The sequence below is a fragment of the Chondromyces apiculatus DSM 436 genome (assembly GCF_000601485.1).
Classification (GTDB): domain Bacteria; phylum Myxococcota_A; class Polyangia; order Polyangiales; family Polyangiaceae; genus Chondromyces; species Chondromyces apiculatus.
This window is the reverse complement of record NZ_ASRX01000005.1, coordinates 227237-342564: the sequence shown is the minus strand read 5'-3', so window position 1 is coordinate 342564 and position 115328 is coordinate 227237. Positions and strand designations below refer to the sequence as shown.

Sequence of the window (115328 nt, the reverse complement as noted above, 5' to 3'; positions counted from 1 at the left end):
CACCCGCGCCACCCGCGCCACCCGCGCCACCTGCGGGCGGCGCGCCTGCCGCGCCCCCGTCCAGCGCTGCCCGCGGCTCCGCCTCCTCCCCCACCCTCTTCGTCCCCTCCTCCACCCTCGATCTCGCCGCCCTCACCCGCCTCATCGCGCAGAACACCGCGGCCATCGAGACCGCCGCGCTGGAGGCCGATCTCGCCGCTGCGGAGGTCGCCCAGAGCCGCCTCTTCGACAACCCCACCCTCGACGCCACCTGGGACACCATCCCTCTCGGCGAGACCAACCCGCCCGGGATGGCCAGGCCTTTCGCCAGCATCCCGAACTACGGGGTGGGCCTCAGCTACACCGTCCCTCTCGGCAAGCGCGGTCCTCGCCAGGATCGCGCCGTCGCCCTCGAACGCGCCGCCCGCGCCTCTCTCGACGCCGGTACCCGGGAGCGCGCGATCGAGCTGGCGCGCCTCCTGGGCACCCTCGCCACCTCCACCCTGCGCCTCGTGGGGGTCCGGGGGATCGTGGACAGTGGGACGCGCGCCATCGCCGTCGCCGAGGACCGGCTCGCGTCGAGCTTCGGGACGCCCCTCGACATCGATCGGCTCAAGATCGAGGTCGCGCGCGCCGAGCAGCAGGTCCTCTCGGCGGAGAGCGACAGGACCTACGCCCTCGCCGCGTGCGCGTCGCTGGTCGGCATGACCTGCCGTCCCTTCCGCAGCGATGGCGAGGCCCGGAGCTTCCTCACCGCCTGGCTCGATCAGGCTTCGCGCAGGGCCACCACCGCGGCGTCTCTGGAGGAGCGCCCCGACGTGCGCGCGCTCGACGCCTACGGCAAGGCCGCCACCGCCGAGGCCAGGCTGGCCCGCGCCCAGGCGATCCCGGATCCCACGGTGCGCCTCGGCTACGTGCACGATCGCTTTCTCATCTCCGGCAACCAGCAGAACTCCCTCAACCTCTCCGTGAGCCTGCCGCTGCCCTTCTTCGACCATGGGCAGGCTCAGGCGCGCGCCGCCGAGTCGAAGCGCAGCCGCTTCAGTCAGCAGCGCGTGAAGACCCTGCAGGCCGCGCGCGCCAAGCTCCCCGCCCTCACCCAGAGGCTCGCCGCCCAGCGGGAGCGCCAGGAAGCGCTCTCCACCCGGATCATGCCCCAGGCCCTCGCGGTGCTCAGCAATGTCGAGCGCGCGGTCGAGGGGCGCCTGCTTCCCCTCTCGGACGCCATCCAGGCCCGCCGCGCGGTCGGCGAGCTGCTCGTCGAGGAGGCCGACAGCTTTGCCGATGCCTTCGACGCCGCGCTCACCCTGACCGCCGAGCTGCCCCCCACCGCTCCCTCCACGCCCGCCACGCCCGCCACGCCCGCCACGCCCGCCACGCCCGCCACGCCCGCCAAACACACCACACACACCACCAACGCCGCGCCCACGCTCAAGTGAAGGATCACGACGCCATGAACTGCCGCACCTTCGTCTCCGCCCTCGCCTTCACCGTCCCGGGCCTCCTGTCCCTCGGCGGGTGCAAGAAGCCCGCGGTGGAGGCCACCGCCGCGCCCTATGCCATCGAGCCCGACGGGGTGCGGCTCCAGCCGGGCTCTCCCCGACCCGTGCGCTTCGAGACGGCGCAGGCCGAGCTGGGCGCGCCCCTCGTCCCGCCCCCGGTCACCGCGCGGGTCACCACCGTGGAGACCATGACCGCGCCGAGCTTCGCGCCCCTCGAAGGCCGGGTCGTGGAGATCCGCGCCCGCCTCGGGGACCAGGTCCAGCAAGGCGACAAGCTCGTTCTGGTGCGTACGGCCGATCTGGCGTCGCTCCAGCACGAGCTGTCAGCGGCGAACCTCGCCATCCGCACCCGCCAGGCGGTCATCGAGCGCCTCGAACGGCTCTCCGAGACCCGCGCCGCTTCCCAGCACGATCTGCTGGTCGCCCGCAGCGAGCTTGCCGAGGCCAGGCTCGCCGCCCATGCCGCGAGCGCCAAGCTCCGCTCGCTGTCGGTCTCCCAGCAGGGCGATACCCTGTACTGGGTCCTGGCGACGCGCTCCGGGACCGTCGTCGAGCTGAACGCCGCTCCCGGGGCCGAGGTCGGGCCCAACCGGGAGCGGCCCCTGGTCACCGTGGCCGATCTCGACGAGGTGCTCGCTGTCGGCGACCTCGCCCAGAACGGGACCTTCGGCCTCAGCGCCGGGATGACGGCGCGCATCACCATCCCCGGCCGCAGCGGCACCACCGTGCTCGGCGAGGTGGAGACGGTGTCCGAGGTCGTCGACCCCACCCGCCAGACGGTGCCCATCCGGGTCCGCGTCGCGAACAAGGAGCGGATCCTGCGTCCCAACGCCTACGTCGACCTCACCTTCGAGCCGCGGGACCAGGGCGCGATCGTGCAGGTCCCCACCGCGGCGGTGGTGAGCGATGGCGCCCTCTCCGTGGTCTTCATCGAGTCGGAGCCCGGTGTGCTCCGCCGCCGTGAGGTGCGCCTCGGCCGGCAGGGCCGCGACCGGGTGGAGGTGGTCTCCGGCCTCGACGCGGGCGAGCACGTGGTCACCACCGGCGCCCTGCTCCTCCTCAACGCTCTCAACATCGAGGGCTGAGAGCGCGGGCGCCCACCACGCCACCACGCCACCACGCCACCACGCCACCACGCCACCACGCCACCACGCCACCACGCCGCCACGCTCAACCGAAGGACGATCCCGTGTTCGAAGCCATCGTCGCCGCTGCCCTGCGCCACCGCATGGCGGTGCTCATCGCGACCCTCATCACCGCGCTCTGGGGCGTGTGGGCCTACAGCGGCCTCACCATCGAGTCCTTCCCCGACCCGACAGACACCCAGGTCAACCTCATCACCATCAACGCCGGGCAGCCCGCGGAGGAGATGGAGCGCCAGGTCTCGGTCCCCATCGAGCGCGCCGTCAACGGCATGCCTGGCCTGTTCCGGACGCGCTCCATCAACCTCTTCGGGCTGTCCTTCGTCACCCTCACCTTCCGCGATGGCATCGATCCCATCTTCGCCCGCGCGCAGACGCTGGAGCGCCTCTCCAACGTCGATCTTCCCGACGGGGTGAAGCCCGAGCTGGGGTCGTTCTCCACGCCCATCGGCGAGATCTACCGCTACACGCTGCGCGGCGAGCGGAACGACCCGCTGGAGCTGCGCACGCTACAGGACTGGGTGGTGATCCCGCGCCTGCTCCGCGTCGAGGGGGTGGCCGACGTGGTGAGCTACGGGGGGCTGGTGCGCCAGATCGAGGTCCGCCCCGATCGGGTCGCCATGGCCGCCCGCGGGCTCACCATGGGTGATCTGGAGAGCGCGCTGCGCGAGGCGTCCCGCAACGCCTCGGGGGGCATCGTCGAGCGCGGATCGGAGCAGCTCATCATCCGCAGCGAGGGGATCTTCCGCGACGTGCCCGACATCGGGAACGTGTCGGTCGCGACGCGGGATGGGACGCCCATCCTGCTCAAGGACATCGCCAGCGTGCAGAACGGCTGGATGCCCCGGCAGGGGATCGTGGGCCGCGCCGAGGATCAGGACGCGGTGGAGGGCATCGTGCTGATGCGGCTCGGCGAGAACCCGAGCGAGGTGCTGGAGCGCGTCCGCGGCAAGATCACCGAGATCAATACCCAGGTGCTCCCGAAGGGGACCGAGATCTGGACCTTCTACGATCGCACCGAGCTGGTCTCCAGCACGCTCAAGACGGTGGGGCGGAACCTCGCGGAGGGGGCGCTCCTCGTCACCTTCGTGCTCTTCGTGTTCCTCCTCGATCTGCGCGCGGCCCTGATCGTCGCCTCGATCATTCCGCTCTCGCTCTTCACGGCGTTCATCTACCTGCGCTCCCGCGGCATGGCGGCGAACCTGATCTCGATGGGCTCCGTGGACTTCGGGATCATCGTCGACGGGGCGGTGGTGATCATCGAAGCCATCACGTTCCGCATGGCGCAGGCGGCGCGCGCCTCCCACGCCGAGCACGCCGAGCAGGGGATCGCCCTTCCTCATCCGGATACGGTCACGGAGCGCGTCAAGCGCGCGGTCAGTGACGTGGCGCGACCCACGGTGTTCTCGCTGCTGATCATCATCGCGGCGTACCTGCCGATCTTCCTGCTCCAGCGGGTCGAGGGCCGGATGTTCTCGCCCATGGCGCACACCGTAGTCGCCGCCCTGCTCGGCAGCCTCGCGTTCTCCATCACGCTCGTGCCGGTGCTGGCGACCTTCGCCTACCGCAAGCCCAGGCCGCACCGCGATTCTCCGGTGCTCATCTGGGCCACACGCGCGTACCTGCCCGTCCTCCGCGCCGCGCTCCGGCGCCCGGCCGTGGTGCTCGCCGCCGCCACGCTCTCGCTCGGGGGGGCCGGGTTCATCCTCGCGAACCGCGGGAGTGAGTTCCTGCCGGAGCTGAACGAGGGGGCGCTGTACATCACCTTCACGCTGCCCTCGAACACCGCGCTCGATGAGGGGCGGCGCCTGGTGCCCACGCTGGCCACCCTGGTCGACGGCTTCCCGCAGGTGGAGACGCGGGTCAGTCAGCTCGGGAGGCCGGAGGACGGTACCGATCCCAAGATGGCGAACAACCTGGAGTTCTTCGTCAAGCTCAAGCCCGCGGCGGAGTGGCCCGCCGATACGCCGACGCTCGGCGCGCTGGTGGACAAGATGGCGGCCACGTTCGGCGCGATCCCGGGGCTGGAGGTGAACTTTTCGCAGCCCATCCGCGACAACGTGAACGAGAACATCTCGGGGCAGGTCGGGCAGATCGCGCTCAAGATCTACGGGGACGATCTGCAGCAGCTCCAGGCCACCGCGGAGGCCGCGAAGGCGGCCATCGCCGACGTGCGCGGAGTCGCGGACCTGGGCATCGTCAAGAGTGGCGAGGTGCCGCAGATCCAGGTCCATCCCGATCGGCATGCGCTGGGCCGGTTCGGACTCACCATGGAGGAGCTGCAGAGCTTTCTCTCCACCGCGCTCGGGGGGCAGGTGGTGGGCACGCTCTGGGAGCAGGATCGCTCGTTCGATGTGGTGCTCCGGCTGCCCCGCGCTTCCCGCGATACGCTGGAGAGCGTGGCCGGTCTGCGGGTGCCCACGCCGGGCGGGGGGCTGGTTCCCCTCTCGTCGCTCGCGGAGGTCGAGGTGGGGTACGGGCGCGCCTCCATCAACCGCGAGAACGGGCAGCGCTACCTGGGCGTGCGCATGAATGTGCGCGGGCGCGATCTGGGCTCGTTCGTCGAGGAGGCCCGCGCGGTCGTGGTCGACAAGGTGCCCCTGCCCGCGGGCATGAGCGTGGAGTGGGGGGGGGAGTTCGAGTCCAAGGAGCGCGCCATGAACCGCCTCCTGGTGGTGGTGCCTCTCGCCCTGGTCATCACCCTGGGGCTGCTGTTCAACGCCTTCGGGTCGATGCAGCTCGCGCTGCTGGTGCTGCTCAACGTTCCCTTCGCGCTGATCGGGGGGGCCCTCGGGCTCTGGCTGTTCGAGATGCCGATGTCCATCGCGGCCGCGGTGGGGTTCATCGCGCTCGTGGGGCAGGCGTCGCTGAACGGGGTGCTCGTGCTCTCGGCCATCGACGAGCTGCGTCAGAAGGGGCTGCCGCTCGGCGAGGCCATCGTGCAGGGGGCCCGGGACCGGCTCCGCGCGGTGCTGATGACCGCCGCCCTCGCGGCCCTGGGTCTGGTCCCTGCCGCGTTCTCCAAGGCCATGGGCGCCGAGACCCAGCGGCCCATCGCGGTGGTCATCGTGGGGGGCACCGTCTCGGCGGCCATCCTGACCCTGGTCGTCCTCCCGGTGATGTACCAGCTCATGATCCAGGCCCGCGCCCGGCTCACCCGCGCCGAGCTGCCCTCCCCTGCCCCCGCGACCGCCCCGCCCGCGTAATCCGTTGCCTGCCGCGTATTCTTCACCGCGCCGCCCGCGCCGCCCGCGCCGCCCGCGCCAGCACACGTCCGCAAGCGTCCGCAGGCGTCCGCAAGCGCCCGCACATCCCCCACTTCGGCCGTTCTTTCGACCTCACCTCGGGGTGGGTTACAGTGCGCGACCCATGCCTCGTCCTCGCTTCATCGCCCGCCTGTCGTGCGCCCTGGTTCCTGCCCTGGCCGCACTGATCCTGGCGCAAGGAGCCGCGCACGCACAGGGGGCGGCCGCCGCCCCGAAGGACGCCCAGGCCGAGAAAGCCATCACCGCGGCGATGGACAGCGACTTCCTGGAGACGAAGTTCGACAAGGCCCAGCAGAAGCTCCAGGCAGCCCTGGATGCCTGCGGCGACACGGGGTGCTCGAAGGCGGTCAAGGCGCGGCTCTACGTCGCGCTCGGGACCGTCCTCGCCCACGGGCTGAAGGAGCTGGAGGACGCGCGCGATGCGTTCACGGAGGGGCTCAAGCTCGACCCCGGGGTGAAGCCCGATCCCGACCTCAACTCGACCGCCGTGTCGTTCGCCTTCGAGCAGGCCCGCACGGCGCTCACCCGCAGCAGCACCAGCACGGGCCTCACGCTCACGCCGCCGCCCGAGCAGGCGGTGAACACGCCCATCCCGGTCTACGCCGAGATCCGGGAGGATCTGCTCGCGCGCACCCAGCAGGTGACGCTGTCGTACCAGGCTCCGGGGGCGAGCGCGTTCAAGCCGCTGCTGATGAAGAAGCTGCGGGACCGGGGGTACGGGATCAACATTCCCTGCGTGGACCTCACCGCCGAGGGGCCGGTTCGCTACTACCTGGTCGCCACGGACAAGGACGGCGCCATCGTGGCCACCGCAGGGTCGCGCGAGGCTCCGCTCACCACCGCCGTGAAGAAGACGCTCAGCGGGGCGCCTCCGAGCTGGCCCGACTTCGCGCCGCCCACCACGTGCGCCGTCGTGGAAGCCGAGAAGCCGGCCTCGCAGTGCCTCGACGATCGTCAGTGCAACGAGGGGCTCCAGTGCTCCGCCGGCGCCTGCGTGCCCCGGCCGCCGCCGCCTCCCCCCGATACGCTGCGCCGCAACTGGGTCTCGCTGTCGTTCGGTCCGGATGTGTCGCTCTTCTCCGGTGAAGGGGTGTGCTCTCTGCAGGGGCAGTCCGAGCAGAATTACGTCTGTCTGCGCGATGACGACACGCGCTACGACGGCGTCCCCACGGGCGACGTGGCCAACAACGTCAACCCCGGCTTCGCGCTCGGGACGCTGCGGCTGGCCCTGGGCTACGAGCGGATGCTGCTGGAGAACGTCAGCGTCGGTGCCCGGGTGGGGTTCGCGTTCCTCGGCACGAGCGACGGCGGCGCGTCCTTCATGCCGCTCCACCTGGAAGCGCGGGGCCAGTACTACCTGCTGCCGCGGGCGCTCAAGGGCGTCGGTGTCTCGCCCTATGTGCTCCTCTCGACCGGGCTCGCTCAGGTCGACAGCCACGTCGACGTGCAGACCTACGAGGACGCCGCGGCCTGCGGCGCGAACGTGAACGATCCCGCGAGCCCCTGCACCCACCCGTCGGGAGGCACGGATCGCATCGAGGAGCCCCGGCTGCAGACGCTGCGCGCGACCAAGCAAGCAGGGCTCGGGTTCCTGACCGCAGGGGCCGGCATCAAGTACGAGCCGCACCCCGGGCTGGCGCTCAACGTCGCCGTCCGGGCCGGCCTCACTTTTCCCGTGGTGACCATGCTCATCGCCCCCGAGCTGGGCGTTGGAATCGGCTTCTGATCATGACCTCTCCCCGCACCAAGTCTTCCCCCGCCGCTGGCCTGAAGAGCGAGCGCCTCGAAGCTGCGCTGGCGCGCGCGCTCGATGGCGACGTCGATGAGCTGATCGATCAGCTCACCCGGGCCTCGGGCATGCCCGGTCCGCGGCCGAACCTGGACCTGGCCCGCGCGATGGGGCAGGCCATCGCCCGCGCAGGAGGGCGGGGGGTGGAGCTGCTCAAGGTGCTCGCGGCCCAGGAGAAGCGCGAGTACCTGCAGATGGTGGTCGCCCACGGCTACGCGACGCGCGCGGCCGAGGGGAAGGCCGACGCGAGCGAGCTGCTGCAGCGGCTGGCAGAGGATCCGCACAAGCAGATCCGCGATGGGGTGGTCGACGCGCTGCGGGCGCTGCTGGAAGCACGGGGGGAAGCGGTGATCGGGCCGCTCGCGGCGTGGACCGACGGGTACCTGCAGGCGAGCGTGGTGCTCGCGGCGCTCGGTGAGCGGGAGGTGCTGGCGCGGCTCCCCGGGAACGCCGCCAGCGAGGTGCTGGCGCGGCTCGATGAGTCGTTCGATCTCGCCGACAAGTCGCCTCGCGCGGCGGAGCGGCTCCAGGGGGTGCGTCAGCTCCGGGAGGGGATGCCGCGGCAGATCGCGCTGTTCGCGTCGCGGTTTCCGGAGACGATCGGGTGGCTGGAGCAGCGGGCCGCGAACACGGAGCGGCCGGAGTCGCGGCAGGTGATCGATGAGGCGCTGACGGCGCTGCGCAAGGAGACGTTTCCGCAGGCGGAGGTGGATCGGCTCGCGAAGATCCTGGTGGGGAGCGCGCCCCCCGAGCGCTACGCGGCGCGGATCGTCCAGGGGACGCGGAAGCGCAGCAAGGGGCGGCGCTGACGGCCGCGACGGCGCGCACACGCCCGATGGTCGAGCGCCTGCGAAGCCTCACGCGATGACGGATCAACCTCTCTCCGAAGCCCGCGTGGAGGCCGTCAGCGCCCGGGCCCGCCACGAGCTGTCGAAGCCGGTGCGGTCGCGGATCTGTCTGGTGGCAGGACGCGGCGTGGAGGGGGACGCGCACGCGGGGGAGAAGGTGCAGCACCTGTACGATGCGCGGAAGAACCCGGAGCGGCCGAACCTGCGGCAGGTGCACCTCATCGCGGGAGAGCTGCACGATGCGCTGAGGAAGGAAGGGTTCGAGGTGCACGCCGGTCAGATGGGGGAGAACATCACCACGCGGGGGGTGGATCTGCTGGGGCTGCCGCGCGGGGCGAGGCTGCACCTGGGGGCCGAGGCGGTGGTCGAGGTGACGGGGCTGCGGGAGCCGTGCAAGAAGCTGGATCGGCTGCAGAAGGGGCTGATGAAGGCGGTGATGGGGCGGGATGAGGCGGGGGCGCCGGTGTTCAAGATCGGGGTGATGGGGATCGTGCTGGCGGGGGGAGAGATCAAGGCGGGGGACAGGATCCGGGTGGAGCTGCCGGAGCTGCCGCACGAGGCGCTGCAGGCGGTTTGAGGCGACCTCCGGGCACGGAGACAGGTCCTGCCTGACTGGTTTGTCCCCGCGCCGCCGTGACCCGAGCGCCCGTGATCACCCTCTTTCCCAGGGCTCCAGGTAGCGGTGGAGCATGGCCTTCGTCTCGGCGAGGATCGCCTTCTCCTGGGTGGGCTGGCGCAGGGCGAAGAGGAGCATCCCGGTCATCACCTCCACGATCATGGAGGCGATGAGGGGGCGCTTGGGAGCGGGGAGGCCAGGGAGCTTGGCGCGGAGAGGGGCTTCGAGGGCGCGTGAGAGATCGCGTCCCAGCTCGCGGTTGAAGGCGTCGCCTTCGCGCGAGGCCTCCGGGCTCTGGTGGCCGTGGAGCCACACGGCGCGGAAGCCCGGCTCGGTCTCGTGGAAAGCGGCGAAGGCGTCGAGGGCGCCGTCGAGGAGGTCGCGCCAGGGGCGGTCCATCAAGGGGCCCTCCAGGAAGGAGGCGACGAGGAGGCGGGTGCGCTCGCGGGTGCGCGCGACGAGGGCCTGGAAGACGGCCGGTTTGTTGGGGAAGAACTGGTAGATGGAGCCGATGGAGGTCTCGGCACGCGCGGCGATGGCGTCCATGGTGGCGGCGTCGTAGCCGGCTTCGCCGAAGACGTGGGCCGCGGCTTCGAGGATGCGCTCGACGCGCTGGCGGCTGCGCTCCTGGGTGGGGACGCGCCGGGTGGGCTCGCAGACCTCGGGCGCAGGCGCGGGTTCGTGCTGCGCTTTGGCGCGTTTCCCGAGGACAGGTTCGCGCTGCGCCCTGGGGCGTTTCTCGGGTTTCCTGGGTTTCGCCTTGACAGACATGAGGCGGGGCTCAGATTATTGGGAGCGAACGTGAGGAAGTCCTCAGGTTCGTTCAGGCCTCAGGACCCGACGCAGGGAGCATGGCGGACATCGTGCCGAGAGGGCAAGGGTCCGCGCAGGCGAGGCGCGCCGGGTCGCTGCGCGTTTCAGGAGCACTCCATGCTGAAGGTATTCGGTTTTCTCGTCAGGAAGCCCGGGCTCGAGAGGCAGGCGTTCATCGACCATTACGAGAACGAGCACATTCCCTTGATTTGCAGGCTGGCGACCATTCCCACGGTGTACAAGCGCAACTATGTGGTGCGGGGGGATGGTTCCAACCTGCCCTTCAACGAGGAGAGGGGGGATGTCGATTTCGATGTGGTGACGGAGCTGGTGTTTGCAGACCGGGCGGCGTTCCAGGCGTGGCAGGGGGAGCTCTCCAGGCCGGGGGTCGGCGAGCAGGTGGTCGCGGACGAGGAGAGGTTCCTGGATCGGTCGCGGACGCGGGCGTACGTGATTGAGGAGTACGTGACGGCGGGGTGAGTGCGGGCGCGGGCGCGGGGACTGGAGGGCGGGGAGCGGAGTTCAACCGCGCCAGTCCGCGATGGGGAAGGCGTGCTCGAAGCAGGTCTCGTCATTGCGGTACCAGACGAGGCCGAGGCTGTCCCATTCGTCGAGGAGCTTGGGGGGGCGCTCCGTCGGGAGGGCGGGAGCGACGCTGCCCCGCCACGGCGGCAGCGGTGGGGCCACGAGGACGCGCTGGACGCCGATCTCCCGGAGCGCCCGGTTGAGCATGCCGTCGTCGGAGGTCCTGTCGATGACGACGGCGCCGTGGCGCCAGAACTGGGAGGTGTTCTCGCCCATGCCGGCGTGCCAGTTGGACTCCATCCACACGACCTCGCCGCGCTGCGAGAGGGCGGCGCCGGTCGGCTCGATGAGGTCGCCACCACCGAGCCAGTCGGCGCGCGTAAGGTCGGCCGCGATCGCGATCTTCGCGGCGTTCTCGGTGAGGTCGTAGGGGAGAGGGGCGAGCCAGAAGCCCTGCGAGAGCTCCAGGATGCGGGCGCCAGGCATGAGGTCCGCGAGGCCCAGGAGGACCTGGGAACGAGCGATGTAGGCGGAGAGGTGGTGACCCACGGGCGACCTCGAACGATGGCCGAGGGCATTGTCGGGTAGCAGTCGCAGGTCGCGCAACGCGTCGCCGTCCCCGGAGCACGCCTCGCGGGCGCCACGCAGGTACGGGCACCAGGCGCGCGATGGGGTGCAGCAGGAAGAGGCCAAGACCCGCCCGGGAAAGGACGAGGCCATGGCGGGTTTCGGGGGGTGGATGATGGAGAAGGGACAGGAAGGGGGTTAGGAGAGAGAGATGGATGGGACATGTAGGGGGGTACGTTGGAGATGGGGCGAGCGGCGGAAGGGGCAAGGGCAGAGTTTGGGGACGTGGGGGGCAGAGTTTGGGGACGTGGGGGCAGAGCTTGGGGACGTGGGGGCAGAGCTTGGGGACGTGGGGGCAGAGCTTGGGGCCAGCCGACGAGAGCTTGGGTCCACGCAGGTGGAGCTTGGGTCGGGCCGACAAGAGCTTGGGTCCACACAGGTGGAGCTTGGGTCGGGCCGACAAGAGCCTGGGGGCACCGGACAAGAGTTGAAGCGCTGCTCCTCGGGCAGTTCTTCCCCGCTGTCGAGGAGCAGGCGCTTGGACGCGATCGGATCGGGAGACTCCTTCTCGGAGAGCATGTCGGAGCGATAGGCGGTGTAGAGGACCACGGCATCCAGCTTCAGGCCGAGGACGCCAGAGAGCGCCCTCAGCATGCAGAGGCTCCAGCGCATCTGCTCCGTCGCTTCGGACCACTTCCATCGGTAGATCGTCTTCTTGCACTCGATGAGATGAGCTTCGGTCCAGCCGTCCTCGAAGCAACAGGTCGCCGAGCCGCTGCTCCAGGGTTCCGGACACCTGCACGGGTCAGGTCTCCCCGGCGAGCTGGTCCAGGAGGTCCACCTCTTCACCGAGGCGGAGGAGCGCGCGGTTGAAGGTGGGCATCACCATGCCACGAGGCGTCTTCTTCATCTCCACCACCGTCGAACGTCCGCCGGGAGCGTCGAGCTTGAACTCGTAACCAGCGACGTCGTCGGGCAGCAGGTAATCTTGCGGTGCGTAGCCGAGCCGCTCCTGAGCCTGGACGCGGCGCTCTTCGTCGAGGTCGCCAAGCTTGAGGAAGTTGTTGATCTGCTGGCAGAAGTTCTCGCTGTGGGTGGTGATCCAGACGTAGAAGCCCTTGCGGATCAGCCGCACGATGACCCGCGCCAGCAGGCACTGGAGCTCCGGGTGGAGGTGCGACTCGGGGTCAGGTCGAGCCACTCACCTCGCCTGGGTTCAGCCCGAAAAGCCTCTCGGAGGCTGCGCTCTGCCGCAGCCTTGTAGAGCTGCATGAACCCGGTGCGCGATGCTGGCAGATAGATCAGGGGCGAGAGGTTCGAAGGAGTCATTGAACTCGTGAAAGTGACTCATTCTGGAAACGCATGTTCCTGACCCTGGCGACGGCTCCAGCTCTGCCTGCATCGCCACGAGGCCCCAGAGGAGGGAGGCGAGGTAGCTCTTGCCGGTGTTGTTGGGGCCCACGAGGAGCATGAGCGGGTGGATGTCCACCGCAGCGCGCTCGATCCTGCCCAGCCCCTCCACCTCTAGCGCTCCGCCATGGGGGCGGTATGTCAGCAACACCCGGGGGGACACAATGCTCCCTGCCAGGACGCGCGACCCGGCCCCGGCTGCCGCGCCCTCCGCCCTCCACGGCCATCCCCCGGCCCGCCTGTGGTATGACGGCCCTCATGCGCCTCCAGGATCGAGTCGTCTTCATCACCGGGGCTTCCCGCGGCATCGGCCGCGCCGTGGCCCTCGCCTGTGCCCGCGAGGGTGCGAACATCGTCGTCGCGGCCAAGACCGACGTCGCCGAGAATCCCAAGATCCCCGGGACCATCCACGATGTGGCCAAGGAGGTCGAGGCCCTCGGGCGGAAGGCCCTGGCCCTCAAGCTCGACGTGCGCGACGACGCGGCGTGCGAGCAGGCGGTGAGCAAGGCCGTGGAGCACTTCGGCCGCATCGACGCCCTGGTCAACAACGCAGGCGCGCTCTGGTGGGCCGACGTGACCGAGACGCCGGTGAAGAAGTTCGATCTGATCATGGGCATCAACGTGCGCGCTTCGTTCGTGCTGTCGCGCGCGGCGCTGCCCCACATGGTGTCGCGCAAGTACGGGCACATCGTGATGATGTCCCCTCCCCTCGAAGGCGATGCGTCCTCGCCCGAGGTCTACGCGCACCACGGGGCCTACGCGGTGTCCAAGCTCGGCATGACCATGATCGCCCACGCCATCACCGCCGAGTACGCGGAGCACAACATCACGGCGCACGCGCTGTGGCCGGCAACCGCCGTGGAGAGCTACGCGACCATGAACTTCGGGCTCGGTGGGCCCGAGGTGTGGCGCAAGGCCGACATCATCGCCGACGGGACCGTGGCCCTGCTCGCGAAGGAGCCCTCCGCGCGCCGCGGCAAGGGCTGGATCGACGAGGATCTGCTGCGGGAGGAGGGCGTGACCGACTTCTCGAAGTACCAGTGCGTGCCGGGGGTGGAGCCGCCTCGCATGGAGTTCTCCTCGATCCCGAAGGCCACCGCGACCAAGGTGTAGCGATGCGCGACGACGACGACGACGACGACGACGACGACCGGATCCCGGTGGGCGCCGTGGACCCCACCCGCGAGATCTCGGCCATCTTCGACGATCTGGAGACGTTGCTGAAGAACGGCGACGTGGTCGCCGCGCTCACCAAGCGCGACGTCAATGCGAGCCTCGCGCTCGTCGCCATCGACGGCCTCCGGGCATACCTGGAGAACCGCAAGGCCGACGCCGTCGAGGATCTCTCCACCGTCGCCGAGGAGATCAAGATGCGCATGCAGCTCTCCAGCACGAGCCGTCACGGCAACGGCCACGACCCCAGCAACTAGTACTGCGTACCCTGGATCAGGGGCCTTTCGGCCCCTGCGCTCCCGATGGTCGCTACCCCCGTCGCTTCGCTCGAGCTCCGAGCCGAGGCCCCGGAACGACCTTGGGGAACGAGCGACTGCCCCCTGGTTGCCCCTTGTGCTTCGCGGGACGTCACGCGATGAACCAGGACCACCGCGATGCACGAGGTCCCCACCCGATGAGCAGCACCGTCTCTCCCCCCTGGTCGCCGGCCCTCGCCCTCTCGGGGGCGAGCTACTCGGCGGCGGAGCTGTCGCCCGAGGGTGACCAGGTCTTCCTGCTGGAGCAGCGCGAGCTGCCGGGCGTGGAGCGGTACGTCACGCTCGGCACGGCCGCGGAGGTGGCGGAGGGGATCCGCGCCATGGTGGTGCGGGGGGCGCCGGCCATCGGGATCGCCGCGGCCTACGGGATGGCGCTCGCGGCGCGCGCCGCGCAGACCGAGGACGCGGAGGGCTATCTGGCGGCCATGCGGCAGGCGGGCGCGATCCTCGATGCGGCGCGGCCCACGGCCGTGAACCTCTCCTGGGCGGTGCGGCGCGCGCTCGCGCTGGCGGCCTCGCACGCGCATCAGGGCGGGGCCGAGAGGGCCGAGGCGATGGCCGCCCTGGGCCGCGCCATTCACCGCGACGATGTGGAGGCCTGCCGCGCCATGGGCCGGCTCGGCGCGGCGCACATGCCCGACGAGGGCGCGGTGCTCACCCACTGCAATGCGGGGGCGCTGGCGACAGGCGGCTACGGGACGGCGCTCGGGGTGATCCGAGCGGCCATCGAGGCGGGGAAGCGGATCCGGGTGCTCGCAGATGAGACGCGGCCTTACCTGCAAGGCGCGCGGCTCACCGCGTGGGAGCTGCAGAAGGACGGCGTCAACGTGGAGGTGCTCGCCGACTCCATGGCCGGCTGGCTGATGCAGCGGGGGGAGATCAAGGCGGTGGTGGTCGGCGCCGATCGCATCGCCAGGAACGGGGACGTGGCGAACAAGATCGGTACCTACGCCGTGGCCTGCCTGGCAAAGCACCACGGGATCCCGTTCTACGTGGCGGCGCCCTGGAGCACGGTGGACCTGGCCACGCCCGACGGCAGCGCCATTCCCATCGAGGAGCGCTCGTCCGAGGAGGTGGCGGTAATCGGCGGCAAGCGGATGATGCCCGAGGGCGTGCGGGCGCGGCACCCGGCCTTCGACGTGACACCGGCAGCGCTGGTGACGGCCATCTTCACGGAGCGCGGCGCCGCAGCTCCGGGCGAGATCGCGCGCCTCGCGGGTTGAGAGAGCGCGCGCTCAGCCCTTCTTGTCGTAGGAGAGCTTCGGATACCAGTCGGTCCCGCGGCCCTCGGGGGTGTTGTCGAGGATGATCCAGATCGGCATCAGCTCCGGCGCGCCGCGCGGGTCCTGCCCGGGATCGGCGGACTCGCTGCCCATCTCCCCGCCCCAGAAGTGCCGGACGGTACCGTCACGACGGGTGAAGACGTTGAGGCCGGGGAAGTCTTCGCCCTCCGGGCCCTCGGCGAGGTAGTCGCGGTTGAAGGTGTTGCCGGCCGACGAGTAGAGCCGGAGGTGCCTCCAGCCGCGCTCCTTCTTGAAGGCGGCGAGCTTCTCGATCGGCGACTTCGCGATCACCACCAGAGAGACGCGCTGCTCGATGTCCGGGACCTGTCCATCCCAGGCGCTCAGCAGCGAGGTACACATCGGGCAGGGGCGCTCCCGCTTGGGGCCGTACATGTAGTTGTAGGTGACGAGCGTGTCGTGGTCGCGGAACAGCTCGGAGAAGCGCGCCGGCCCCTCCTCGCCCTGGAAGAGGTAGTCCTCCGGGATCTGGCCACCCGGCGGCAGGGCGCGGCGCTGCTCCGCGACCCGTTCGAGGTGACGCCGCAGCTCGATCTCCTCGGCGAGGAGCGCCGTGCGCGCCTTGCGGTACTCGTCACTCTCGTTGGGATAGCGCCTGCCGTGCTCCGCCATCTCCCGTGCCGGCTTCAGCTCCTGATGCTTGCTCACGATGCACCTCCTCCACTCATGTGGGGCGTACCTTGCCGCTCATCCTCCGCACACGCCACCTGGAAGACAGGTCGATCGGCCCATCGCAAGAAACGGTGGCCAACCGCCGCGGGGGCTTGCAGAGTGGCCGCTCCGGTTGCCGCGACCCTTCGCTGCCAGCACCGGCCACACCTTCCAGAGGACATCCGAGATGAGTGAGATCAACGCTTCCGCGTCAGGGCAGTTCAAGCTCGGCGACATCACCGTGAACCGCCTCGGCTTCGGCGCCATGCGCGTCGTCGGCGACGGCGTCTGGGGAGAGCCCAAGGACAGGGCCGAGTGCCTGCGCACGCTGCGCCGCTTGCCCGAGCTGGGCGTCAATTTCATCGACACCGCCGACAGCTACGGCCCGCACATCAGCGAGGAGCTGCTCCGCGAGGCGCTGCACCCCTACGACGGCCTGGTCATCGCCACCAAGGGCGGCCTGGTGCGCCACGGCCCGGACCAGTGGCTGCCGGTGGGGCGGCCCGAGTACCTGAAGGCCACCACGCTGCTCAGCCTGCGGAGGCTCGGCGTCGAGCGCATCGATCTGTGGCAGCTCCACCGCATCGACCCCAAGGTGCCGCAGGACGAGCAGTTCGACGCCATCCGGCAGATGCAGCAGGAAGGCCTCATCCGCCACGTCGGCCTCAGCGAGGTCAACGTCGCGGAGATCGAGGCCGCGCAGAAGTACTTCCCGGTGGTCTCGGTGCAGAACATGTACAACCTGGTGACCCGCAGCCACGAGGCGGTGCTCGACCACTGCGCCGCGAAGAACATCGGGTTCATCCCCTGGTTCCCGCTCGCCGCCGGGAGCCTGGCCAAGCCCGGCTCGCTCCTCGACACGCTCGCCAAGGACAAGGGCTGCAGCCCGAGCCAGATCGCGCTGGCCTGGGTGCTCCAGCGCAGCCCGGTGATGCTGCCGATCCCGGGCACCGGCAAGGTGAAGCACCTGGAAGAGAACGTCGCCGCCAGCGGCATTCGCCTGTCGGAGGACGAGTTCAAGCAGCTCGATCAGCAAGGCCGCGCGGCGTCGACGACCTCGTGAGCTGGCGGCTGCGCGTCCTCCCCGCGCTCGTGCTGGCGGCATGCGCCGCGCCGTCGCGGCCCGATCCGGCCGAAGCTGCGCGGCGCGCCGAGGCCCAGCGCCTGGCGATGGCGCAGGCCTGCACCCCGGACGCGGGCGAGCGCACGGCCCGGTGTCCATGCGCTGTCATGGAGGACCTCGCCGCGCTCAAGGACGGGCCGGCGCTCGACCGGCTCGTGCTGCTCCCCATCGAGCCTCTCCGACTCGACACGCTCACGCGCCTCCACCACCTGCGCGCGCTGGGGATCGACACCTCCCGCGCGCCTGAGACGAGCGGCGTCGGGAAGCTCTCGCAGCTCCGGAAGCTGGCGATCACCGTGCCCGCGGGCGGGCTCGCGGAGATCGGACAGCTCCGGCAGCTCGAGGAGCTGACGCTGTTCCGGTCCAGGAGAGCCCCTCCTCCCTCCCGCCTGGATCTCGGGCCCCTGAGGGCGCTCACCGCGCTGCACGTGCTCGACCTCGAAGAGCTGAAGGTGCACGACCTGGGACCGCTGGGCGGGATGGCGAAGCTCGAACGACTCGTCCTCACCTGCGGTCCTGGCGTCGACCTGACGGCGCTGCGGGACCTCGTCGCGCTCCGCGAGCTGACGCTGCTCGGCCATCCCGTGGCGGATCTCGGCCCTCTCGCGTCCCTGAGGAACCTGCAGGTCCTCACCCTGGGCCCCCACCACCCCTCTTCTGACGCGCGCGCGTCAGAAGAGGGCGTGCAGGGAGACGAAGGAGACCTGCCCGTCAGCGTCGAGGTCAGAGACTTCAGGCAGCAGCTCGCACGCCTGAGCGGCGTCGAGGTCCGCCGCAAGGGATTCGAGGGGGAGGCGCTGTGCGACCTCGATCCCGATCAATGCCCGGATGGCTGCGAGGAGCGACGGAAGAGGCGTCGTCGACCCGCAGCGCTGCCATGATGACCCATGGACGTCTTCGGGGCGGTTGCCGAACCCGACCGGCGGGCCTTGCTCGACATGCTCCTCCTCGGGGAGCGGTCGGCGGGTGAGCCGGTGGCGAGCCTGCCGGCGCTCACCCCGCCCGCGGTCTCGCGGCAGCGGGGAACACGCGGGTGAGGCGCTCGGGCTGGCGGCACCGGGTGGCTCTGCGGGAGGCAGGGGAACGGGGGGTTCCGATGCTCCGGAGGCGCAGGGCGCGGGTCGAGGCGCTCGCCAGTAGCCGACGGCGTGGATCGGCACTACACCTCCCTGGTGACCACGACTTTCGAGCCGAAGAGCGCCGAGACGTCCGGGAACGCCGCGGTGAAGCCGCGCTTCGAGCCCAAGCCGCCGTGGCTGAAGGTGAGGGCGCCGGGCGGGGACACGTACCACGACATCAAGGCGACGCTGCGCAAGCTGGACCTGTTCACCGTCTGCGAGGAGGCACGCTGCCCGAACATCGGGGAGTGCTGGCGCGAGGGGACGGCGACGGTGATGCTGCTCGGGGACGTGTGCACGCGGGGGTGCCGGTTCTGCGCGGTGACCACGGGGGATCCGCGCGGGGCGGTGGACGTGCGGGAGCCGGAGCACGTGGCGCGGGCGATCGCACGCATGGGGTTGCAGTACGTGGTGATGACCATGGTGAACCGCGATGACCTGCTCGACGGCGGGGCGGAGCACGTGGGGCGCACGGTGGCGCGGCTGCGGGCGCTCCGGCCCGACATGCTGATCGAGACGCTGGTCGGCGACTTCCAGGGGCACCTGAGCCACGTGGACGTGGTGGTCGAGGCAGGGCCGGATGTGTTCGCGCACAACATCGAGGTGGTCCGGCGGCTCACGCGGTCGATCCGGGACGTGCGCGCGGGGTACGACCAGTCGCTCGACGTGCTGCGGCGGGCGAAGGCGCGGCAGCGGACGATCGCGGCGAGCGCGAAGGGGGACGGGGGGGCGCCGCGGCGGCTGACGAAGAGCTCGATCATGGTGGGGCTCGGGGAGACCGACGAGGAGATCGTGGAGACGCTGCGCGATCTGCGGGAGGCGGAGGTCGACGTGGTGACGCTCGGGCAGTACCTGCGGCCGTCGCCGAAGTACGCGCCGGTGAAGCGGTTCGTGACGCCGGAGGAGTTCGCGGCCTTCGGGAAGGCGGCGATGGAGATGGGGTTCCTCTACGCGGCGAGCGCGCCGCTGGTGCGGTCGAGCTACAAGGCCGCGGAGGTGTTCATCCACAGCGCGCTGCGGGGCGACGGAGAGAGCGGGGAGCAGGCCGAGGCGCTGCTCGGGGAGCGGCTGGCGGTGGCGCAGCGGGAGGCGGCGCGCGTCGCGGCAGAGCTGGGTCCGGCAGAGCAGGACGAGGGGGAAGAGGGGGGCAAGCGCGCACCAGCACCGCCGCGGACGTCACCGCTCATCCCGCTGGAGTCGCTGGTGCGACGGTGATGGGGCGGCTCGGGGTGGCTTGACGCTGGGCCTGGCCTGGCCGACCTTGGAGGGCCCGGTGCCCCTCGGGTGAGCGCCAGCCGGCGCTCGACGGAGCCACGCGACCATGCGCATCCAGAGCCAGAGCCTCCTCGATCGCGTGGCCCGGCAGATCAGCCGCGCGCCCACGAGCGAGCCCGACGCGGCGTCGCTGCTCACGCGCATGGCGGGGGCGTACAGCGCGGATCCGGTGATCGACGAGGAGGAGGGGCTGGCGCGCTTCGACCCGGACGCGGCAGCGCTGTTCGAGGCGATCATCGAGGCGGCGTTCCTGGTGGCGAACGCGGACGGGCACTTCGATCTGGAGGAGCGGGCGGCGTTCCTGGCGATGGTGTCGAGCGCGTGCGGCGGGGCGGTGAAGGCGCCGCGCATCGACGCGCTCACCGCAGACTTCGCAGAGCAGCTCGAAGAGGACGGCGAGGAGAAGCGGGCGCAGATGATCGGGCGGACGGTGACGGCGCACCACCAGCAGATGGAGGTGATGCGCATGGCCGCGCTGATGGCGTACGCCTCGGGGGGCGTGAGCGAGGAGGAGCTGTCCACGCTCACGCAGCTCGCCTCGGGGATGGGGCTCGATCCGGAAAGCGTGGAGGCGGTGCTCGCGCAGGCCGCGAGGGCGCTGGACCTCGGTTGACATAAGGCGGGTGAGCTGACGCGGTGGCGCGCGGCGGCAGGTGGTGACACGCACAGCCCCGCGGATCGAGGGTTCTTGCCGCGCTGAGTCATGGGCCCACCATGGTAAGGAGCGGCGCCCGCGCACGGGGAACCTATGCGGTGCAAGGAACGGTGATCGGTCTGGTCTCGGGCAGCGCTCTTGGCTAGTGTCCGCCGGCCTTATGAGCACCGCCACGCACACCGAGTACAACAAGCCTTCTGCTGGAGGCTCCGCCCCGGCGTCGACCTACACGGGGCCCGGTCTCACGCCGCAGCATCTCAGCTCCGACGGCGTGATCCGCGTCCTGCGCGACGACGGCTCGCTCGATCCCTCGACAGACCCCGGGCTCAGCGCCGATGAGGTGATCGCTCTCTACAAAGCCATGATCCGCACCCGGCTGCTCGACGACCGCCTGGTCACGCTGCAGCGGCAGGGGCGCATCGGGTTCCACATCGGGGCGCTCGGCGAGGAAGCGGCGATCCTCGGGAGCACCGCGGGGATGCGTGACAAGGACTGGATCTTCCCCTGTTACCGCGAGTTCGCCGCGATGCTGTGGCGGGGGCTGCCGCTCCAGCGGTACATCGACAACATGTTCGGCAACGCAAACGATCCGGTGAGGGGTCGGCAGATGCCGGATCACTACACCTACCGCGAGGGGCGGTTCGGGTCGGTCAGCTCGCCGATCGGGACGCAGATCGTGCAGGCGACGGGGTTCGCTTGGGCCGCGAAGATGCGGAAGGAAGAGCTGGCCGTGCTGGTCTACTTCGGCGACGGGGCGACCAGCTCGTCGGACTTCCACAACGGGATGAACTTCGCGGGGGTGTTCAAGGCGCCCGTGGTGTTCCTGTGCCGGAACAACGGCTGGGCGATCAGCGTGCCCACCGAGCGGCAGACGGCGAGCGCGACGTTCGCGGAGAAGGGCGTGGCCTACGGCATCCCCGGGGTGCGCGTGGACGGGAACGACCTGTTCGCGGTGGTGAAGGCGACCCGGGAAGCGACCGCGCGCGCGGCGAGGGGCGAGGGGCCGACGATCATCGAGGCGCTCACCTACCGGATGAGCGGGCACTCGACGAGCGACGATCCGAAGGCCTACCGGCCCGACAACACGCTCGATGCCTGGAAGACGCTCGACCCGATCCAGCGGATGCGGCGCCACCTCACCCGCGAGCACGGGTGGACGGAGGCGCAGGACAAGCAGCTCGAGACGGAGTTCGACGCCGAGCTGCGGGCCTGCGTGGCCGTGGCGGAGAAGACGGCGGCGCCGCCGCTGGAGTCGATGTTCGAGGACGTGTTCGCGGAGCTTCCCTGGCACCTCAGGGAGCAGCGCGAGGAGCTCCTCAAGGGACCCCGGGCCAAGGGACACGGCGGCGGGCACTGAGCCATCGCCCCCAGGGATTTGCGTAGAAAGAGGATGGAGACGACAGCATGCCCCAGATGAACATGGTCCAGGCCATCAACGACGCGCTCCGCTTCGAGATGCGGCGCGACCCACGGGTCGTCGTTCTCGGCGAGGACGTCGGCAAGGTCGGCGGGGTGTTCCGCGTGACCCAGGGCTTGTTCGACGAGTTCGGTGACGATCGGGTCATCGATACGCCCCTGTCCGAGGGCGGGATCATCGGCACCGCCATCGGGATGGCGCTCTACGGCCTGGTGCCCGTGCCCGAGATCCAGTTCTCGGACTTCATCTTCCCGGCGTACGACCAGATCGTGTCGGAGCTGGCGAAGTTCCGCTACCGGTCGGGCGGCGAGTACCCGGCGAAGATCGTGATCCGTACGCCGGTCGGCGGCGGGATCCGCGGCGGCCACTACCACTCGCAGTCGCCCGAGTCGCAGTTCATCCACGTCGCCGGGCTGAAGGTGGTGTGCCCGTCGAACCCCGCGGACGCGAAGGGGCTGCTCCTCGCGTCGATCCGTGACCCGGATCCGGTGCTGTTCTTCGAGCCGAAGCGGATCTACCGCGCGGCGAAGGGCGAGGTGCCCGAGGGCGACGTGACGGTGCCGATCGGCAAGGCGCGCGTGGTGCGGTCCGGCAAGCACCTGACGCTGGTGGCGTGGGGAGCGATGCTCTACGAGGCGCTCGACGCGGCGAACCAGGCGGCGTCGCAGGGGATCGAGACCGAGGTCATCGACCTGCGCACGCTGTGGCCGCTCGACATCGACACCATCGTGGAGTCCGTGAAGAAGACCGGTCGGGTGGTGGTGGTGCACGAGGCGCCGAAGAGCTGCGGCTTCGGGGCGGAGATCGTGGCGCTGGTGAACGAGAAGGCGTTCCTCCACCTGGAGGCGCCCCCGCTCCGGATCACCGGGTTCGACACGCCGTTCCCCTACACGCTGGAGAACGAGTACCTCCCGCTGTCGCACCGCATCCTCCCCGGCATCGTCCAGACGGCGAGGTACTGATGAGCAAGTACGAGTTCAAGCTGCCCGACATCGGTGAGGGGGTCACCGAGGGCGAGATCGTCAACTGGCTGGTGTCCCCCGGTGACGTGGTCACCGAGGACCAGCCGATGGTCGAGGTGATGACCGACAAGGCGACGGTCACCATCACCTCGCCGAAGGCCGGGAAGATCGTCGAGACGCGCGGCAAGGCCGGGGAGGTGGTCCCGGTGCACGACGTGCTCGTGGTGTTCGATCTGTCCGGCGGCGCCGCGGCGTCCGCAGGAGAGGCGGCCGCGCACGCGCCCGAAGCTGCCGCGGCGCCCACCTCGGCGACAGCAGCCAGCGCGGCAGCCGGCGGCGACGCCAAGAAAGAGCCGGCGGCGACGGCGGTCGGGGACATCAAGGAAGACCTCCCGGGCATGAGCCTGATGGTGGTCGCCGATCCCACGGCCAGCGCAGCCCCTCAGGCGGCGCCGGCGGAGCGCGCGTACTTCAACGAGAAGCCGCTGGCGACGCCGGCGACGCGCAAGCTGGCGCGGGATCTCGGGGTCGACCTGCGGAACGTGCCGCCGAGCGGCGCGAGCGGGCGGGTGTCGAGCGACGACGTGCGCTCGTTCAAGGCCGGTGGCGCGCAGAAGGGCGCCGCAGGTGGTGCTGGGGCCTCGGGCGGTGCGGCGGTGGTGCCGGTCGCGGTGGCTCCGGGGACGGCGCCCGCCGCGGTGCCGCCGGTGGTGGCCGCGGTCGGTGCATCGGCACCGGCAGGCTCGGCGCCTCCGGGGACACCTGGCCCCGCCACGGCGCCTGCCGCGGCGAGCAGCGAGGGCCACGCGCCGGCTGCGTCGGGCGCGGCGAGCGCTGCGCCCGCGGCGGCACACGCGCAACCTGCGCGCGCGCCGGTGAAGATCCCGTCGTCCCGCGCGGGCGGCGAGGGTCAGGACGAGCGGATCCCGCTGCGAGGGGTGCGCAAGCGCATCTTCGAGCAGATGGGGCGCTCGAAGCAGACGGCGGCGCACTTCACCTTCGTGGAGGAGTGCGACGTGACGGCGCTGAAGGAGCTGCGCGCGCGGCTCCGGCCGGCGGCGGAGCAGAGCGGGGTCAAGCTGACCTTCCTGCCCTTCATCGCCAAGGCGGTGGTGGCGGCGCTGAAGCGGCACCCGACGCTGAACAGCGCGTTCGACGAGAGCACCCAGGAGATCGTGGTCCGCAAGGCCATCCACCTGGGCATCGCCTCGGCGACGAAGGCTGGGCTCATCGTGCCGGTGGTGCGCGACGCGGATCGCAAGAGCATCCTCGACATCGCGCGCGACATCGGGCGGCTCGGCGAGGACACCAAGGCCGGCAAGGTGAAGGCGGAGGATCTCGGTGGGTCGACGTTCACCATCACCTCGCTCGGGCAGCAGGGTGGGCTCTTCGCGACGCCGATCCTGAACTTCCCCGAAGTGGGCATCCTCGGCGTGCACCAGATGAAGCAGAAGCCGGTGGTGCGCGACGGGCAGATCGTGATCGGCGACGTGATGCTGCTGTCGCTGTCGTTCGATCACCGCATCATCGACGGGCACATCGGCGCGGCGTTCGCCTACGAGGTCATCGGCTACCTGCAGGATCCGGACAAGCTGTTCCTGGAGACCTGAGCTTCCCCTCAGCCTCGTGATCCCGCGCCGCGCGGGCCAGCGGGAGGCCCCTTCCTTCGGGGAGGTCCTCGCGCTGGCGCCGCGCGGTCGTCGTTTCGGGGTGGTACAGTGCTCAGCCGCGGTAGAGGGCGCGGCGCAGGCCCCGGGCGGCGTCGATGTCGACCTGGCGGAAAGGGGCCGACTGGCCGCGTACGGTCTGCTTCCACATGTCGAAGGACTGGCGCGGGCTGATGCGCACGCCGTCGGGGCTGCGCTTCGCCAGGGCGCTCGGGTCGCCAGCCCAGGAGATGGTCTGCACCAGCTCGGGGCGAAACCAGAGGACGCAGTGGTCGGCGGTGTCGTCGAGGAGGATGGCGAGGACGCCCGCGGCGACGTGCTGGAGGGACGCGGCAGGGGGCCACACGGCCGAGAGGGCGTGGGTGGCGTAGAAGGCGGCGATACCGGAGGCGTTCGCGGGGTCGGGACGGGGCTCGGCGGCGATGAAGCGGGCGAGGGCGCGGATCTCGGGCTCCTCGGGGGTGTCTCCGAAGCGCTGGCAGACGTCGCCGCAGATCACCGCGACGCCGCCGCACGGGAGGAGCGCGGTGGGATCGGGCTCGCCAGGATCGAGCGTGGGGAGGCGGCCCTCGGGGGTGAAGCGGGGGATGAGGGCGGCGTGCGCGGCATGCATGCGGGCGCGCTCCTCGGCGTCGTCGCGGCTCTCCTGCTCGGTGATCTGGGAGGAGACCATGGAGGCGACGAAGCTGCAGGCGGCGCGGGTCTCGTAGGGGAGGGCCCAGGGGGCGCGGTGGTGGCAGGCGATGAGGCCCCAGAGCGTGTCGCCGCGGACGATGGCCAGGGACATGGAGCCGCGGACGTCCATGTTGGCGAGGTACTCGACATGCAAGGCGGAGACGCCGCGGAGGTGGGCGTAGCTCAGGTCGAGGAACTCGCCGGTGCGGGGGTCGCGCTCGGGGACGAGGGGCGAAGGGGCGTAGCGGCCGTCGACGATGAGGCGGACGGGGCTCCTGGCGTAGAGGGCGCGGGCCTGGCGGGGGACGTCGCTCGCAGGGAAGCGCTGGCCGAGGTAGGTGGGCATCTCGGGGATGCGCGCTTCGGCGAGGACCTCGCCGCTGCCGTCTTCGAGGAAGCGGTAGAGGAGCACGCGGTCGTGACGAGAGAGGGCGCGGATCTCCTCGACGACGCGCTGGCAGAAGCTCGGGAGCGAGGGTTCGTCGCGGAGCTGAGGAAGGGCGCGGCGAAGGAGGGGGTAGAAGTCGGGAGGGCGTCGGCCAGCAGGGGTGAAGGGCTCGATTTCGAGGACGAGGACGTCGCCGCTCGGGTGGCAGAGAATGTCGTAAGGTCCGCCGCCCGCGATGGTGAGCAGGGCGTGGACGTGGGTGTCGGCCGGGGCTCTGGAGGCGAGGCGCTCGCGCAGGCGGCCGAGGGCGGAGGCGTCGAGGAGGGCGGCGAGGCCCTCGCGGAGGAGGCGCGCAGGAGGGAGGCCGAAGTGGGCCTCGACGCTGGCACTGACCTGGAGGACGGCGAAGTTGCCAGGGTCGAGGGCGAGGAGGACGCCGTGCGGCTGGATGTGGGGGATGAGGTGGATGGCCTCGCGCTCGCAGGCGGAGATGTCGATGGTGCTGGCGGCGTCGACGGGGAGGTCGACGCGGGGAGAAGCGCTGGCGGAAGCGCCGGGAGAAACGTCGGAGGAAGCGTCGGGAGAAGCGCCGGGAGGAGGCGCGGGCATCACGCCTCGGCGGTCGCGATCCAGCGCTCCAGGGTGGTGAAGGTGTCCTCGGCGCCGCGGACGACGAGGGCGGCGTCGGCGCGGGAGGCGTAGGCGGCGAGGGCCTCGCCATAGCGGACCCACATGGGGCCGGTGTCGGCGCCGTAGCCGGCGAGGAACGCGGCGCCCGAGCCCTCGTCGACGCCGAGGTTCTTGACGGTGCGGAGCAGGACGCGGGAGCCGAGGGTGGAGCCTTCGAGGACGTAGAGACAGCCGATCATGCGGTCGGGCGAGGAGAGGTCGGGGAGATCGCTGCACACGGGGAGGGCAGCGAGGCGGGCCTCGTCGAGGCCGAGGGCGAGGAGGTCGCGGTGGAGGAGGTGGCTCTTCTTGCGCTCATCGATGCCGAAGTGCTCGACGAAGCTCGGGGGAGCGCTGGCGAGGGCGGCCTCGATGGGGGGGTAGTAGCCAGCGATGCGCGCGAGGTAGGCGGTGTACGCGGTGAGGGTCAGGTCAGGGCGCAGGAGCGGGACGACGCCCTCGATGCGGTCGTGAAGCTCGCGGGTGCCGCTGCGCAGCCGTTCGAGGAGGGGGTTCTTCCTGGCCGCTTCGCTGGTGTGCTCTTGCATGATGCCTGGAGTACAAATCAGCCAGGATCGGGGATCCGTCAAGGCGGAGCGGCGTGGGAGGAGGCGTTCAGCCACGCAGCGCGGGGCGTTCAGCCACGCAGCGCGGGGCGTTTCGTCACGGGGTGAGGCAGGGAGGGGCGTCCTGTCACACGGCGCGACGTGCGGGGCGCGCGGGAGCAGGTCGGGTCCGGGCGAGGGGCGGCCGGGAGGGCATGTCGACGCGGGCGCCCGCGAGGATCTCGGCGACGGTGAGGATGCGGAGGCGGGGCTCGGGTCCGGTGAGGCCAGGGAAGGAACCAGCGGCGTCCACGTGCGCGAGGGCGTCTCGACCGGGCGCGTGGAGCGCGAGGATGACGCCGCGCTCGGCTTGCTCGCGGTCCACCGCGGCAGCGAGGGCGCGGACGCGCTCGGGGGTGGGGGCGCCAGGATCGACAGCGAGGAGCGTCTGGTGGGGCGCGGCGCAGCGGGAGAGGGCGGGAGAGGAGGCGCGGGATGCGGGGGCGCTGGAGAGGAGGCGGCCGTCGACGGCAGGGTCGGGGGTGAGGGCGCGATCGACGGGGCGCGCGCCGACACGGCCGAGGAGCCAGTAGGTGAGCTGGCGCGGGTCGCGGGCGGCAAGGGCACAGGCTTCGTCGAGGGTGCGGGGCTCGCCATGCAGCGTGTACGCGAGCTCGGGGCCGAAGGCGGCGGCGAGGCGGTGCTTGACGAGGCCGAGGGCGAGGTGGCTGACGTCGATGCCGATCCAGCGGCGGCCGAGGCGCTGGGCGACGGCGAGGGTGGTGCCGGAGCCGCAGAAGGGGTCGAGGATGACGTCGCCCTCGTCGCTGCTGGCGAGCAGGACGCGCTCGAGCAGGGCCTCGGGCTTCTGGGTGGGGTAGCCGAGGCGCTCGCGGCCGATGGCGGCGATGACGCCGATCTCCCAGACGTCGGAGAGAGGCGGTCCCTGGGTCTCGGTGTCCTCGGTGCCCGGCTTGCGGTGGCCGCCGGAGAAGTCGGCGCGCTGCTTGCGGGTGCCGAAGGTCTTGAGGGTGGAGTCGGCGAGCTTCTCGTAGCCGTAGAGGGTGCGGAACTTGTGCTCGCCGGAGGGGGAGCGGGCATAGACGAGGAGCACGTCGTGCATGCGCTGGAAGTGGCGGGCCGTCGCCGGCCAGCGGCGGTAGCGCCAGACGACTTCGTTGCGGAAGCAGGCGGGGCCGAAGATCGCGTCGAGGAGGACCTTGAGGTAGTGGCTCGCGGAGGGATCGCAGTGGAGGTAGAGCGATCCGGTCGGCTTGAGGGCGCGGTGCAGCGCGGCGAGGCGCGGGGCCATCATGCAGAGGTAGGCCATGAGGTCGGTGTCGCCAGTGAGGCCACGCAAGGCGCGCACGGCGCCCGCGGCAGGGCCCCCCGCCTGGAGGACGTCCTGGTAGGCCGCCTCGGCGTCGGGGCCCCAGCGCCAGGTGTCCTCGAAGGCATGGACGGGGCGGGCGCCGGTCTTGCGGTTGCGGAGGGCGGCGGAGACGCCGTAACTCCTGCCGCTCTGGAAGGGAGGGTCCAGGTAGACGAGGTCGACGGACGCCTCCGGGATGGCGTGGCGGAGGACGTGGAGGTTGTCGCCGCAGTGCAGGGCCGATCCGGGGCCAGCGGCTTCGCGCAGCATGGGTGGATCCTGGTCCAGAGTGGTGGATCCGGCCCAGTTCCTGGGCACTCGGAGGCAGGAGGCGCGCGAAGCACCGGACCTGGGGAGGTCTCAGGCACGCGGCCAGGGACGTCGACCGCTTCCGGAAGCGACGGGTGTCACGCCCGAAGCGGCACGACGCTCAAACCGAGGGCTGGGCCGTCCACTCGCCGCGCAGCTCGATGAGACCGCCAGGGGTGGTGACGAGGTTGAACCGCTCGGCGTTGATCAGGTCAGCGCCCTCCTCGTCGAGGATGATGCCCTGCATGCCGGAGCGCATGCCGCGATCGAGGAGGCGCGCGGCGAGGTCGATGGCGGCGGTGCTGAGCCACTCGCCAGGGCGGCTCGGAGGGACGAGGGTCAGCGCGGCAGCGCGGCCCTGCATGGCGCCCCGGACCGCGATGCCGCAGCGGGCGGCGCGCTCGCCGCCTTGAGACTGCATGCGCGCGCGGCGGAGCATGCCGAGGATCATGCCGTGGCGCCGCTGCTCGTGGGCAGGGTCGTCCTCGGAGGAGGCTGAGGCGAGGACGCCGACGTCCTGGGACGAGGGGGTGGTGCCGCCGCGCTCGTGCTCGATGCGGACAAGGACAGAGCCGTCGTGAAGCCGCTGCGCGTTCGCCTGGAAGGCACCCACGGCCTGCGCCACGCGCTCGGGGACTGCCGGCGCTCCGGCAGCGTCTCCGTTGCCCATGACGAGGACCAGCCAGATGAGCTTGGGGAGGGTGGACGGCGCGCCCGCAGCGGTGAGGGCGTCGCCGAGATAGCCCCAGGATTCGACGCTGCTCGGCGGGGTGAGGGTCGGGGGGCCAGAGCTGTCGATGGGATCTTGCAGGATGCGGATGCGCTTGCGGAGCTCGGCGCCGTTCGCGGGGCGGGCTTCGCGGGGCTTGGACAGCATCTGGCCGACCAGCGCGTCGACAGGGGTGGGAATGTCACCGAGGAGCCGGCGCACGGAGGGAGGGCTCGCGAGCACCACCTTGGCGGCGACCGCGAGGGCGTAGGCGCCGTCGAAGGCAGGGCGGCCAGCGAGGCACTCGTAGAGGACGCTGCCGAGCGAGAAGACGTCGGTGCGGGCGTCGATGTTCGGGTCCCCCTGCGCCTGCTCGGGGGCGAGGTAGAGCGGGCCGCCCGGGGCGAGGCCGTTGCCGGCGAGGACGGGGGGCGCCAGGCGACGGCTGCTGCCGAGATCAAGGAGCTTGGCCGAGGCGACGTCGCCGCCCGGCAGGAAGATGTTGGTGGGAGACACGGCGCCGTGCACGAGCCCGCGGGTGTGCGCGTCGTCGAGCGCGTCGGCGATGCGCTCGACGAGCAGCAGTGCCTCGGAGATCTTGAGCGCACTCCGCGAGAGCCGCGCGCGCAGGTCGACGCCGTCGAGCCACTCGGTGACCACGTACCCACGTCCATCGTCGGTCACGCCATGGGTGACGTAGCGCGTGAGCGCAGGGTGTTCGAGGGCGGACCGCTCGGACATGTCGCGTTCGAAGCGGGCACGCACGTCGGGGCTCACATCGGAGAGCACCTTGACGGCGACCGGCTCGCCGTTCAGGCGATCCTTCGCGCGCCACACCGCGGGCGACGCCGCGCCCATGAGCGAGGCCAGCACGCCGGCACCGCCCTGCAGCGGAGAACCGAGGCGCTCGAGCTCGAAGCGGTCAGCGAGGACATCTCCTGGTTTCATCGCGTCCGGCATCGACGGTCAGGCAGCGTGGATCCAGGAATGACAGTACACCTTTCGCACGGCGCGTCAGTGTAGCTCCCTCAGGGTCGCCTCGTCGCCCCCGAAGCGCGCGGAGGCGTCGCGAAGGTGTCCAGAGCCCGGTTTGGGTGGGGTCGCGGGGGTGGGCTGAGGCACGCCGTTCATGGGGACATCCTTATTTACGCCGGGTCGGCGGCGGCGCCTAGGTGGTGCGTGCCCCAAATCAGGGACCTGCCCAGAGCGCCGCTCCCCGACCCGGGGGGGGCGGACGGCTGGCTCCTGCACGGAAGCGCCGCGTCGCCGCGCACTGCCCGACCCCGTGGCGCAATTCGCAACATCCGCGCGGCGTACGCGGCACCCAGGGCGCTCCGCGGGCCGTGCGTTGCGGAGCGTCTTCCTCGACGGTCAGGCTGGTTTGCGTGCGGAGACCACGTATTCGTACAGCTCCCGCTTGGAGGTGCGCTTGCGGATGGCGCGCACCTCGACCTCGGTGAGCCCCGCGGCCTCGAAGATGGAGGCGAAGATGTACTCCACGGGGACCAGCACGTCGTAGAACTTCGAGTTCCCGACGATGTAGTGCGCCCTGCCGCCACGCCTCAGCACCGCCGTGAGCGACGCGGCGTGGAGCACCATGTCGTGGAAGTACTTGTGGACGTAGCGCGACAGGAGCGGGCTACGCGCGGCGATGCGCTCGATCAGCAGGTCGAACTCCGGGTAAGGAATCGATGTCTCCGCCTCGGGCGTCCACTTTCCCACGTTGCTGGTGGCGCACCCCCAGGTGCCGCCAATGGCCTGCCAGTCGAGCTCCCCGGCGGCGCGGCCATCGCGCAGGTACCCTAACCAGAACATGTAGGGGCGCAGCTCTCGGATGTAGCTCATCCGGTTGGGATAAGGCGGCGAGGTGATCACCAGATCGTAGCGGTCATCAGGGAGCTTCTGCCGCAGGTTGCGGGCGTCGCAGAGCACGGAGACGGGAGGCATGAGGATCGGCGACGCCGCCCCCTGCGCCACGCTCTCGACGGCCCTCTCCCAGGCGGTCACGATCGCCTCGACAGCGGCCGCGGGCTCCGCCGCGAGGGCGGTGCCACGGCCGCGGGCGAAGGACATGGACTGGTGGCCGAAGCTCACCTGGGCGCGCTCGATGAGCGTCCGGCAGAAGGCGACCACCAGGAGATCGCTCACGGCGCGCCCTGCTTCAGGCGTGAGGGCGCGGATCGCGGCGAGCCCACGCCCGAGCGCCTGCAAGGTGAACTCGTCCCACCACCGCTCGATGCGGTGGATGGTCGGTGTCCAGGCAAGGGACGCCGCGCGGTCGCCGAGCGCGCGCGCCACGTGCTCCGCGAACCGCGGGACGGCCGCGATCTCTGCCGCCGTGTACACGCGCGCCTTGGCCTCGCAGAGCCACAGCAGGAAGGGGTTGATGTCCGTGGTCTCGGCGCGGATGCCGCGCTCTGCACAGACGAGCGCCGTGGTCCCCGTCCCGCAGAAGGGGTCGAGCACGACCGCATCAGGGGGCGCCTCGGCGAGCAGCTCGCTCACGAGGTGCACCGAGTACGCGGGGGTCAAGCGCAGCCAGCCGTGGCGGGTGCCGCGCAGGTTGGCTTTGAAGGTGAGGTGTTCAGAACGCCGTACGGCGCTTGGTGGTCGCATGAGCAGATCGCGAAAGCTAGAACGCGCTCAGTGCATCTGCCACGCGCGGAGGTGCACAAAGTGACAGTACTGCACCGACTGTCGCGGTTCTTTTCACGATGTTCACGATAGGGCAGGCGAGGGCAGTTGGCAGGAGAGCGCGGCCTGGGCTCGTCCGGTACGCTCAGCTTTCCAGGTAGGAGGCGAGATGTCTGTCGCGCGAGCGCGACCTGAGCTTCTCGAGCGCCTTGGACTCGATCTGCCGGATGCGCTCACGGCTCAGCGAGAACGAGCGCCCGATCTCCTCGAGCGTATGGTCGGCCTCGCCATCCAGCCCGTAGCGGAGGCGCAGCACCTCGCGCTCCCGGGGCGTCAGGCCATCGAGCAGATCGCGGGTCTGCTCCATCATGCGCCGCATCGTGAGCGCCTCGTCCGGGGTCGCGCCGTCGCTGGCGAGGAAGTCGCCGTAGCGGGCGTCTCCCTCCTCGTCGATCGGGGCGTCCAGGCTGATGGGCTCCATGGACAGGTCGCGGACGGCCTTGACCTTGGCGAGCGGCAGCCCGCTGTGCTCCGCGATCTCCTCGGGCGAGGGCTCACGGGCATTCTCCTGCGAGAGGGCCTTGCGCGAGCGCAGCACCTTGCGACGGCTGTCGGCGAGGTGCACGGGCATCTTCACGATGCGGCCCTGATAAAGGAGCGCGCGCTCGATGGCCTGCTTGATCCACCACCCGGCGTAGGTGCTGAAGCGGTAGCCGCGGCGGTAGTCGAACTTGTCGGCCGCGCGCATCAGGCCCAGGTTGCCCTCCTGCACGAGATCGAGCAGCGGCACGCCCCGACGCTGGTAGTGACGGGCGGTGGCCATCACCAAGCGCAGGTTCGCCTGCACGAGCTCCGCCTTGGCCCTGGCGGTCTGGGCGCGGGCGCGGCGCAGCGCGGACAGCGTGGCCCGTGCACCGCTCGCCTCGGCGCCCCCCGCCTCCACCGCTTCCCGGAGCGCGTTGTCGATGCGCTCGCCCACCGAAGGATCGAGCCTGACCTCGCACAGGCCCGCGGCCAGGTCGGAGAGCGCGCTGGGCACGATGGGGCCCGACACCTTGCTCAGGGAACGCGCGAGCTGGAGGAGCTGCGCGAGCCGCACCGGGATCGCCTGGCTGGCGGGATCGTCCGCGTCGGGGTTCAGCAGCAGGTCCTGGATGGTCACGCTGCCGACCTGCACGTCCTCCGCCATCTCGCCGAACACGCGCAGGGCCACAGGAGAGTAGACCCACGCATCGAGCGCTGCCCTCTCGCCGGCCTCGATGCGGCGCCCCAGCTCGACCTCACCATCGCGCGTCAAGGGCTGGCTGCCTGAGAGCTCCGCGAGATACAGGTCCGTCGCATCGCGCGACGCGAAGTCTGCGTCGAGGTCCCGCGCGCGGGCAGGGCGCACCCGCGAGGCAGGAGGAGCGCTGAGGGAGTCGCTGGTCTGCGCGGGCGTAGCGTCGAGGTTCGCTTGCTCCTGCGCCGGGCGCAGCACGATGCGGCGCCGCGGGAGGGCGGGCAATTCGGGGTCGTTCTTCTGGGGCTCGCCCGGATGGAGCGAGTTCATCGACTTGGTCTTCAAGGCAACATGTGGAGCGCTGTGTCTGCGGGGCGCGGGCTGAACACAGCAGATCGAGGAACCTGATGCGCCTGAGAAAGAGGGTAGTTCAACCACATACCCTCTGTAAGTGGCAAGAAAGAAGTCCGTCCCAGGGCGACGACGAAGATGTCCTTCGCCTCGGCTTTCAGAGCCTCTTTCGCACCCAAGGTGGGTCCGCTCTCTGTCCTACGCAAGCGCACTGAACCGTGTGTTCAGCCCCTCGACCAGGCGCTCCCGGCGGACACCGCGGTCCTCTCTCCGCTCACCCGCTCGGGTTGCGCTGCTGGGTCGCGGCGTTCGCACTTCCCGACTTGCTCAGTAGCCCTGGGCGGTCGGACGCACGACGATCTCGTTCACATCGACGTCGTCTGGCTGCTCGACGGCAAAGACAATCGCCCGTGCGATCGCGGCAGCGGGGAGGAGGTCCTGCCGGTAGTCCTTGATGACTTTTTCCTTCATTCCCGGGTCGGAGATGCTCTCTGCAAGCTCGGACTCGACGGCTCCAGGCGTGATGATGGTGACCCGGATGTCGCGCCCCACTTCCTGGCGCAGCCCCTCCGAGATGGCCCGCACTGCGAACTTCGACGCGCAGTAGACGGCGGCGGTGGGGACGACGGCGAGCCCGCCGACAGAGGCGAGGTTGATGAACTGCCCCGACCCCTGCTTCTTCATCACGGGCAATGCCGCCGAGATCCCGTAGAGGATGCCTTTGATGTTGACGTCGATCGTGCGATCCCACTCGTCCACCTTGTCCTGCTCAAGGAACGAGAGGGGCATGATCCCGGCGTTGTTGATGAGCACATCGAGACGCCCGGCACGCTCCACGGCGAAGCGGACGAAGGCCATGGCGTCGTCGCGCTTCGTGACGTCGAGCGGGTGATGATCCGCCTTGCCACCTTTGCTCCGGATCTCGGCCACGATCGTCTCGAGCCTGTCGGTGCGACGGGCGCCGAGGATGACGTGCGCGCCTTTCTCGGCCAGGAGCCTGGCAGCCGCCTCGCCGATGCCGCTGCTCGCTCCGGTGATTGCAATGCGCTTTCCCTGAATGCCGCTCATGTGATTCCTCCTCGTATCGTGCATTGGTGATGGGCGCGGAGACGCGAGGCCGTCATTGCAGCCGCGCGCCAACGGGAAGGCGCCTCGAATGCCTTCTCTGGTCGCGTCACGTCGCGCGGGCCCTTGCCTCGGCCTCCCGGCAGCGCGAGCAGGAGCCCACCTGCGCTGCACTCTAGGACCTTGACCGACCCTCGCGCCACCGCCTAGGAGTCAGTCTTACCGTGACGGAGAGTCATGCCGACGTTTGATCCCCGCCTGCTGAACGGGATCGGGGTCCTGGTGGCCGTCGTGGAAGCCGGCAACTTCGTGCGCGCCGCAGAGGCCCTCAGCATGACCCAGTCGGGGGTGAGCCGCGCGGTGGCACGCATGGAACAGCGGCTCGGCGTGCGCCTCTTCCACCGCACGGCGCGGGCCGTGAGCCTCACGGAGGAGGGGCGCCGGTTCTACGAGGATGTCGCGCCGCTCCTCGCCGGCATGGAGGATGCCGCCACGCGCGCGTCGAGGTCCTCGGCCGCCGTGCGGGGACGGCTGAGCGTGAACGTCGATGCGTCGTTCGGCCACTACATCGTCTCCCAGCGCATCGGCGGGTTCCTCGAAGCGCACCCCGAGCTGTCCCTGGACCTCCTGGTGCGCGATCGGATGGGGGACCTAGACGCCGACGGGATCGACGTGGCGGTGCGGTTCGGTGAGCCAGAGCCGTCGAGCCTCACCTGTCGCCTGCTGCTGCAGTCGCGCGTCTTGACCTGCGCTTCTCCCGAGTACATCGCCAAACGTGGTGCCCCCAGGCACCCCCGGGATCTCGTCGACGACGGCCACGAGTGCCTCCTGATCCGCGATCCTGCGACCGGGCGTCATTTCGCGTGGGAGTTCCACCGCGGCGACGAGGTGGTGCCGGTGACGGTGTCAGGGCGGCTCATGGTCAACGATTCGACCAGCCTGATCGGGGCCTGCCTGGGGGGATGCGGCATCGCCCAGCCGCTCGAATCCTTCGTGCGGGAGATGCTCGCCGACGGCCGGCTCGTGCAGCTCTTGCCGGACTGGGCTGAGGAGACGTTTCCGCTCTATGCGTACCACCGCTCTCGCAACCTGCCCTCGGCCAAGGTGCGGGCGTTCCTGGACTACGTCGTGGCGTTGACGCGGTGACGATGCGGGAGCGGTCGGGGTGGCGAACGACGCGACGAGGCGACCAGAAACCTGACATGCTGGTGACAGGTGCCAGGGTCAGAGTCGCGGACGGCGCACCGTCGCGACGGTACAGGACGGCTGCGGTGGTATGTGAGACATGGGGACGTGAGCACGATGGAGGACGAGTGGCTCTGGGGCTGGGATCCCACGCCGGGCATCGTGTCGGTGTGGGCCGAGCCCGACGGGCGTGCCTTCATCTGGCGACGTCTCCCGGATACGGGCGCGCTGGTCCGTGAAGACGTCCGGTTCCGGCCCTGGCTGCTCCTCGCCTCGCTCGAGGACCTCGCGCACCTCGGCGGGAGGCTGAGGCCGGAGCGGGATGGGCCGGCGCCTCACCGGGTGACGTACGAGGAGCTGGAAGGCCCGGGCGCACTCCGGTTCCTGGTGCGTGCCGACGACGGCCGCGCCCTCTCCACGGCCGTGCTCCAGGGAGCGTCGAGGCGCCTCGGCCGGACCCAGAACCACCTGCGCGACCTGCCCGCGGAGGCCGTGCTCGTCATGCCGCCGGAGGAGCAGTACCTCATCGCCTCGGGCCGCACGTACTTCCGCGGCCTCGGGTTCGATGCCTTGCACCGGCTGCAGTTCGATCTGGAGACCACCGGCCTCGATCCCGATCGCGATCGCATCTTCCTCGTCGCGCTGCGGGCTCCCGACGGCCACACGGAGGTCCTGGAGATCCAGGGCAAAGACGGTGACGACGACGTGGAGGCCGACCTCCTCCAGCGCCTCGTCGACAGGATCCGGGCCCTGGATCCGGACGTCATCGAGAACCACAACCTGCACGGCTTCGACCTCCCCTTCCTGGCGCGCCGCGCCCAGCGACTTGGTGTCCCGCTCGCCCTGGGCCGCGCTGGCGCTCCCGGGCTCAGGCAGCGCCCTTCCGCGCGGGGAGCCTCGCTCGGGGACACCGGGAATGCGTCGCCCGGTGCGCGCGGTGCACCTGGTACGCGCGAAGCGCCCGGGCAGGAAGGGGCATGGCGTTCGCCCGACCGGCAGCGCCGCAGCCGCTACACCGTGCCGGGGCGCGAGCTGATCGACACCATGGACGCGGTGATGCGCCACGATTTCTCGGCGCGTGACCTGCCTGGCCATGGCCTCAAGGCCGTGGCGCGGCACTTCGGGCTGGCCGGGCCGGATCGCGAGCTGATCACGGGCGCCCGCGTCCACCAGGTCTTTCGCACCGATCCGGAACGCGTGCGCCGCTACGCCTGCGACGACGTCAAGGAAGCCGCGGGCCTCGCCCACCTCCTCGGTGGCGCGGCCTTCGCGCTCGCCCGCATGGCTCCGCGCCGTTACGAGCGACTCGCCGACGCGGGACCGGCGACCGGCGTGCTCGACCCGCTCCTCGTGCGCGCCTACCTCCGCGCCGGGGCCGCCCTGCCCGCGCACGAGCCTGGCGATGGCACCTCCCACAGCGGCGCGGCTCTCCACCTCTTCGCGACAGGCGTGGCGCGGAGGGTGGTCAAGGCGGACGTGGCGAGCCTCTACCCCTCGCTCATGCGCCAGTACCGGATCGGGCCGAAGCGGGACCGGCTCGGCGCGCTCCTCGCCCTCGTCGAGCGCCTCGTCGACCAGCGCCTCGCTGCCAAAAGCAGGGCTCGGGCCGCGCCACCTGGCTCACCCGAGCGGCACACGAACGAGGCCCTCTCCGCCGCGATGAAGATCGTCGTCAACTCCGCCTACGGCTACCTGGGCGCCGTCGGCCTCACCCGCTTCTCCGACGTGCACGCAGCAAACGAGGTCACCCGGCGCGGGCGCGAGGTCCTCGGCCTCCTCTGCCGCGAGCTCGCCGCCCGCGGCGTCACCTTGCTCGAAGCCGACACCGACGGTGTGTACTTCGCGGTACCCGAGGGCTGGGGCGAGCCCGACGAGCGGCGCGTGGTCGCCGAGGTGGGGGCGCTCCTGCCCTCGCGCGTGCAGCTCGAGTTCGAGGGACGCTACGCCGCCATGCTCTCGCACGAGCCCAAGAACTACGCCTTGCAGCCGTACGAGGGCCCGCTGGTGCTGCGCGGTGTCGCCTTTCGATCGAGCCGCGCCGAGCCCTTCGGCGAGGACTTCCTGCGCCGTGCGCTGCGCTGCCTCCTCGCCGGGGACATTCCCGGTGTGCGCGAAGCCTACGTCGCCTCCGTGACGGCACTGCGCCGCCGGGAAATCCCGACCCGGGACGTCACGGCCCGGGTCAGGCTGACCAAACCCTCCGCGCAGTACCTGGCCACCCGGGCGCGGCGCCGCGAGCTGCCCTACGAGGCGGTGCTCGCGAGCGGGCGCACCCGCTGGGAGATCGGCGAGCGGGTACGCGTGTACCGCGCCACGGGGGGACGCGCTGGCCTCCTGCCCGACCCGGAGGCCGCAGAGGGCGAGCCCGAGTCCGCGGTCGGTGCGTCCACTTCCGCCAGCGCACGCGCTGCCTGTGACCCGCGGGACTACGACGTGGACTATTACGCCCGCCTCCTCCGCGAGACCTTCGCCGCACGCCTCGCACGCGCCCTGGCTCCCGAGGATTTCATCGCCGTCTTCGACGATCCCGAGCAGCCGTCCCTCTTCGCCCCCTCGCTGGCTCATGCCCGGCCGATCCTCACCATCGTCCAGGAGCCGCAGCAGGCCGAGATTGCCGTGCCGGCCGAGACCAGCCCCAGTGTTCAAGGAGCAGGATCACCGACCGGCCTCTGAGGCATCCCGAGGCCTCGTGACCGCCACATGCTGTCGTCAGCCGGGAGCGCCAGAGCTTGCGGAGTGCGACACCCGAGGGGCCGCGCGCGCAACCATCCGCACCCGAGGGGCCGCGCGCGCAACCATCCGCTCGTGGCTTCGTCCGAGGAGCCCCGCCACCACCACCCACGCTGCCGAGATGCCTGCGGCGACGCCTGCCAGCAACGCGAGCCCCAGGCCGAACACGTCGAGCCCGGCGTAGAGCCACCCGCTGACGGTATCCCCGGCGCGGTAGATGACTGTGTCGATGAAGGCCTTCGCCTTGTACTTGTCCTCCCGCGAGACCACGGTGAAGAGCACCTCGCGCGCGGGGCGGGCGAGCGCGAAGTTGGCGATACGCCGCACGATCTGGAACCCCATCACCAGCCACAGCACCGGCGCCATCGTCAGCCCGACGAAGCCCAGCAGCGTCAGCACCGGCACGATGCACAGCGTCACCCCCACCCCGAGCCTCATCATCGCGCGCGAGGCCAGGAAGAGCTGCGCGACGAAGGTCACCACATTCACGACGAGATCGGTCTGCGCGAAGATCGCGGCGCGCTGCGCCTTGTCGGCGATCGCTTGACCCACGATCGACGTCTGCTGGAAGTAGAGGAACGTCGACGTCACCGTGTACAGGAACAGATAGCCGCAGACCCCGAGCAGGTACGGCGATCGGAACGGAGCTGCCAGGGACGCCCAGATGGTCCCTTCGATCCGCTCCTCGTCCACGGGCAGGGCGCGCCCCTTCACCTCCGCATCCGCGCTGGACTCTTCGGGTGCGGCGTGGATGCCGCGCAGCCCCAGCACCGACAGCAGCAGCGTGAACGCCGCGATGAGGAGCATCCCCGTGGGCGACACCTTCAACCAGGGGAGCGACGCTGGCGGCGACAGCACCAGCGAGGCCGCCGCGGAGCCCAGGACCCCTCCCAGGCTCCCCCCGGCGGCCACGGCCCCGAAGAAGCGCTTGCCCTGTCCCTCCGTGAACACGTCGGCCATCAACCCCCAGAACACCGAGACGGCAAAGACGCTGAACACGCTCGCCCACACGAAGAACGCCCGCTCGACCCACACCACCATCCCGGCGGGTGCCTGGGTCAAGGCCGCCCAGAAGGCGACCAGCATGAGCGCGAACACCCCGTACACGCCGGGCAGGAGCCGCCTCGGCGTCGACCGCTTCACGATCGCCGCGTAGAGCGGCATCGCCACCAGCATCACCACGAACGTCGCCGTGGTGAGCGCAGACAGGACCACCCCCTGCCGTGACGCGATCTCGTCGCGCACCGGCCGGATGAAGTACCACGTCCCCAGCACGATCCCGACCACCGCAGCGGCCCAGGGGATGCTCCTCGCTTCCGCGGGGCCGAGTGGCTCGACCCCGAACAGGCTCGCCCGGATCCGGGCCCCGATCGTCCACTGCGTGCGCTGCTGCATGAGGCGTCCTGCTGGCCCGCTAGGGCTCGTCGGCCACGACCAGCACGATCTTCCCGCGCGTGTGCCGCGAGGCGATCATCTCGTGTGCCTTGCGCACCTCGGCGAGCGGCAGCGCCTCCGAGACCAGCGGACGCACCTTGCGGGCATCGATCAACTCCGTCATCTTCGCAAGCGTCGCCGCGTCCGGGTAGGCCTGCACCCGCGCTCCCTGGATCCCCCGCTGCGACAGCGCCGCCGCCTCCGGCGCCACCAGCAAGGTGGCCAGGAAGCCCCCTTTTCGGATCACGTCGAGCGACCGCGTCGTCGTGTCACCGCCCACGTTGTCGAGCACCACGTCGACGTTCCGCACGACGTCCTCGAACTTCGTCTTCGTGTAGTCGATGGCCTGGTCGGCCCCCAGCTCCCGGAGCAGCTCCTGGTTGCGCGTGGAGGCCGTCGCCACCACCCGCGCCTCCCGCTCCTTCGCGAGCTGGATAGCGTACACCCCGACGCCTCCCGAGCCCCCCTGGATGAGCACCGTCTGCCCCTTCGCCAGCGAGGCCGTCTCGAAGAGCCCCTGCCACGCCGTGAGCCCCGCCAGCGGCACCGCGGCGGCCTCGCGGAACGACAGCGTCGACGGCTTGGGCGCCGCCTCGCCCTCCTTCACGATCGCGTACTCCGCGTACCCTCCCCCGCGCGTCCGGTCCAGGAAGGCATAGATCGCGTCGCCCTTCCGGAACCGCGTCACCCCCGTCCCCACCTGCTCCACCACCCCCGCCACGTCCAGACCCAGCACGAAGGGCAGCCGGTCCCCCATGGACTGCTTCAGGTAGCCCTCGCGCGACTTCGCGTCGACCGGGTTGACCCCCGCCGCGATGACACGGACGAGCATCTCTCCCTCCTGCGGCGCGGGCCGCGGAACCTCTTCCTGCTGCAGCACGCTCACGTCGCCGAAGGCATGGATGCGCACCGCCTTCATCGTGGCGGGCTTCCCTTCCTCCGCCTCGGCGCGTCTCTCTGGCTGGGCTGCTGCCGGCTGCGCCTTCTCTGGCTGCCGAGGGGCGGCGGCCGGCGCCGCACACGACAGGATGCCCAGGATGCTGGAGCAAAGTGTCGTCACCCACGTTGCGCGGATCGCGCTCACGACATCGTGCATCATCACCGGTCCTCTTCTTGACGGTGCTTCGTAACGGCACCCCGGCCCAGAGACAACGCGCGATGCGGCACGAAGCCTTTGCCTGAGAGGAAAGAATGGCAGGGATGGGAACCGCGCCGCGCGGCAGCGTCACGCCACCGCAGCCGCAAAGGATGTGAAGAGGTCTCCCGGCAGCGGGTGGTCGAGCCGCCACGTCACCGCCATCGGCAGCTCGCCCTGGTGCCGCACATACTGCGCAGGCCCGAGGAACCAGAACGCCCGGTCATCGCTCCGCAGCCGCGCGAACAGCAGCACAGCGCTCCCTCGCGCCCGGTGGTGCTGATAGCGCTGTCCGGTCTCCCCGTCCTCTCGCACCACTGACTGACTTTCCCAGTGGATCAGGTCCCGACTGATCGCGTAATCGCGGTAGCGCGTCGTCGGAGAGAACTGCCCGCTCGTCTTGTCGAGCGTGAACGCCATCAGATCGGCGCGCGCCTCTTTCGCCCAGTACACCCCTGTCTGCCACGGAGCGACCTTCGCGGGCGTCCCACGGCTCGCGCCTTCTCCAATCCCGAATGCACCCAGGATCTCGATGCGCGAGTACCGTGCATGCACCATCAGCGGCACATCGGCATGTGTCGAGAGCGGATGATGCAGATGGTCCACCCGCCCTGCCAGCGCCTCCAGCAGTTCCAGAAGCTCTGCCCGCACCTGCGGGTGCCCCCAGAGAAGCGTACATCCCTCGGAGAGCCTCGCACTCTTGTCGAGCGCCGAGTCCACCATCGACGCCACCAGCATCCGCAGGAGTCGCTGCTCCCTCACCGGCATCGTCGCCAGGTCTGGCGGCACTTCTTGCGCAAGCAACCGGCGATATCCGGCAATGCGCTCCAGGTCGTCCACGTGGAGCAGCCTCCCGCACGCCCGCCGCAGGATAGCCTCCGAAGGTCCGGCTGACTTCAGCGCGACTCCCGCCGCGCCACACAGGTCCGACCAGCTCTTCTGCCCTCCGTACACATCCTCGAGCTCCATCCCGGTCTCGTCGAGAAACCGCTGCAGCCCTACCGCCGCGCCTTCCTTCGTGAGCTGGCGCAGCTCAGTCGCCTTCTCGGACCACCGCTCCGGCACTGCCTTCCGGATGCTCTCAAGCACCCGCTCCGCCGCCACCGCGTCCAGCTCCATGTGACAGCCCGCGGGGAGGAACGGGAAGCCGCCCTCAATCTGCGCCTCGAGCCCTTTCCGGCTCCCGCCGAGCAACGCTCTGAAGCGCCGATCGAACCTGAACTCCGCTCGGTGGAGCCCCACGAAATCGAGGACGGTGCACACGGTCTTCCCAGGGCTCCGCCGCAGCCCCCGTCCGAGCTGCTGCAGGAACAGCGTCGGGCTGTCCGTTGGCCTCAGGAGCAGCAGCGTATCGACCACGGGCAGGTCAACGCCCTCGTTGAAGAGGTCGACGGAGAACACCACCTTCACCCGGCCCTCGCTCAGATCTGCGAGTGCCGCCCGCCGCGCTTCCGCCGGGCTGTCCCCCCACACTGCCGTCGCAGCAACCCCGGCATCTTGGAACACCCGGGCCATGAACCGCGCGTGCGCCACACTCACGCAGAACCCGAGGACCCGCATCCGCCGCGGGTCCTCGGCTTTCTCGACAAGGCGCGCCAGCACCTGCCTCGCCCACACGTGGTCTCCCGTAATCAGGTTCGACAGCTCCTCCACGTCGTACCCGCGCCCCCGCCGGAAGGGCACGTTGCGCAGATCCAGCCCGTCGTGGATGCCGTAGTAGACGAAGGGCGCGAGGCTCTGCTGATCGATCGCGTCCCAGAGCCGCAGCTCTGCCGCGATGCGCCCCTCGAACCACCCCAGCAGCGGCAGCCCGTCGCTTCGCTCCGGCGTTGCCGTCATTCCCAGCAGCTCCGCCGGGCGCACGTGCTCCAGGAGGGCCTGGTAGGACTTCGCTGCCGCGTGGTGAAACTCGTCCACGATCACCACGTCGAAATGGTCGGGCGGAAGATCCGCGAGCCCCGCCGTCGTCAGGCTCTGGATCGACGCGAACACATGCTCGAACCGCCGCGGCCGTTTCCCGCCCACCCACGGCTCACCGAACGCATGATCCCGCAAGGCGTGGCGAAACGTCGCCAGGCACTGGTCCAGGATCTCCTCCCGGTGGGCCACGAACAGGAGCCGCGCCCTCGGGAGCTGCCCCCGCAACCGCGCATAATCCACTGCAGCCATTACCGTCTTCCCGGTCCCCGTCGCCGACACCAGGAGGTTCCGGTGGTGCCCTTGCTCCCGCGACAGCGCGAGCTGCTCCAAGAGCCGCTCCTGGAAGGGCTCCGGCCGCAGCTCCACCGGGCTGAGCATCACCACCGGTCCGCCGCTGCCGACCTCCCCCACCCGTGCCGCGAATTCCTCCGCCTCGTACTGCACGAAGTCGCCGCCATTCCAGTAGCTCTCGAACACCGCCGCGATCTTGTCGACCACGTCCGGGTTCCGCACTCCCGACACCCGCACGTTCCATTCGAGACCGCTCACCTGCGCGGAGTGCGTCAGGTTCGACGACCCGATGTACGCCGTCGAGAAACCAGACTTCCGGTGGAACAGCCATGCCTTCGCGTGAAGCCGGGTCTTGCCGGTGTCGTACGAGACCAGCACCTCCGCCCCGAGCTTCAGCAGCGCCTCGAGTGCCCTCCCCTCCGTCGAGCCGGTGTACGTCGTCGTCAGCACCCGCAGCTCCTTGCCGGCCTCGCAGTGCCTCCGCAGCACCTCGAGGAGCGGCATGATCCCGCTCCAGCGGATGAAGGCCATCACCACATCGATGCGATCCGCCGAGTGGACCTCCTTGAGGAGCTGGTGACCCACCCGCGGCTCTCCTGGCGCGTTCGTCAGCAGCGTCGTGTCGAGCAGGGGGATCATCGGCGCCTCGATCACCTCCTCCGACCCATCCGGTAGCCGCCCCAGCACCGCGCGCAGCACCTCCCCCTCCCCCACGGGCGCCTCCGGCCCGATCTCCGCCTTGGGGAACGTTGCCTCGATCTCCGCGACGAGCCTCCTCGCGAGGTCCGTGCCACGCGCGACCCTCTCCTTGTCGTCCGACACGCCGTCCACCACCCGCTGCACCAGCCTCCCCAGGTGCAGCGCGAAACGGTCCGCCGCCTCCGCAGCCCGCAGCCCCTCGCGCTGCGCGCGCAGCCGCTTGTCCAGCGTGTCGAGCCGCGCCTCGACGGCCTGGGTGATGAGCACCTCGTAGAGCCCGCGGGGATGATCTGCCATCGCTCTCCACTCTAGGCCCAGCCGACTCAACTCCGCGCCATGACTTCCTGCGCTGGACCCTCCCGCGGGACGTCGCCTAGCATCGAGCCCGAGGAGGCACGCCATGGGAACGCGTGAAGGGGAGAGCTGCTCGGGGAAATACATCCTCATCGAGGTCCCCAACTGGAACGACGCCCCTGGCGAGGCCGACGCCATGTCGTCCTACCTCCGCCTCGGCGCCGTCAAGGACCCGGCCATCGCGGGGAGTGCCGGCGCGCCCAGGGCCTCTGGTGAGGACCTCGCTGCGCTTGTCACGAGCTTCGCCGACGACGACCGCGTCCGCGACGGCTGCCCCGAGTTCGTCCCCGTCTCCGAGCGAAAAGCCGAGACGGAGCGCCTCCATAGCAAGGGTGGCTGGCGTGACCACTCCGACGGCAACCGCGTCTCCACCACCCGCGGCGACAAGGTCGAGATCATCCGAGGCAACTACCGCATGCTGGTCCTCGGCCGGCAGAACCACGACTCGGGCTGGGACGCCTCCGGAGGGCACGTCCAGCAGAGCGGCATCACCTTCGAAGGCGATCCCGTGGCCTCCAGCGAGATCCGCTACGTCCAGAACTACGACGGCACCTGGAAGGTCATCGAGAACTCCATCAAGGGCGACGTCTTCACACGCTACCACGGGGACAACGTCGAGGAGCATTTCGGCAACATCCGCCAGAGCACCACCGGCTCCGAGAGCCCCGGCCAGCACCGCGAGAATCCCTCCATCGTCGAGCACACCTGGGCCACGCGCATCGAGTCGTACACCGGGTCGAGTGCGCTGCCCGTACCGCTCCTCAAGGACGAGACCTGGGCGGCCGAGATGGAGAGCAAGACCTTCGCCGACGCCATCACCGAAGAGACCACGGTCAGCGGCGCCATCAAGAGCACCACCTCGGCGAGCAGCACCGAGGACTCCACCACCGTGAACTCCATCACCAGCAGCACCACCGCCGACAGGATGGCGAGCACCACCACCTGCCCGGACATCCTCGACACCACGGTGGGCAACACCCTCTCCACCATCATCGGCACCGAGACCGAGATCATCGTCGGCAACGTCGCGGAGATCACGGTCGGCGGCGAGGAGGCCATCACCATTGGCGGCATCGTCGACATCACCATCGGCCTCATGCTCGACGTCTGCATCGCCGGCCGCATCGAGTACGACGCCGGCCCCAAGCTCGACCTCTCCACCCTCAAGCAGGAGGTCGCCCAGATCAAGACCGAGGTCGCGAGCATCCACAACAAGACGGCCGCCGCCATCAACTACATGGCCGCCATGATCAACCTCGGCTGAGCCCCGGCGACGCATGCGGGTCAAGAACACCACGCCGTACCTCTTCGGCACCACGGTCACCTCCAGGCGACCGCCGCAGCCTGAGATGACGGCCATCGTCCGTGGCACCTTCGCCCTCGCTCCGGGCGGGGTCGCCATGCCCCTCACGATGCCCCTGCCGAAGCCGGCCTCGCTCACCGGCGACGTCTTCCTCGACGACGACGACGAGCTGCGCGGCGCCTGCCTCTATCCCAGCGACTTCGCCGACTTCAAGCCCACCGCCGACGTCCTCCTCCGCGGCACCTGCCACACCCCCGGCGGCGAGCCCCTCCCCGAGTGCCCCGTCCGCTTCAGCGTGGGCGCCTTCTCGAAAACCCTCCTCGTCGTCGGCCCACGTGTCTGGCGCGTCGGCGCCTTCAGCGACCACCCCTCTGATCCCCTCCCCTTCACCCGCATGCCGCTCGGCTACGACCACGCCTTCGGCGGCCCCGACGACGACCACAACCCCGTCGGCAAGGGCCACGGCACGGGCGAGCTCCCCAATGTCGAGACCCCCGGCCACGGCGTCCGCACCCGCCGCGACAGGCCGCACCCCGCCGGCTTCGGCCCCATCTCTCCCTTCTGGCCCGAGCGCCGCGCCCGCGTCGGCAAGGACTACGGCGCTTCGTACGCGAAGCACCGCGCCCCTTTCTACGCCGAGGACTTCGACTGGACGTACTTCAACGCTGCCCCCCCCGACCAGCGCCTCCCTGGCTACCTCGAAGGAGACGAGGAGATCGTCCTCCACAACCTCCACCCCGAGCACGTCTCCTACGCCTGCCGCCTCCCCGGCGTCCGCCCCCGGGTGTTCGTCGACGACCGCGCCGGCCGCGGGCGCGAGATCGCCCTGCACCTCGACACCCTCTTCGTCGACATGGACCAGGAGATCGTCCTTCTCACCTGGCGCGGCCTCACCCCCGTCGATGACCTCGACTTGCGCGACGTCACCACCGTCCTCGTCGCCGCGGAGAAGCTCGGAGGGGCTCAGCCCGAAGCCCTCTACCGCGAGCAGATGGCCGCCTTCGCCCGCGATCCTCTGGGCCTCTCCGACCTCTCGCCCACCGGCTTCACCAGGGCTCCCGCCCAGCCCTCTGCCGCACCGTCTCCTGCGCCGTCTCCCACGCCGTCTCCCACGCCCTCTCCCGCGCCGTCCCCCGCGCCCGCCCCTCCAACCTCCCCCGCACCTCCCGCGACACCAACCACGGCGCACGACGAGGCCATGGCCCTCCTGCGCGACCGGCTCTCCCGCCTCCCGCCCGAACACCGTGCCCGCGTCGAGGCCACCGTGACGCAGCTCATCGCCCGCGCCGCTCCCCATCACGATCTCGCGGCCTCGCTCGCCGGGGCACTCCGCGGCACGCCGGACATCGCTCCCTTGCCGGGCTCCGGTGGCACTGTCGGTGCGTCCGGCGTCCCATCCGCAGCCGAGGAACCCCGCGTGGGCGCCGCCATGCGCGCCTTCCGCGAACGCCTCACCACCCTCCGCACCAGAGCCGCCACCCAGGGTGCCCCCCAGCAGACCCTCGACGCCCTCGACCGCGCCGAGCACACGCTCCACCAGCACACCCCCGCCCGACCCGCCGAGGCGCCATCAACGCCCGGCAAGAACCTCGCTGGCCAGGACCTCCGCGGGCGTGATCTCTCCGGCTGGGACCTGCGCGGCGCGAACCTCGACGGCGCCATCCTCGCCGGCGCCACCCTCGCTGGCGCCCAGCTCGAAGGCGCCTCCCTCCGCGGCGCCGTGCTCTACGAAGCCCTCCTGGAGGGCGCCGACTTCCGCAGCGCCGACCTCTCCCTCGCCAACCTCACCCGCGCCCGCGCCGCCCGGGCCAGGTTCGATCGCGCCATCCTCGACCAGGCGAGCTTCGAGGACGGCGACTGCACCGCCGCGTGCTTCGACGAGACCATCGCCAGGGGGGCCCTCCTCTCGCGCCTCCTCCTTACCGACGCCACCCTCCGCGGTGCCCGCTTCGAACAGGTACTCCTCGAAGGCGCCTTGATCGACCGGACCGACCTCTCCGGCGCGTCCCTCCTCCGCTGCCTCTTCTCCAGAGTGCGCGGCGAAGGCACCACCCTCGCCGACGCGCACCTCGCCGGCACGAGCTTCGCCGACGCCGATCTCCAGGGCGCCACCTTCCGCAAGGCCCATGGCGACGGCGCCATCTTCCTCCGTGCCCACCTGCCCGCGGCCGACCTCCGCCTCGCCGTCCTGCCCGCCGCCACCTTCGACGACGCCCGCCTCCCTCACGCCCGCCTCCAGGGCGCCGACCTCCGCCACGCCCGCTTCCTCCGCGCCGACCTCTCCGGCGTGAACCTCGCCCGCGCCAACCTCTTCTCGGCCGACCTCTCGCGCGCCACCCTCGACCGCGGCATCCTCGCGGGCGCGAGCCTCTACGGCGCCCGGCTCCAGGGCACCTCGCTCACAGACGTCAACCTCGAGGGCGCCAACCTCAAGCGCGCCATCCTGGACCATCACCTGTGACCCGCGACGAGATCCTCGCCAGGGTCGCGCGCGGCGAGCCCCTTGAAGGCATCCGCCTCGCCTCCACCAACCTGCGCGGCGCCGACCTCCAGGGCATCAAGCTCGCCCAGGCCGAGCTCACCACCGTCCGCTTCAACCGCGCCGTCCTCACGGGGGGCGACCTCCGCGACGCCCGCCTCACGGCCTGCAGCTTCCTCGACGCGAAGCTCGACGGCTGCGACCTGCGCGGCGCCCTCTTCGTCGGCGTGGACCTCACCAGCGCCGACCTCACCGGTGCTGACCTCACCGGCGCCCGGTTCCTCCGCTGCCGCCTCGACGGCGCCAGGCTCACGGGCGCCCGCCTCGGTGACACCGTGCTCATCGGCGTCAAGCTCACCCAGGGCGACCTTCGCGACGCCCGCCTCGACGGCGTGAAGCTCGACCGCGCCGACCTCCGGGGCACCGACCTCTCGGGCGCCACCCTCGCGCGCAGCTCCTTCACCCGCGCCAACCTCGAAGGCGCCCGCCTCTGCAACGTCACCGCCACCGAGGCGAGCTTCGCCACCGCCAACCTCCACGGCGCCGATCTCGACGGCGCCAGGCTCGAACGCACCGTCCTCTCGGGTGCGGACCTGCGCGGCGCCCGGCTCCCCCGCCACCTCGCGGGCTGCATCCTCGACGGCATCCGCCTCGACACGGTGGACCTCGCCGAAAGCGACCTCCGCGGCGCCGAGCTGGAGCGCGCCGACCTCCGCGGCGTCGACCTCTCCGGCGCCGATCTCTCCAGCGCCTCCCTGAACGGCACCGACCTCCGCGGCGCCCGCCTCGGCGGCGCCACACTCCAGCGCGCCGCGCTCATGCAGTGCGACCTCCGCGGCGCCGATCTCTCCGGCGCGAAGCTCGACGGCGCCATCTTCACCCAGGCCAACCTCGAAGGCGTCGACCTCTCCGGCCAGAGCCTCGAAGCCGCCGTCTTCACCCAGGCCAACCTCAAGGGCGCCGATCTCTCTGGCGCCCGCCTCGAACGCGCCATCCTCCACCGCGCCGACCTCGCAGGCGCAAGGCTCCAGCGCACCTCCATCCGCCAGTCCACCCTCCGCGAAGCCCGGCTCGCGGGCGCCTCCCTCGACAAGACCTCCTTCGAGGGCGTCGACCTCGCCAGCGCCGACTTCGGCGGCCAGCCCCTCGCCGGCCTCCGCTTCGCCCGCACCAACTTCACCCACGCCGACCTCTCCAGCATGGACCTCTCCGGCTGCGACCTCACCGACAGCGACTTCTCGGGCGCCAACCTCCAGGGCGCCAACCTCCAGGGCGCCAACCTCACCCGCACCACCTTCCGCGGCACCGACCTCTCCGGCGCCAACCTCTCCGAGACCGCTGGAAAGGGCGCCTTCTTCGGCGGCGCCAACCTCTCCACCGCCCGCCTCACCAGCTCCATGTTCCGCCGCGCCACCTTCACGGGCGCCGACCTCTCCCACGCCAACCTCGCCGCTTGCGACTTGCGCGAGGCCCTCCTCGACGGCGTCACCGCGCGCGGCGCCACCTTCGTCGGCGTCAAGGCCACCCACGCTGACCTCTCCCACGCCGACCTCACCGAGGCCGACCTCTCTCACGCCGACCTCTCGTCCACCAACCTCCACCACGTCCGCGACGACGGTGCCCGCTTCAGCGGCGCCACCCTCACCGGAGCTACACGCACCGATCTCGACCGCCTTGAGGCGGAGGCCTGGAGCCCGCCCGACCTCCCCGACGATCCCCTCTGACCCCGAAGCGCAGGAGAGCCCCATGGCGAACGCCGCACGACGCCTCGACCCGCTGACAGACCAGCCCGACGCCGCCGCCCACCCGGGCGAGCACCTCGGCCCGGCGCGCGTCCTCGACGTCACCCCCGACGGGGTCATCACCGTCGAGCTCCTCGCCCTGGAGGACGACGACGCTCCCCCGAGCGCGCCGGTCATCGCTGCCGCTGCTCCCATCGCCCCCACCTCCACCGCCGCGCCACGCCCCGTCCGCGCCCGCATGGCCATGGCGTTCCTCTACGAGCCCGTCGCCGGCGATGTCCTCCTCGTCATCGGCCGCGGCCGCCACCATTACGCCATCGGCGTCCTCTCCGGCACCGGCAAGGCTTCCCTCGCCTTCCCGGGCGACGTCGAGCTGCGGGCCGAGGGCGGCACCCTCCGCCTCGCGGGCGACCGCGGCGTCGCCATCGCCGGCCCGGCCCTCGACGTCGCCGTCGACCGCCTCGGCATCCTCGCCGGCGACGTCGTCTCGAAGTGCACCTCCCTCTACCAGCGCGTCAGCGCCCTCCTCAGCGTCCGCGCCGGCCAGAGCCACACCCTCGTCGACGACACCGCCTTCACCCGGGCGAAGAGCGCCACCCTCCACACCGAGGAGACGGTCACCGTGAACGGCAAGCAGATCCACCTCGGCTGACCCATGCTCCCCGCCTCCAACAAAGGCCTCGGCATGAGCTTCGGCTTCCCGGACGTGTGCCGCACGCCCGTGGGCCCTGCCATCGTGCCCGTCCCCTACCCCAACATCGCCCTCAATGCCCAGGCCGCGACCTTCTCCCCCATCGTCAAGGTCGCGATGATCCCCGCCCTCAACATGGCCTCCATCATCGCCATGACCTCGGGCGACGAAGCTGGCATCGCCCACCACACCATCAAGGGACGCGGCGCCTACCTCACCGGCAACCCCATCGTCCACGTCGACAAGCTCCCCGCCGTCCACCTCACCTGCCGCACTACCGGCAACAACGCCAACAACATGCTCGGCATGGTGGTCATCCCCAGCGTCGTCCACGTCCTCTACACCTACGCCGCCCCCACCGCCGCTCCTCGCCCCTTCACCGCTGCCGACGCCGCTGACCTCGCGCGCGCCACCCGCGGCGCTCCCCTCGATGCCCACCTCCACGACGATGGCATCGGCCTCATTCGCATCGACGTCTTCTCCCCGGCCCTCCCCGCCCTTGTCTTCACCGCAGTCCGCGCCCTCGAAGCGCAGCGCCACGCTGCCCATGAGCCCCTCGCCACCCTCATCGTCGACCTCCGCGGCTGCCCCGGGGGCACGCTGACGGCCGCCATCGACCTCGCCTCCGATTTCCTCGACCCCTCTGCCCTCGTGGTCACCACCCTCGACCCCGACGGCGACGAGGTGGCCCACCGCGCCCGCGGACCGCGCCTCTACAGCTTCCCCCTCGTCGTGCTCGTCGACGGCGGCACCGCCTCGGCCGCCGAGCTGTTCGCCGGCAGCCTCGCCGCGCACGGTCGCGCCACGCTCGTCGGCACCCGCACCTACGGCAAAGGCACGGCCCAGGCCCTTGTCCCCTGCCCTCCCCTGCCCTCCTCCACTGCGGAACACGACGCGCCGATGGCCCACATGGCCACCCTCGCGTGCCACCGGCTCCCCGACGGCCGCGACCTCGACGGCGTGGGGCTCGCGCCGGATCACGCCGTGGATGACGACACCGAAACCCTCGGCGTGGCCCTGGCGCTCGCGCGCACGGCCGTCGCTCTCAGCGCGCCTGCCAGGCACCACCATACGCCCACCCCCGGGGAGGACTGAGCATGCCCCCCGCCACGCTCCAGATTCACCAGATCGACGTGGGTCAGGGCGAGGCCGCGCTGATCGTGTACACACCGGCCAGCGCACCCGGGCAGCAGAGCCCCCCGCAGCTCGTCCTCATCGACGGAGGCCACACCACCACAGGAGGCGGCACCATCCGCCGCTACATGAAGAGTCATGGCTGGGACACGATCCACAAGGCCATCGTGACCCACTACGACAACGATCACAGCGAGGGGATCATCGCCCTCCTGAAGCAGGACGACATCATCGTCCGCGAGGTCCTGTACCGCGACGGTGCGGACCGGCGCCAGGACCAAGGCGGCGATGCCGACGCGCCCCTCATCCCCGGCGTGCGCGTGCGCAGGCGCCCGGAGCTGTTCCAGAGTAAGCCCCAGCAGCTCACGACCCTGGAAGCAGCCATCCGTACAGCCGAGGATAGAGAGGAGCGCCGCGCCGAGTTCGCGAATACCCCGCCGCCTCCACCCAAATCGTCACGCCCTGTCCAGGACCAGCCCCTCATTCTCAACGAAGGGGTTCGACAACCCGGCGAGCCTGCTCTCACGCTCGAATGGATGCGTCCCATTGTTGGCCGCGGCAATGACGAGAACGACAATAGCCTCACCATGTTGCTCACCTACGGCAACTTCACGTTCTACACGGCCGGCGACCTCACCAACGAGGTTCAGGACACGCTGGCCGGAGAGCTGGTGAAGGGCAACGACGGCCATGTTTGCGCGATCAAGTGCGGCCACCATGGCGCGCGGGAGAGCACCTCCCCGCGGTTCCTGAAGCAGACGAAGGCCAAGCTCGCCCTCATCTCGACCGGTCCGAACAGCTACGGGCATCCCCACCAGGAGACGATCACGGCGCTCTCCAGCAGCCCTCACATCCAGAGGATCAAGCTCACGAACTCCACGGTTCCGCGCATGGGCGTGCCCCCTCGCGCGGCCGCCAACGAGCCTCCTGCCTCGGGGAAAGTGACGGTGGCAGGGGACGATGCACACCTCGGCACCGTCATTCTCGCCATGACCGGCGACGATGCCAATTCGCCCGCGCACCCTGTCCAGATTGGCCACTATACCGGCGGCCGGTTCGCGTGGGAGGAGGTCCGCTGCGACGCGAGCAGCGCCCCCGACTACGTCTCCAACTACCCTCGTGCAGACCACTCCCAGCACCAGAACAAGCAGATACTGCACGGGCTCGCGACCGATCCCAACGACAGATGGCTCAATGCCGCGAACGGATTGAACGTCTCCCAGTCCGACGCCAGCCCGTCCAGCGAGCCCCTCGATGTGGACATGGAAGACGCGGACGACAGCGCGGAAGAGGAGGCGTACGCAGAGGAGGCGTACGCAGAGGACGAGCCGCCCGAGGATGAGGCCATGGAGGACGACAATCCCAAAGACGAAGATTATGTCGAAGGTGGGAGCAAGAAGGGGAAAGCAACGGCCCGAAGGAAGGGGAAAGGTGCTGCCTCCCGGCGCGTCGCCGCAGCCTCCCAGAGACAGGGATTGAGCACCCAGATGCAGAGCCTCACAGTCGATCCCACCGACACGCTGCTCGCCTCCCAGACATCCACGGGTGACACGCCGGCCGCGACCCCGGGACAGGACGAAGCCATGACGGACGTCTCCACAGCCCAAGATCCTGCCGCACCCCAGGGCTTTTCAATCATGCCCGGCCCGCACCAGAGCCAGTCCAACCAGCAGACCGTCGTCCGTCAACGGCGCAGGGACCGGGCCAAGCTGCATCTCAAGAACGTGCTCGGGATCAGGAAGAGGTAGCCCCGGTTCCCCGCTCAGGACGCCGACACGCACGACCTCGGCGCCGTCCTCGCGGTGAGCGGCGACGATGCCTGGGTCTCCGTCGAGACTCAGTTCGGCGATGGCGACCCCCGTGCCGGCCGCAGCTTCCACAAGGTGAAGCTCGCCGACGTCACCCCTATCGACACCTCCAGACCCCTCAAGGTCGGGGAGCCCTGCCTCGCCACCAGCATCGCCCGGATCGAGCCCTGCAAGGTCACCAAGATCATCGACGGCGGCATCGCCTACATCGTGAGCTTCGGCGACAGCGCCTCCAGCGCCGACAAGGAATGGGAGATCGGCACCGTCGCCTCCGCCCCCAAGGACACCGGCAAGCCCGCCACGAAGCCCTGAACGGCTCACCTTCCTGTCCTGCCGCGGGAGCGCCCCTCTCCGACGCACACGGCGCCGACCTTCCCTCCCATCGCCCCGCCCGCGAAAAACGCACCGACCATTTTCCCTCGGGCAGCACCCGCGTGTCGAACGAGGCGCCACCCCTCACGTTCGTCGCCAAGGAGCTGCCCATGCGCCTCAACCCCTGGAAAGTGTCGACCGTCGTCCTCGCCTCGGCCCGCGCAGCGCAGCTCCGCCCTAGGGCTTCCGCTGCTGCCCCTGCTGCCTCCGGAGCTCGTACCAGCGCCCGTACATCTCCTGCCACTGGCCGTACTCCGCTGGATTCGAGCGGAGCCGCTCCTTCCAGGCCGCGTCGACCGCAGCCCGCTTCGCAGGGTCTCCGAGCCCGTAGCGCTCGAAGATCGCCGCGCGCACCTCGGGTGTCACTGCAAGCTCCACGCACAGCGCCGCGTAATGCGCGAGCGACAGCACCTTCTCCACCGGCTCCCGCAGCGGCGGCGCCCCTTCCACCCGCCTGCCCTCCTGCCCTGCCGACGGCGTCGGCGCGCTCACCGGGGGCCTCGCCTCCTGCCCACGCTTGCTCTCCTGAGCTGCAGCGGGCGTCGGCGTGGCTCCGGAAGCCTCCTTGACCTGCTTGCGCTCCTGGTCCGGCATCGGCACCGCCGAGGCTCCCGACTCACCGACCCCAGGACGGAACGGAAGCGCTGCCTTCTCCAGCAACCCCCGCGGGATCGCCACCTGAAGCGAGGTCTCCGCAAGAGCGCTCCTCGGAGCTGGTCGCACCGTCGGCGCCGCCGAGGGCAATCCTGCCGACGACGACGACGACGACAGTGATGACGACGACGACGGCGGCACTGTCGATCCCGGCGCCGGCCGCGACACTGCCGATGCTGACGCGGACACTGGCCCCGCCGCCTCGCGGATGAACGGAAGCGCTGGACCACGCGGGACGTCGAGCGTCGGCGCGGTCTGGGCGAGCGCGCCGTGCACCCCTGCAGTCTTCGCGGGCGTTCCTGCCTCCGCGAATGGAAGCGCTGGACCACGCGGGATGTCCAGGCTCGGCGTGGTCCCGGTCAGCGACTCCGCCGCCCGCAGCACCTTCGGCGCCGCTGCCTTGGCGGTGACCACCTCCCCCTCCACCTTCGCAAAGGGGAGCGCTGCCCCACGCGGAACATCCACCAGCGGCGCTGTGACCTGCAACGCTACCGGAGCCACGAAGCGTGATCCTCTGCCGGGCCCCCGCTCCAACGCTGGCGCCCCGAAGGCCCTCCCTCCGGGCATCGTGCCCGAGCCTCCCTCCCCTGCTCCCCCTTCCGCCCTTCCTGCCTCCGCTCTTCCTGCCTCCGCTCTTCCTGCCTCCGCCTCCTGCGCACGCGCCACCAGGGCAGCCACCCGCCTCTCATGGTGCGCCCGCAGCCGCGCGCAGTCCGTCGCCAGCGTCGGATCCCGTGCGAACGCCGCCTGCCACCGCGCATCCAGCGCAGCCTTTGCCGCTTCGTTCTCCACTCGGTGGCGCCGCAGCACCCGCTCCCGCTGCCCTGGCAATGCCTCCAGCTCGACACATAGCGCCGCGTACTCAGCCAGACCCAGCCCCAGCGCCTCCTCCACGCTCGCCGCGCCCGCCGCGCCCATCGCCCCCGGTGCTCCCGCGCGCCCCTCCTCCGACGGCCGCCCCCCTACCACCCGCGATGCCCGCAGCACCCGCGGCCCCACCCTCAAACTCCCGAGTGCCCCGGGCCTCGCGCGCAGCTCCCCGAGCCGCTCTCCGAGCATTGCGTCCTTCTCCGTGCGCCGCGCCCACCGCCTCCGCAGCCGCGACACATCGTTCAACCCCAGGCCGTGCGCCGCGAGCAGCTCTGCTCCCCCGGGTCCCCCCGCGGCCCCTCCGAGGCTCCCGAGGAAGCTCGCCCACGCCTCCACCTCGTCCCCCAGCGGCTCCACGGGCCGCTCCAGCCAGTCCTCCGCCTCGGCGAGCGCCACCTCGTAAGCCGCGAGCACCTCCGGCGCTGCCACCACCCGCTGCTTCCACCCCAGGTCCGCCGCCGCGAATGCCCGCGGCTTCAGCCCCTCGACGGCGAGCACCTCCTCCAGCGCGAACCCCTCCGCCACCGCCGCTTTCACCGCCGCGTACTGGACCAGCGACACCCCGCGGATCGGCGCCTCCGCTCCCGCTCCCCCCTCTCCAGCGCCGCTTCCTGCGGTTCTCGTGGCGCCTCCCCCGCCCGTGGCGCCTCCCCCGCGCCTGGCCTCTCTCCCGCCCGTTGCCCCACCGCTGCCCATCGACACCGCCGCCCTCACGCTTGCCCCTCAATCGCCGACCAGCACCGTCCCTGCCGCGATCACGCTCCCGTTCGGCGCGTCAGCCGGATCGTTGCAGGTCAGCGCCGGATCCCCGAGGTGCGCCGCGGGCTTGTTGTTGATGAGCACCGACCGGCTCCCCGCCTGCACCCGCGCCTCGTTCGACGGAGGCCGCTGGAACGTCCCCCCCGCCGGCACGTGCGCTGGCGCATTCACGGCCGTGCTCCCCTGCACTGCCGCGGCCTTCCCCTCCACGAGCACGTCCTTGCTCAGCGCACCGGACAGCTTCCCGCTGAACGGCATCGGCGTCGGCGTCGGCACCGCGCCTCCTGGCGCCGGCACCATCACCACGTGCACATCGATCCCCACGATCGTGTCGCCCTGCTTCGCTGCCGGCTTGCCCGTCACCTCGCGATCTTACGCCTGCCCGAGCCACCCCCGACAGGCTCTTGTCGGTTCACCTCCGGAGCCCGTCCTCCGCCGCGCGCCCCTCCTCCCCTCCACGCACCCCTGCGAGCCGCCATCCTCTCGCCCGGTGCTGCTCGTGCCACAGCCGCGCGTAGAGCCCGCCCTGCGCGAGCAGCTCCCGGTGCGTCCCCTGCTCCGCGACCCGGCCCTCGTCGAGCACCACGATCGCGTCGGCCCGCGCGATGGTCCGCAGCCGGTGCGCGATCACCACCACCGTCTTCTCCTTCACCAGCGCGTCGATCGCCTTCTGGATCTCCGCCTCTGCCGACGCATCCACCGACGCCGTCGCCTCGTCCAGCAGCACGATCGGCGCGTCCTTCAGGATGGCCCGCGCGATCGAGAGCCGCTGCCGCTCCCCGCCCGACAGCCGCCCCCCGCCCTCCCCGAGCTGCGTCTCGTAGCCCTCGGGCAGCCGCTCGATGAACCCGTGCGCGCGCGCCGCCTTCGCCGCCGCGATCACCTCTTCCCGCGTCGCGTCGGGCTTCCCCACCCGCAGGTTCTCCAGCACCGACCCCGAGAACAGCACCACGTCCTGGAACACCATCGCCACGTGACGGTGCAGCGCCTCCACCGGCACGTCGCGCACGTCCACCCCGCCCACCCGGATCGCCCCCTTCCCCCGCTCCACGTCCCACAGCCGCGCCACCAGGTGCACCAGCGTCGACTTCCCCGACCCCGACCGCCCCACGATGGCCGTCAGCTTCCGCTCCGGCAGCGTCAGCGACACCTCCGACAGCACCTGCTCCTCGTCATACGCGAACGACACCCGGTCCAGCGTCACCTCGAACCGGGTGATCGCCGGCGCCCGCACCTCGGCCTCCACCATCGGCCGCTCCGCGAGAAGAGCCTCGATCCGCAGGAGCGCGCGCTGCGCCGCCCGCAGCGCCAGCAGCGCCACCCCCGCCTCCGAGAGCTGCCGCGTCACCCCCACCGACACCACCAGGAACACCAGGAGCGTCGCCGGCGCCACCGCCCCCCCGAGCGCCAGGTGGCTCCCCGCGAGCGCCACCACCACGAAGCTCGCCTCCACCACGAACCCGAACAGGGACATCAGCGGCGCTGGCGCCACCTCCACCCGGATCGACGCGTCCCGCAGCCGCTCCATCGACCGCACGAGCCGCGTGAACCCCTCCCCTTGCCGCCCGAACGCCCGCAGCACCGCGATCCCCTGCACGTACTCCACGATGCGCGCGTTCGCGTCGCTCCCCGCCTCCAGCAGGCTCCCCACATGCCGCACGAAGATGGGCGTCGTCTTCCCCAGCACCCAGAACGCGAGCGGCATCGCCACGAGCACCGCGAGCCCCAGCCGCGCGTCGAGCACGCAGAGCCCGAGCCCCACCAGCACCGGCAGCGCCAGCGATGCCGCGAACACCCCGAGCAGGTGCGACCAGATGTCCTCCACGAGCGCCAGGTCCGTGGTCAGCACCCCGGCCAGCTCCCCGGAGCGCCGCTGCGAGAAGAACCCCATCGGCAGCCGCCGCAGGTGGTCGGCCATCCGGATGCGCGCCGCCCCCATCAGCGCGTGCGCCGCGAGGAAGATGTCGCTCATCGCCGCCCGCGCGCACACCACCCTCAGGAGCACCCCCACCACCGCCACGGCCGTCAGCCCGAACGTCAGCCTCAGCGTCAGCCGCCCCTCCAGCGCTGCCCGCACGAGCACCAGCACCACCGCGAACGGCACCGCCGCGCACGCCGCTTCCAGCACCGCGAACACCAGCCCCCGCCGCAGCCGCGGATCGCTCTTTCCTGCCAGCCTGTCCCCGACCGAGAGCAGATCCCCGATCATGCTGCACCTCCCGCGTCCGCCGCCGATCCCTCGGTCGACAGCACCCACGCTGCCGCCTCGGACTGGTGCGCGAACAGCTCCTGGTAGAGCGCGCACCGCCCGAGCAGCTCCTCGTGCGTCCCTTGATCCCGCACCTCGCCTTCGTCGAGCACCACCAGCTTGTCGGCCGAGGCCACGCTCGCCAGGCGGTGGGCGATCACCAGCACCGTCCTGCCCTGGCACAGAGCCGAGAGCGCTTCCTGGATCAGCGCCTCGTTCTCCGCATCCGCGAACGCCGTCGCCTCGTCCAGCACCAGGATCGGCGCGTCCTTCAGGAGCGCCCGCGCGATCGAGAGCCGCTGCTTCTCCCCGCCCGAAAGCCGCGCACCTCGCTCCCCGAGCGGCGTCCCGTAGCCCATCGGCAGCCTGAGCACGAACTCGTCCGCGCGCGCCGCCTTGCACGCCTGCACGATTTCCGCCTCTGTCGCGTCCGGCTTCGCCAGCCGCAGGTTCTCCCGCACCGACCCGTGGAACAGGAACACCTCCTGGAACACCACCGACACCTTCCCGAGCAGCACGTCGAGCGGCATCTCCTTCACGTCCACCCCGCCCACCTCCACCCGCCCCGACGTCGCCTCCCACAGCCGTGGCACCAGCCGCGCCAACGTCGTCTTTCCTGCCCCCGACGGCCCCACCAGCGCCGTCACCTTCCCCGCCTCCACCTCGAACGACACCCGCGACAGCGCCTCCTTCGCCTTCCCGCGCTCTTCCTCTCCGTACGAGAAGCTCACCTCCCGGAACGCGATCCCGTGGTGCGCAGGCAGCTTCGTCCCGCCCCGCGCCACCAGATCCGGCGCGAGCAGCACCACCATGATCCGCGCGTTCCCCTCCTCGATCCGCTGCACGTTCCCCCACGCGAACATCAGCCGCATCATCGAGAGCGTGAGTTGCGGCCCGAGCACCAGGAACAGCACCAAGTCCTGGAGCGACAGCTTCCCCGTCACGTGAAGCAACCCGCCCACCGGGATCAGCACCACCAGGCTCGACCCGATCAGCGCCGCGAACGTCCCGTATCCCCGCCCATTCGTGCGCATGAAGCTCACCATCCACGCGAGCCCCTCCTCGATGGACCGCGACAGGTCCCCGAACCGCTGCGCCGTCAGCCCGAACGACTTCACCACGTGAATGCCGCGCAGAAACTCCAGCATCGACGCATTGGTGCGGTCCTGCAGTGCGAACCACTTGCGGTGCATCTCGTCCATCCCCCGCATCGAAGACGCCATGGCCCCGATCGCCAGCGGCATCACCGCCACGCTCGCCAGCGCCATTCTCCAGTCCACCGAGAGCAGCGCGATGGTCACGAGCACCGGCACTGCAATCGCCGCGACCCCATCCGGGAAATGGTGGGCGATGAACGACTCCACCTGCGCCACGTCGTCCATCATCGTCCGCTTCAGCTCTCCGGTCGTCCGCGATGCGAAGAACGAGAGCGGCACCCCGCCGAGCTTCCGCGCCAGCCGCAGCCGCAGATCGTGCAGCACCCTGAACGCCGCCACGTGCGCCAGCACCGTCGCCAGCGCATTGAAGAGCACCCGCCCCCCGAGCGCCCCGAGCACCACGAACGCCAGCGATTGCACCTCGTCGAGCCGCGCCGGCGTCGCATAGATGGCCGTCGCCATCCGTGCCACGCAATAGAACGGCACGAGCCCCACCGCGACCCCCAGCACCGACGCCAGCGCCGACGCCGACACCAGGCCCGCCTGCGACCCGAGCAGCCGCAGCAGCCCCGAGAGCCCGCGCACATCCCCTGCACTTCCTGCCGACGCGTCCCCCTGCGACGCCCCGCCTTCGCACCCCGCCGACGGCGCGGGCTCCCTCCGCCCCACCGCCACCCCTGCGGCCCCTGCGCCTCCCACCTCAGCCACCGCGCTACCCGACATGACGACCCTCACCCCCCACCCCGCCCGCCGCGCCCCCTGGCCTGCCTCTGGTCTTCATGGCGACCAGCATGCGCTTGTTAATTGAATATGAAAATCAAAAGCATATGTTAGCAACAATGATGAAGGGTATGTCGGCTTCGTGGGGTCGGGAATGGGAGCAAGCCGCGTCACAAGACGGCAGCCTTCCGTGTGAAACCATACCGGCTCGGAGCGCATCGAGACCGACGATCGTCCTTCCCGCTGAGACGACCATGGCGCACGCTTCCACGACCGTGGGTCCGATCCCCATGGCTGTGGGTCCGGCTTCCCTCGTCGTGGAGCCCCTCTCGATGGCCGTGGGTCACGCTTTCACGACCGTCGGTCACGCTTCCAGAGCCGTGGGTCCGGCTCTCATGACCATGGCTCTCACGCCCACGGCCATGGGAGCGGGATCCACGATCATGGCGCCCTTCTGCGATCGTGGCGCCGGCTCCCATGATCGCAGCGCACCTGTGACGCCCGCAATTCTGGCCTCCATGGTCGTGCGGCGCACGTCGACGGACGTGTGCCTCTCGCCAGTGGCCCTCGGTCAGCCTTTCCGTGAGGGCCAGCACCGTTCGGGGGACAGCGGCTGCGCTCTGCTGCGGCGACCACCCTTTGTGTGACAGTGGATTACCCGCGACGCGTCGACACCGCGACGGATCAACATGCGAGAATGGAACCGCAGCGCCGCTCGCACCGTCCACCACCGGCACGGCTGGCTCTGCGCTCGTAACCTTTCGACGGCTCGACTCAGTGAGCACGCGGCGCAGCGTCGTGCGCCTCACAAGGGGGGACTGGTGAGCTTCGATGCCCTTCGCACTTTCCTGAACGCAATCCTCGAACCTGCGGCCATTCTCGACTCCGCCGGCCGCGTCCTCGCCTCGAATGTGCGCTGGTCGCAGGTCGACGCCGATCAGGCGCTCGCCGGCGCTCCGTTCGACGTCGGCGTGGATTACCTGCAGCGCTGCGCCGAGGTCCGCCACGATGCGGATGGCGAGGCGCTCGCGCGCGGGGTGCGCGAGATCCTCGCGGGCAGGTCGCAGGCGTTCACGCTACCCTACGCCTGCGGGGCTCCGACCGAGCGGCGCCACGCAGAGGTGATCGCGAGCCCGCTCCCGACCAGCGACGGGATCGGCGCGCTGATCCTGCACCGCGACGTCACCACGCAGAAGGAGACCGAGGCCGCGCTCCGCGACACCCGGGAGCGGCTCGAGCGCGTCCTCGAGCTCTTGCCCGAGGGGTACTGGGACTGGAACATGGTGGACGACTCGGTCTACTACAGCGATCGGTGGTTCACGTCGCTCGGCTACGCGGTGGGTGAGATCGCGCCGAACGTCAACGCCTGGACGCAGCTCCTCCACCCCCACGAGCTCGCGCGCGTCATGGGCGACCTCACCGCGTACGTCGAGGGCCGCTCCCCGAGCTACGTCTGCGAGACCCGGGTGCGGCGCAAGGACGGCACGTACCGGTGGAACCTCGATCGGGCCCGGATCGTCGAGAGAGACCCGAGCGGGAAGCCGACGCGCATGATCGGGATGGAGGTCGACATCACCTCACGCAAGGAGGCCGAGCGGGTGATCCAGGAGCAGTCCCGGCGGCTCATGGACCTGTCGACGCCGCTCATCCCCATCAGCGACGAGGTGGTGGTCATGCCCCTCATCGGCGTGGTGGACCCGGAGCGCGCCGGGCAGGTGCTCTCCACCCTGCTCCGCGGCATCACCGAGACCCGGGCGCGCGTGGCCATCCTCGACATCACCGGCATGAGCGACATCGACGCGCAGGTGGCCTCGGTCCTGGTCAACGCAGCGAAGGCCGTGCAGCTCCTCGGCGCCCAGGTGGTCCTCACCGGCGTCCGCCCCGACGTGGCAAGGACCCTCGTGGAGCTGGACGTCGACCTCGGCAACATCCTCCTGCGCAGCACCCTCCAGTCAGGCATCGCCAGCGCCACCGATCTCACCCGCGGGCGCAAGACCCGCTGATCGCCCTGAAGTCAGCCAGCAGGAGCGAGAAGGGCGGAGCGTGAGCGGGCTCGTCGGCGCGAAGAGCGCAGGAGGAGCCTTGTCCGAAGTACGCGGATCTGCGACTTCTGTCGCTCGGTCGATCAGACCCGTAGGACGTATGGCGCTGGACAGCACGCCGCGCAAGGGGGACTGGTGAGCTTCGATTCTCTGCGCACCTTCGTGAACGCGATCCTGGATCCAGCAGCCATTCTCGATCCGGCGGGGCGCATCCTCGCCGTGAACACGCAATGGTCGGGGATCGGCGCCGAGCAGGTGCTCGCCGGCAATCGCTTCGAGGTCGGCGTCGACTACCTGCAGCGCTGCGCCGAGCTGCGCCCCGACGGGCCGGTCGAGGCGCTCACGCACGGGGTGCGCGCAGTCCTCGGGGGCGAGGCGCCGGCGTTCAAGCTGTCCTACGTGAGCGGGGCGCGGTCGACGCTGCGCCAGGACGAGATCGCCGCGAGCCCGCTCCCGACCGGAGAGGGGATGGGCGCCCTGATCGTGCACCGCGACGTCACGAAGCAGAAGGAGACCGAGATGCTGCTCCGGTTCACCCGGGAGCGGCTCGAGTTCGTGCTGGAGCTGCTGCCCGAGGGGTACTGGGACTGGAACATGGTGACCAACGAGGTGCTGTACAGCGACCGGTACGTCACCTCGCTCGGCTACACGCCCGGCGAGATCGAGCAGAGCGTCAAGGGCTGGGTGAGTCTCCTCTACCCCGGCGACGTCGAGCGCGTGAGGGCCTCGGTCGCCGCGTACATGGAGGGCCGCTCCCCGCTCTACGTCTGCGAGACCCGGGTGAGGCGGAAGGACGGCTCGTATCGGTGGAGCCTCGACCGGGGTCGCATCGTCGCCCGGGACGCGAGCGGGAAGCCGACGCGTATGATCGGGATGGAGATCGACATCAGCGCGCGCAAGGACGCCGAGCGCGTGGTGCAGGAGCAGTCGCGGCGGCTCCTCGACCTGTCCACCCCGCTCATCCCCATCAGCAGCGAGGTGGTGGTCATGCCGCTCGTGGGCACGGTGGACACGGAGCGCGCCGGACAGGTGCTCTCCACCCTGCTCGAAGGGCTGACCCGGACCCGGGCGCGCGTCGCCATCCTCGACATCACCGGCATGAGCGACGTCGACGCGCAGGTGGCCTCGACCCTGGTCAACGCGGCGAAGGCCGTGCAGCTCCTCGGCGCCCAGGTGGTCCTCACCGGCGTCCGCCCCGACGTGGCAAAGACCCTGGTGGAGCTGGACGTCGACCTCGGCAACATCCTCCTGCGCGGCACCCTCCAGGCAGGCATCGCCAGCGCCACCGAGCTCACCCGCGGACGCGATCAGCGGCCCGTCAAGCGCTCGAGATTCTCGGGATAGCGCGTCCACGCGCGACGTCGACGAACGCCTTGAGCGCAGGGGAGACCTGGGCACGGCTGGGGAAGTACAGGAACAGGCCCGGCACCGCGGGAGCGTACGGTTCGAGGACGATACGGAGGCTCCCGCGCGCCAGCTCGTCGGCGATGAGCGGCTCCAGCGGGTAGAGCAGACCCACGCCAGCGACCGCGAGGGACTGCATCAGCGCCGTGTTGTTCGTGGTCACGGGGCCGCGCACAGGCACGCGCCACATCTTCTTCCTGCGCTCGAGCTCCCAGGCCCACGGCTCTCCGCTGGGCGTCCATCGCGCGCAGAGGCAGTCATGCTGGAGCCTCCACCTTCGGGTGTCGCTCGACGAACCGCGGGATGAGGGGCGCGAGCGCCAGCGGCACCGCGGCGGAGGGCACGGTGAGCCTGACCCGACCCGTCACCTCGCCGCGCCTCACCTTGACGGCCTTCAGCGACTCCAGGGCCTGGTCCACGGCGGGGCCGGCATCTTCGAGGAGCCGCTGCCCCGCGTCCGTGAGCGCCACGCTGCGCGAGATCCCCGTGAGCAAGGTGACCCCGAGGCGTGTCTCGAGCTGGCGAACGGATGGGCTCAGTGCAGACGTGGAGACCCCGAGATCCTTCGCGACAGCCGCATAGCTGCGACGACGCGCGACAGCGATGAACGAGTTGAGGGCGTTGAGCGGCGTGAAGGCCATCGCCACGCCTGTCTACATGCGAGCGTGACCTGACGCCATCCGTGGGATGGTGGGCGACATGGGTGAGGAGCGCCTTCGCGGTGGGCTCGTCCTCCAGAAGGCGGGGAAAGGGCAGGAGCCCACGAAGCGGCGCCGCGCAGCCCCGAGGGTCCTTGTCCGGAGACACCGGATCTGCGACTTCTGTCTCTGTATCGATCACGCCTGCGAGATGCCTCGGGACCGTATGCTGACAAGGGGGTCGTATGCACCTGGCTTCTCATGACGTCTTCCTTCGTGCGCTGCGCGCGCCTGCTGCCATCGTCGACCCAGCAGGCCGCATCCATGCCGTGAACGCGCCGTGGGCGGAGATCGCCGCGGCGCAGGCGCTCGCCGGGGGCGGCTTCGGCGTCGGCGTCGACTACCCGGGACGCTGCGCCGAGGCGCGTGAGGATGGGCCCGGGGAGGCGCTCGCGCGCGGGCTGCGCGAGGTGCTCGCAGGAAAGGCGCCGGACTTCACGCTGACCTATGCCTGCGGGAGCGCGCCTGCGCGGCGCCACGCAGAGATCGTGGTGAGCCCGCTCCCCACGGGGGAGGGCGAGGGCACTGGAGCGCTGGTCGTGCACCGTGACTTCACGCCGCAGCAGGAGACCGAGGTCGCGCTCCAGGAGACCAGGCAGCGGCTCGCGCAGGTGCTGGAGCTGCTGCCGGAGGGTTACTGGGACTGGAACGTGGACACCGACGAGGCCTACTACAGCGACCAGTGGATCTCGTCGCTCGGCTACACGCGCGACGAGATCGAGCCGCACGCCAGGGCGTGGATGCAGCTCCTCCATCCGGAGGACATCTCCCTGGTCATGGACACCGTCTCTGCCTACATGGAGGGGCGATCCGCGACCTGCGTCTGCGAGAACCGGCTGCGGCGCAAGGACGGGACGTACCGCTGGGACCTCGAACGGGCTCAGATCCTCAGCAGGGACGCGAACGGCAGGGTGACGCGCCTGATGGGCTTCCAGCTCGACATCAGCGCCCGCAAGGAAGCCGAGCGCGTCATCCAGGAGCAGGCGCGGCGGCTCATGGACCTGTCGACGCCGCTCATTCCCATCAGCGACGAGGTGGTGGTCATGCCCCTCATCGGCGTGGTCGACGAGGAGCGCGCCGAGCAGGTGCTCTCCACCCTGCTCCGCGGCATCACCCAGAGCCGGGCGCGCGTCGCCATCCTCGACATCACCGGCATGGACCGCCTCGACGCGCAGGTGGCCTCGACCCTGGTCAACGCGGCGAAGGCCGTGCAGCTCCTCGGCGCCCAGGTGGTCCTCACCGGCGTGCGCCCCGACGTGGCAAAGACCCTGGTGGACCTCGACGTGGACCTCGGCCACGTCCTGCTGCGCGGCACGCTCCAGTCCGGCATCCTCTGCGCCGTCGATCTGGTCCGCAATGACCGCAGCCACCGCGTACGCTAGTCCTCCGCCGTACCGCTGCCGGAGGTGAGGGTCGTGCATGAGGGCTCCACGGAAGACATCCTGAACACGATGCGCGAGCTGGAGGCCACGCTCCGCGAGAGCAAGGCCAGGCTCCACGAGACCGAGGCCAGGCTCCACGAGACCGAGGCCAGGCTCCACGAGGCGCGGGAGCGGCTGGAGTACGTGCTGGAGCTGCTCCCCGAGGGCTACTGGGACTGGAACGTGGAGACCGACGAGGTCTACTACGGCGACCGCTGGATCTCGTCGCTCGGCTACACGCGCGACGAGATCGCGCCCCACCTCAGCACCTGGATGACGCTCCTCCACCCGGACGACATCGCCCGCGTCTCGGAGGCCCTCGACGCGTACATCGACGGTCGCTCCCGGACCTACGCCTGCGAGATCCGGCTGAAGCAGAAGGACGGGACGTACCGCTGGCACCTCGATCGGGGCCGGATCGTCAGCCGCGACGCGAACGGCAAGGCGACGCGCATCATCGGGATGGAGGTGGACATCAGCGCGCGCAAGGAAGCCGAGCAGGTGATCCAGGAGCAGTCGCGGCGGCTGATGGACCTGTCGACGCCGCTCATCCCCATCAACGAGGAGGTGGTGGTGATGCCCCTCGTGGGCGTGGTCGACGAGGCGCGCGCCGGGCAGGTGCTCTCCACGCTGCTCGAAGGCCTCACCCGGACCCGGGCGCGGGTGGCGATCCTCGACGTCACCGGCATGGGCGAGGTCGACGCGCGGGTGGCCTCGGTCCTGGTCGACGCGGCGAAGGCCGTGCAGCTCCTCGGCGCCGAGGTGGTCCTCACCGGCGTGCGCCCCGACGTGGCGCGGACGCTGGTGGCGCTGGACGTGGACCTCGATCACATCCTGCTGCGCGGCACGCTCCAGGCCGGCATCGCCTGCGCCGTCGAGATCAGCGGCGAGGAGCGCGGCCGGCGCGGGCGCTGAACCTCAGCTCCTGAATCCCCCGGCAGTTCCTTCAGCGCGCGGTCGAAGCCCTGGCAAGGACAGCGAGAGCCCGACCGAGGCCGCGTAGTCCTCGAAGAGGATGCGAGGGTGCTGGAGATCCTCGGGCGAGGACACCGGACCCACTCCGACCGGCGTCCTGGAGGCCGCCCCATCCGTGGGTCGGCACATCGCCCACAGTCGTCTGGTGGGCGGGGTCACGCATGAGTGTTCGAGGGCCGTGTGAGGGTCGGTGGCTGTGGAAAGGCGTGAGGAAGTGGTCGCCTGGAGCTGACCGGCGGTTTGCGGGGCAGGGATCGGTGAGGAAGGAGATCGGAAGCGGCTCGGGTGTCGGCGGATCCGCAGCGCTGGAAGGGAAACGCAGGTTGTGTGCCAGGAATTCTGTGAGACGCGTCACCGGATGGGCGTCGCGACCACGTGAATCGGGTTCATGTGGACGCGGTTCGGCTTCACGTGAACGTGAATCGGGTTCACGTGGACGCGGTTCGACTTCACGTGAACGTGAATCGGCTTCGCGTGAACGTGAATCGGCTTCGCGTGACCGGGCGCTCCGTCCGAGCGAAGGAAGCCCCCTTCACGTGAACGCGAACGCGCTTCACGTCAACGCGAACCCACTTCACGTGACAGCGGTCTGCGTTCCCCGATCGTCGAACTGCGTTCACGTCCACGCGAACGACATTCACGTCGACGCGGAGGGTGGTGGCCGGTTTTGCCTGAGACTGGCCTAGTTTGGGTCTGAGGGCGTGACGGTGCGGTAGGTTCGAGGCTCCGAAACAGTGCGGCCCGCGGGTGTGTCACCACCCCGGGCCGCGTGGCCGAACCTGCTGAGAGGTCCGACATGCTGAGACTCGTCGATCCTTCCCCCCGAGGGAAGGGGCAAGGCACCCGTCCGCCCCGACCCCGCGTCACCATCACCCTGACCGATGTCGAGCAGATGCGGCTCCGCGCCGCCCTGCGGAACCTGCGGGCCCTGTACGGGTCGTGGGACTGCCTCGCCGAGGTGATGGGAGTCCGGCCCGGCACCCTTGCCACCATCGTGAGCGGCAAGCCGACGTCCCCCGGGATGGCCGTGCGTGCCGCGCGCGCCGCAGGGACCACCGTGGAAGCGCTCCTGGGTGACCTGAAGGTCGCCGCCTCCTGCCCGCACTGCGGGGCGGCCTGGGAGGTGCGGTCATGATCACCCGCGGCCCCTTCCTGGAGTCCCCGATGGAGCTGTCGCTCGACGCGCAGGAGAGCAAGGGCGTGCGCGAGTGCCTCTACACCATGCGGGAGATCACCGGCTCGTGGGCAGCCGTGGACAACCTGCTGTTCCTCGGCAAGGGCGACGCCGAGAAGATCTGGAACGGCACCTACACCGCTACCTGCGAGATCGCCTACCGCATCTCCAAGCGCACCAACTACACCGTCGACGACGTGATCATCGGCGACCGCAACGGCCGGTGCACGCACTGCAGGCGCCCGCAGCCGGACCCGCACAAGACGCCCACGCCCGGCGCGCCGCCGGAGGCGAAAGCGTGATCCGCGCGCGGCGTCGCGCTGACGTCGCCCACACCCGCCCCGCGGTCTACCTGGACGAGGCTCCCATCCTGAAGCTCAGGCCCTTCGTGCGCGCGGTTCTCCGCGCCCAAGGGGTGCCAACGCGGGACAGGGACGACGTGTGCCAAGAGATCATGGTGGCGGCGTGGACGGCGATGACAGAGGGCCGCTTCCGCCCGCCGGAGGCGCAGCCCATCGGGGAGGCGTTGCAGGCATGGCTGTTCGGCATCACCTGGCGACAGGCAAGCCACTACCGCCAGAGGGCGTGGCGGCGGCGGGAGGTGATCGTGTCGGACCCGTACGCGATGACAGCGGCGGCGCCGTGGATCCCCCACGTGCCCGCGCCTGACGGCCGCGCGGCAGCCCGGGAGATGCTCGCCGCGCTGGACGAGATCCCGGAGCGGATGCGGGAGGTGCTCCTGCTCCGCTACCTCGAAGGGTTCGACACCGTGGAGATCGCCGAGATACTCGGCATCCCCGTCCCCACCGTCAGCTCCCGCCTCAAGTACGGCGTGCGGCGCTTCACCACCGCCGTCCAGCGCTGGCGCAAGCTCCGGTCCTGACCTGCCCCAACCACCGCGGAACACGCCTCGACGCTGGCTGCCTGACCGCTCATGGCATCCACCCAGACTCATCAGCATCTGTTTGCCACCCTACAGGAGCTGCATCCCTCTCCCGTGGCAAAGTCTTCCGATCGTGACAAAACAGAAGAGACGTGACAAACATGGGATCGTTTTCGAGACCCTAAGGAGATTCCCGTAAGCATGTCTGCGAATTTTACGCTGCCGCACCCTGACCTCACGCGTGACCGGCTCCAACTGCTCGGCACGTGGATGGTCGAAACGTGGACGACGACCAAACGCGACCATCGTCCAGATGATGGCGACGGGAAGCTCACGAAGGGCGTCCGCTTCTTTGAACGGATGATCTACCGACTGAGGGAGAAGGCCAAGACAGTCCCGTGGCTCCGACTCTTGGTCAACAGCGCTCACCTCGTTCTGAGCGCTGGGGCGGTGCCGCTGCGCTTTTACAGAGGCAAGATCCGAGTCTTGAAGTCCAGGTACCGCGAACGTCGTGACCTTGAGCGGGACGCGCACCAGATGGCTTTCGGATGGCGCCAGGAGGAGATGGACACCTGTTACCGGCTTGTCCTCGAAGAGATCAACTCACCGGCAAGTGAAGACGCGACCAAGGAAGTTGAACAGGATGCTGGTGCGGTCAGGGTCGCGCTGGTCCGGTACTCCCTCGCTACGAACAAGGCCATCGAAGCGGTTGACCTGCGCACATTTGAGTCCATCGACGTGACCAAGTATGGTTTGCCCATCGCTCGTACTCTGGTACTTCCTGGTGTCGCGACGTCGCCTGAGAACGTCACGCGGGTGCTCCCGCCTACGACTGTCGTGAAGAAGGCCTCCGTCAGCGTAAAACGGAAGCCAAAACAAGGCACTGGTTCGGATGGCTCAGGGTAAGCAAGATATCGCAAGATTCATCGGCAGAAACCTGCAGGTTGCCAGGACCTTTCATGGTCTGACGCTGAGCGATCTCGGGGACAAAGTAGGCTCGTCGCACACGTCGATCGCGAACTACGAGAGCGGTGCACGTCAACCGGGTGTAGACGTTCTCGACGCCCTCTGTGCGTCTCTGAAGTTCGAGCGCCAGTTCTTCTTCACGCCACTGAAAGTTGCGTTCAACGAAGAGCTGTTCAACTTTCGAAAGCGGCTTACTACCCCTCTTTATGTGCGGAACAAGGCAATCGCGCACGGGGTCCTGTTCGTTTCGCTGATCGAGTTCTTCGATAGCGTTCTCGACCTTCCTACTTACAACGTGCCCGAGGTTCGCTGCACCGTTCTCGACGAGAGCGAACGCGCTGCGCAGATCGAGAAGGCCGCAGAAACGTGCAGGTTTCGGTGGGCGCTCGGGGATCGTCCCGTGTCCAGTGTCACTGATGTACTGGAGAACGCTGGCATCGTGGTCACTCGCTTGAACATCCAAGAGGATGAGGTGGGCTACGTCGATGCATTCTCGCACGCGACAGACCGAGGCATAATCGTTGTGAATGCCGTGAAAGGCGCGTCGCGTACCATCTTCGACCTTGGGCACGAATTGGGCCACTTGGTAATGCATGGCGGGATGGTCACAGGGACCAAGCCGACCGAAGATGAAGCGAACCAGTTCGCCAGTGCGTTCTTGTTGCCTCGTGTCGCGATGTTCCGTGAATTCCCTCGACCGCACGCTGGCCGCATCGACTGGGACGCGATGTTGGCGTTCAAGCACAGATGGAGGGTGAGTTTGCAGGCCACGCTCCGGCGAGCGCGTGACCTTCACCTCATTGATGCCGCCACATATCTCAAGGCGACAAAGTACATCTCATACCGTGGTTGGCTAAAGAGCGAGCCTGGGGAGTCACCAGTGGAGCTGCCTGGGTTGATCAGCTCTTCCTTTGACGTGTTGAAGCAAGAACAGGCGCAGAATGCGGCAGACATTGCCACGCAGCTTCACTGGTACTCAGACATCATATCGATGGTCGCTGGTGTGGATGTGAGCGAACCTCCGACCAGCAGGACTGTTGCAAAGCAGCCGCTCGGGCAACTTCGGTTTCTCAAACTCGAAGCGTCACGCCGCTCGTGACGGGCCATTGATGGCCGTGGCGCGGCTTCGGGCCACTACTCGTCGAACAGCCGTAGCTGCTTCGGCTTCCTCACCTCGCCAGGAGGCCGCGGTCCCCTCTTCACTCCCGCCTCCTTGGGCGCCTCTGGCACCTTCTTCTCCCCCACCACCCGCAGCCACCCCCTCCCGTTCGGCAGGGCCCTCGCGGCGGGCGCCTGCGCCCCTTTCGGGGGCTCGGGCAGCTTGAGGGGCACCAGGGCAGGGGGCGGCGCCGCAGCACGACTCATGCTCGCTCGGAAAGAGACGTGTGCTGTACGAGCCTCCCCGGTAAGTCTAGCCACGAGCACGAGGATCGCCGAAGATCTTAAAGATGGGGACCGACGACAATAAGGAGATCGCGAGGCAAGCGGTAAATAGGCTCGCCAGTCTGTCGAGAGCGACATCGAATGAAATCGAGACAGACGCAAACGGCGATGCGGTGTTTACGTTTAATGGCAAAGTTTACGATCTGGAGGTGAAAGGTGTCTCAGGGAAAGCGAAGCAGGTGAATCAAGTACGTGGACTCGACTACTTGACTCTATTGATCTGGTACAAGTCTACAGACGCATTCCTGGTGATACCTCCCAACGACGTCGTAGCAATACTGTGCCGAAAAGTGCGTGGGCAGCACAGCGGACTTTCTGCAGAAAGCGGTGTCATTCACGTCAATAAGACCATAAGACACAGGTACGCCGTATCAACGTCTGCATTGGACCAGGCGATCGAGCAGGCTATAATTGAAGGCGAAGCTGTGTGGCCGCAAATTGTCGATACCATCGCACAAGCTCGGAAAGCGGCTGATGAGGCTACAAGGATTCTTTCTGAGATGTGGCCTAGTTGCAGGCTAACCGTTGCAGAACTCAATAAGATAAAGGCCAAGTCTGAAGCCCATGCTCGCAAGCGTCGGCGCCCGCCCAGTTGATGCGGCTTCTACGCCACCCAATCGCTGTGTGCTGGTTCTGTTGTCAAGGATGAGACATTCAGCGTCCTACCACCACCTCGGTGTTGAAGCAGTTTTCGCGCGTCCGCGCTATGTTTGAGCCACAAAGCAGAGCGCCCCGCCCTCGGTTGGTACCCGGGAGCGGGGCGGCAGACGCTGAGCGGTGGCCCGCCCAAGGTCCTAGCAGCCCGGATCGTGCCACTTCCCGGCGAGAGAGGCCAGGGGCTTGTGGCGAACGTTCTCCCGTGGGAGCAGCGCGTCCGCGTCCTCGCTGCGTTGCTGGACGGCAACAGCGAGAGGGCCGTGGAGCGCATGACGGAGGTCAACCGCGGCACCGTGGGGCGCCTGGTGATGACGCTCGGGGAAGGCGCGGTGCGCCTCCACGACCGCATGGTGCGCGACCTTGCGACGCCGCTCATCCAGATGGACGAGATCTGGAGCTACGTCGGCAAGAAGGCGGCGCGCGTGACCGATGCCGACGAGGCGGGCATCGGCGAGAGCTACACCTTCGTCGCGATGGACACGCTCTCGCGGCTCGTCATCGCGTGGCGCGTCGGGACTCGTTCGCAGGACACGACGGACGCGTTCATGAGCGACGTCCGCGCGCGCCTGGTGGTGATGCCGCAGATCACGAGCGACGGCTACGCGCCGTACATCACCGCGGTGGGCGCGAGCTTCGGCCCGAGCGTCGACTACGCGCAGACCGTGAAGAACTACCGGGTCGGGAGCTACCGCGGCCCTGATCACAGATATGAACCCGCCCGCGATCCGTTCGTCACGAAGCGGAGCGTGTTCGGCGCGCCCGACATGGCCCGCGCGTCGACGGCGTACATGGAGCGGCAGAACTGCTCCACGCGCCACACCAACGGGCGTCTCCGGCGTCTCTGTCTGGCCTTCTCGAAGAGGCCAGACCATCACCGCGCCGCAGTCGCCTTGAACTACGTCGCGTACAACCTCACGCGCGTGGTGAAGACCTTGCGGGTGACCCCCGCGATGCAGGCGGGCATCACGGACCACGTGTGGACCGTGGAGGAGCTGCTCGCCGCTCTCCTCGCCGAGCCTGTCGCGGAGGCGCCCACGGCCAAGCCGCTCGCCCACCGCGCCCCGGAGGCGCCCGCGCGCGCCCTGCCCGGTGGCCGTGGCTTCCTGCGCCTCGTCGGCGGCGCTGCACCCGTCGAGAAGAACCCGCCTCGTCATGACCCGCCCCCTGCGCCTGCACCCGTGCCCCAGCCCGCGACCCCGCCGGCCGCTCCGCCCGTCGTCGCCCAGACCCCCGCGCCCGCGGTCACGACGGCGCCCACGGCCAAGCTCCCAACCCCCAAGACCGGCCGTCCCGTCCAGCTCTCCCTCTTCCCCGAGGGCCCCGACCAAAACCGGCCAAGATGAGAGGGTGGCCGAAGTAGGCCACCACCACGCGGAGGACATTCACGTCAACGCGAACCCGCTTCACGTCAACGCGAACCCACTTCACGTGACAGCGAGTGCCGTTCATCCCACCATGTGTGCAATCACTCCTCGAAAATGCGCCTTCACGTCAACGCGAACCCACTTCACGTCAATGCGAACGCGCTTCACGTCAACGCGAACCCACTTCACGTCAACGCGAACCCACTTCACGTCAACGCGAACGCGCTTCACGTCAACGCGAACGCGCTTCACGTCAACGCGAACGCGCTTCACGTCAACGCGAACGCGCTTCACGTAACAGTGGTCAGCGCTTTCTGGTCGTCGAGCTTCCTTCAGGTGGTCGCGAACCAGCTTCACGGGTCAGCGAACCGACTTCCAGTGACAGTGAACGCGCTTCGCTCGACAGCGAGTCCGCCTCGCGTGACAGCGGATCGGCTCCACGTGGCAGCGGATCGACTCCACGTGGCAGGGCATGCTTCTCGCGTGATCGCGACCCAAGATCCGTGACTGACCAAGGCGAACTACGTACCAGGGTCTCGCCGCGGCAGGTTGGTGAGCGCCCAGCGGCTCCAGGCGAGGGCGCAGCCACCCGGGCAGCTCACTGTCCTCGATGAGGAGGAGCAGCGACGCGCGCCACTCCTCCATCAGCTAACGCTTCGAGCCTTTGTGCTGCGGCAGTGGGTCGCCCGCAGCAGACTCGCCCAGCACGCGTGGCGAGAGGTAGAGGTCGAAGCTGTCAGACGCGTGGCTCTTCTGGCAGGTCCACGAAGCAGAGCAACGAGCGCCGTAGGCTTCGCGCCGGGTCCACGCTCTGGATCAGGCGATCGTGGAGCGCGTGCCAGTTGTCCGTCACCAGCAGCGCGCCTGCGGGTGCCGCGAGGACATGCCCTACCTGGTCAGCAGCGGTTTCCACGGCGGTGAGCGCATGCTCGATCTCCTCGGGAACACGTCTGTACGCAAGACGGGCACCGTCGCGCATCGCCCGCCCATAGAAGCGCAGGCCCAGGCGCCCCGGTGTGGGTCCGCGCGGCGCGACGGCACGAAAGAAAGTCGGCTCTCCCTCACCGGTGAAGCTGTAAGGGAGCGCGGTATCGCTCAGGAATCGGAGGATGTTGCGGCCGTCCTGCGTGGCGCGGAGCTGGTCGAGGACGAGATCGCACGAGGCGACCCTCCAGGCGCCATGCGCGGGGCCCTCGGCATCCGGGTGAGTCAGGTACGCGAGGCTCAGTGCTGGACGCTCGGTGTGGGTAGAGAAGTCATTGTGCCAGCCGATCGCTTCGGAACGATCGAAGGGCTCCAGAGAGGAGGCTCCGGCCGAGGGGCGGGTCTCGATGAAAGGGCGCTCGGGATCGGTGCCCGGAGGGACATAGAGGGAGCCGAGGCTACGGGCCAGGGCCACGACGGAGGCTCCGGTGCTGTCGGGAGAGAACCGGGGGAGGTAGGCATAGCCGTGCGATACGAGCGCGCCATGGAGCATGTCGCGTGTGAAAGGTGGGTGAAGGGTCGGGAGCATGAGCAAGTGATCCTGTCGAGGTGGTATACACCAGGGGTCACTACTGAATGCGCATCCCCGCTCAAGTTGCCTTGCGCCATCTGTCGTAAAAGGCCGTTGTGCCCAGACGCCATGTCGACGATGAGCATCTTCTGTCCAGAGGTCGCATCCGCCATCGTTGAAATTGCGATGCCTCCGGGGCGCGGACTCCCATGAAGGCTCGGCCGCCATCGTTGGCAGCGAAGTGCTGCAATACATGGCCATTTTAGTGACCTTCATGGAGGAGCTGGCCGCACTCAGTTCGGCCGGCAGGGACACTTCCCCTGTGAAACCATCGCGCGTAGTCTCGATGAATGCCGTCTGCATCCAGAGCAGTTCCCGGTCTCGTTTCGGAAGCAGTCCCCATACCCACCTCGCGCCTCTCTCCATTCGAGCAGGCGAGGCTGAAAGAAGCCGACGACTGGATAACCACTGTCTTCAAGGACGGGAAGCAGCACAGGTGGGTGGCGGACGAAATCAGCGCGCATCGAAGTGGGCGAGTGCTCTTCATCGACGGACCGCGTGGCGCCGGGAAGACATCCTTGCTGCTCACCCTTCTCAAGCGCTGGAGGAACGAGGAGGAGGGTTCTTCGGCCCCTCTCAAGCATCTCCGAGTCCTCCTCCCTATTCTCGACTTCGATCCTCTGCCCCGAGCGATGCCCCTTCATGGCTGGCTGCTTGAGCCATGGAGAAAGGAAGCCGCCAGGATCGAGAAGGACTGCACACTCCGAGGCGGCAGCGGCGAGGATCTCTCGGAACTCTGGGCAGAGGTATTCGAAAGGGCGGTGATTGGCTGGACACAAGCCAGCGTCGAGGGCAAAGGCGTCGCCGAGAAAGCTCTCGCGTACCAGGAGCAAGCCTCGGGCTGGATCGACACCACAAGCCTCTGGCACAAGTTTGTATATGCTGCCATCTGTCGCCTGGCGGGGTGCCAGAGGGATGATTGTAAAGAAGCTCATCCCTGCATGTTTGTCATCGCGATCGATGATGTCGATCTTCAGGTCGAGCATGTACCCCAGCTGATTCACGCGATTCGCCTCTTCCATCATCCGCAAGTCGCCTATGTGCTCACGGGAAACTACGATCATCTCCGGTTCGCGCTGAAGCTCGACTACATGGTGCGCCATCAATCGGGTGGCCGCACGCATGGGCATGGTGACCAGCACGTCGACGAGGAGATCCGCAAAGAGATCAGAATCCATAGCGATCAACTCTGCGATGCCTTCATCGAGAAGGCACTCCCACCGCATTCCATGCTGACGCTGGAGAGCTGGAGTCTGCAGGAAGTTATGCCGCTGAGGCTTGACAGTAACGCCTCAAGCAAGGCGGAGATCTCGAGCAAGGAGCAAACGGTCGGTGGGTTTCTGGGTGACGAATGGAAGAAAATAGCTGAAACAGCGGGAAGCCTTCGCATAACAACCGTCCGGCGAGTACAGCATGCAATCGATCGACATGATGAGCGCCGTACCAACTCAAATGAACGCCAGGAAGCAGAAATATTGAATCTGTTTGCTGCCGATCTCTGCGGAACCAGCATCGAGGGGAATGGCGCTGCGAGTAAGCCAGTCCAGGTGACGCTCCGCGGCGAACTCAGCACACGTTTGGGCGCCATTTTGCGCGTATGGGAAGGACACAACCTAAAGATCTTCCTCATGGATCAGCCCTCTATCGCGTTCTTTCCGGATTTCAGCGAAGCGGCGAATAGCCAAGAAGAAGCACACAGGGCGCTCATTGTTCAGCTTGCGGTGGAGAAAGGGCAGTTCGGCGCACGTGCTCTTGATTGGATTCCGGATGCAGGCATCCTGGCGACCGAAGTCCAGTGGGACTCCAAGCAGGCCGAGGTGGATGGGACCGCCATCTTTCATTGGCCTTGGCTTCAGAGACCGAAAGCCTCTGAGGCGCTCCAGTTGGGCGAGGTGGCCAAGGCGCTCAGTAAAGCCGAGATTGGTAATAGCAGGACCGACCTGCAAGAAGAATTTATAAAACCATGGATATCCGAAAACATTAAATGGTTCTGCACGAACCGAGAAAAACCTCTGGCTGAACCTAATATCAATCTAAAAAATCTCGCCCAAAAACTCAGCGACCTACCCAGGGACAACAACAAGGAAGATGAAGCGGAGATCAAGCGCTGGATAGGGGAATTGTTCGTGATGACAGCTCCCTACTTCGGGCTTCCCGAGCTTCTTTGCCAACGGCTGCGTGATTCATTGAATGAATGCAAGCACATGCCCTCAATTCAAGAGATCCATGAAGAGGAAAAGAGAATCGTCAAGAATGCCATCATCAATTGGCAAATGGGCATAACTCATATTGGAAGACAACCATCGGAAAAGAAAAGAGACCCCCCTCCTGAGGCGATTAGCAAGGCGGTGGATGATTTTTTGAAAGTACGCGAGAAGCTATCAAATAATGATAGCTGGTGGAAATTCACAAAATCAGGCCTGTCATCACAAGCAGCGGGCCAAAAGCGTTCGGGGCCAAGAAAGACCTCGGCATCAAAGAAGGCAGCCACGAAGCAATCAGGTAAGACAAAGAGATCACGTTCATAGGAGCATGATGTGAGCAGCCTCCTTGATCGCTGGGAACTCGTAGAGCCGCTTCTCTTTGCGCATGCGCTCCGCGATCCATCGGCATTTCAGCGGGGCGCATCGAAAACCTCACTGTACAAGGACCTCACCGCTCTGCGACGCGAGCATCGATTTGAAGACGCCAGCATCGCGCAAGCATTCAGCCTCCTCGGAGAGGATGCTCCCTCCGCCAGCGACGACAAGGAGGAGGCGCTCTGCAACGTCATTCGCGACGTGGCGACCCGCTGGCTTGTCGCAGACGGCGATCACTGGGCTCTGCGAGAGGAACCAGACCGCCCAGGCCACGAGATCATTCGATGGCGTGGCGTCTCGATGCTCGTGCCGCCGAGCATCCTCGCCGCAGGCGCGCTTTCTCGCAGCGGCCACGCCCATCCCTGTTCGGTAAGGGTGCTGCCGGAGAGCCTCGCGCCGCGCACACCTGTCGGACACCTGCACGTGCACCTCGGCCTTTTGCTGCCTTTCGAAGCGCTCTGGGTGCAGCTCTGGCAAACTTTCTTGCAGCGTGGAACGCTCGATTCGCGCAATGGCGATGGTTTCGTGTCCATCAAAGAGGTTCCGAAACTCGCACTGGCCAGCGGAGAGGGAAAGCCCTGGCGGCGCTGGCAATGGATGATGGAACTTGCTTTTGCCGCCCGTGTTCATCTGATGCAAGCGAACGCACTGGAATGGCAGAAGGTAGCTCCGATGCATGGAGTCCTCGCAGAGTTCAGTCGGGGCAAGGTGGATGTCGCCAGCCGGGGCAGGGCGCTCGTCGGACTCTGGACCGATGCGGAATGGCGAAAGACGGCCCGGGCTGAAGCGCGACGCCTGGCAAACATGCGCGATGCGTGGCACCGACGCTTGCCGGCTTCGCCGTTGATCGATACGGATAGCGAGGTTCGGTTCATTGCCGGAGCGCTCCGAGGGGGTAGCGAACATGAGGGGCGCGCGCGCCTCTTGTGTCAATACCTCCGCGTCAAGGTGGCGCTCTACAGCAGCCTTGTCGTCGATCCATGGTCCAGCGGTCTCCGGCACTTTCTGGATGTGGCGAAGCGCGACAAGCCCTACTGCAATGTCATTGACGACGACCTGACCCTCGAGGACGCACGACTCGTCGCCGCGGCTTCGGAGAGTCCGCTCCGGATCGAAGCGCTGGAGATCCATGTCACGCCGTCGAAGTGGCGCAAGCTGCCTCGCGTAGCCACGATGCGACACTCGCCACGCCCTGCATGGGTACTGTCATTCGTCCGCGCAAGGGATCCAGGGCCGGATGATCCTGAGGGTGCACGGGCCAGTGCGCAATGGCGCCGGGCCAGAGCAGGGGCAGGCGCGGAGTGCCGACTTCTGGCGCGCTACCTTGCGATGCGTCCTTCCCTGCTCCGAGAAGCCCGTGCGCTCAGCCTCATGGACTGGGAGCGCAATGGCCCGGTCTGGCTCTTCGAGGCCCCCTTCCGCAGGCTCATCGAGGCATCCCGAGAGATCGCGGCAGGTCACCCACGGCTCAATCTTCGACCTCTTCATACGGCGTTCCACCTCGGCGAGGATTTCATCCACCTCCTCTCGGGCTTGCGCGAGATCTATGAGCCCTTCGCCTGGCGCCTGAGCCGCGGTGGTGACCGGATCGGGCACGCGCTCGCGCTGGGCGTCTCTCCGTCGGCGTGGAGCGAACGGAACCCGTGGATCCGGATGCGGCCGTGGGATCGCATCCTCGATATTGGCTTCGTGTACTGGTTCTTTGATAAGTTCGGACTGCGCCTCGATGCTGGAGAGGTCGAGAGAATGCGTCTTGACGCCAGGCGTGTGATCGAGAATCTCTTCGGGACTCAAGAGCCTGATCCTCTCGAAACCGCACGCAACATCTGGTGTGCCTTGCCGCAGGCGCGCTGGGAGGATGCGAAGAACGGCAGCGAACATGAGGCTCGCGTCAATAGAGCGCGTTCATTCGTGGCACGCATTCTTGATGAGCGCGCTGTCGGCCGCAGGGCACTCTCCTCGTCTCTCTCCATCCAGACGAAGCTGGAGCTGCCCATGCTCGAAGCTGTCCATGACTTTGTCCACGACCGCATTGCAAAGGCCCGAGTGGCCATCGAGGTCAACCCGAGTTCGAACCTCCTGGTAGGAGGGTTTCGGTCCATCTTCGAACAGCCCGTATTCCATACGGACAAGCTGCCGATCATCCTCAATGCCGATGATCCCCTCACCTTCGGGACGACGCTGGCGGATGACTACGCCTATGCATGGGCGGGCATGGTGCTCGGATCTGGCCAGAGCCCAGACCAAGCGACGCGACGGCTGGAGGAGGCCGCAAGGTGCTCTCTGCGATACACCTTCACGTCTTCACTCGAACGGCGAACCCTTCAAGCGCACGGTGATCTTCGCGAAGACGCTGCTACTGAAGCCGGCGCAGCGCGACGCCGCGGGCCTTGAGCAGCGGAAACCGCGACGCTTCGACGGCCAGACCGAACCTCCGATCTGCGAGCAGGAAGGTGTCGAGCCCGTCCTCGACCAGGCCTCCGGCCGCCAGGCACTCGGGGCTCTCGACGTCCTCCACGAGGAGGTAGCCTCCGGGAGCTACCGCGCTCGCCCATCTGGCCAGGAGCGCGACCTTGCCCTCGGGCTGTGGGTCCGCGTCCACCACCACCAGGCCGAAGCCCGCGGGGCGCACAGCCCGCACGACGTCGACCGTGGCAGCCTGGTGGGCGTCACCGTGCAGAAGCTCGACGCGCACGCCAGGAAGGGTCTCGAAGGGCGGCAGGTCGGTGCTGCGCTCCAGGTCCACGCCGACGACGAGGCCGCCGCGGAGGAGGGAGAGGATGGTGGCGAAGAACCAGAGGCCGCCACCGGCGCCGTAGCCAAGCTCCAGGACGGCATCGATCCGGCGGGCGGCGAGCAGCTCCTGGTAGAAGAAAAGGTCTGACGGCATCTTCACGAGGCTCTGGCCGAGCCAGCGGTATTCACGCTCCGCCTCGACCTCGCGGCGCCAGTACCAGGCCTGGTAGTCGCGGCCGAGCTGCGCCTCGGTGCCTGCACGAAGGCCGCCGTGGTGCTCCGGGCGGTCGCGGAAGGGCGGGACGAGGACCCCGGCGTCGCGCCAGATGGCGTGGCGGTCAGAGGGTGTCCGGAAGCGGCAGAACGGGAGCAGGTCTTCGTAGGTGTGTCGGTCGATCCGGCAGACCGTGCCGCGCAGGGTGTGCTGGAGCTCGACCTCGGCGCCGTAGTCGACGAAGAGGACGTAGCTGCTCAGGCGGACGAGGGTGTCTCGCGCCGGTCGGTGGTTCATCAGGGCGCTGGCGCCTTCGAGGCACAGAGGAGGGGGCTGAGCGCGGTGCGGAAGGGGTCGCGCTGCCAGGAGTCGTAGAGGACGACCTCGGAGAAGCCCGCGTCGCGGGTGCACTCGGCGACAGCGTGGGCGTCGGTCATGCGCAGGAGATGCTCCTCGTGGAGGAGCTCGTTCAGCGATTTGCACGCGTAGACGTACTCGGCCCGCATGGGTAGGTCGTCTCCCGCACCAGGCTGGAAGCGGTAGAGGAACACCACGTCGTCAGCGTCGCCGCGTGGACCAGCTTCGCGGTCCTCCAGGAGCTGGCCAGAGGCATGGGGGGCGTGAGCGATCTGGAAGATCGCGCGACCACCCGGGCGGAGGGCGCGGTGGATGCGCCGCAGGATGTCGAGGAGGTCGGCGCGGCCCTCGCAGTAGTTCAGGGTCCAGGAGAGGGAGACGACGAGATCGTAGAGGGCTTCATCGTCGAGGTCCTGCATGCGGCGCACCGTGGCGGCGTCCTGCCCGGCGCGTGTCCTTGCGACGCGGATCATGGCGGGCGAGGCATCGATGCCCGTGGCGAGGACGCCAGCCTGGCGAGCCTTGTCCAGAAGGACGCCCGTGCCACAGCCGACGTCGAGCATCCGGCAGGGATTCGCCACCGCCTTCGCCTGGTCGAGCACGTAGGCGTGGTCGTGACGGTAGTGCTCGGGGGGCGTGTGGAGGTCGTAACGATGAGCGAAGTCGCCGAAGAGCCGGTGCATGGATGTTCAGGTTCCCGAGCAGGTCGGTCTCACATGAACACAGCAGGCATGTCCGTGAAAGCCTCGACAACACGCTGGCCCACCTCGTGTGGTGGTGCGGTGTCCAGGCGCTCCCTGAGGGGGCGCGCGCCCGCCTCTTTCGCGAGCGGAGCGAGGCACCCGAGGAGGCGCTTCTGGGTGTGCTTCTGGCGGCGGCTCGCGGTGCGCACGTCGCGGAGCGCGCTGTGGAGGTCAAGGAGGGTGCCGGAGCAGACCCACTCCTGGAGGGAGCGGTCGGCAAGCAGCAACAATCGAGCTTGAGGGGCGAGGCCGCTGCCTTCGCAGGAGGGACACGCGTCGAAGGCGCGCGACTGTTCGAGGCTCGCCCGCCACCGCGCATCCGTGCTGCGCTCACGCTCCCCCCAGAGCACGCGGAAGAGGCCATCCCATGTCAGCCAGGAACCGACCTCGGAGGGGTCCTTCCCTTTCTTCAAGAAAGTGCCGAGCCCAGGGCGGGTCCAGCAGCCGAAGAGGAAGGTGGTCCTCGCTGCGGGATCCAGCTTCGAGTAGGGCGTGGACCCAGTCCAGAGGCCTTCCTCTTCCAGATGGCGGAGGAAGGGGAGGAGATCGCTGCGGCGGATGCCTTTCAAGATGGCGGCGGCCGCGGGGTGCAGGAAGTCGTCTTCCTCCGGGGCTGCGCGCTGGTTGCGCACGACCAGCGCTTCCTCGAGCGCCATGACCAGGCCGGTCCCCTTGCACATGGGGCACTGGCCGCGAGGGTCATGGCGGGAGAAGTGGAAGGGCGCAGGTGCCATGGGGCCGACGATGCCTCGGGTGAGGTCGACGAGCCGCGGGCCGAACGCCTGGAGAAGCTTCCCCCGGGTGTCGCGCAGTTCCACGTAGTCTCCTCCGAGGGCGAGCGCGTCCGCGATGAGGCGTCGGCGCTCGTCGAGGCCTTGCTGGCGAGGAACGAAGCGGTCTCCGGTGGCGCGGGCGTCGAGGACCTCTGCCGGAGCGGTCCCTGGCGCTTTCCGTTTCCGAGAGGTGTCGCTGCCAGGGATCAGCTCCAGGCCCATGGAGCGGAGGTGCTTGAGGGTCGTCTGCACCGTCGACGCGGGCAGGCGTGGTCCCCAGCGCTGGATGTCCTTGAGGTGAGGCTGGATGCACAGGCGACCGTCGGGGACCTCGACCCAGGCGCGGGCGAAGGCGTCGAGGGCATCCGGCGCTGTCTGGCTCTGGTGCACGTCGAGCAGCAGCTTGCTGAGTTCAAGGTCGAGGCCACCCAGCTCCCAGGCGCCGCGCCCGAGCCAGAAGCGGTCGCTCAGGACGACGGCAGGGCGGTCCAGCGCCGCATCGTCCGGTCCATCTTCGGGAGGAGCTACGCCGTCGCCGACGAGGTGCTTCAACCAGGCTCTGACGCGCTCGGCTTGCGCGAGCGGATCGCCTGCGCCGTCGGAGGCCGCGGGCGCGGGGCGCACCCTGGGCGGCCTGGTGCCTTCAGGTGGGGTGCGGCCCGCGAGCACCCGGCCCGTCGCGGTGTCGGTCGCGCGGATCTCATCCGGGGGGCCATACGCGACGATCCTGCCCCCATGGGGACCACTGCCTGGGCCGAACTCGATGATCCAGTCGGCGGCCTGGATGATGGCGGGGTTATGCTCCACCAGCACCACCGTGTTTTTGCCACGATCAAGGATGCGATCGAGCGCGCGGACGAGGCGCTCAACGTCGGTGGGGTGAAGTCCAGCGGCAGGTTCGTCGAGCACGAAGAGCAGGTCGCCAGCGTCGTGGTCCGCGAGCTTGGCGGCGATCCGGAGCCGCTGGACCTCTCCGCCGCTCAGCGTGTCCACGCGACGGCCCAGCGCGATGTGGCCGATGCCCAGGTCGACCATGGCCGCCAGGATGGGCATGGATCCGGTGAGGAACGAGGGGACCTGCGGCTGCAGTGCCTCGACGGGGACCTCCAGGAGGTCGCTGATGTTCATGCCGTCCACGCGCACGGAAAGGGCATCCTGTCCGAACCGCGTGCCGCCGCAAACAGGGCAACTTGTCCACTGGTCATGCTCCGCAATCTCACCGATGCCCAGGCAAACCTGGCAGCGACCGGTGCCCGCATTGAGGCCGAAGTCGGTGGGCGCGAGGCCGGCGCGCCGCGCCTGGTCCGAGGCGCCAAATGCGGTTCGAATTGCTTCCGCCATGCCGAGGAAGGTGGCGACGATGCTGCGGCGATTGGGAGAAGGAGCCTTCTGGTCGAGGGCAACGAGCCCCCGGAGCGTTTCCGCGCCGTCGAGGCGCGTCCATGTCCCGCGGCGGCGCTCGAAGTCCTCGATGTCAGCGTTCTTCGGGAGGCGGCCGGCGACGGCGGGGACCAGGACCCCGCGCACGAAGCTCGATTTCCCCGAGCCGGAGAGGCCCGTCAGGCAGGTGAGTCGCCCGAGGGGAATGGCACAGTCCACGGCGTCGAGGTTGTGGATGGTCGCACCATGGATCGTGAGGCGTGGCTGTGCACGCGGCACAGGGAGGAGGACGCGGTCGAGGGTTGGAGCCTTGGCCCAGGAACTCTCCCTGACGGAGCCTTCATGGACCACCTCTCCGCCGCTATGCCCCGCACCGGGGCCGAGCTCGATGACGTGATGAGCCGCCTTCACGAGCGCGTGCCGGTGTTCGTTCATCACGACGCTGTGTGCATGAGCGAGTTCCCTGATGGCGCTGGCCATGGTGCCCACGTCCTCGTCGTGCAGGCCACGCGCAGGCTCGTCGAGGAGCATGCAGAGGCCAGCGTGGCGGGAGTTGAGCACGGCTGCGAGCCTGGCGCGTCGCCCCTCCCCCTCGCTGATCTCCAGCATGCCGCGGTCGCCGCTGAGGTGCCCCAGCCCGAGAGAGACGAACGCGGCGGCGTGATCATGCAGCATGCGCACGAGCGCAGCGCAATCGGCGGGCACCTCGGCGGCGAACTGGCTGCCCTTCTCGGTGAAAGGGACGACGTCCAGGAAGGGCTTCGCGAGAAGGTCATGAACGCCCGCGCGGTCAATCCGGAGGGCGCGCGCCTGGTGTGACCAGCGCGAGCCTCCGCAGTCGGGGCACGGCCCCTCTGAAACGAGGGGCGCGAGGCTCTCGGAGACCTTGGTACCTCGTCCAACGCGCTCCAGGATGGCGTGACGGAAGCCTTCGAAGGGGCGCGGAGGGCCCAGCTTCTTGTGGGTCACTGGATCCACGTCCGTGACGAGGACGTCGCCTGCGCCGTTGAGGACCAGCTCCCGCGCGTCCTTCGGGAGCTTGCTCCAGGCCACGTCCGGCGAGAAGCCGCGCGTACCCCGGAGGCCTTCGATCGTGGCGTGCTGGATGTTGACGTGCTTGTAATTCTTCTCGGTCCAGATGGAGAACGCCCCCTTGCTCATCGGGCGATCTGGGTGCTCGACGAGAGCATGCTCGTCCAGCGTCGTCGCTCGGCCGAGGCCATGACATCTCCTGCATGCGCCGCTCTCGGGGTGCTCCGGCGCGTTGAAGGAGAGGAGGTGGCGGTTGGGCTGAAAGAAACAGGTCGCGTCTTCCGGGTCGACACAGTGGAGGGCGGAGTCGAGTCGGGGACCGAAGGGGCCGCGTAGCTCGGGCTGCGTCGCCGCGGGGAGGTCCACGAACACCTGACCTTGCCCTGCGTCGAAGGCCTGCTGGAGCAACGCCTCGAGCTTCTTCCGATCACTCTTCGGAGTGAGGGTGAGTTCGCCCAGGCTGGCCTCGATGATGTGCTGGACCGTGGCGTTGAGGGGCTTCCAGCGGGCTGTGGACACCTTGCGTCCACGCTCCCACGCCTTGGGGGAATCCGTGCGGCTGCGGACGACGACCTCGGCGATGCCGGACTCGCGTAGCCGCTCTGCGCAGCGAACGCCGTCGGTCGCAGTGAAGTAGACGGGGACCGCCGAGACCGTGGCAGGACCCCGGTAGTGCTTCGTCAACCAGGCGGCATAGGAGGCTGGCGATGAGCCAGGCACGAACCGCTCCAGCCGATCGGAGTACGGCCGCGCGCAGGCGAGGTAGAGCCGTCGCAAGGTCGCCATGAACCCGGTCGCCGTGGCGACCGTGGTGCGCGCAGAGGCGCGGAAGGCGCGCTGACCGACATGAATCGCAGCCGGCATGGGGCCGATGAAAGCGCGGGGAGGTGTACCTTCGAGCTGCGGCTGGTGAACGCCGAGGAAGGTGCGCATCCGCTGGTCGGCCTCCACCGCCAGCGTGTCGGTGAGGAGCGAGCTCTTGCCAGAGCCCGAGATACCAGTGACCACCGTCACGCGGTTGAGGGGAATGCGAACGTCGACCTGCTTCAGGTTGTGCGCGTCGGCGCCGACGATGTCGATCGTTGCATGAGGGTGAGCTGCGTCGCTGGCTTTGCCCTTCGTCATCTTGGCTCGTCGAGAAGGTGCAGGACGTAGATCTCACGCGCGATAAAGTCCCGCGGAAACGAGCGGTACACCACCGAGCATTCTCCCCGGTAATGCAGCGCGCGCGTATTCGATACGAGCAACGTGTCGCCTGCATCGAGGTGAATGGGAAAGGAGACGTCGAGCGCTGCTTGCTTGATGATCTGGAGGTGGGTCTCCATATCGGCGGGCAGGTTGCCGTAGCGACGATGCGCCGCTCTCAGGGTCTCAGGGTGGAAGCGGATCCGTTCATCCGTCGCGATGCGCCCCGTCCACCCGTCAGGAGAGCTGTCATTGACCATCGTCACGTCGGTCGCCTGCAGAAAGGCGAGGGTGCTTGCCTCACCCGCACGTCGCAATGTCTGCAGCAGATCCGCGAGCCGAGCGACACGACTCACCCCGTGACCAGGCGCTCCGGGATCGGGGATGCGGCACTGGATCGCGGTGGTCAGCGGCGGCTGGGGCGCCGTGTTGATGTCGGTGTGGAAGTGCCCCTCCTGGAGGGTATGCGAGAGATCCCTCGTCCAGGGGGACATGCGGAAGTGCTTCACCACCTTGTCACCCTTGTACGGCTTGAACCGTCGGCCGATCAGCAGCGCCAAGAGGAGGAGCGATGTCCCTTCATCCGAGCAACGCACGCCGCGAACGATCACGTGGTCATGGTCGCCCCAGAGGGAACGCGCCCGAGTCTGAAAGCCGCCCCAGGCTTCAGAGTCGAGGAAGGTATCGTGCAGCGTGCCCGAGAGCGCGGCGCGTTCGAGGTCCGTCAATGCATCCGGAGCAGCGCAGCGCGAGGCGATCCATCCGGCGACCTCCGGGCTCGCGACGATCTCGGGTATGAGCGCAGGCGTCATGCGCGCGTGAACCTGAACAGGAGTTTGTGCTTGAAGTGATGGTCGAGCATCGCGCTGGCGCTCGGAAACGTGAACGTGGCATGGCGAGGGTCGTGGGTGATCCACCCAGATTGCCGCAAGGGCCTCAGCGAGGGCACGAGGCCGGCGGCTGCGCCTGCGGCGAGGATATCCATGGGGAGGTGATCGTGGACCTGATGCCCGAGAGCCCGCAGCAACGGTTTCCAGTGGTTCCAGACGGGGTTCTCGGCGTGGCAACCGAGGACGATGTACGCACGCCCGTCCCAGGAGAGCACGCGGCTCACATCCGTCATGAAAGCGCCGAGATCCGGTATCAGGTACAGCACTTCATGACAGGTGACGAGATCCGCAGCGGCATCAGGGACGCTCGACCAGCCGGTGACATCCAGCATGTGAGACTCCGAGACAAGCCTGCCGACCCGCCTGACGGCCGCCTCGCGGGCTGTGGCGATGGGCTCAATTCCCCAGGCGCGTGAAAGCTTCCACTCGCTTGCAAGACGCGCGATCAGCCCGCCTCGATGGCTGCCGATGTCCAGCAGGGTCTCGGGTGGATCGACGTGCACATCCTCTCGGATATGCGTGATGAGGCTGTCCCAGAAGACCGCGTTGGTCGCTTCCAGCTCCTCGTCTTCAGCGCCATCGAAGAAAGAGCAAGGAGGAGGCATGTATTGTCCAGAGATGCAGCCTAGAAGCGCGATACCGCGTCGGGGTATCGGAAGTACCGGGCGCAACGGGCGTAACGGGCGTACCGGCCTTCACCGGCGACGTGCACCTTCAAGGGCAACGCTGCGGTCGGCAACTCCGCGCGCGAGAATCGCCCGCAGTGGGATCGATGCCGAAGTGAACGATGAAGAGGTCGACCGACTTGGAGAATGCATCCTCCAGGTCGGCGCGGTCCTCTGGCCCTCGCATGCCGAAGTAGGGGAAGTGGTGGAGCACATGACCGAAGAGGCGCTCGCAATCCCGTGCATAGGCGTGTGTGTCGAGGATGTGCGCGTGCCAGAACTCGTCGATCGGCCCGGAGGGGCAAATCTTGCGGTCCGGATACCGCTTGTTCAGCGCGAGGAACTTCCGGTAGAGGCCCTCGACCTCCTCGCACATCTCGTTCGTCCAGTGGTTCTCTTCGACCAACTTGCGCTTGAGCATGGTGAAGTCCAACGTCTGCACCTCGCGAAGTGCGTGCGCTAGCTCAGCGTCGATGCGGACGAGCTGCTGGGATTCTTCGAACGTCATCGGCTTGTTCAGAGCGAGAGCTTCCATCGTGTCCTCCGAGCCGAGCGCGAGCTGGGCGATATGATTTCGTAACCCGCCAGTATGGCGGAAGTCAACGGCGTGAGCCGTGCACGATGAGGTCATCACCCATGTCGACCTGCGTGATGCCCACTGCCTGTACAGAGGCATGAGCACGGACCGGGAGGTGGCCGAAGTAGGCCAACCTTCCTGCCAGCATAGCGCCGGAGCTGGCCGACATTGGCCATCGATGCTCCTCCACGCTCCTCGTGAGTTGCACCCTCTGTCGTCTCAGACCACTTCCGGGCAGTTGACGGCGGTTGTGCTCGTGACAGCGTTTACCGCCGCTCGCTCATGGCAGGAGCTGGCTAGCGCGAAGGTTCTTCCAGGCGCACCTGCGCGAGGCCCGCTTTGCCCTGGTAGACGGCGCGGCCGTGGTTGACGTCGATACCCAGAAACTGGCGCGAGGCGGGGGCCCAGAGGGTGGTGGCCTGGGCGCTGTCGAGGTCGATGGCGGCGAGCACGGTGGCCGTTCCTGTGTCGTCTGGCGGTGGGACGGTGGCGCCGAAGACGAGAGGGGCTGGGCCGTTCGGGGGTGGGTGGACGAAGAGGGTGACGACGGCCCGCTCGCCCAGCGTGCCCACGAGCATGCTGTGCGCCGGCAGGTGGACGACCCGGGTGGTGCGCAGGTCGGGTCCGACGCGCACGAGGGCGGTCATCGCGCCGTGGTCTTCGGGGGTGTAGTAGCTGAGGTGGACGAGCAGGGAGCCGTTCGGGTGCAGCCTGGCGGCGAGGAGCCTGGGGGACGTGTGCTGGGCGGTGGGGAGCGGGAGCAGGTCCAGGCTCTGGTCGGACCGGAGGGCGCCGTCGGAGCCGAGGTGGCGCGCGCGCAGGGTGACGGGCCTGTCAGGGACGTGCTCGGGGACCTGGAAGAGAACGGCGCCGTCGGTGGGGTGCGGGGCGAGCGAGGCGGTGCCGCACCGGGGAGCGCACGGGCCGAGGGCGTCGAGGTCAGTGCGGTGCAGGGGTTTGCCGGTGGCCACGTCGAAGCCGTGCATGACGCGGCGGTAGTTGCCGGCGGCATCGGCGACGAGCTCCTCCAGGTGCACGACGCCGCGGCGGTCGAGGGTCCATGCAGAGCCATACGCGGCCCGGACCCAGCGGAGGGCGCCATCGGCGCGCCCGAGGAGGGCGAGGAACTGCTCCACCCCCTCCGAGGCGCGGCGCCTGGGGTCGGAGCCCTCGGGTACGCGGCCACCCGGGCGAAAGCCGGAGGAGACCTGTCCGACGACGAAGACGTCGCCGCTCGGGGCGAAGGCGACGCCCGTGGCGCGGCCGGAGAGGTCGTCGCGGCTCGACCACGTCCAGCGGTGGGCGCCGTCAGGGCCGAGGAAGGTGACGAGGGGATCGGGGGGGCTGCCGCAGGTGCGCCGCTTGCCGCCGGTGTCGAGGAACGCGCCGAAGCAGTTGGCGGCGACCGCTGCGCTGCCGTCCGCGGCGATGGCGACCTGCTCGGCGGTGATGCCCGCGTCGATGCCGGGGAGGCGGGTGGACAGGGGCGTCAGCCAGGTGTTGGGAGGCACCACCACGGGCGGGGGCAGCGGTGGGACTGGAGGCGGGGGCGTCGCGGCAGAAACCACGGGGAAAGGCGGTGGGGCATGGAGGAAGGGGGCGCGGGAAGGACGCGGAGAGGCGCAGCCGAGGAGAGAGGCGCCGAGGACGAGGAGCGAGAGGGGCGCGCGCGGGAGAAGCGAGAGAGGAATACGCATGAGGGGAGAGCTGCATCTCATCGTGGAAGAGGCGCAGACAGCGCGGAGCACGAAACGATCAGGGCAACGTAGATGCCGAGGCCGATGGCCGTACACTGCCACGCTTCCCGGTACTTCCGCGTGTAGCCGTCGGCCTTGAAGGAGCCGGCGAACATGAGCGTGAGGAGGCCAGGGCAGGCGAGGAACACCAGCTTCCAGCCGAACCCCAGGGGCATGCTGGCCCGCTGCTCCTTGTCGCGCTGCTTGAGTCCGAGGTCTTCCTCGGCCCTCGCCACCTGCTTGGGGCTCAGGCTCCTGCGGGCCAGCTCCGCGTCGGCGGCGGCCAGGGCCTCGGGCACGTAGTCGTCTCGCTGCTTGGTCACGATGTCGAGCAGCTCGGCATCGGAGTGCTTGCGCATGACGGCATGAAAGTCGTGGTCCATCGGTCGGGTGCCTACCTTGACAGCGATGCGTGAGCCGCGCGCGCGGGGAGCGTGGCTCCTTCAGCTCAGGGGCGTGAATTGCTCGATGAAGTGCGCCGCAGCGTCGACGTCATCGGTGACGAGCACGTACTTCGCGTAGTCGGCCGGGTCGAAGAGCTTCTGGAGGACGGCGACCACGGGGTAGGTGTCGGTCCAGTACTGGACCCCGAACAGGACCATGGGGCTGAAGTACTCGAAGGTCCGGTAATAGTTCTGGGCGCCGTCCTGGAAGATCTCCTGGATGGTGCCGGCCTTTCCTTCCGCGTAGATGATCCCTTGCTTGGCGAGGGAGAGCAGGCCGTCCTCGCGGATGCTGTTCTGGAAGTACTTGCCCGTGTGGGTGGCAAAGGGCGTGGTGGGCTCGTGGCCGTAATGCCACGTGGGAATGGCCAGGCTCTCGGCAGGGCCGCGGATGGCGGAGGCGACCTGGTAGGCGGGGGCGAACCAGGCATGGGCCATGGCGACGCAGTCGGGGTCGATGGCGCCCGAGGGGGCGACGATGTCGGCGAGGGCGGGGACGGTGGGCTGGGTGCCGAGAATGGCGAGGGCCTCGGCGAGGTCGGAGTCGCTGCTGTGCGCGAGCGAGGCCCCGAGGTGGGTCGCCTCCATGGCGCCAGGGCCGCCGCCCGTGCACACGAGGATGCCCTGGCGCGTGAGCCTGCGGGCCATCACCGCGACGCTGCGGTAGGCAGGCGCGCTGCGGGCGAGCTTGTGGCCGCCCATGATGGCAGCGACGCGGCGGCCCGCCTTGAACACGTTGGTGGCCTGGGTGATGGTGTTGTCGTGCAGGGCCTGCACCATGCCCATGTAGGGGTTGTCGGGGGCCGTGCGGCCCTGGGCGACGAAGTGCTGGTAGATGGCGAAGTCCGCCGTCTGCGCGAAGGAGGCGGGCTGCGCGGGATCGAAGCCTTGAAAGAGCTCGGCGGGGGTGTAGAGCCGCCGACGAATGGGTTCGTAGGGGAGATCGAAGCCTGCCATCACGGGTTCCTCGGGCGAGCATCGTAACGCCTGAGGAGCCGCCAGGGCAGCACGTCACGCGCGCTGCGCGGTGCTGCAGGGTGCACCACTCAAGCCCACGACGGTGTCGTCCGGAGGCGGCGGAGGGCGAGGCGGAGGGGCGAGGCCCCGTCGGGCCGATCCGTGGCGCTGGAGTGGTCGTTCACCTGGCTGCGGCGCGGCTCTCGGCAGACTTCATCACGGCGGGGCTCCAGGGGACGTTCTGCGCCATGTCGTCCGCAGACCCGAAGCCGTAATAGCGCTTCTGGCCGAAGGGAGAGTTCTCGAGATCCAGACACAGATCGAAGGGCGGCTTCTCGTCGCAGGCGCTCACCGTGAACTTCGTCTCCGCGGCCTTCTTGTCGTGCAGGAACTTCAGGGAGACCTTGTCGCCCTGGCGCTCGAACTCGAAGACATCGACGGCATAACGGTAGGACGAGCCCTTCTCGGTGATCCCGATGCCGCCAGCGAGGAAGATCAGGACCTGCACCTCCTCGTTGCGCTTCTGGGGGTACTTGTCGAACCAGATGCGGCTGAGAATGGCGCGGGGGCTGCCGGCCTCGTTCTCGGCGCGCTCCGCGGGGTCAGCCTCCGACGTGGAGCCCAGGGCCGTCGCGAGGAGCGCGCTTGCGCCTGCGAGGACGAGGAGCACCATCGAGAACAGGGCGGCGAGGGGGTGGCGGGCAGCGAGGGTGAGCATCCGGTGGCGCATGCGACGAGCCTAGCCTGGCTGGGGCTCGCCTGGGAACCGGAGTGCTGCGGGGAGGTCGCTCCGGGTGGCGTCGCTGCAGCGTGGACACGCGGAGGTGGGTCCGGGGGTGGGCCATCTTGATCCTTTCTTGATGCGCCGGGGCCCTGGCTTGACGCCGCCTCGATCGGGGCAGGGCTAGAACGCCACAGGTCGGAGGCTCTCATGGCGCGCAGGTCTTTCATGGGCCGGTCTCTCGTGGGCCGGTCTCATGCGATCGCTCGTTTCACCACGCTCGGAGCGCTGGTCTGCGCCTTCACGGCGGTGTTCGTGGAGGAGGGACACGCGCGCGCCCAGGTTCCCGCCGAAGAGGGCGACGACGATGGGAGCGCGGGCGAGGACAGCGGCGAGGACAGCGGCGAGAACGGCGAGAACGGCGATGCGGAGGAGGCGATCCAGGCGCCCGTGGCGGCGAAGCCGTTCACCGTCGGCGGGTATGCGGAGGCTTTCTATCAGTGGAACTTCAATGCGCCCTCGAATGGCATCACCAACGCTCGCGGCTTCGACAACCGGCACAACAGCTTCACGCTCGCCAACGTGGCGCTGGATGCACAGTGGGACCACGAGGACGTGGTCGGGCGGGTGACGCTGCAGGTGGGGCACACGCCGTCGACGTACTATCTGGCGGAGCCGGCATTGCCAGGGTCGGGCGCGGCCAATGAGAGCGGGACCGCGCTGTGGAAATACGTGCAGCAAGCGTACGCCGGGTACCGGTTCGACGTGGGGGGAGGGCTGCTCATCGCGGCGGGGCTGTTCCTGTCGCCGATCGGGCCGGAGGGGATGGCGGTGCGCGACAACTGGAACTGGTCGCGGTCGAACCTGTTCTTCGGGTTGCCCTTCTATCACACGGGGGTGAAGGCGACGTATTCGCTCACCGAGACGTGGGCGCTCACGCTGGCCGGGTACAATGGCTGGAACAGCGTCGTCGACAGCAACGAGGAGAAGTCGGTGTCGGCGCAGCTCACGTACACGCGGCCCGACCGGCTGGCGCTGTCGGTGCTCTACTTCTCGGGGGTGGAGCGGGCGCCCGGAGCGCCGGAGGGTCGGGCGTGGCGGCACCTCGTGGATGCGCACGCGACGTGGCAGATCACGCCCGCCGTGGCGGTGCTCGGCCACGCGAATGCGGGGTTCGAGCCCAACCGCTTCGGGACGAGCGGGTGGGTCGCCGGGGCGGTGTACGGGCGGTTCCGGGTGCTCCCGCCGCTGTACCTGGCCTTGCGGGGCGATGCGTTCCACGAGCAGGTCGCGTCGAACCGCATGGGAGCGGCGAGCCCGCTGTTCTGGCCGGTGGCGTGGGTGGCCTCGGGGACGGGCACCGTCGATTACCGGCCGCATGAGCGGGTGTCGTTCCGGCTGGAGTACCGGCACGACCACGCGGCAGGGGAGATGTTCTTCGGGGGGGACGTGGCCGGCGATGGAAGGAGCACGCCGTTCGTTCCGGACCGGCGCGCGCAGGACACGCTGGCGCTCGGGGTGACCACCTGGCTGTGAGCCAGGAGGAGCGAGGGTGACCATGGATGTGGGGTTCGTCGGGGTAATCGTGGGGTTCTTCCTGCTGTCGTGGGGCTTCGTCGGGCTCTGCGGGAAGGTGTGATCGTCGTGAATGCTCTGCTCGTCGTGGGCGGCGCGCTGGCGCTGCTGCTGTTCGCGTACCTGCTGTTCGCGCTGCTGTTCCCGGAGAGGCTGTCATGAGTGCCAACGGTGTGGTGCAGATCGTGGTGTTCCTCGGGGCGCTGGTGGCGCTGGCGGCGCCGCTCGGGGGGTACATGGGGCGGGTATTCGCGGGGGAGGCGTCGTGGGCGCAGCGGGTGCTCGGCCCGCTGGAGCGGGGGATGTACCGGCTCGCGGGGGTGAGGGCCGACGAGGAGATGGGGTGGAAGCGGTACGCGGCGGCGCTCCTGCTGTTCAACCTGGCAGGGGCGCTCGCGGTGTACGGGCTGCAGCGGGTGCAGCAGGTGTTGCCGGTGAACCCGGCGGGGCTCGGGGCGGTGTCGCCCGAGGTGTCGTTCAACACGGCGGTGAGCTTCGCGACGAACACCAACTGGCAGGCCTACGGAGGGGAGACGACGCTCAGCCACCTGACGCAGATGCTGGGGCTGACGGTGCAGAACTTCGTGTCGGCAGCGACGGGGATGGCGGTGCTGGCAGCGCTCATCCGGGGGTTCGTGCGGCGCACGTCGGAGGGGATCGGAAGCTTCTGGGTCGACCTGACGCGGAGCACACTTTACGTGCTCTTGCCGCTGTCGTTGGTGCTGGCGCTCGCGCTGGTCTCCGAGGGGGTGGTGCAGACGCTCTCGGGGCAGGCGACGGCGCAGCTCCTGGACGCGACCACGGGGGCCGACGGAAAGGCGGTGACGCAGCAGGTGCTGGCGCTGGGGCCGGCGGCGTCGCAGGTGGCGATCAAGCAGCTCGGGACCAACGGAGGCGGGTTCTTCAACGCCAACTCGGCGCACCCGTTCGAGAACCCGACGGCGGTGTCGAACTTCCTGCAGATGCTCGCGATCCTGCTGATCCCGGCAGCGCTGTGCTTCACGTTCGGCGCGCTGGTAAAGGACCGGCGGCAGGGGTGGGTGGTGCTGCTGGCGATGCTGGCGATCTTCGTGCCGCTCGCGTTCGTCACGGTGGGTGCGGAGCAGGCCGGAAACCCGGTGCTGGCGTCGCTCGGCGTGGATCAGGCCGCGAGCGCGCTGCAGGCCGGCGGGAACATGGAGGGGAAGGAGGTGCGGTTCGGGATCGTGAACAGCGGGCTCTGGGCGGCGGTGACGACGGCGGCGTCGAACGGGTCGGTGAACGCGATGCACGACAGCTTCACGCCGCTCGGGGGCCTCGTGCCGATGTGGCTGATGCAGCTCGGGGAGGTGGTGTTCGGGGGGGTGGGGTCGGGGCTGTACGGGATGATCGCGTACGCGATCGTGGCGGTGTTCGTGTCAGGGCTGATGGTGGGGCGGACGCCGGAGTACCTGGGGAAGAAGATCGAGGCGTTCGAGGTGAAGATGGCGTCGCTGGTGATCCTGCTGCCCGCCGCGGCGGTGCTGATCGGGACGGCGATTGCGTGCGTGGTGCCGGTGGGTACGGCGCCGCTCGGGAACCCGGGGGCGCATGGCTTCAGCGAGGTGCTCTATGCGTTCTCCTCGGGCGCCAACAACAACGGATCGGCGTTCGGGGGGCTGACGGTGAGCGGGGTGTTCTACGCGACCGCCATCGGGGTGTGCATGCTGGTGGGGCGTTACTGGGTGCTGATTCCGGTGCTGGCAATCGCAGGGTCGCTGGCGCGGAAGAAGGTGGTGCCGGCAGGAGCGGGGACGCTGCCGACGCACACGCCCCTGTTCGTGGTGCTGCTGGTGGGGACGGTGCTGCTCGTCGGAGCGTTGACGTTCGTCCCGGCGCTGGCGCTCGGGCCCATCGTCGAGCACCTCGCGCTCTCGGGTGCGCTCTCGGGTGCGCTCTCGGGTGCGCTCTCGGGTGCGCTCTCGGGTCAGTGAAAGGACTGGAGAAGAGATTCCATGAGCACGCATCAAGCGCGACCGCTCTTCGAGGCGGCGATTGTCCGACGCGCCATCATCGATGCTTTCGTGAAGCTCGACCCGCGGCGCATGATCAGGAACCCGGTGATGTTCGTGGTGGAGGTGGGGAGCGCGTTCACGACCGCGCTCTTCGTCCACGCGGCGGTGACCGGGAAGGGGGAAGCGCCGGCGGGGTTCATCCTGGCGGTGTCGCTGTGTCTGTGGTTCACGGTGCTGTTCGCGAACTTCGCAGAGGCGATGGCCGAGGGGCGGGGGAAGGCGCAGGCGGACACCCTGCGCAAGGCGCGGAAGGACGTGACGGCGAAGCGCCTGGCCGAGCCGCGGCGCGAGGCAGCGGTGGAGGCGGTGGTCTCGGCGCGGCTGCGCCAGGGGGACGTGGTGCTGGTGGAGGCCGGCGATCTGATCCCGGGGGACGGGGAGGTGGTCGAGGGGGTGGCGTCGGTGGACGAGAGCGCGATCACGGGGGAGAGCGCGCCGGTGATCCGCGAGAGCGGGGGGGATCGGAGCGCGGTGACGGGGGGGACGCGGGTCTTGTCGGACTGGCTCGTGGTGCGGATCACGGCGAACCCCGGGGAGACGTTCCTCGACCGGATGATCTCCATGGTGGAGGGAGCGAAGCGGCAGAAGACGCCGAACGAGATCGCGCTCGACATCCTGCTGGCAGGGCTGACGCTGATCTTCCTGCTCGCGACGGTGACGCTCCTGCCGTACTCGATGTACGCGGTGTCGAGCGCGGGGCGCGGGTCGCCCGTGAGCCTGACCGTGCTGGTGGCGCTCCTCGTGTGCCTGATCCCGACCACGATCGGGGGGCTCCTGTCGGCGATCGGGATCGCGGGGATGGACCGGATGATCCAGGCGAACGTGATCGCGACCTCGGGGCGGGCCGTGGAGGCGGCGGGCGACGTGGACGTGCTGCTGCTCGACAAGACGGGAACGATCACCCTGGGAAACCGGCAGGCGACGGCGTTCCTGCCGGCGCCCGGGGTGACGGAGGCGGCCCTGGTGGACGCGGCGCAGCTCTCGTCGCTCGCGGACGAGACGCCGGAGGGGCGGAGCATCGTGGTGCTGGCCAAGAAGAAGCTCGGGCTGCGGGGGCGCGACCTGCACGCGCTCGGGGCGAAGCTCGTGCCCTTCACGGCGCAGACGCGGATGAGCGGGGTGGATCTGGACGGGCGGCGGATCCGGAAGGGGTCGACGGACGCGATCGTGAGGTACGTGGAGGGGCAGGGGGCGACGGTGCCCGCCGAGGTGCGGCGGGTGGTGGAGGACGTGTCGAAGAAAGGGTCGACGCCGCTGGTGGTGGCCGAGGGGTCGCGGGTGCTGGGGGTGGTCGAGCTGAAGGACATCGTGAAGGGCGGCATCCAGGAGCGGTTCGCGGAGATGCGGCGGATCGGAATCAGGACGGTGATGATCACCGGGGACAACCCGCTGACGGCGGCGGCCATTGCAGCCGAGGCAGGGGTGGACGACTTCCTGGCAGAGGCGACGCCCGAGGCGAAGCTGGCGATGATCCGCGACTACCAGCAGAAGGGGCACCTCGTGGCGATGACGGGCGACGGGACCAACGACGCGCCCGCGCTGGCCCAGGCCGACGTGGCGGTGTCGATGAACACCGGGACGCAGGCCGCGAAGGAGGCGGGGAACATGGTGGACCTGGACTCGAACCCGACGAAGCTCCTGTCCATCGTGGAGATCGGCAAGCAGATGCTGATGACCCGGGGCGCGCTGACGACGTTCAGCACGGCGAACGACGTGGCGAAGTACTTCGCGATCATCCCGGCGGCGTTCGCGGCGACGTACCCCTCGCTGGGGGCGTTGAACCTGATGGGGCTCCACTCGCCGACGACGGCGGTGCTGTCGGCGGTGATCTTCAACGCGCTGATCATCATCGCCCTCATCCCCCTCGCGCTGCGGGGCATTCGCTACCGGCCGGCGCCGGCGCCGGTGCTGCTGCGGCGGAACCTGCTGGTCTACGGGCTGGGTGGGGTGGTCCTCCCCTTCCCTTGCATCAAGGTCATCGACCTCGGTCTCACGGCCATGGGCGTGTCGTGAGGGTCTCTGGAGAGGACGGACAGGAGCTTCGCATGGGAACGCTGATGCGCGCTGCGCTGGTGCTGCTCGGGGTGTTCACGGTGCTCACGGGGGTGGTCTATCCGCTGGCGGTGACCGCGGCGGCGCAGGGGATGTTCCCGCGCCAGGCGAACGGGAGCCTCGTGCACGCGGAGGGTGGCGCGGTGGTGGGCTCGGAGCTGATCGGGCAGCCGTTCGAGGCGCCGCGGTACTTTCAGGGCCGTCCCTCGGCGACCGGAGCCCACCCGTACAACGGGGGAGCGTCGGGCGGGTCGAACCTGGGGCCGCTGAACCCGGCGCTGCGGGAGGCGGTGGCGGGGCGCGTGGAGGCGCTGCGGACGGCCTCCGGAGGGAAGCCGGGCGTGCCCGTGGACCTGGTCACGGCGTCGGGGAGCGGGCTCGACCCGCACGTGACGCCGGCGGCGGCGCTGTTCCAGGTGGGCCGGGTGGCCCAGGCACGGGGGCTCGACGAGGGGCGGGTGCGGGCGCTGGTGGAGGAGCACGTGGAGGGGCGGACCCTGGGGGTGCTCGGGGAGCCGCGCGTCAACGTGCTGCGGCTGAACCTGGCGCTGGATGCGCTCCCGGAGCGCGGAAGGTGAGGCGCGTGAGAGACTGGCGGCGCACGTGATGAGCGAGCGCAACGAGCGCGGCGAGCGACCCGATCCCGATGCCCTGCTCCGGCGGGTGCAGGAGGAGGAGGCGCGCGCCCACCAGGGGAAGCTGAAGGTGTTCTTCGGCTTCGCGCCCGGCGTCGGCAAGACGTACCGGATGCTGCAGGTGGCGCGGGACCTGGTGATCGATCAGCGCGTGGAGGTGGTGGTCGGGCTGGTGGAGACACACCGACGCCCCGAGACCGCGGCGATGGTGCTGGGCCTGGAGCTGCTGCCGCGGCGCCAGGTGACGTACCGAGGGCGGGTGCTGGAGGAGCTCGACCTGGACGCGGCGCTTTCGCGCAGGCCGAAGGTGCTGCTGGTCGACGAGCTGGCGCACACCAACGCGCCGGGGTCGCGGCACGCTAAGCGCTGGCAGGACGTGCTGGAGCTGCTCGACGCGGGCATCGACGTGCTCACCACGGTGAATGTGCAGCACGTGGAGAGCTTGAACGACGTGGTCGCGCAGATCACCGGGGTGCGGGTGCGGGAGACGATCCCCGACAAGATCCTGGATCGGGCGGACGGGATCGAGGTGGTGGACATCGCGCCGGAGGAGCTGCTGCAGCGCCTCGCCGAGGGGAAGGTGTACCTGCCGGACCAGGCGCAGCGCGCGGCGGACCACTTCTTCCAGCGCGGGAACCTGCTGGCCCTGCGGGAGCTTGCCCTGCGGAGGACGGCGCAGCACGTCGACGAGGACGTGCAAGCCTACCGGGAGCGGCACGGGGTCTCGGTGACGTGGCCCGCGGGGGAGCGGCTCCTGGTGTGCGTGGGGCCAGCGCCCAGCTCGGGGCGGCTCATCCGGGCGGCGGCGCGCATGGCGGCAGGGCTGCGGTGCCCGTGGGTGGCGGCGTACGTGGAGGCGGCGCCGCTCGGGCGGCAGGGGGACGAGGACCGGGCGCGGCTCGAGGCGCACCTGCGGCTGGCGGAGTCGCTGGGGGGCGCGGTGACCCGTCTGTCTGCAGGGCGGGTGTCGGAGTCGCTGCTGGGGTACGCGCGGCGGAACAACGTCACGCGGCTGATCATCGGCAAGCCGACGCACTCGCGGGTGCGCGACAGGCTGCGGGGCTCGCTGCTCGACGAGGTGGTGCGCGGGAGCGGCGACATCGACGTGCACGTGATCAGCGGCGACGCGGGGGGGGCGCGGGAGGGTGGAAAGCCGCGGGGGGCAGGCGCGCCGATCGCCTTCGCGCCGTACGGGTGGGCCCTCGCGGCAGTGGCGGTGGCGACGGCCGTGGCGACGGCGATCCGGTCGGTGCTGGCCGTGCCGGAGCTGGATGGGCTCTACCTGGTGGCCGTCATCGTGGTGGCCATGCGGCTCGGGCGGGGGCCGTCGATCCTGACCGCGGCGCTCGGCGTGGCGGCGTACGACTTCTTCTTCGTGGCGCCGCGGTTCACGTTCGCGGTGGCCGACGGGCGCTACTTCCTGACGTTCGCGATGATGTTCGGGGTGGGGTTCGTGGTCAGCGAGCTGACGACGCGGCTGCGGCGGCAGGAGCAGGACGCGCTGGCGCGGGAGGAGCGGACGGCGGCGCTGTACGCGCTGAGCCGGGACCTGGGCCGGGTGGAGGTGCCGTCGGACGTGGCCGCGGCCGTGGTGCGCCACGCGGCGGAGGTGTTCGAGGCGGCCGTGTTCGTGCTGCGCGCGGACGATGCGGGCGCGCTCCAGCAGCTCGGGGCGGCCCCCCGAGGAGCGATCCTGGAGGCGAAGGAGATGGGGGTGGCGCGGTGGTGCCACGATCACGGGCGGATGGCGGGGCTCGGCACGGACACGCTGCCCGGGTCCAGGGCGATGTGCATGCCGCTCGGGATCGGAGCGTCGCGGCTCGGGGTGCTGGCGCTGGCACCGAAGGCCAAGGCGCCCCTGCGGGTCGAGCAGCGCGCGCTCCTGGAGGTGTTCTGCCGGCAGGCGGCGTTCGCGTTCGAGCGGGCGCGGCTCGCGGAGGAGGCGCGGGCCTCGGCGCTGCGGGCGAAGACGGAGGAGATGCGCAGCTCGCTCCTCTCGGCGGTGTCCCACGACCTGCGCACCCCGCTGGCAGGGATCACGGGGGCGGCGACGGCGCTGCGGGATGACGGTAACCTTGGTGAGGGGACGCGCAGGGAGCTGCTGGAGTCGGTCTGCGACGAGGCAGAGCGGCTGGAGAGGCTGCTGGCGAACCTGCTCGACATGACCCGGCTGGAGGCCGGGGGGCTGTCGCTGAAGCGGGACTGGGTGCCTCTCGAAGAGGTGATCGGCTCGGCGCTGACCCGGCTGGAGGCGCGCCTCGGAGAGCGGCAGGTGGAGATCTCCATCCCCGCGGAGCTGCCGCTGATGTGGGTGGACCCCGTGCTGTTCGGGCAGATCTTCGTCAATCTGTTCGAGAACGCGGCAAAGTACACGCCGCCGGAGTCACCCATCGTGGTGAAGGTGCGGGAGGAAGGCGGGGTGGTGAGCGTGGAGGTGATGGATCGAGGGCCTGGGCTACCGCGAGGGGCGGAGCAGCGGGTGTTCGAGAAGTTCTTCCGGGGAGCGCACGTGGGGGTTTCCGGGGTGGGGCTCGGGCTTCCGATCTGCAGGGGAATCGCCGAGGCACACGGGGGGACGATGCAGGCGGAGCAGCGGGAAGGGGGCGGGGCGATGTTCCGGGTGACCGTGCCGCTGGGAGGAGAAGCGCCGCAGATGCCGCCGGAGCCGCCGGAGCCGCCGGAGGCGCGGAAGAGCGAGGGCGGCGCATGAGCGAGCCGGGGGCGCTGGTGCTGGTGGTGGAGGACGAGCCGCAGATGAGGAAGTTCATCCGGGCGTCCCTCACCTCGCACGGCTACCGGATCGTGGAAGCCGAGCGCGCAGGAGAAGTGGTAGCGCTGACGACGAGCCACAATCCGGACCTGATCCTGCTCGACCTCGGTCTACCCGACGGGGACGGGCTCGAGATCACCCGGCAGGTGCGGGAATGGAGTCGGATCCCCATCCTGGTCATCTCGGCGCGAGGACGGGAGGACGACAAGGTGGCCGCGCTCGATGCCGGAGCCGACGATTACCTCACCAAACCCTTCGGCGTGAACGAGCTGCTGGCGCGGATGCGGGTCGCGCTGAGGCATGCGCAGCAGACGCAGCAAGGCGGCGTGGGCGGCGCAGGCGGCGCGACCACGGCGGTGATCGAGATCGGCAAGCTGCGGGTGGACCTCGCGCGGCGAGAGGTGCGGGTCGGCGGAGAGGAGGTCCATCTGACACCGATCGAGTACAAGCTCCTCACGCTGATGGCGCAGCATGCGGGGAAGGTGCTGACACACCGGCAGATCCTGCAGGAGGTGTGGGGGCCCGGGTATGCGGCGCAGACGCACTACGTGCGGGTGCACATGGCGGAGCTGCGGAAGAAGATCGAGGCGGACCCGGCGCGGCCGCGCCTGCTGGTGACGGAGCCGGGGGTGGGGTACCGGCTGAGGGATCGCGGCCCCGGGGAATAGGGCCGGAGAACAGCGCGCCTCCTCCGGCGAGACGGGTGGCGTCTCATCAGCAACCTTTTTGTTGCATAACGAGTCCCGAGGAACCATCTTGCAACCAAGAGGTTGCATATGGTTACCGACGTCATCGAGAAACAGGTCGTGCTCCGCGCTCCCCGGTCCCGCGTCTGGAAGGCGCTGTCGAACGCGAAGGAGTTCGGGAGCTGGTTCGGCACCAAGCTGGAGGGAGGGGAGTTCACGCCTGGAGCGCATGTCCAGGGGCCGATCACCCACAAGGGCTACGAGCACCTGATGTGGAACGTGACCATCGAGCGCGTCGAGCCCGAGTGGCACCTGTCGTGGCGCTGGCACCCGTCGGCTATCGACGCGAACGTGGACTACTCGGGTGAGCCGACCACGCTGGTCGTCTTCGAGCTGACGGAGGTGCCCGAGGGGACGCTGCTCCGCGTCACCGAATCGGGCTTCGATCGGCTCCCTCCGGAGCGGCGCGCCTACGCCTTTCGCAGCAACGAGGAAGGCTGGCAGATCCAGACGGAGAATATCGCCAAGCATCTCGGGGTAAGCTCGGGGGGATGAGGCTGCTCCACGTGCGTGACTCCGTCTCGGTGTTCGCGGCGCTGGGCGACGAGACGCGGCTCCAGATCGTCGCCCGGCTCTGCAAGGAGGGCCCGGCGTCGATCGTGCGGCTCAGCGAGGGCTTCGCGATGAGCCGTCAGGCCATCACCAAGCACCTGCACGTGCTGGAGGGCGCCGGGCTCGTGCGGGGAAGCCGGCCAGGGCGGGAGAGCGTCTGGGAACTCCTGCCCGAGCGCCTCGACGTGGCGCGGGCCTCGCTCGACCAGATCTCGGCGGAATGGGACGCGGCGCTCGGGCGCCTGAAGGACTTCGTGGAGAAGTGAGCCCTCGGCTGCCACGGCAGCACGACCGGAAACGCAGCCCCTCCGAGCCTGTCGCAATTCTACCCGGGTACTATTGACGAGAAGATTTACCCGGGTATAACCCTCCGGGTGAACGACGAAGCTACGTACACAGCCTTCGCCGGCCAGCGGCGCCTCGCGTCGGGCGACCTCGCACAGGTCCTCCAGCGGGCGCAGAAGCGCGCTGCGCGGGACCCGCACGAGGTCGTCCTCCTCTTCGAGGACAGGACGGGCCGGCAGATCGATTTCAACCCGCAAAGCACCGCGGAGGAGGTGGTTGCCCGCGCGGCCCCGGCGCCGCCGCGCGCAGGTCCCGGGCGGCCCAAGCTCGGGGTGGTGAGCCGCGAGGTCTCGCTGCTGCCGCGGCACTGGGAATGGCTGGAGCAGCAGCCCAACGGGATCTCCGCGGCGCTGCGCAGGCTGGTGGAGGAGGCGAGCAAGCACGATCCCGGCAAGGAGCTGGCCCGGCTCTCGCGAGAAGCGACGAGCCGGTTCATGACGGCGATGGCAGGAAACCTGGCCGGCTACGAGGAGGCGTCACGCGCCCTGTTCGCGGAGGACAAGGCGGCATTCGAGGCGCTGATCGCCGGGTGGCCGAAAGACATTCGTGGGTACGTCGCGCACCTGGCGTCGCCGTGCTTCCAGCAGGGAAGCGCCCCCACGAAGCGCGACTGACCCGGCGCACGACAACGCACCGCCATTGAACGTCCAGCGACGGACGAAGGGACGGAGTCCATGAATCACACGCTCTGGAGACTGTCGGCCGCGGAGATTGCCGCGCTCATTGCCCGCGGGGAGGCGTCGGCGCTCGACGTGGTCCATGCCCACCTCGATCGCATTGCTGCGGTGAATCCAGCAGTGAATGCGGTGACCAGTCTCCTCGCGGAGAGCGCCCGCGACGCGGCACGGGAGGTGGACCGTCGGCGCGCGGCCGGCGAGACGCTCGGGCCTCTGGCTGGCGTCCCCTTCACGGTGAAGGAGAACATCGACGTGGAAGGCTCGGCGACCACGAACGGCGTGCCAGCGCTGCGCCATGCCGTGGCGCCGGCCGACGCCCCCGTGGTCGAGCGGCTCCGCAAGGCGGGAGCGATCCCCATCGGCAGGACCAACCTGCCGGACCTCTCGCTCGGCTTCCACACGCGCAGCCAGCTCTTCGGCGACACGGTGAACCCCTGGGATGCGGGCAGCTCTCCCGGCGGCTCCAGCGGCGGCGAGGGCGTGGCGCTGGCGACCGGCATGTCGCCGCTCGGGATCGGCAACGATGCAGGGGGCTCCGTGCGCATCCCGGCGCTGTTCGGCGGGGTGACGGCGCTGAAGCCGAGCTACGGGCGGTTCCCCGGCGACAGGAGCGTGGGGCCGCGGGACATGAGCCTGGCCTCGCAGGTGATCCCGGTGGACGGCGTGCTGGCACGCACGGTCGCCGATCTGCGGCTGGCCTTCGGGGTGCTCGCGGGGCCGGATCCCAGAGATCCGCGGGTGGTACCGGCGCCCCTCGAAGGGCCACCGCCGGCGCGACCGATCCGGGTGGCGCTCGTCGCCGACCCGGGAGGACAGGGCGTCGCACCCAGCGTGCGCGCTGCCGTGGAGAGCGCCGCGGCTGCGCTGCGGGACGCCGGGTACGTCGTGGAAGCGGCGGACGTGCCTCGGCTCGGCGAGGTCGCCGATACCTATGGTGGCCTGGTGATGACCGAGTTCCACCTCGTCAGCGCGATGCTGGAGCGGCTGCTGGGCGCCTACGGCAAGCAGTACATCGCGTACGCGATGGCGCTGCAGAAGCCGGTGGACCTCGCGACGTACGTGCGCCTCACGGCGGTCCGGCAAGGGCTCCAGCGCGACTGGGCGATGTTCCTGGCGCGCTACCCGATCGTGCTCGGCCCGGTCTTCACCGAGCCCGCCGTGCCCGTGGCGTTCGACGTCCAGGGCCTCGACGAGCACACGCGCATGGGGAAGGCCATGCGGCTCTGCGCCGCCACGAACCTCGTCGGGGTGCCCGCGGTGGCCGTGCCCACGGGCGTGGTGGACGGCTTGCCCCACGGGGTCCAGGTGATCGGCAGCGCCTACCGCGAGGACCTGTGCCTCGACGCCGCGGCAGCCATCGAGGCGCGGCTCGGGCGGTTCACGCCGATCGAGCCTACCGTGGTGTGAGGCGATAGACACGGCCGGCAGGGTGCGCACGTCACGGCGGGACGACGCGCACCACCTCGGCGTGGGCGATGCGGTCGAGCCGGAAGTGCCGCCGCTCGCCGCTCGCCGCGTCGATCGCATCGATGCGGGTCTCGTGACGATCCATGAGGATGGACTGGATGCGGATCTCCCGCGTGGTCTGGACGTGGTTGCCGTCGACGTAGATGATGCGCAGGGGTTGATGCTCGAACCAGGCGCGTTCGAGCGCCGCGCGCACCTCCTTCTTGCTGGGGATGGCCGGAACTCCGCTGAAGGACAGCTCGGACAGCCGCACCAGCAGGTCGCGCTGGGCCGACGTGGAGAGGGCGGAGCGCACCTTGTCGAGGGCCGACTGCAGGGTGTCCGTGAACGGGAGCAGGCGCATGTCGATGGCGAAGCGCCCCAGGGCCACGAGGAGGGCTGCCTCCCGGGCCGTGAAGTTCACGGGCGGCAGGCTGTAGCTGCGGTCGAGGGCGTAACCGCCACCGCGCCCGCGCTCGGCGGCGACGGGCATGGCCGCGGCCCGCAACGCGTCGAGATCGCGGTAAATGGTGCGGATGGTGACGCCGAAGCGCTCGGCCAGCGCCTCTGCGGTGACGCCCGTGCGGCGCCCCCGCAGGTACTCGGCCAGGGCGAAGAGGCGCTCGGTCCGCTGCACGGCGGGAGCCTCGCACGGTCGGACGACGGTGTCAGGCAGGACCGCTCGGCGCTGCCCCGAGAGATTCGCGATCCCCTCCCTCGCTCACCCCCGCTATCGTCACGGCAGGTCATTCATCATGAGCACAGACACCCCTCCGACTTCGAGCTCCACCGAGAGCGTCTTCCGTGACGGTCTCTTGCAGGGAAAGACGGCCTTCGTCACCGGCGGGACCAGCGGGATCAACCTGGCCATCGCGGCGCGCTTCGTCCGGGCTGGCGCGCGGGTCACGGTCCTCGGCCGCAACCCGGAGAAGGCAGCCCGCGCCCAGGCCCACCTCGCGGCCCAGGGCGGAGACGCCCTCGCCCTCACCGCGGACGTCCGCGATTACGCGGCCGTCGCCGGCGCCCTCGCGAAGAGCGTCGAGGCTTACGGCCCGATCGACATCCTGGTCAACGGAGCCGCCGGGAACTTCCCGGCGCCCGCCCTGGGGATGTCGTCGAACGGCTTCAAGGCCGTGGTCGACATCGACCTCGTCGGCACCTTCAACGCCTGCCGCGCCGCCTTCGAGCACCTGCGCAGGCCAGGCGCGAGCGTCCTCTCCATCTCGGCGGGCCAGGCCCAGCACCCGGCCGTGGTCCAGGCCCACGTGTGCGCGGCCAAGGCGGGCGTCGACATGCTGACCCGCGTCCTCGCCATGGAGTGGGGCCCGCTCGGCGTCCGCGTCAACGGCATCGCCCCGGGTCCCATCGCCGGCACGGAGGGCATGCAGCGCCTCGCCCCCACCGAAGAGATCCGCAGCAAGGTGACCGAGGCCATTCCGCTCCAGCGCTTCGGCACCGTGGACGAGATGGCGGAGATCGCGCTCTTCCTCGTCAGCCCCGCGGCTTCCTACATCACGGGCACCGTCCTCATCGCCGACGGCGGCCACATGCTCGGCGGATTCGGCCTGAAGCCCATGGGCTGACCACCCTCCCTCCTCGCCTCTCCCTTCCCCCGTGTCACACTCGGTGGAGTTCCATGGACCACCTGAACCGCCGCGGATTCCTGCACGCATCGCTGGCCGTCTCTGCAGCCATGGTCGCCGGCTGCACGCGAGACAAACCGGAGTCCAAGCTCAGCGCCGCCCCGGAGACGGGCCAGACGGGCGTCGGCGCTCCCGCGAGCCCGCCCGTGAAGCCGGAGACCAGCCCCCCCGCCCCCCAAGCCCAGGAGAACGCCCCGATGCTCACCCGCCCCATCCCCAGGACCGGCGAGGCCATCCCGGTCATCGGCCTCGGCACCGCGCGGACCTTCGACATCGACTCCAGCAACGCCGACGAGCGCGCCCCGGTGCTCGACGTGATGCGCCAGTTCCTCACCGGTGGTGGGCGCCTCATCGACTCCTCCCCCATGTACCGTCGCGCCGAGGCGGTCACCGGCGACCTGCTCGCCGAGCTTCAGGCCATCGGCAAGCCGTTCCTGGCGACCAAGGTGTGGACGAGCGGCAAGCGCGAAGGCATCGAGCAGATGGAGCGCTCCCTCCAGCGCATGCGCACCACACGCATGGACCTCATGCAGGTGCACAACCTGCTCGACTGGAAGACCCAGCTCCCCGTGCTGCGCGAGTGGAAGCAGGCCGGCCGGATCCGCTACCTCGGCGTCACCCACTACCAGCTCGGCGCCTTCGAGGAGCTGGAGAAGCTCCTCCGCACGGAAGCCCTCGACTTCATCCAGCTCCCCTACAACCTCGCCGTGCGCGAGGCCGAGAAACGGCTCCTCCCGGCTGCCAAAGACACCGGTACCGCCGTGCTGGTGATGCGCCCCTTCGACGAGGGCAGCCTGTTCGAGCGCGCCAAGGGCAAGCCCCTCCCGCCCTGGGCCGCGGACTTCGACTGCACGAGCTGGGCGCAGTTCTTCCTGAAGTTCATCCTCGGCCATCCGGCCGTGACCTGCCCCATCCCCGCCACAGCGAAGCCCAAGCACATCGCCGACAATCTCCAGGCGGGCCGTGGCCGCATGCCGGATGAAGCCACCCGCCAGAAGATGATCGCCTACCTTGCGTGACCCAGGCCGACCCCGTGAGCACCGCCGCTTCCTCCCCTTCCTCCTCCCCTACCCCCTCCTCCTCTGTCCCCCCTTCGCCGCTGCGCATCGCAGTCCTCGAGGATTACCAGGGCGTGGCCCGGAGCATGGCCGACTGGCCATCGCTCGCCCCCCGCGCGGAGGCCACCTTCTTCCACGACGTGGTCTCCGACGTGGACGCGCTCGTCGAACGCCTCGCTCCCTTCGACATCCTGGTCCTGATGCGCGAACGGACACAGGTCGGCGCCGACCTCATCGCACGGCTGCCCCGCCTCGCCCTCATCACCACCATGGGCACGCGCAACGCCGCCATCGACCTCGGCGCCGCCCGCGCCCGCGGGATCGTGGTCAGCGGTACCGAAAAAGGCCCGCACGCAGAGCTGGCGACGCCGACCCTCGCCTGGGGCCTCGTGCTGGCGCTCACCCGCGGCATCGTCGGTCAGGCGACCTCGGTGCGCCAGGGCGGATGGCAGCGCGAGATCGGCGTCGACATCGAAGGCAAGACGCTCGGCCTCCTCGGCCTGGGCCGCATCGGCCGCCAGGTGGCGAGGTTTGGCCAGGCGTTCGGCATGACGACCATCGCCTGGAGCCAGAACCTCACGGACGAAGCAGCCGCGTCGGCTGGCGTGCGCCGGGTCGACAAGGACACGCTCTTCGCGGCCTCGGACGTGCTCTCCGTTCACCTCGTGCTGTCGGGGCGCTCTCGCGGGCTCGTCGACGACGCAGCCCTCCGGCGGATGAAGCCCACCGCCTACCTCGTCAACACCTCGCGCGGCCCCATCGTGGATGAAGCCGCGCTGCTCTCTGCCTTGACCGAGCGCCGCATCGCGGGCGCCGCGCTCGACGTGTTCGACGCCGAGCCACTCCCCCAGGGCCACCCCTTCCGCACCCTCGACAACGTCCTCGCGACGCCGCACATCGGCTACGTCACCGAGAACGGCTACCGCTCAGGCTACGGCCAGATGGTCGAGGACATCCGCGCCTTCCTCGACGGCCGCCCCATCCGCGTGCTCGGCGACGACGCGACCTGGCGCTGACGACGTCAGATCCGTTCGAGGATGGTCGCGATGCCCTGACCGCCGCCGATGCACATCGTGATCAGCGCCGTCTGCCTGTCGCTCCGCTCCAGCTCGTCCAGCGCCGTGCCCAGCAGCATCGCGCCCGTCGCCCCGAGCGGATGGCCCAGCGCGATCGCGCCTCCGTTGACGTTCACCCGATCAGGATCGATCCCGAGCGCGCGCTCCGTCTGGAGCACCACCCCCGCGAACGCCTCGTTGATCTCCCAGAGGTCGATGTCGCGCGCCTTCATCCCGGCCAGGCGCAGGGCCTTCTCGCTCGCGGGCGCGGGCGCCGTGAGCATCAGCACCGGATCGCTCCCGACGGTCGCCATGGCCCGGATCCGCGCCCGCGGCTTGACGCCCTTCTCCTTCACGTACCGCTCCGAGGCGAGCACCACGGCGCCTGCACCGTCGACGATCCCGCTCGAGTTCCCGGCCGTGTGCAGGTGCTTGATGGCCCCGGCGCGCGGGTGCGCCGCGAGCGCGATCTGATCGAGCGTCTCGCCGTTCGGCCCGGCCACCACCTCACCGAGCCCCACGAACGAAGGCTTGAGCGCCGCGAGCCCCTCGGCCGTGGTGTCCGGCCTGGGGAACTCGTCGCTCTCCAGCACCGCCGCCCCCGTGCGCGGGTCCTTCACGGCGAACAGCGACCTGGCGAAGCGCCGCTCCTCGATGGCGCGCGTCGCCCTCTTCTGCGAGCGAAGCGCCACCGCGTCGATCTCCTCGCGCGAGAAGCCCTCCAGGGTGGCGATGAGGTCCGCGCTGATTCCCTGGGGCACCTGGAACAGCCGCTCCCTGAGGTGCAGGTTGTTGCCATCCTGCCCCCCGCCATCGGCCCCCATCGGGACGCGCGACATGCTCTCCACGCCTCCCGCGACGGCGAGGTCCATCGCCCCCGACGCGACCGCCATGGCGCCGAAATTCACGGCCTGCAGGCCCGACGCACAGAAGCGGTTCAGGGACACTCCCGTCACCTCGATGGGCCACCCGGCGGCGAGCACCGCGTTCCTCGCGATGTTCGCGCCCTGCTCTCCCACCTGGGACACGCAGCCGACGATCACGTCGTCCACCTCGCCCGCAGAGAACACGCCCCGCTGCTCCAGCGCGTTCAGCACCTGGGCCAGCAGCTCCTGCGGGTGAATCCCCGACAGGGCGCCCTTGCCTGCCTTGCCGCGCCCTCTCGGCGTCCGTACCGAATCGATCACGTAGCTTCTGGTCATGACTCACCTTCCGTGGCTTGGGATGCGTTGCCTCACGTCGCCTCGTTCTTCACGATGGCCTCACCGAACTTCCTCGCGGCGCGGAGGAACTCGTCGCTGAGCTGCGAGCCCCCGACGGCCCTCGACAGCGAGAGCGCGCCGTACATCATGGCGATCACCGCGAGCGCCTTCTCGTGACGCGCCTCATCGGGCTCGAGCAGATCGCTGAACAGCTTCACGAACGCGACGAGCTCGCCCTCCAGGGCCCCCCGGTACGGGTCCCCTTCCCGCGCCACCTCGGGGGCGATGCTGGGCAGCGGACACCCGAGTTCCGGGTGGTCGCGGTGCTTCCGCGACAGATAACGCCGGATCACGCTCACCGCCTTCTCCTCCGGCGTGTCCCCCTTCGCCGTGGCCACCAGCCCCTTCCACATGGCCTGCGCCGCGCTCCGGATGGTCTCCGTGAAGAGGTGCTCCTTCGAGTCGAAGTGCCCGTAGAAGCCGCCCACCGTGAGCCCGGCTCCCTTCATGACGTCCATCACCGAGCTGCCGCGGATCCCCCGCTCGCGCAGCAAGGACGACGCCGAGGCGAGGATGGCCTCGTACGACCTCTGCTTCTGCTCTGCCTTCTGGTTCATGGCCTGACCTCAGTTCCGGATCACATCGGCGACCGCCGCGGCGTGCGTCAAGGGGATCATGTGCGCCGCGCCCGGCACGACCATGCTCGTCGCGCGCAGCGCTTCCCCGAGGTGCCGGGCGGTCGCTCTCGGGGCGATCCGCGTGTGCTCTCCGATCAGGATCGTGGTGGGAGGCGGTGACGCCGCGAGCTCCGCGAGCCTGGTCGTGTCCGATCGCGCCTCGATCATCTCCAGGCGGATCTTCGGCGCGAGCCCGGTGATGACGGCGCGCGCCCTCTGCCCGAGGGTGTCCCACACGCCGGCCCCGCTCCAGTGCTCGACGAAGGTCCGGGCCGCCGCAGCGTGGTCCGGCAGGCGCTCCATGAACCGGTCGTACTGGCCCTGCATCTCGGCGTAGCCCTCCTCCTCACCCTGCTCACGCAGCACGCTCACCAGCACCGGATCGAGGAGCGTGAGCCGTGTCACCCGCGCGCCCAGCGCCCGCCTCAGATGGAGCCCGTACATCACCCCCACCGAGTGGGCGACGAGGTGCATCTCCCCGATGTCGTGCGCGTCGAGGAGCCCCTTCAGGTAGGCGACCTCCTCCGCGATGCCGTACTCCGCGCTGGGAGCCGGGGCGCTCCCGTAGCCGAGCATGTCGGGCACGAAGACCCGCCGCGGAAGGGCCCCGAGTTCTTTGAAGACGGCGCCCCACGAGTAGGACCCGTTCGCCGAACCGTGGAGGAGCACCAGCGCTTCGTTCATATTATGTTTATAATATTTCTATCGTCATCGGTCAAGGCGGGGCCCAGGTTGACTGCTGTCAGAGCGGGCTGCGCGACGGTCCGCACGCCTCGCGGAGCGACGACCTGCTGCGCAGGCGGTGACCAGGAGACCAGGACCGATGACCACGTCCGAGCAAGCGATCACCATCGTCCGCATCCTCGACGCCTCCCCCGAGGCGCTCTACGCCGCGTGGACCGACCCGCAGCTCATGCAGCGCTGGATGGGGACGAGGGTCAAAGCCGATGTGCGCGTCGGCCCGACGGGGACGAGTTCGCCTGTCGACGAGCGTCCACCCGTCCGTCGAGGCGCGCGACGGGCACCTGTAGTCGGGGATGGAACACGGGGCGGCCGAATCGCTCGATCGCGTCGCCGCGCTCGTCGAGGTGATGGCGTAGCGGTCAAGCGCCGAGCGCTTCCTTCAGCGACGCCACCCAGCCACGCAGGCCAGCGCCACCATCGGGCGCCCCATCCCAGATCAGCCTGAGCTCCGCATCGCGGGTGATCACCCGATCCGCGAGGGTGCGCGCAGCGCGTAGCGCCTTGGCGAGGTCGGCCGCGGTCGGGGGTGCCGGAAGGCGCCCGGCCAGCGCGGTGGGCCAGTGCTCGGCGGGCCAGGTGCCGCGCCAGAGGGCGACGAGGCCCGCGAACGCATAGGACCGTCGCTCGGCATCCTCGCTGGGCCGGCCGTATCCGGTCTGTCCATCCGCCACCATGCACAAGCTCTGCACGGCGTTGTGAAGCCCCGTGTCGGCGATCCACCCGAGCAGCGCCTCCAGGTACACGAGGTCGCCGAAGGGACCGGGCGTCGTGACCTCGCGTCGAGCAGCCCAGGCGGCTGCATGGTCGGCATGCAGCGCCGCTTCACGCGCGTCGGGCGATCGCACGCGCGCAGGGGGGCGGCTGCCCAGCGCGACGGCACGGATGGCGTCCTCGTCGTGCATCAGGAACAGCTCGTGCTCACGCACTTCTTCGTAGGAGACGATCCGGACGCCGCCGCCGCTCGCCGTGCTGAGAGCATACTCCTCGATCGCGCCGCACTCGTCCGCGTAGGCCTTCTTCCCTCGCAGCTCCTTGCGCAGGGGGACGTTCGCGAGGACCTGGCCACGGCGCAGGATCTTGTTCACGGCAGCGGGCACGCGGCGGGCGGGGTGTCCTTTCACGGCGGCGAGCGCCGCTGCTTCGTCAGCAAAGGTGCCCTCGAACACGGCCACCTCACTGGAGCCGACGACCTGCACGATCACCAGCTCCGGGGACGGCGCTGCAGCGGGCGCGAGAGCCTCCTGTTGCCCACCGCCTGCCTCCCGGAGAGGCCCACCCGTCCGCAGCGCGATGACATCTCCCGGCTTCGGCTTCGGCACCTCACGGGGGCCGGCGCTGGCCGCCTCCAGGCGCTTGCGGAGGTCCGCGATGGCCGCGTCGAAGAGCGCGCCGTCTTCGCCCTCGTGCCAGAGGTCGGCCAGCTCGGAGGTCGCAGGGTCGGCGATCCGGGGGAGCACCTCGAGGGCGAGGCGCCGGTGCTCTTCCTTGGGGGCCAGCTTCGCGACCACGTCGAGGAGGTGACCGTCGAGAGAGGCGGTGTCCCCCTGGCCAAAGGCGAGGGCGACCAGCTCGCAGGCGGCCCAGCCCGCGCCCGTATCGTCGATCTCGAGGTACGTGTCGGCGGGCGCCCTGGCGAGGTGCCGCAGGACCTTCGCGAGTGTCCGCGAGGGTGAGCCCTGCGCCTCGGCGAGGAAGTCCCCAGCAGCGTCGTTCTCGAAGGGACCAGAACCCCAGGTGCCCATGGCGGGCGTGTGTACCACGGGTCTGTCGCGCAGCGCGCGCCCCTCCGACACGGTGTTGACGGTAAATGCGGTGTCGATACGGTGCGGACAGGCCTCACCGTCATGGGTCCCGCACCTGTCTGGCTGGCCCGAGGACCCCAGGAGCTGACATGACCCTCGAACACCTCGACGTGCTGATCGTGGGCGCTGGCCTGTCGGGCATCGGCGCCGCGTGCCACCTCCAGGCGAAGAGCCCGGGGAAGACCTACGCGATCCTCGAAGCCCGCGACGCCATCGGGGGGACGTGGGACCTCTTCCGCTACCCGGGCATCCGCTCGGACTCGGACATGTACACGCTCGGCTACACCTTCCGGCCCTGGGAGGAGGCCAAGGCCATCGCGGACGGCCCCTCGATCCGGAGCTACATCCGCGAGACCGCGCGCGACCACGGCGTCGACGAGAAGGTCCGCTTCGGCCACCGCGTGGGGCGCGCCGACTGGTCGAGCGCCGACGCCCGCTGGACCGTGGAGGTCACGCGCACCGGCGCCGACGCAGGCCCTGACGGCGGAGAGACGCTGCGCCTCACCTGCAGCTTCCTGTTCATGTGCAGCGGCTACTACCGCTACGACGAGGGCTACAGCCCCCGCTTCGAGGGCAGCGAGCGCTTCCGCGGGCAGGTCGTGCACCCCCAGCACTGGCCGGAGGATCTCGACTACGCTGGCAAGCGCGTGGTCGTCATCGGCAGCGGCGCCACGGCGGTGACGCTCGTCCCGGCCATGGCCGAGCGCGCGGCCCACGTGACGATGCTCCAGCGCTCACCGACCTACATCTTCTCGCTCCCCTCCCGTGATGCGCTCGCGGACAAGCTGCGCGGGGCGCTGCCGGCCAAGGTCGCCTACCCCATCGTGCGCTGGAAGAACGTGCTCCTCTCCACGCTGACCTACCAGCTCAGCCGGCGCTCTCCGGGGACGATGAAGTCGCTGATCCGCAAGGGCCTCCAGCGCGCGCTGCCGCCGGACTATGACATCGACACCCACTTCAAGCCGACCTACGACCCCTGGGATCAGCGCCTCTGCATCGTGCCCGACGGGGACCTGTTCGAGGCCGTGAAGAGCGGCAAGGCCTCCGTCGCCACCGGCAAGATCGAGACGTTCACCGAGACGGGGATCAAGCTTGCGTCGGGCGAGGAGCTCGCGGCCGACATCATCATCACCGCCACCGGCCTGAACCTGCTCGTCTTCGGGGGGCTGACCCTCTCGGTCGACGGCAGGCCCATCGATTACCCGAAGACCGTGAGCTACAAGGGCACCATGCTCTGCGGCGTGCCGAATTTCGCGTACACGCTGGGCTACACGAACGCCTCCTGGACGCTCAAGGCCGACCTCGTGAGCGGCTACGTGTGCCGGCTCCTCAACTACATGGACGCGCACGGCTACCAGCAGTGCACGCCCCTCGCGCCAGACCCGTCGGTGCCCACGGGGGCCTTCCTCGACCTCCAGTCGGGCTACGTGCAGCGCTCCCTCGACGCGCTCCCCAAGCAGGGCGCCGTCGCGCCCTGGCGCCTCCACCAGAACTACGCGCGCGACGTGCTGCTCTTCAAGTACGGGCCCATCGACGAGAGCATGGAGTTCTCGAAGGCAGGGCGTGCCGCGTCGACGCGCTGAGGCTGCCCCGGCGGCGCGCTGAGGCGTGCCGCTCAGGTGCGCAGCGCCTCGACCACCTTCCCCATCGACTTGAGCCGGCTCTCGCGCCACGGCCTGTTGGCCGTGGTGAGCACGCCTTTGTCGAGTGCGTCGGCGTCCTTGTCGTAGAGGCGCATCCCGCGCTCTCGCTGGGGTTTGCTGAAGCTCTTCCAGCGCTCTTGCTCGGTCCCTGGCGCACCGAACCCAGAATGACCGCCGCCGAGCGCGGTCACGGCGGCGTCCTGGACCTCGGGACGCTCGTCACTCCAGGCGTCGAGCAGGAGATCGACGCGCCTCGCCTCCAGGTCCGGAAACCGGAGCTCGAACGTCTTCAGCCTTCCGGTGCGGAAGGCCTCGTACGCGACCACTGCCCAGTCGTCGATCGGCAGCGCGGGGTTGAACTGCCACGCGGCCCTGCAAGGCTCCCTCAGCGACAGGAGGTCGACCGCGACCGCGGCGCGCTCGCCGGAGAGCTCGGAGCGGACCGCCGAGAGCCAGTCAGGACCGGCCTCCAGGATGGTGGTGAATACCTCCTGCCCTGCGCGCTCCGAGGGAGAACGGCTGCCCTGACGCGGGGCCGGCTTCGGGGGGGCTCGCCTGGAGAGCGACTCGTTTTCCCACGCGGTGCGCGGTGGGGCGGCCGCCGCGAGCCTGGAGAGCTTGGCGCACCTTCTGTCAATCTGCTCGACGTTGCACATCCAGAGCGGGGTCCCCATGGCGTCGAACATCGGCAGGAGACGCTCGTTCACGAGCGCCTTGGAGACCTGGATGACGCCGAAGTTGCTCCCGCAAAATGCGCACTCGGGATCCAGCGTCGTCCAGTTGGTGACCGCACGCGCGCCCGCGTGTTCGTGTCTGCCCGCGACGACGAGCTGAGGGACCTTACCGACAGTCGATTGCTTCTTCGCCATCGGCGCATGAGACCAGAACGCCGAGCCTGTACAGAATGACCCCCTGCGCCATTGAAGCAACACTGCGCGCCAGGGGGAGGCACCGCGACGTGACAGGGCGGTGGCTGCGCGTGGCAGGGCGGCGACCGCGCGTGAGCGGGCGGCGACCGCGCGGCTCACTCCACAGGACGCGAGGCAGGGCGGCGCGTCGGTGTCGCGCAGGCGCCCTTCTTCGCGTGGCGTACAGCTCTGGGCCGGACGTCGTTCGCGAGGTCCGCCACCGAGACGCTCCGCAGCCGCGTCAGGAGGAGCGCCTCGGCCTCGTCGAGCGCCTCCCCCACGGCGCGGTTCACCGCCTGCTCGATGAGGCACCCCGGCGCCTCGTCACGGTGCCCGATGCTGAAGAGCGCCGGCATCCCGAGCGCGTCGTACACGTCCCCGAGCGTGACCGACGCGAGGTCGCGCGCGAGCGACCACCCCCCACCATGTCCCTTCTCCGAGTGCACGATGCCGGCCTC

General features: G+C 69.5%; 93 protein-coding genes and 2 pseudogenes (1 of these 95 cut by a window edge). 56 read left to right on the top strand and 39 right to left on the bottom strand.

The features are described 5' to 3' along the window. The 6 genes from CAP_RS04510 to CAP_RS04485 form a co-directional block, all read left to right on the top strand. The coding region (locus tag CAP_RS04510) for a TolC family protein (protein ID WP_044236317.1) at positions 1-1418 on the top strand (1418 nt) is incomplete at its 5' end. Positions 1419-1432: 14 nt separating this feature from the next. Then, on the top strand, positions 1433-2566 hold the full coding sequence (locus CAP_RS04505) for an efflux RND transporter periplasmic adaptor subunit (protein ID WP_052374135.1): 1134 nt from the start codon (positions 1433-1435) through the stop codon (positions 2564-2566). Positions 2567-2670: 104 nt separating this feature from the next. Further along, on the top strand, positions 2671-5829 hold the full coding sequence (locus CAP_RS04500; RefSeq protein WP_044236316.1) for an efflux RND transporter permease subunit: 3159 nt from the start codon (positions 2671-2673) through the stop codon (positions 5827-5829). A gap of 163 nt (positions 5830-5992) precedes the next feature. Continuing rightward, positions 5993-7615 (top strand): hypothetical protein, encoded by a 1623-nt coding sequence (locus CAP_RS04495; protein WP_044236315.1) that lies wholly within the window; start codon positions 5993-5995, stop codon positions 7613-7615. A 2-nt stretch (positions 7616-7617) separates the two neighbouring features. After that, positions 7618-8487 carry a hypothetical protein gene (locus CAP_RS04490; protein WP_044236314.1) on the top strand — a complete coding sequence of 290 codons (870 nt, stop codon included), beginning with the start codon at positions 7618-7620 and terminating at the stop codon, positions 8485-8487. A 55-nt stretch (positions 8488-8542) separates the two neighbouring features. Then, positions 8543-9103, top strand: coding sequence for an MOSC domain-containing protein (locus CAP_RS04485; protein ID WP_044236313.1), 561 nt, complete (start codon positions 8543-8545; stop codon positions 9101-9103). A 75-nt stretch (positions 9104-9178) separates the two neighbouring features. On the opposite strand, the gene CAP_RS04480 is transcribed toward CAP_RS04485, so the two are convergent. Further along, on the bottom strand, positions 9179-9913 hold the full coding sequence (locus tag CAP_RS04480; protein WP_052374133.1) for a TetR/AcrR family transcriptional regulator: 735 nt from the start codon (positions 9911-9913) through the stop codon (positions 9179-9181). A gap of 159 nt (positions 9914-10072) precedes the next feature. Here CAP_RS04480 and CAP_RS04475 point away from each other — a divergent pair, with 159 nt between their 5' ends. Next, positions 10073-10435, top strand: a complete 363-nt coding sequence (locus CAP_RS04475) for an EthD domain-containing protein (protein ID WP_044236312.1) — start codon at positions 10073-10075, stop codon at positions 10433-10435. A 42-nt stretch (positions 10436-10477) separates the two neighbouring features. On the opposite strand, the gene CAP_RS04470 is transcribed toward CAP_RS04475, so the two are convergent. Both CAP_RS04470 and CAP_RS04465 read right to left on the bottom strand, forming a co-directional pair. Next, positions 10478-11029: a hypothetical protein gene (locus CAP_RS04470; protein ID WP_044236311.1), complete on the bottom strand. Its 552-nt coding sequence runs from the start codon at positions 11027-11029 to the stop codon at positions 10478-10480. 823 nt (positions 11030-11852) lie between these two features. Then, a complete protein-coding gene (locus CAP_RS04465) occupies positions 11853-12248 on the bottom strand; it encodes a hypothetical protein (protein WP_044236310.1) in 396 nt (131 codons plus the stop codon). Between the two features lie 467 nt (positions 12249-12715). On the opposite strand from CAP_RS04465, the gene CAP_RS04460 reads away from it, so the two are divergent. The 3 genes from CAP_RS04460 (at position 12716) to mtnA (ending at position 15170) form a co-directional block, all read left to right on the top strand. Beyond that, on the top strand, positions 12716-13570 hold the full coding sequence (locus tag CAP_RS04460; RefSeq protein ID WP_044236309.1) for an SDR family oxidoreductase: 855 nt from the start codon (positions 12716-12718) through the stop codon (positions 13568-13570). 2 nt (positions 13571-13572) lie between these two features. Beyond that, positions 13573-13887, top strand: a complete 315-nt coding sequence (locus tag CAP_RS04455; RefSeq protein WP_044236308.1) for a hypothetical protein — start codon at positions 13573-13575, stop codon at positions 13885-13887. A gap of 197 nt (positions 13888-14084) precedes the next feature. Further along, on the top strand, positions 14085-15170 hold the full coding sequence (gene mtnA / locus CAP_RS04450; RefSeq protein WP_081864548.1) for an S-methyl-5-thioribose-1-phosphate isomerase: 1086 nt from the start codon (positions 14085-14087) through the stop codon (positions 15168-15170). 12 nt (positions 15171-15182) lie between these two features. On the opposite strand, the gene CAP_RS04445 is transcribed toward mtnA, so the two are convergent. Further along, on the bottom strand, positions 15183-15860 hold the full coding sequence (locus CAP_RS04445; protein WP_156040487.1) for a DUF899 family protein: 678 nt from the start codon (positions 15858-15860) through the stop codon (positions 15183-15185). Positions 15861-16086: 226 nt separating this feature from the next. On the opposite strand from CAP_RS04445, the gene CAP_RS04440 reads away from it, so the two are divergent. From CAP_RS04440 to CAP_RS04405, 8 genes and pseudogenes are all read left to right on the top strand, one after another. Next, complete coding sequence (locus CAP_RS04440; RefSeq protein WP_044236306.1) at positions 16087-16962, top strand: aldo/keto reductase; 876 nt, start codon at positions 16087-16089, stop codon at positions 16960-16962. Next, the gene (locus tag CAP_RS04435) at positions 16959-17903 is read left to right on the top strand and encodes a leucine-rich repeat domain-containing protein (RefSeq protein WP_044236305.1); all 945 of its coding nucleotides are present in this window, start codon (positions 16959-16961) and stop codon (positions 17901-17903) included. The genes CAP_RS04440 and CAP_RS04435 overlap by 4 nt, the downstream gene beginning before the upstream one ends. Positions 17904-17909: 6 nt before the next feature. Continuing rightward, positions 17910-18038: pseudogene (locus CAP_RS04430) on the top strand (transcriptional regulator); the annotation flags it as partial. Between the two features lie 156 nt (positions 18039-18194). Further along, complete coding sequence (gene lipA, locus CAP_RS04425) at positions 18195-19355, top strand: lipoyl synthase (RefSeq protein ID WP_044236476.1); 1161 nt, start codon at positions 18195-18197, stop codon at positions 19353-19355. A gap of 106 nt (positions 19356-19461) precedes the next feature. Continuing rightward, the gene (locus CAP_RS04420) at positions 19462-20028 is read left to right on the top strand and encodes a TerB family tellurite resistance protein (RefSeq protein ID WP_052374131.1); all 567 of its coding nucleotides are present in this window, start codon (positions 19462-19464) and stop codon (positions 20026-20028) included. A gap of 202 nt (positions 20029-20230) precedes the next feature. After that, on the top strand, positions 20231-21427 hold the full coding sequence (locus CAP_RS04415) for a thiamine pyrophosphate-dependent dehydrogenase E1 component subunit alpha (RefSeq protein WP_044236304.1): 1197 nt from the start codon (positions 20231-20233) through the stop codon (positions 21425-21427). 47 nt (positions 21428-21474) lie between these two features. Continuing rightward, the gene (locus tag CAP_RS04410; RefSeq protein WP_044236303.1) at positions 21475-22449 is read left to right on the top strand and encodes an alpha-ketoacid dehydrogenase subunit beta; all 975 of its coding nucleotides are present in this window, start codon (positions 21475-21477) and stop codon (positions 22447-22449) included. Continuing rightward, entirely contained in the window at positions 22449-24059 is a 1611-nt protein-coding gene (locus CAP_RS04405) for a dihydrolipoamide acetyltransferase family protein (RefSeq protein WP_044236302.1), read from the top strand. Before CAP_RS04410 ends, CAP_RS04405 begins: the two co-directional genes overlap by 1 nt. A gap of 112 nt (positions 24060-24171) precedes the next feature. Here the strand turns inward: CAP_RS04405 and CAP_RS04400 are convergent, their stop codons facing one another. From CAP_RS04400 to CAP_RS04370, 7 genes are all read right to left on the bottom strand, one after another. After that, positions 24172-25788, bottom strand: a complete 1617-nt coding sequence (locus CAP_RS04400) for a GAF domain-containing protein (RefSeq protein WP_044236301.1) — start codon at positions 25786-25788, stop codon at positions 24172-24174. Further along, positions 25788-26396 (bottom strand): biliverdin-producing heme oxygenase, encoded by a 609-nt coding sequence (locus CAP_RS51890; RefSeq protein WP_044236300.1) that lies wholly within the window; start codon positions 26394-26396, stop codon positions 25788-25790. The genes CAP_RS04400 and CAP_RS51890 overlap by 1 nt, the downstream gene beginning before the upstream one ends. Before the next feature lie 145 nt (positions 26397-26541). After that, a complete protein-coding gene (locus tag CAP_RS04390; RefSeq protein ID WP_052374130.1) occupies positions 26542-28035 on the bottom strand; it encodes a DNA-methyltransferase in 1494 nt (497 codons plus the stop codon). 160 nt (positions 28036-28195) lie between these two features. Next, positions 28196-29731: a serine/threonine-protein kinase gene (locus tag CAP_RS04385; RefSeq protein WP_197041002.1), complete on the bottom strand. Its 1536-nt coding sequence runs from the start codon at positions 29729-29731 to the stop codon at positions 28196-28198. Positions 29732-30154: 423 nt separating this feature from the next. Continuing rightward, positions 30155-31288: a TRM11 family methyltransferase gene (locus CAP_RS04380; protein ID WP_197041001.1), complete on the bottom strand. Its 1134-nt coding sequence runs from the start codon at positions 31286-31288 to the stop codon at positions 30155-30157. Between the two features lie 274 nt (positions 31289-31562). Further along, positions 31563-32966 (bottom strand): RNA polymerase sigma factor RpoD/SigA, encoded by a 1404-nt coding sequence (locus CAP_RS04375; RefSeq protein ID WP_081864552.1) that lies wholly within the window; start codon positions 32964-32966, stop codon positions 31563-31565. A gap of 348 nt (positions 32967-33314) precedes the next feature. Next, positions 33315-34055 carry an SDR family oxidoreductase gene (locus CAP_RS04370; RefSeq protein ID WP_044236296.1) on the bottom strand — a complete coding sequence of 247 codons (741 nt, stop codon included), beginning with the start codon at positions 34053-34055 and terminating at the stop codon, positions 33315-33317. A 234-nt stretch (positions 34056-34289) separates the two neighbouring features. On the opposite strand from CAP_RS04370, the gene CAP_RS04365 reads away from it, so the two are divergent. Together CAP_RS04365 and CAP_RS04360 are read left to right on the top strand one after the other, a co-directional pair. Next, the gene (locus CAP_RS04365) at positions 34290-35198 is read left to right on the top strand and encodes a LysR family transcriptional regulator (protein ID WP_044236294.1); all 909 of its coding nucleotides are present in this window, start codon (positions 34290-34292) and stop codon (positions 35196-35198) included. A 156-nt stretch (positions 35199-35354) separates the two neighbouring features. Next, positions 35355-37910: a DNA polymerase domain-containing protein gene (locus CAP_RS04360; protein ID WP_044236293.1), complete on the top strand. Its 2556-nt coding sequence runs from the start codon at positions 35355-35357 to the stop codon at positions 37908-37910. A gap of 36 nt (positions 37911-37946) precedes the next feature. On the opposite strand, the gene CAP_RS04355 is transcribed toward CAP_RS04360, so the two are convergent. The 3 genes from CAP_RS04355 to CAP_RS04345 form a co-directional block, all read right to left on the bottom strand. Next, a complete protein-coding gene (locus CAP_RS04355) occupies positions 37947-39362 on the bottom strand; it encodes an NTP/NDP exchange transporter (protein ID WP_052374128.1) in 1416 nt (471 codons plus the stop codon). Between the two features lie 19 nt (positions 39363-39381). Continuing rightward, positions 39382-40500 carry an NADP-dependent oxidoreductase gene (locus tag CAP_RS04350; RefSeq protein WP_197041000.1) on the bottom strand — a complete coding sequence of 373 codons (1119 nt, stop codon included), beginning with the start codon at positions 40498-40500 and terminating at the stop codon, positions 39382-39384. Positions 40501-40626: 126 nt separating this feature from the next. Beyond that, the gene (locus CAP_RS04345; RefSeq protein WP_044236291.1) at positions 40627-43743 is read right to left on the bottom strand and encodes a DUF3427 domain-containing protein; all 3117 of its coding nucleotides are present in this window, start codon (positions 43741-43743) and stop codon (positions 40627-40629) included. Between the two features lie 103 nt (positions 43744-43846). Between CAP_RS04345 and CAP_RS04340 the strand changes: the two genes are divergently transcribed. From CAP_RS04340 to CAP_RS04310, 7 genes are read left to right on the top strand one after another with little or no spacing between them, the layout of a single operon-like run. Then, on the top strand, positions 43847-45064 hold the full coding sequence (locus CAP_RS04340; RefSeq protein WP_044236287.1) for a hypothetical protein: 1218 nt from the start codon (positions 43847-43849) through the stop codon (positions 45062-45064). Between the two features lie 13 nt (positions 45065-45077). Continuing rightward, entirely contained in the window at positions 45078-47564 is a 2487-nt protein-coding gene (locus CAP_RS04335; RefSeq protein WP_044236285.1) for a DUF2169 family type VI secretion system accessory protein, read from the top strand. Further along, positions 47561-49306, top strand: a complete 1746-nt coding sequence (locus CAP_RS04330; protein WP_044236283.1) for a pentapeptide repeat-containing protein — start codon at positions 47561-47563, stop codon at positions 49304-49306. Before CAP_RS04335 ends, CAP_RS04330 begins: the two co-directional genes overlap by 4 nt. Positions 49307-49328: 22 nt before the next feature. Then, the gene (locus CAP_RS04325; RefSeq protein WP_044236282.1) at positions 49329-49976 is read left to right on the top strand and encodes a DUF3540 domain-containing protein; all 648 of its coding nucleotides are present in this window, start codon (positions 49329-49331) and stop codon (positions 49974-49976) included. A gap of 3 nt (positions 49977-49979) precedes the next feature. Next, positions 49980-51110, top strand: a complete 1131-nt coding sequence (locus CAP_RS43715) for a S41 family peptidase (protein WP_052374126.1) — start codon at positions 49980-49982, stop codon at positions 51108-51110. Positions 51111-51112: 2 nt separating this feature from the next. Next, positions 51113-52897 carry a ComEC/Rec2 family competence protein gene (locus tag CAP_RS04315; protein WP_044236280.1) on the top strand — a complete coding sequence of 595 codons (1785 nt, stop codon included), beginning with the start codon at positions 51113-51115 and terminating at the stop codon, positions 52895-52897. A 54-nt stretch (positions 52898-52951) separates the two neighbouring features. After that, a complete protein-coding gene (locus CAP_RS04310) occupies positions 52952-53269 on the top strand; it encodes a hypothetical protein (protein WP_044236278.1) in 318 nt (105 codons plus the stop codon). A 237-nt stretch (positions 53270-53506) separates the two neighbouring features. On the opposite strand, the gene CAP_RS49865 is transcribed toward CAP_RS04310, so the two are convergent. The 4 genes from CAP_RS49865 to CAP_RS04290 form a co-directional block, all read right to left on the bottom strand. Continuing rightward, complete coding sequence (locus CAP_RS49865; RefSeq protein WP_044236276.1) at positions 53507-55414, bottom strand: hypothetical protein; 1908 nt, start codon at positions 55412-55414, stop codon at positions 53507-53509. 162 nt (positions 55415-55576) lie between these two features. After that, on the bottom strand, positions 55577-55975 hold the full coding sequence (locus tag CAP_RS04300; RefSeq protein ID WP_197040999.1) for a PAAR domain-containing protein: 399 nt from the start codon (positions 55973-55975) through the stop codon (positions 55577-55579). A gap of 49 nt (positions 55976-56024) precedes the next feature. Continuing rightward, positions 56025-57821, bottom strand: a complete 1797-nt coding sequence (locus CAP_RS04295) for an ABC transporter ATP-binding protein (protein WP_044236274.1) — start codon at positions 57819-57821, stop codon at positions 56025-56027. Continuing rightward, positions 57818-59740, bottom strand: a complete 1923-nt coding sequence (locus CAP_RS04290) for an ABC transporter ATP-binding protein (protein WP_081864544.1) — start codon at positions 59738-59740, stop codon at positions 57818-57820. The genes CAP_RS04295 and CAP_RS04290 overlap by 4 nt, the downstream gene beginning before the upstream one ends. 818 nt (positions 59741-60558) lie before the next feature. Here CAP_RS04290 and CAP_RS43710 point away from each other — a divergent pair. Together CAP_RS43710 and CAP_RS04275 are read left to right on the top strand one after the other, a co-directional pair. After that, on the top strand, positions 60559-61740 hold the full coding sequence (locus CAP_RS43710; protein ID WP_052374124.1) for a PAS domain-containing protein: 1182 nt from the start codon (positions 60559-60561) through the stop codon (positions 61738-61740). Positions 61741-61914: 174 nt separating this feature from the next. Continuing rightward, positions 61915-63123 (top strand): PAS domain-containing protein, encoded by a 1209-nt coding sequence (locus CAP_RS04275; protein WP_052374122.1) that lies wholly within the window; start codon positions 61915-61917, stop codon positions 63121-63123. Here CAP_RS04275 and CAP_RS55640 read toward each other — a convergent pair. Then, positions 63098-63824, bottom strand: a pseudogene (locus CAP_RS55640) (LysR family transcriptional regulator). The gene CAP_RS04275 and the pseudogene CAP_RS55640 sit on opposite strands and share 26 nt — an antisense overlap. Positions 63825-64066: 242 nt before the next feature. Between CAP_RS55640 and CAP_RS43705 the strand changes: the two are divergent. From CAP_RS43705 to CAP_RS04235, 7 genes are all read left to right on the top strand, one after another. Further along, the gene (locus CAP_RS43705) at positions 64067-65263 is read left to right on the top strand and encodes a PAS domain-containing protein (protein ID WP_052374121.1); all 1197 of its coding nucleotides are present in this window, start codon (positions 64067-64069) and stop codon (positions 65261-65263) included. A 33-nt stretch (positions 65264-65296) separates the two neighbouring features. Beyond that, positions 65297-66217, top strand: a complete 921-nt coding sequence (locus CAP_RS43700) for a PAS domain-containing protein (protein ID WP_052374119.1) — start codon at positions 65297-65299, stop codon at positions 66215-66217. 856 nt (positions 66218-67073) lie between these two features. Continuing rightward, complete coding sequence (locus CAP_RS04255) at positions 67074-67412, top strand: hypothetical protein (RefSeq protein WP_044236270.1); 339 nt, start codon at positions 67074-67076, stop codon at positions 67410-67412. Then, the gene (locus CAP_RS51885; RefSeq protein ID WP_044236268.1) at positions 67409-67753 is read left to right on the top strand and encodes a hypothetical protein; all 345 of its coding nucleotides are present in this window, start codon (positions 67409-67411) and stop codon (positions 67751-67753) included. Before CAP_RS04255 ends, CAP_RS51885 begins: the two co-directional genes overlap by 4 nt. Beyond that, a complete protein-coding gene (locus CAP_RS04245; RefSeq protein WP_052374117.1) occupies positions 67750-68334 on the top strand; it encodes an RNA polymerase sigma factor in 585 nt (194 codons plus the stop codon). The genes CAP_RS51885 and CAP_RS04245 overlap by 4 nt, the downstream gene beginning before the upstream one ends. Positions 68335-68535: 201 nt before the next feature. After that, entirely contained in the window at positions 68536-69240 is a 705-nt protein-coding gene (locus tag CAP_RS04240) for a hypothetical protein (protein ID WP_044236266.1), read from the top strand. Next, on the top strand, positions 69227-70399 hold the full coding sequence (locus CAP_RS04235; protein ID WP_052374115.1) for a helix-turn-helix domain-containing protein: 1173 nt from the start codon (positions 69227-69229) through the stop codon (positions 70397-70399). The genes CAP_RS04240 and CAP_RS04235 overlap by 14 nt, the downstream gene beginning before the upstream one ends. 35 nt (positions 70400-70434) lie before the next feature. Here CAP_RS04235 and CAP_RS04230 read toward each other — a convergent pair whose 3' ends face one another. After that, positions 70435-70665, bottom strand: coding sequence for a hypothetical protein (locus CAP_RS04230; protein ID WP_156040485.1), 231 nt, complete (start codon positions 70663-70665; stop codon positions 70435-70437). A gap of 83 nt (positions 70666-70748) precedes the next feature. Here CAP_RS04230 and CAP_RS49860 point away from each other — a divergent pair, with 83 nt between their 5' ends. Beyond that, entirely contained in the window at positions 70749-71339 is a 591-nt protein-coding gene (locus tag CAP_RS49860; RefSeq protein WP_156040484.1) for a hypothetical protein, read from the top strand. Positions 71340-71585: 246 nt separating this feature from the next. Next, positions 71586-72743: a transposase gene (locus tag CAP_RS04225; RefSeq protein ID WP_044236264.1), complete on the top strand. Its 1158-nt coding sequence runs from the start codon at positions 71586-71588 to the stop codon at positions 72741-72743. Between the two features lie 102 nt (positions 72744-72845). Here the strand turns inward: CAP_RS04225 and CAP_RS49855 are convergent, their stop codons facing one another. Next, positions 72846-73121 carry a hypothetical protein gene (locus tag CAP_RS49855; RefSeq protein ID WP_156040483.1) on the bottom strand — a complete coding sequence of 92 codons (276 nt, stop codon included), beginning with the start codon at positions 73119-73121 and terminating at the stop codon, positions 72846-72848. 379 nt (positions 73122-73500) lie between these two features. Then, positions 73501-74622, bottom strand: coding sequence for a TauD/TfdA family dioxygenase (locus CAP_RS04220; RefSeq protein WP_197040998.1), 1122 nt, complete (start codon positions 74620-74622; stop codon positions 73501-73503). A 173-nt stretch (positions 74623-74795) separates the two neighbouring features. Here CAP_RS04220 and CAP_RS49850 point away from each other — a divergent pair, with 173 nt between their 5' ends. Both CAP_RS49850 and CAP_RS47510 read left to right on the top strand, forming a co-directional pair. Then, positions 74796-76847 carry a hypothetical protein gene (locus CAP_RS49850; protein WP_231511073.1) on the top strand — a complete coding sequence of 684 codons (2052 nt, stop codon included), beginning with the start codon at positions 74796-74798 and terminating at the stop codon, positions 76845-76847. Between the two features lie 9 nt (positions 76848-76856). Continuing rightward, on the top strand, positions 76857-79292 hold the full coding sequence (locus CAP_RS47510) for an amidohydrolase family protein (RefSeq protein ID WP_156040481.1): 2436 nt from the start codon (positions 76857-76859) through the stop codon (positions 79290-79292). Here CAP_RS47510 and CAP_RS04200 read toward each other — a convergent pair. The 10 genes from CAP_RS04200 to CAP_RS04155 all read right to left on the bottom strand — a co-directional run bounded on the left by CAP_RS04200 (position 79255) and on the right by CAP_RS04155 (position 91316). Next, positions 79255-80145 (bottom strand): CmcI family methyltransferase, encoded by an 891-nt coding sequence (locus tag CAP_RS04200; protein ID WP_044236252.1) that lies wholly within the window; start codon positions 80143-80145, stop codon positions 79255-79257. The two genes, CAP_RS47510 and CAP_RS04200, sit on opposite strands and share 38 nt — an antisense overlap. After that, complete coding sequence (locus tag CAP_RS04195) at positions 80145-80888, bottom strand: class I SAM-dependent DNA methyltransferase (RefSeq protein WP_044236250.1); 744 nt, start codon at positions 80886-80888, stop codon at positions 80145-80147. Before CAP_RS04195 ends, CAP_RS04200 begins: the two co-directional genes overlap by 1 nt. A 29-nt stretch (positions 80889-80917) precedes the next feature. Then, positions 80918-85258 carry an excinuclease ABC subunit UvrA gene (locus tag CAP_RS04190; protein WP_044236248.1) on the bottom strand — a complete coding sequence of 1447 codons (4341 nt, stop codon included), beginning with the start codon at positions 85256-85258 and terminating at the stop codon, positions 80918-80920. Then, positions 85255-86046 (bottom strand): TauD/TfdA family dioxygenase, encoded by a 792-nt coding sequence (locus CAP_RS04185; protein WP_197040996.1) that lies wholly within the window; start codon positions 86044-86046, stop codon positions 85255-85257. The genes CAP_RS04190 and CAP_RS04185 overlap by 4 nt, the downstream gene beginning before the upstream one ends. A gap of 80 nt (positions 86047-86126) precedes the next feature. Further along, complete coding sequence (locus CAP_RS04180; protein WP_044236246.1) at positions 86127-86813, bottom strand: class I SAM-dependent methyltransferase; 687 nt, start codon at positions 86811-86813, stop codon at positions 86127-86129. Positions 86814-86922: 109 nt separating this feature from the next. Next, positions 86923-87408: a glycine-rich domain-containing protein gene (locus CAP_RS04175; protein WP_044236244.1), complete on the bottom strand. Its 486-nt coding sequence runs from the start codon at positions 87406-87408 to the stop codon at positions 86923-86925. 338 nt (positions 87409-87746) lie between these two features. Then, positions 87747-89147, bottom strand: a complete 1401-nt coding sequence (locus CAP_RS04170) for a hypothetical protein (RefSeq protein WP_156040479.1) — start codon at positions 89145-89147, stop codon at positions 87747-87749. 17 nt (positions 89148-89164) lie between these two features. Continuing rightward, a complete protein-coding gene (locus CAP_RS04165) occupies positions 89165-89545 on the bottom strand; it encodes a hypothetical protein (protein WP_156040478.1) in 381 nt (126 codons plus the stop codon). A gap of 84 nt (positions 89546-89629) precedes the next feature. Continuing rightward, entirely contained in the window at positions 89630-90586 is a 957-nt protein-coding gene (locus tag CAP_RS04160; protein WP_052374112.1) for an LOG family protein, read from the bottom strand. Between the two features lie 181 nt (positions 90587-90767). Next, positions 90768-91316: a hypothetical protein gene (locus CAP_RS04155; RefSeq protein WP_044236237.1), complete on the bottom strand. Its 549-nt coding sequence runs from the start codon at positions 91314-91316 to the stop codon at positions 90768-90770. A 201-nt stretch (positions 91317-91517) separates the two neighbouring features. On the opposite strand from CAP_RS04155, the gene CAP_RS04150 reads away from it, so the two are divergent. The 11 genes from CAP_RS04150 (at position 91518) to CAP_RS04105 (ending at position 104099) form a co-directional block, all read left to right on the top strand. Then, positions 91518-92843 carry an outer membrane beta-barrel protein gene (locus CAP_RS04150; RefSeq protein ID WP_231511072.1) on the top strand — a complete coding sequence of 442 codons (1326 nt, stop codon included), beginning with the start codon at positions 91518-91520 and terminating at the stop codon, positions 92841-92843. A gap of 108 nt (positions 92844-92951) precedes the next feature. Then, on the top strand, positions 92952-93044 hold the full coding sequence (gene kdpF / locus CAP_RS46975) for a K(+)-transporting ATPase subunit F (RefSeq protein ID WP_197040994.1): 93 nt from the start codon (positions 92952-92954) through the stop codon (positions 93042-93044). Then, a complete protein-coding gene (gene kdpA / locus CAP_RS04145) occupies positions 93041-94834 on the top strand; it encodes a potassium-transporting ATPase subunit KdpA (RefSeq protein WP_044236233.1) in 1794 nt (597 codons plus the stop codon). The genes kdpF and kdpA overlap by 4 nt, the downstream gene beginning before the upstream one ends. A 21-nt stretch (positions 94835-94855) precedes the next feature. Next, complete coding sequence (gene kdpB, locus CAP_RS04140) at positions 94856-96928, top strand: potassium-transporting ATPase subunit KdpB (protein WP_044236231.1); 2073 nt, start codon at positions 94856-94858, stop codon at positions 96926-96928. A gap of 32 nt (positions 96929-96960) precedes the next feature. Beyond that, entirely contained in the window at positions 96961-97545 is a 585-nt protein-coding gene (kdpC, locus tag CAP_RS04135) for a potassium-transporting ATPase subunit KdpC (RefSeq protein ID WP_044236229.1), read from the top strand. A 28-nt stretch (positions 97546-97573) separates the two neighbouring features. Next, positions 97574-100312: a DUF4118 domain-containing protein gene (locus CAP_RS04130; RefSeq protein WP_044236430.1), complete on the top strand. Its 2739-nt coding sequence runs from the start codon at positions 97574-97576 to the stop codon at positions 100310-100312. Continuing rightward, positions 100309-101040, top strand: a complete 732-nt coding sequence (locus tag CAP_RS04125; RefSeq protein ID WP_044236226.1) for a response regulator — start codon at positions 100309-100311, stop codon at positions 101038-101040. The genes CAP_RS04130 and CAP_RS04125 overlap by 4 nt, the downstream gene beginning before the upstream one ends. 102 nt (positions 101041-101142) lie before the next feature. Then, positions 101143-101613, top strand: a complete 471-nt coding sequence (locus CAP_RS04120) for an SRPBCC family protein (RefSeq protein WP_044236225.1) — start codon at positions 101143-101145, stop codon at positions 101611-101613. After that, the gene (locus tag CAP_RS04115; protein WP_044236223.1) at positions 101610-101936 is read left to right on the top strand and encodes an ArsR/SmtB family transcription factor; all 327 of its coding nucleotides are present in this window, start codon (positions 101610-101612) and stop codon (positions 101934-101936) included. Before CAP_RS04120 ends, CAP_RS04115 begins: the two co-directional genes overlap by 4 nt. Before the next feature lie 108 nt (positions 101937-102044). Further along, positions 102045-102629 (top strand): DUF2239 family protein, encoded by a 585-nt coding sequence (locus CAP_RS04110; protein ID WP_044236221.1) that lies wholly within the window; start codon positions 102045-102047, stop codon positions 102627-102629. Between the two features lie 60 nt (positions 102630-102689). Beyond that, on the top strand, positions 102690-104099 hold the full coding sequence (locus CAP_RS04105) for an amidase (protein ID WP_044236219.1): 1410 nt from the start codon (positions 102690-102692) through the stop codon (positions 104097-104099). 31 nt (positions 104100-104130) lie between these two features. Here CAP_RS04105 and CAP_RS04100 read toward each other — a convergent pair whose 3' ends face one another. Continuing rightward, positions 104131-104775, bottom strand: coding sequence for a helix-turn-helix transcriptional regulator (locus CAP_RS04100; RefSeq protein ID WP_044236217.1), 645 nt, complete (start codon positions 104773-104775; stop codon positions 104131-104133). A 118-nt stretch (positions 104776-104893) separates the two neighbouring features. On the opposite strand from CAP_RS04100, the gene CAP_RS04095 reads away from it, so the two are divergent. The 3 genes from CAP_RS04095 to CAP_RS04085 all read left to right on the top strand — a co-directional run bounded on the left by CAP_RS04095 (position 104894) and on the right by CAP_RS04085 (position 107855). Next, a complete protein-coding gene (locus CAP_RS04095; RefSeq protein WP_044236216.1) occupies positions 104894-105721 on the top strand; it encodes an SDR family oxidoreductase in 828 nt (275 codons plus the stop codon). Between the two features lie 53 nt (positions 105722-105774). Continuing rightward, positions 105775-106800 carry an aldo/keto reductase gene (locus CAP_RS04090; RefSeq protein ID WP_231511071.1) on the top strand — a complete coding sequence of 342 codons (1026 nt, stop codon included), beginning with the start codon at positions 105775-105777 and terminating at the stop codon, positions 106798-106800. Positions 106801-106925: 125 nt separating this feature from the next. After that, positions 106926-107855: a D-2-hydroxyacid dehydrogenase family protein gene (locus CAP_RS04085; RefSeq protein WP_044236423.1), complete on the top strand. Its 930-nt coding sequence runs from the start codon at positions 106926-106928 to the stop codon at positions 107853-107855. A 5-nt stretch (positions 107856-107860) separates the two neighbouring features. On the opposite strand, the gene CAP_RS04080 is transcribed toward CAP_RS04085, so the two are convergent. Genes CAP_RS04080 through CAP_RS04070 form a run of 3 tightly spaced genes read right to left on the bottom strand, consistent with a single transcriptional unit; the run spans position 107861 to position 110457 of the window. Continuing rightward, complete coding sequence (locus CAP_RS04080; RefSeq protein ID WP_044236214.1) at positions 107861-109096, bottom strand: acetyl-CoA C-acetyltransferase; 1236 nt, start codon at positions 109094-109096, stop codon at positions 107861-107863. 32 nt (positions 109097-109128) lie between these two features. Further along, complete coding sequence (locus CAP_RS04075) at positions 109129-109713, bottom strand: TetR/AcrR family transcriptional regulator (RefSeq protein WP_044236212.1); 585 nt, start codon at positions 109711-109713, stop codon at positions 109129-109131. A 9-nt stretch (positions 109714-109722) separates the two neighbouring features. Continuing rightward, positions 109723-110457, bottom strand: a complete 735-nt coding sequence (locus tag CAP_RS04070) for an alpha/beta fold hydrolase (RefSeq protein WP_044236210.1) — start codon at positions 110455-110457, stop codon at positions 109723-109725. 139 nt (positions 110458-110596) lie between these two features. On the opposite strand from CAP_RS04070, the gene CAP_RS55635 reads away from it, so the two are divergent. Further along, positions 110597-110962: an SRPBCC family protein gene (locus CAP_RS55635; RefSeq protein ID WP_081864537.1), complete on the top strand. Its 366-nt coding sequence runs from the start codon at positions 110597-110599 to the stop codon at positions 110960-110962. Here CAP_RS55635 and CAP_RS43695 read toward each other — a convergent pair. Then, entirely contained in the window at positions 110877-112259 is a 1383-nt protein-coding gene (locus tag CAP_RS43695; protein WP_052374111.1) for a DUF4259 domain-containing protein, read from the bottom strand. The genes CAP_RS55635 and CAP_RS43695 overlap by 86 nt on opposite strands. Positions 112260-112408: 149 nt before the next feature. On the opposite strand from CAP_RS43695, the gene CAP_RS04060 reads away from it, so the two are divergent. Then, positions 112409-113902, top strand: a complete 1494-nt coding sequence (locus CAP_RS04060) for a flavin-containing monooxygenase (RefSeq protein ID WP_044236208.1) — start codon at positions 112409-112411, stop codon at positions 113900-113902. Positions 113903-113934: 32 nt separating this feature from the next. On the opposite strand, the gene CAP_RS04055 is transcribed toward CAP_RS04060, so the two are convergent. Together CAP_RS04055 and CAP_RS04050 are read right to left on the bottom strand one after the other, a co-directional pair. After that, complete coding sequence (locus tag CAP_RS04055) at positions 113935-114831, bottom strand: hypothetical protein (protein WP_044236205.1); 897 nt, start codon at positions 114829-114831, stop codon at positions 113935-113937. 155 nt (positions 114832-114986) lie between these two features. After that, a protein-coding gene (locus tag CAP_RS04050) for an Rrf2 family transcriptional regulator (RefSeq protein WP_044236203.1) crosses the window boundary here: on the bottom strand, positions 114987-115328 show its 3' portion. 144 nt of this gene lie beyond the right edge of the window; the window shows 342 of its 486 coding nt (coding positions 145-486); the start codon falls outside the window, past its right edge; the stop codon is at positions 114987-114989.

Bases quoted from the DNA above. Each gene is read 5' to 3' on its own strand.
- CAP_RS04505 (WP_052374135.1), top strand. From the start codon at position 1,433: ATGAACTGCCGCACCTTCGTCTCCGCCCTCGCCTTCACCGTCCCGGGC.
- CAP_RS04495 (WP_044236315.1), top strand. From the start codon at position 5,993: ATGCCTCGTCCTCGCTTCATCGCCCGCCTGTCGTGCGCCCTGGTTCCT.
- CAP_RS04490 (WP_044236314.1), top strand. From the start codon at position 7,618: ATGACCTCTCCCCGCACCAAGTCTTCCCCCGCCGCTGGCCTGAAGAGC.
- CAP_RS04485 (WP_044236313.1), top strand. From the start codon at position 8,543: ATGACGGATCAACCTCTCTCCGAAGCCCGCGTGGAGGCCGTCAGCGCC.
- CAP_RS04480 (WP_052374133.1), bottom strand. From the start codon at position 9,913: ATGTCTGTCAAGGCGAAACCCAGGAAACCCGAGAAACGCCCCAGGGCG.
- CAP_RS04475 (WP_044236312.1), top strand. From the start codon at position 10,073: ATGCTGAAGGTATTCGGTTTTCTCGTCAGGAAGCCCGGGCTCGAGAGG.
- CAP_RS04460 (WP_044236309.1), top strand. From the start codon at position 12,716: ATGCGCCTCCAGGATCGAGTCGTCTTCATCACCGGGGCTTCCCGCGGC.
- CAP_RS04455 (WP_044236308.1), top strand. From the start codon at position 13,573: ATGCGCGACGACGACGACGACGACGACGACGACGACCGGATCCCGGTG.
- mtnA (WP_081864548.1), top strand. From the start codon at position 14,085: ATGAGCAGCACCGTCTCTCCCCCCTGGTCGCCGGCCCTCGCCCTCTCG.
- CAP_RS04445 (WP_156040487.1), bottom strand. From the start codon at position 15,860: ATGGCGGAGCACGGCAGGCGCTATCCCAACGAGAGTGACGAGTACCGC.
- CAP_RS04440 (WP_044236306.1), top strand. From the start codon at position 16,087: ATGAGTGAGATCAACGCTTCCGCGTCAGGGCAGTTCAAGCTCGGCGAC.
- CAP_RS04420 (WP_052374131.1), top strand. From the start codon at position 19,462: ATGCGCATCCAGAGCCAGAGCCTCCTCGATCGCGTGGCCCGGCAGATC.
- CAP_RS04415 (WP_044236304.1), top strand. From the start codon at position 20,231: ATGAGCACCGCCACGCACACCGAGTACAACAAGCCTTCTGCTGGAGGC.
- CAP_RS04410 (WP_044236303.1), top strand. From the start codon at position 21,475: ATGCCCCAGATGAACATGGTCCAGGCCATCAACGACGCGCTCCGCTTC.
- CAP_RS04405 (WP_044236302.1), top strand. From the start codon at position 22,449: ATGAGCAAGTACGAGTTCAAGCTGCCCGACATCGGTGAGGGGGTCACC.
- CAP_RS04400 (WP_044236301.1), bottom strand. From the start codon at position 25,788: ATGCCCGCGCCTCCTCCCGGCGCTTCTCCCGACGCTTCCTCCGACGTT.
- CAP_RS51890 (WP_044236300.1), bottom strand. From the start codon at position 26,396: ATGCAAGAGCACACCAGCGAAGCGGCCAGGAAGAACCCCCTCCTCGAA.
- CAP_RS04390 (WP_052374130.1), bottom strand. From the start codon at position 28,035: ATGCTGCGCGAAGCCGCTGGCCCCGGATCGGCCCTGCACTGCGGCGAC.
- CAP_RS04385 (WP_197041002.1), bottom strand. From the start codon at position 29,731: ATGAAACCAGGAGATGTCCTCGCTGACCGCTTCGAGCTCGAGCGCCTC.
- CAP_RS04375 (WP_081864552.1), bottom strand. From the start codon at position 32,966: ATGAACTCGCTCCATCCGGGCGAGCCCCAGAAGAACGACCCCGAATTG.
- CAP_RS04370 (WP_044236296.1), bottom strand. From the start codon at position 34,055: ATGAGCGGCATTCAGGGAAAGCGCATTGCAATCACCGGAGCGAGCAGC.
- CAP_RS04365 (WP_044236294.1), top strand. From the start codon at position 34,290: ATGCCGACGTTTGATCCCCGCCTGCTGAACGGGATCGGGGTCCTGGTG.
- CAP_RS04360 (WP_044236293.1), top strand. From the start codon at position 35,355: ATGGAGGACGAGTGGCTCTGGGGCTGGGATCCCACGCCGGGCATCGTG.
- CAP_RS04355 (WP_052374128.1), bottom strand. From the start codon at position 39,362: ATGCAGCAGCGCACGCAGTGGACGATCGGGGCCCGGATCCGGGCGAGC.
- CAP_RS04350 (WP_197041000.1), bottom strand. From the start codon at position 40,500: ATGATGCACGATGTCGTGAGCGCGATCCGCGCAACGTGGGTGACGACA.
- CAP_RS04345 (WP_044236291.1), bottom strand. From the start codon at position 43,743: ATGGCAGATCATCCCCGCGGGCTCTACGAGGTGCTCATCACCCAGGCC.
- CAP_RS04340 (WP_044236287.1), top strand. From the start codon at position 43,847: ATGGGAACGCGTGAAGGGGAGAGCTGCTCGGGGAAATACATCCTCATC.
- CAP_RS04335 (WP_044236285.1), top strand. From the start codon at position 45,078: ATGCGGGTCAAGAACACCACGCCGTACCTCTTCGGCACCACGGTCACC.
- CAP_RS04325 (WP_044236282.1), top strand. From the start codon at position 49,329: ATGGCGAACGCCGCACGACGCCTCGACCCGCTGACAGACCAGCCCGAC.
- CAP_RS43715 (WP_052374126.1), top strand. From the start codon at position 49,980: ATGCTCCCCGCCTCCAACAAAGGCCTCGGCATGAGCTTCGGCTTCCCG.
- CAP_RS04315 (WP_044236280.1), top strand. From the start codon at position 51,113: ATGCCCCCCGCCACGCTCCAGATTCACCAGATCGACGTGGGTCAGGGC.
- CAP_RS04295 (WP_044236274.1), bottom strand. From the start codon at position 57,821: ATGATCGGGGATCTGCTCTCGGTCGGGGACAGGCTGGCAGGAAAGAGC.
- CAP_RS04290 (WP_081864544.1), bottom strand. From the start codon at position 59,740: ATGTCGGGTAGCGCGGTGGCTGAGGTGGGAGGCGCAGGGGCCGCAGGG.
- CAP_RS43705 (WP_052374121.1), top strand. From the start codon at position 64,067: ATGCACCTGGCTTCTCATGACGTCTTCCTTCGTGCGCTGCGCGCGCCT.
- CAP_RS04255 (WP_044236270.1), top strand. From the start codon at position 67,074: ATGCTGAGACTCGTCGATCCTTCCCCCCGAGGGAAGGGGCAAGGCACC.
- CAP_RS51885 (WP_044236268.1), top strand. From the start codon at position 67,409: ATGATCACCCGCGGCCCCTTCCTGGAGTCCCCGATGGAGCTGTCGCTC.
- CAP_RS04240 (WP_044236266.1), top strand. From the start codon at position 68,536: ATGTCTGCGAATTTTACGCTGCCGCACCCTGACCTCACGCGTGACCGG.
- CAP_RS04235 (WP_052374115.1), top strand. From the start codon at position 69,227: ATGGCTCAGGGTAAGCAAGATATCGCAAGATTCATCGGCAGAAACCTG.
- CAP_RS04230 (WP_156040485.1), bottom strand. From the start codon at position 70,665: ATGAGTCGTGCTGCGGCGCCGCCCCCTGCCCTGGTGCCCCTCAAGCTG.
- CAP_RS49860 (WP_156040484.1), top strand. From the start codon at position 70,749: ATGGGGACCGACGACAATAAGGAGATCGCGAGGCAAGCGGTAAATAGG.
- CAP_RS04220 (WP_197040998.1), bottom strand. From the start codon at position 74,622: ATGCAGACGGCATTCATCGAGACTACGCGCGATGGTTTCACAGGGGAA.
- CAP_RS04200 (WP_044236252.1), bottom strand. From the start codon at position 80,145: ATGAACCACCGACCGGCGCGAGACACCCTCGTCCGCCTGAGCAGCTAC.
- CAP_RS04195 (WP_044236250.1), bottom strand. From the start codon at position 80,888: ATGCACCGGCTCTTCGGCGACTTCGCTCATCGTTACGACCTCCACACG.
- CAP_RS04190 (WP_044236248.1), bottom strand. From the start codon at position 85,258: ATGACGAAGGGCAAAGCCAGCGACGCAGCTCACCCTCATGCAACGATC.
- CAP_RS04180 (WP_044236246.1), bottom strand. From the start codon at position 86,813: ATGCCTCCTCCTTGCTCTTTCTTCGATGGCGCTGAAGACGAGGAGCTG.
- CAP_RS04175 (WP_044236244.1), bottom strand. From the start codon at position 87,408: ATGGAAGCTCTCGCTCTGAACAAGCCGATGACGTTCGAAGAATCCCAG.
- CAP_RS04170 (WP_156040479.1), bottom strand. From the start codon at position 89,147: ATGCGTATTCCTCTCTCGCTTCTCCCGCGCGCGCCCCTCTCGCTCCTC.
- CAP_RS04165 (WP_156040478.1), bottom strand. From the start codon at position 89,545: ATGCGCAAGCACTCCGATGCCGAGCTGCTCGACATCGTGACCAAGCAG.
- CAP_RS04160 (WP_052374112.1), bottom strand. From the start codon at position 90,586: ATGGCAGGCTTCGATCTCCCCTACGAACCCATTCGTCGGCGGCTCTAC.
- CAP_RS04155 (WP_044236237.1), bottom strand. From the start codon at position 91,316: ATGCGCCACCGGATGCTCACCCTCGCTGCCCGCCACCCCCTCGCCGCC.
- CAP_RS04150 (WP_231511072.1), top strand. From the start codon at position 91,518: ATGGCGCGCAGGTCTTTCATGGGCCGGTCTCTCGTGGGCCGGTCTCAT.
- kdpA (WP_044236233.1), top strand. From the start codon at position 93,041: ATGAGTGCCAACGGTGTGGTGCAGATCGTGGTGTTCCTCGGGGCGCTG.
- kdpB (WP_044236231.1), top strand. From the start codon at position 94,856: ATGAGCACGCATCAAGCGCGACCGCTCTTCGAGGCGGCGATTGTCCGA.
- kdpC (WP_044236229.1), top strand. From the start codon at position 96,961: ATGGGAACGCTGATGCGCGCTGCGCTGGTGCTGCTCGGGGTGTTCACG.
- CAP_RS04130 (WP_044236430.1), top strand. From the start codon at position 97,574: ATGAGCGAGCGCAACGAGCGCGGCGAGCGACCCGATCCCGATGCCCTG.
- CAP_RS04125 (WP_044236226.1), top strand. From the start codon at position 100,309: ATGAGCGAGCCGGGGGCGCTGGTGCTGGTGGTGGAGGACGAGCCGCAG.
- CAP_RS04115 (WP_044236223.1), top strand. From the start codon at position 101,610: ATGAGGCTGCTCCACGTGCGTGACTCCGTCTCGGTGTTCGCGGCGCTG.
- CAP_RS04105 (WP_044236219.1), top strand. From the start codon at position 102,690: ATGAATCACACGCTCTGGAGACTGTCGGCCGCGGAGATTGCCGCGCTC.
- CAP_RS04095 (WP_044236216.1), top strand. From the start codon at position 104,894: ATGAGCACAGACACCCCTCCGACTTCGAGCTCCACCGAGAGCGTCTTC.
- CAP_RS04090 (WP_231511071.1), top strand. From the start codon at position 105,775: ATGGACCACCTGAACCGCCGCGGATTCCTGCACGCATCGCTGGCCGTC.
- CAP_RS04085 (WP_044236423.1), top strand. From the start codon at position 106,926: ATGGCCGACTGGCCATCGCTCGCCCCCCGCGCGGAGGCCACCTTCTTC.
- CAP_RS04080 (WP_044236214.1), bottom strand. From the start codon at position 109,096: ATGACCAGAAGCTACGTGATCGATTCGGTACGGACGCCGAGAGGGCGC.
- CAP_RS04075 (WP_044236212.1), bottom strand. From the start codon at position 109,713: ATGAACCAGAAGGCAGAGCAGAAGCAGAGGTCGTACGAGGCCATCCTC.
- CAP_RS04070 (WP_044236210.1), bottom strand. From the start codon at position 110,457: ATGAACGAAGCGCTGGTGCTCCTCCACGGTTCGGCGAACGGGTCCTAC.
- CAP_RS55635 (WP_081864537.1), top strand. From the start codon at position 110,597: ATGACCACGTCCGAGCAAGCGATCACCATCGTCCGCATCCTCGACGCC.
- CAP_RS43695 (WP_052374111.1), bottom strand. From the start codon at position 112,259: ATGGGCACCTGGGGTTCTGGTCCCTTCGAGAACGACGCTGCTGGGGAC.
- CAP_RS04060 (WP_044236208.1), top strand. From the start codon at position 112,409: ATGACCCTCGAACACCTCGACGTGCTGATCGTGGGCGCTGGCCTGTCG.
- CAP_RS04055 (WP_044236205.1), bottom strand. From the start codon at position 114,831: ATGGCGAAGAAGCAATCGACTGTCGGTAAGGTCCCTCAGCTCGTCGTC.